Below are 113,610 nucleotides of genomic sequence, written 5' to 3'. Positions count from 1 at the left end.
CGGAACGCACCACCTCGCGAAGCCGACCGCGCTGAGCCGCACAAGGGGCGGCTCAGGAACAAGCACAGCCCGACCGCGCTGAGCCGCACAGGGGGCGGCTCAGGAATCAGCACGGCGGATCAGCCGAGAGCGCGCTCGATCTTCGCCGTGATCTCGGCCTGGTCGAGGTAGTTGTCGATCACGACGACCTCGGCGAAGGTCCGTCCGATGCGGTCGACGAGCTCGCCGGAGGTCAGGATGACCTGCGCGTCGGCAGCGAGGGCGTCGACCGAGGCGATGTCGGAGGCGACGACCTCGGCCTCGAGGTCGAGCGCTTCGAGGGCGCGCTCGGCGCCCAGCTTGAGGATGGCGGAGGTGCCGATTCCGGCGCCGCAGAGGGTGACGATCTTCATGAGCTTCTTCCGTGGTGCGGGGTGTCGTCCGTGAGGACGGCGTTGACGCCGCCGACCGTGCGCGCGGCGGCGAGTGCGCCGATCGCGTCGGGGCGGCTGAGGACGTCGGCGAGGCCGGCGACGAACCCGACGTGGCCGTGCGCCTGAGTGGCGGCGATGCCGATGACGACGGAGACCGGGTCGTTGGTGCTGTGCCCGAAGGCGACGGGCTCGGCGAGCGTGACGACGGAGAGTCCGTCGCTGTGCACGTCGTTGCCGGGGCGGGCGTGCGCGAGCGCGAGTCCCGGGGCGATGACGATGTAGGGGCCGAGGACGTCGATCTGCTCGACCATGCGGCGCGAGTAGGCCGGATCGACGGCGCCGCTGCGCTCGAGCGCGCGACCGGCCTCGAGGACCGCCTCCCGCCAGCTGGCGGCGGGGTGCCGGAGTGCGATCGCGTCGTCGGCGAGGGCGTCGAGGGGCACGGTCAGGCCGCTTCGAAGCCGGCGGTGATCGTCTCGATCAGCTCGCGGCGCTCGTCCAGCGGGAGGAAGCTCGCCTCCGCGGCGTTGATCTGGAACACCTCGAAGTCGTCGAGGTCGTAGCCGAAGGCGTCCGACAGCAGGGCGAGCTCACGGCTGAGGGTCGTCCCGCTCATCAGGCGGTTGTCGGTGTTGACGGTCACCCGGAAGCCCAGCTGGTAGAGCAGGTCGAACGGGTGGTCGACGAGCTCGGTGCCCCAGGCCGCGACGGCGCCGGTCTGGAGGTTCGAGGACGGGCTGAGCTCGAGGGCGATCCTGCGGTCCTTCACCCACTCGGACAGCTCGCCGAGGGTCACGTAGCTCGCGTCGTCGTCCTGGCGCTCGATCGCGATGTCCTCGGCGAGCCGCACTCCGTGGCCGAGGCGGAGGGCCCGGCCGTCGAGGAGGGCGGAGCGGATGCTGTCGAGACCATCGGCCTCGCCCGCATGGACCGTCGTCGGGAAGTGCGCGGCCGCGAGGAGCTCGAAGGCCGGGCGGTGGCGGGAGGCGGGGAAGCCCGCCTCGGCGCCGGCGATGTCGAAGCCAAGGGCTCCGCGCTCGCGGTGCCGGAGGGCGAGCTCGGCGATCTCGAGCGAGCGGTCGGTGTGGCGCATCGCCGTGATCAGCTGGCCCACCCGCAGGCGCGAGCCCCGGGCAGCGGCCTCCTGGACGCCCTGCTGCAGTCCCTCCTGCACGGCCTCGACCGCCGCGTCGAGTGTGAGCCCCGAACGCAGGTGCTGCTCGGGCGCCCAGCGGACCTCGCCGTGCACGACCCCGTCGGCGGCGAGATCGAGCACGAACTCGCGCGCGACGCGCTCGAGGGCGGGCGCGGTCTGCATCACCGAGACCGTCGTCTCGAACGTCGCGATGTAGTCGGTCAGCGATCCGGAGTCGGCGGTGGTCGTGATCCAGCGGCGCAGCGCTTCGGGCTCGTCGGCCGGCACGGCGACGCCGGCGGACGCGGCGAGCTCGAGGATCGTCTCGGGGCGGAGCCCCCGTCGAGGTGATCGTGCAGCGAGACCTTCGGCAGCTCGTCGATGAGGATGCCCTCGCCCGGGAGGAGGTACTCCTCGATGGTGTCGGTCACGGTGCTCCTCGGTGTCGGGCGACGGTTCGCGGACCACCCTACTGCCGAGTGCCGACGCCGTGACGGGAGCACTCCGCACCCCGTGGAGACGGCACGGATCCGCGGCTGGGGAGGAGCCGCGTAGGGTGCGGGTATGAGCGGACGACGGATCATCCTGGACTGCGACCCCGGCCACGACGACGCGCTGGCGATCCTCCTCGCCCACGGCAGCCCCGCGATCGAGCTGGTCGCGATCACCACGGTGGCGGGCAACCAGACGCTGGAGAAGGTGACCGCCAACGCTCGCGCGGTCGCCGCGATCGCCGGACTGACGGGCGTCCCGATCGCCGCCGGGATGCACCGCCCCCTCGTGCGCGACGCCGAGCCCGCGCCGGACATCCACGGCGAGAGCGGCATGGACGGTCCGGCTCTCCCGGAGCGGCGCCCGGCCCTCGATCCCCGCCACGCCGTCGACCTGATCATCGAGGAGGTCCTCGCAGCACCCCCTGGCTCGATCACACTGGTGCCGACCGGACCGCTCACCAACATCGCGATGGCGGTCCGGCGCGAGCCGCGACTCGCGGAGCTCGTCCGCGAGGTCGTCCTCATGGGCGGAGGGGTGCAGGGCGGCAACTGGACGGCGACCGCGGAGTTCAACATCCTCGCCGACCCGGAGGCGGCCCACATCGTCTTCGGCGCCGGCTGGGACGTCACCATGGTCGGCCTCGACGTCACGCACCGGGCACTCGCGACGGAGGACGTCGTCGCCCGGTTCCGCGGCGTCGACTCCGAGGTCGGCCGCTTCTGCGTCGGGCTCCTCGACTTCTTCGCGGCGAGCTACCGCGACGCGCAGGGCTTCGACGCGCCCCCGGTGCACGATCCGGTCGCGGTGGCGTACGTCATCGACCCGTCGGTCCTGGAGGTGCGCCGTGCCCCGCTCACGGTGGAGCTGCGCGGCGAGCACACCGTCGGCATGACGGTCGCCGATCTGCGCACCACCGCTCCGGTCGGCTGCCGGACCTCCGTGGCGACGGCGATCGACTCCGACCGCTTCTGGGATCTGGTGATCGGGACGGTCGCCCGCCTCTGACGCCTCAGGCGATGCGCTCCGCCACGAGCGGTCCGCCGTCGAGGACGGCCTCGCCCTCGTCGCCGATGCGGTAGGCGCCCTCGAGCGCGGCGAGAGCACGCTCGAACCGCGCGGGCTCATCGGCCGAGAGGGTGAGCAGCGGGTCGCCCCTGCGCACCCCGTCGCCCGGCTTGGCGTGCAGGTCGATGCCCGCGGCGTGCTGCACGGCGTCCTGCTGGCGCGCCCGACCCGCTCCCAGGCGCCAGGCAGCGATGCCGAACGGCAGCGCCCGCTGCTCCACCAGCACTCCGTCGCGCTCCGCAAGGACGACGTGCGTCTCGCGGGCGACGGGGAGGGCCGCCGTCGGATCGCCGCCCTGGGCGCGGATCACCGCGTTCCAGGTGTCCATCGCCGCGCCGCCGTCGAGCGCCCGCTCGACATCGGCGTCCGGGAGGCCCGCCAGCGCGAGCATCTCGCGGGCGAGGGCGAGCGTGAGCTCCCGTACATCGGCGGGGCCGCCGCCGGCGAGGACCTCGACCGACTCCCGGACCTCGTTGGCGTTGCCGATGGCGAGCCCGAGCGGCACGTTCATGTTCGTGAGCAGGGCCGTGGTGCGCACCCCCGCGTCGTTCCCGAGGTCGACCATGGCGCGCGCCAGCTCGCGCGAGCGCTCGATGTCGACCATGAAGGCGCCGGAGCCGAACTTGACGTCGAGCACCAGCGCATCGGTCCCCTCCGCGATCTTCTTCGACATGATCGAGGAGGCGATCAGCGGGATCGCCTCCACCGTCCCCGTGATGTCGCGCAGGGCGTAGAGCTTCTTGTCGGCCGGCGCGAGTCCCGAGCCGGCGGCGCAGACCACTCCGCCGACAGTGCGCAGCTGCTCGAACATCTCGTCGTTGCCCAGCTCGGCGCGCCAGCCGGGGATCGACTCCAGCTTGTCGAGGGTCCCGCCGGTGTGGCCGAGTCCCCGACCGGACAGCTGCGGCACCGCGACGCCGAACGACGCGACGAGCGGCATCAGAGGCAGCGTGATCTTGTCGCCGACTCCCCCGGTCGAGTGCTTGTCGACCGTCCTCTTGCCGAGCCCGTCGAAGTGCATCCGCTCGCCGCTCGCGATCATCGCCAGCGTCAGGTCGCGGATCTCGTCACGCCCCATCCCGTTCAGCAGGACGGCCATCGCGAAGGCGGCCATCTGCTCGTCGGCGACGTAGCCGCGGGTGTACGCGTCGATCAGCCAGTCGATCTGCGCGGTCGACAGGGAGCCCCTGTCGCGCTTGGTGCGGATGATGTCGACGGCGTCGAAGGCCTCGACGGGAGTGGAGCCGGTCATGGCGGTGCTCGATTCGTGTGCGGGGCGGGCGGGGGCGGGGGCGGCGGCGCCGCTACTCCCCCGCGTAGGCCTGGAGGGTGCGGGGGCCGAACGCGTCGGGGATGACCTCGTCGATGCTCCGCAGTCCCGAGACGGTCTCGAGGACCATCCCCTCCGCGGAGTGCTCGAACAGGAGCTGACGGCAGCGGCCGCAGGGCATGAGCGTCGCACCGTTGCCGTCGACGCACGTGAAGGCGACGAGCTTGCCGCCGCCGGTCATGTGCAGGGACGAGACCAGCGCGCACTCGGCGCAGAGGCCGATGCCGTACGAGGCGTTCTCGACGTTGCAGCCGGAGACGATCCGGCCGTCGTCGACGAGGGCCGCCGCTCCGACCGGGAAGTTCGAGTACGGGGCGTAGGCGCGGCCCATGGCGTCGTTCGCGGCGGCGCGCAGCGCCTCCCAGTCGATGTCGGTCACGGGACCCCTCTCAGGACTTCAGGTACGGCTTGCCGGCGGCCGCCGGTCCGCGGGACTGGCCGACGAGACCCGCCACGGCGAAGATCGTGACCAGGTACGGGAGCATCAGCATGAACTCGCTCGGGACGGGCGAGCCGATCACGCCGAGCACGTTCTGCAGGTTCGTCGCGAAGCCGAACAGGAGGGACGCGAGCGTCGCCTTGATCGGGTCCCACCGGCCGAAGATCACCGCGGCCAGGGCGATGAAGCCCGCACCCGCCGTCATCTCCTTGCCGAAGGCCCCGACGGCGTCGAGCGTGTAGTACGCGCCGCCGATGCCGGCGATCGCTCCCGCGAGGGACACGTTCCAGAAGCGGGTGCGCGCCACGTCGATGCCGACCGTGTCGGCCGCCTGCGGGTGCTCGCCGACCGCGCGCAGGCGCAGTCCCCACTTCGTCTTGAAGAGCCCCCACCAGACGGCGGCGATGGCGACGTACATCAGGTAGACGATCACGGACTGCTTGAAGAGCACCGCGCCGATCACCGGGATCTGGCTGAGCACCGGGATCGGCAGGGTCTCGAATTGCACCGGCGAGTTGAAGGTCTCGGCGTCGGAGGTGAGGACCTGCGAGTAGAGGAAGCTCGTCAGACCCGTCACGAGGACGTTCAGGACCACTCCCACGATGACCTGGTCGACGACGTACTTGATCGCGAAGGCCGCGAGCACGAACGAGACGAGCACGCTCGCCAGCATCGCCGCGACCAGGCCCAGGATCGGCTGACGCGTGATCGACGCGACGACCGCGGCCGTGAACGCGCCCGCGAGGAGCTGCCCCTCGATCGCGACGTTGACGACGCCGACGCGCTCCGAGATGACGCCGCCGAGGGATCCGAAGATCAGCGGAGTGGCGAGGCCGACGGTGCCGAGCAGCAGTCCCGAGACGGGCAGGGTCGCTCCGGCCGAGGCCCAGACGAGGAAGCCGAGCAGGAAGACGAGCGCGAACACCGTCGAGAACCACAGCGGGATGCGCCGCGCCGCACGGGCCGTCATCGCGGCGAGCACGGTGAGCGCGACAGTGGCGACGGCCACGACGACGCCGGTCGGCCGGGTCGGGAAGGGGAGGTCGGGCAGGGCGAAGAAGTCGCCGCCCGCTGCGAGGCGGAACGAGCTCGTGCCGTCGCGCCCCGCGACGACGAAGAGGACGATCGCGAGGAGGGAGAAGACCCCGAACGCGATCGGCGCCTTCCAGCTGCGCACGGGCACGCGCGAGGCGTCGACGTGGGCTGTGGTGGCGAGGCCGGTCATGCGGAGACCTCCGAGGCTCGGCGCGTGCGGCGTCTCGGGGCGGCCCCGGGAGTGGGCAGGCGGAAGATCGCGCGCACCAGCGGCGGCGCGGCGATGAAGAGGACGATCAGCGACTGGACGACGAGGACCACGTCGATCGGGACCCCCTGCGCCGCCTGCATCGAGTAGCCGCCGGCCTTGAAGGCGCCGAACAGGATGCCGGCGAAGAAGACGCCCCACGGCCGCGAGCGCCCGAGGAGCGCCACCGTGATCGCGTCGAACCCGATGCCGGCGTCGATCCCGGAGGTGAACCCGGTGGTGACCGTGCCCATCACCTGGGCACTGCCCGCGAGGCCGAGCAGGCCGCCGGAGAGGAGCATCGCGTACACGTAGCTGTTCTTGACGTCGATGCCCGCCACCCGAGCCGCGTGCGGGTTCTCGCCCACCGCCCGGAACTTGAAGCCGATGCTCGAGCGGTTGAGCAGCCACCACACGAAGACGGTCGCGAGGATCGCGAACACGAACCCGAGGGTCAGGGAGTAGCTCGGCCCGAGCAGCGACGGGAACACCGCCGTCTCCTTCATCGCAGGGGTCTTGGGGTTGTTCGAGCCCGGAGCCTGGAGGGCGCCCGGGGTGCGCAGCAGGTACGAGATCAGGTAGAACGCGACGTAGTTGAGCATGATCGTGAGGATCACCTCGTGGGCGCCGGTGCGGGCCTTCAGCAGGCCCACGAGTCCGCCCCAGAGAGCGCCTCCGAGGATGCCCGCTGCGAGCGCGACGACGAGGTGCACGCCCCACGGCAGGTCGAACGAGAAGCCGACCCAGCCCGCGCACGCCGCGGCGATCAGCATCTGCCCGCGGCCGCCGATGTTGAAGAGGCCGACGCGGAAGGCGAGGGCGACCCCGAGGCCGCCCGCGATGAGCGGAGTCGCGAAGGCGAGCGTGTCGGTCAGCGGCTTGATGCCGTTGGCGAAGCCCTCGCGCCGGAAGTTGTAGACGGAACCCTGGAAGAGGGAGGAGTACGCCCCGGCGACCGACTGCCAGATCGCCTGCAGGGTGTCGACCGGACGGGCGAAGAAGTAGCCGGACGCCTCCTGGACGTCGGGGTCCGTCGCCGCGATCAGCACGCCGCCCGCGATCAGCGAGAGCAGCACGGCGAGCACCGACATGAGAGCGGTGCCCGAGAGGATCTCGCGGAGCACGCGGGACGCGCCGCTCTCGACAGCGCCGGGGCGCGCCTCCTGACCCGGCTTCTGGCCGGGCTCGAGGCCGGTGGACTTCTCGGTCTCCGCGTCGGGGTCGACCGCGGGCAGTTGCGCGTCGCTCACGCCGCCGCTCCCTTCTCGGCGGGCGACTGCCCGGCCATCATGAGTCCCAGCACGTCGCGGGGGGTGTCGGCGGGCACGATCCCGATGATGCCGCCCTTGTACATGACCGCGATGCGGTCGGCCAGCGCGGCCACTTCATCGAGCTCGGTGGAGACGACGATCACGGGCACCCCGGTGTCTCGGGTCTCGACGATGCGCTTGTGGACGAACTCGATCGAGCCGACGTCGATTCCGCGAGTGGGCTGCGCGGCGATGAACAGCCGCAGTTCGCGGCTGAGCTCGCGGGCGAGGACGACCTTCTGCTGGTTGCCGCCCGAGAGCCGGCCGACGTGGGTTCCGATCCCCTGTGCCCGGACGTCGAACTCGCGCACCCGCTCCTCCGCGAACCGGTCGAGCTCCTTGAGCCGGAGGTTCAGGCCCTTCACGAAGGGGCCCCCGTCGCTGCGGTCGAGCATCAGGTTCTCGGCGATCGTGAACTCGGCCACCAGGCCGTCCTCGGTCCGGTCCTCGGGCACGAAGCCGACACCGGAGTCGAGGACGCGGCGCACGGAGAGTCCGTCGAGCCGCTTGCCGTCGAGGGTCACGGCGCCCTCGACCCGCTCCTGCAGCCCCATGATCGCCTCGGTGAGCTCGGTCTGGCCGTTGCCCTGCACGCCGGCGATCGCCAGGATCTCGCCGCGGCGGACCTCGAACGAGACGTCGTCGACGACGGCCTGCCCGTTCGCGTCGCGGACCGTGAGGCCGCTGACGACCAGCGCCTCGTCGCCGGCGCGGGCCGGCTCCTTCTGCACGGTCAGCTCGACGGCGCGGCCCACCATCAGCGAGGCCAGCTCGGCGTTGCTCGCGGTGGGCGAGGCCTCGCCGACGACCTTGCCGAGGCGGATGACCGTGATGCGGTCGCCGACCTCGCGCACCTCGCGCAGCTTGTGGGTGATGAAGACGATGGCGGTACCGGCGGCGCGCAGCTGGCGCATGATCGCGATCAGCTCGTCGGTCTCCTGCGGGGTGAGCACCGCGGTCGGCTCGTCGAACACGAGGACCCGGGCATCGCGCGAGAGCGCCTTGATGATCTCGACGCGCTGCTGGACGCCGACGGGCAGATCCTCGACGATCGCATCGGGATCGACGTCGAAGCCGAAGCGGTCCGAGATCTCGCGGACCCGCGTGCGGGCCGCGGCCAGATCGAGGCGGCCGCCGGACTTCGTCTGCTCGTGCCCGAGCATCACGTTCTCGGCGACGGAGAAGACCGGCACCAGCATGAAGTGCTGGTGCACCATGCCGATGCCCGCCTTCATGGCGTCGCCCGGCCCCGAGAAGTGCTGGACGACGTCGTCGAGCAGGATCTCGCCCTCCTCGGCCTGATAGAGGCCGTAGAGCACGTTCATCAGCGTCGACTTGCCGGCGCCGTTCTCGCCCAGGAGGCAGTGGATCTCACCGGGTTCGACGGTGAGATCGATGTGGTCGTTGGCCACGAGGGCGCCGAAGCGCTTCGTGATGCCCCGCAGTTCGAGCTTCATGGAACCAATCTAACTTTCAGCGAGGCTCCCGACGTCGGCGGGGCTCGAGGACGATCAGCGACAGGGAGGACGCGTGCCGCGCCGGCGGTGCCCGCGGGGGATCACCCAGCGGCAGAGAAAAGAGGCCGGCCGGCTCCGGGAGGACTCCCGGGGCCGGCCGGCCTCTTCCCGTCGACTAGGAGGCGGCGGGCGCCGACGGCGACTCGACGGTGATCGACCCGTCGATGATGCCCTCGGTGATCGCGTCCAGCTCGCCCTGCAGGTCCGGCGAGACCTTCGACTCGAAGTCGTGGAACGGGGCGATGCCCACTCCGTCGTTCTCCAGCGTGCCGACGTACGGCGTGGCGTCGAACTCGCCGGCGCCGGCCGAGGCGGTCACGTCGGACGTGCCCTCCTTGATGCCCTTGAGGATCGACGTCAGGTAGAGGTCGCCGCCGTCCGGGTACGTCTCGTACAGGTCGGCGTCGACACCGACCATCGCGATCTCCTTGCCGGAGTCGCGGATGGCCTCGATCGCGGACTGGAAGATCGGACCGCCGACGGGGAGGATGACGTCCGCGTTCTGGTCGATCAGCGACTGAGCGGCCGACTTGGCCTCGACGCCCGGCGCGAAGCCGCCGGTGAAGGAGCCGTTCTGCGACGCGACATCCCAGCCGACGACCTTGACGTCGGCGCCCTTTTGCTCGTTGTAGTACGCGACGCCGTCGGCGTAGCCGTCCATGAAGATCGTGACGGTCGGGTACGGCTGTCCGCCGTACGTGCCGACGACACCGGTCTTCGAGTACGACGCGGCAGCGTAGCCCGCGAGGAACGCGGACTGCGACGTGTCGAACGTGATCGGCTTGACGTTCTCGAGATCGATCGAGGCGTCGTCGATGATCGCGAAGTCGATGTCGGTGTTCGCCTCGGCCGCGGCCTTGGTCGCATCCGCGAGAGCGAAGCCGACGGTGATGATCAGGTTGCAGCCCTGGTCGACGAGGCTCGTCAGGTTCGGGGCGTAGTCCGTCTCGGACTCCGAGGTCACGTCGATGGGATCGACGCCCAGCTCGTCCGCGGCCTCGACGAGACCCGTGTAGCCGAGCTCGTTGAAGGACTTGTCGTCGAAGCCTCCGGCATCGGAGACCATGCAGGGCAGGAAGTCGCTGCCCGCGGCGGCGCCCGAGTCGCCCTCCTCGGGAGCGGAGGCGCAGCCGGCGAGAAGCGCGGTGACGCCCAGTGCGGCCAGACCGCCGAACGCGGCCTTACGCGTGGTGATAGTCAAGAGATTCGTCCTCCAGGATTCGGCCCGAGCGTCGTGCGCAGCAGGGCGTCGATCCGCTCACGTTACCCAATGTGACGATTCACTCACGGCTCCCGGGGACAGCGTTCGGAAGTCGTTACACAGTGTTGATTTTGTGGAGGAGGCGCTGAGCGCCTCCTCCACCGCGGACGGCTCTCAGAGGTGGCGCGTTTCCGAGAGCAAGGTGCTTCGGGCTGGCGGACATCGCTGGCACGCGATCTACGCTCACGGCCCTCCACCGTGCGCTCGAGGTTCCGAGCTGCTCGGCCCCCTGCGCGCTGCGCGCGGACGGGTGCGGACAGAGGGAGGGTCGCGCTGCCGAGGCCCGGGGGTGGGAACGACGAAGCGCGGCGCTCCGGAGGGAGGCCGCGCTTCGGGGGGCTAGAGGACGTCGGTGCGGCCCGAGAGGCGGAGGGCGTCGACGACGCCCTTGACCTTCTGGGCGTTCTCGGTGGTGGTGACGAGGAGGGCGTCGGGGGTGTCCACGACGACGATGTCCTTCACTCCGATCAGGGCGATCGTGCGGTTGCCGCCGCTGACGACGATGCCGGTCGCGGAGTCCGCCAGGACGCGGGCGTCCTCGCCGAGGATCGCGAGGTCCGAGCGCAGACCGCTCGCGTGCAGCTTGGCGATGGAGGCGAAGTCCCCGACGTCGTCCCACGAGAAGTGCCCGGGGATCACGGCGAGCTTGCCCGCCGCGGCGGCCGGCTCGGCGACGGAGTAGTCGATGGCGATCTTCTCCAGACCCGGCCAGATGCGGTCGACGACGGCGCCGCGCTCCGGGGTGTCCCACGCCTCGGCGAGCTCGAGCAGCCCGGCGAGCAGCTTCGGCTTGGAGCGGCCCAGCTCCTCGAGGAGCCGATCGGCGCGCGCGATGAACATGCCCGCGTTCCAGAGGTACTGCCCGCTGCCGACGTAGCGGCGGGCCGTCTCGGCATCGGGCTTCTCGACGAAGGAGTCGACGGCGAGCGTGTGCGCGGCGCCGTCGATCCCGAGGTGAGCACCCGTCTTGATGTAGCCGAAGCCCACCGCCGGCTCGGTCGGCGTGATGCCGATCGTCGCGATGTAACCGGCGTCGGCGGCGATGACCGCCTCCGCGACGGCGTCGTGGAAGAGGTGCTGCCCGCTGATGACGTGATCGGCGGCGAACGAGCCGATGATCACTCCGGGCTCGCGGCGCTCGAGGATCGCGGCGGCCAGGCCGATCGCCGCGGAGGAGTCGCGCGGCTCGCTCTCGAGGACGACGTTGAGGTCCTCGAGGCGCTCCAGCTGGCGCTCGACGGCGGCGCGGTGCGCGCGCCCGGTGACCACCATGATCCGGTCGGCGCCCGAGATCGGCGCGAGCCGGTCCCAGGTGTCGCGCAGCAGGGTCTGGCCGGAGCCGGTCAGGTCGTGCAGGAACTTCGGGGCGTCCGCCCGGGAGAGCGGCCACAGCCTCGAGCCGATCCCGCCTGCGGGGATCACGCTGTAGAAGCGGTCGAGCGGGGCGCGGCCATCGGTCTCAGGTGATGTCATGTCCGCAGGATACAAGGGCGCCCGGCCGCGACCGTCCGTTCACCGGGCGGCGCTCCCCCGTTCACGCGGGAGCCGTAGCGTCCGGGTTGTGAGAGTCGCGGTCGTCACCGAGAGCTTCCTGCCGTCGTTGAACGGCGTGACCACGAGCGTCCTGCGGGTGCTCGACGAGTTCGCGGCCCGCGGGATCGAGGCCCTGGTCGTCTGCCCCGCCGCGGGCGCGCCCGCCCGCTACGCCGGTCACCGGGTGGTGGAGCATCCCGCCATCGCCTACCGCGAGTTCCCCGTCGGGATCCCGACGCTCGCCCTGACCCGCGAGCTGGCCGACTTCGCGCCGGACGTCGTCCACGTCGCCTCGCCGTTCCTCCTGGGGGCGCGGGCCATCGCCTCCGCCGGCCGACTCGGAGTGCCGAGCGTGGCCGTCTACCAGACCGACGTCGCCCGCTTCGCGGCGCGCTACGGGATCCGCGGAGCGCGGGCGCTCGCTTGGAAGGTGATCCGCCAGATCCACGCCGGGGCCGATCTCACGCTCGCACCGTCGAGCAGCGCCCTCGACGACCTGGCCGCGGCGGGCATCGAGCGGACGGCGCTCTGGGGACGGGGAGTGCAGAGCGATCGCTTCCACCCGCGGATGCGCTCCTCCTCCTATGCGCACGACGTGCGCGCCGGGCTCGGCGCCGGGGACTCCCTCGTCGGCTACATCGGCCGGCTCTCTCCCGAGAAGAGGGTGGAGCGACTGGCCGCCCTCACCTCGCTCCCGAGGACCGATCTGGTCGTCGGCGGGTACGGTCCCTCCTCCGCCCGGGTCGCCTCGGCTCTGGGATCGCGCGCGCGCATGCTCGGCCGCCTCGACGGGGAGCGGCTGCCGGCGGTCTACGCCGCCCTCGACGTGTTCGTGCACACCGGCACCGAGGAGACCTTCGGCCAGACGGTGCAGGAGGCGCAGGCGTCCGGCACCGCGGTGGTCGCCCCGCACGCGGGCGGGCCGACGGACCTGATCGAGCACGGGGTGGACGGTCTGCTCTACGCGCCCGAGAGCGACTCCGATCTGCGCCGTCAGGTCGAGCGCCTCACCCGCGACCCCGCGCTGCGCGCCAGGCTCGGCGAAGCGGGTCGCCGTCGCGTGCTGCACCGCACCTGGAGCGCGCTCACCGACGAGCTGCTCGCGCACTACGCCGCCGTCGGAGTGCCGGCGGTTGTGGAGCACCGCAGCTAAGGCTCGCCTTAGCCGCGCTTGATCCGATCGCCGTTTAGAATCGGAGGGCGATATTCTCGTCGCTCCCCCGCCCCGTCCACGTCCACGAGACGCGGAGCAGGTCAGGCCGTCGGAGTGCACAACCAGGGAGGGTTGTCCGTGTCAGTTCAAGCTGCTCAGACCCTCGCACCCCGGAAGCAGGGGAAGATCCGGCGTCCGGCCGGAACCCTCTACCGCGGTCGCGAAGGCATGTGGTCGTGGGTGCTCCACCGGATCACCGGTGTCGCCATCTTCTTCTTCCTCCTCGTCCACGTCCTCGACTCGGCTCTCATCGCGGTGAGCCCCGAGGCGTACGACGCGGTCATCGGGACCTACAAGAACCCGGTCATGGGCCTCGGCGAGACGGGTCTGGTGGGCGCGATCGCCTTCCACGCCCTCAACGGCCTGCGCATCATCCTGGTCGACTTCTGGAGCTGGGCGACCCGCAACCAGCGCCTGCTGTTCTGGGTCGTCATCGGCCTGTGGGTCGTGCTGATGCTCGGCTTCGCCCCGCGCCACCTCATGTTCGTCTTCAGCGAGGAGGAGGGGAATGAGCACCGTCGCCGCCCCCCGCACGCCGCACACCCCGACCCGCTCCTCCGGGACGAACTGGGAGAAGTGGGGCTGGATCTACATGCGCGCCTCCGGCGTCGTGCTGATCGTCCTGATCTTCGGCCACCTGATCTACAACCTCCTCCTGGGCGACGGCATCAAGGCCATCGACTTCGGCTTCGTCGGCGGCAAGCTGGCGAACCCGTTCTGGCAGTGGTGGGACGTCCTGATGCTGTGGCTCGCCCTCATCCACGGCGGCAACGGCATGCGCACGCTGGTCAACGACTACGCGACCTCCCCGCTGCTCGCCCGCGCGTTCAAGGGCGGCATCCTCGTGGCCGTCGTCTCCCTGATCGTCCTCGGAACCTGGGTCGTCTTCGCGTTCGATCCGTGCCCGCCGAACACGGCGGCCGAGCTGCTGCCGTCCTTCTGCGGCGCGTGACGCACCGCTGACACCCAGGGAGGAGGCGCTGCGGATCACCGCGGCGCCTCCTCCCGGGTCAGGCACCCCCTCCCGTCCTCCTCACCCGCACAACGGAGCACCCACCCAGTGAGCACAGCAGGCCACGTACACACCGGCGGCGACCAGAGCGCCTTCACGCAGACCGTCGGACCCGACGGCGTCCACTACCACCAGTTCGACGTGGTCATCGTCGGCGCCGGTGGCGCGGGGATGCGGGCGGCCATCGAGGCCGGACCCAAGGCGAAGACCGCCGTGATCTCGAAGCTCTACCCGACGCGCTCCCACACCGGGGCGGCGCAGGGCGGCATGGCCGCCGCGCTCGCGAACGTCGAGGAGGACAGCTGGGAGTGGCACACCTTCGACACGGTCAAGGGCGGCGACTACCTCGTCGACCAGGACGCGGCCGAGATCCTCGCGAAGGAGGCCATCGACGCGGTCATCGACCTCGAGAACATGGGCCTGCCCTTCAACCGCACCGAGGACGGCAAGATCGACCAGCGCCGCTTCGGCGGTCACACCCGCGACCACGGCAAGGCGCCCGTGCGCCGGGCCTGCTATGCGGCCGACCGCACCGGCCACATGATCCTGCAGACGCTGTTCCAGAACTGCGTCCGCCTGGGCATCAACTTCTACAACGAGTTCTACGTCCTCGACCTCGTGATGACGAAGGTCGACGGCGTCGACAAGCCGTCCGGAGTCGTGGCCTACGAGCTCGCGACCGGCGAGCTGCACGTGTTCCAGGCGAAGGCGATCATCTTCGCGACTGGCGGCTTCGGCAAGATCTACAAGACCACCTCGAACGCGCACACGCTCACCGGCGACGGAGTCGGCATCATCTGGCGCAAGGGCCTGCCCCTCGAGGACATGGAGTTCTTCCAGTTCCACCCGACCGGCCTCGCCGGTCTCGGCATCCTCCTCACCGAGGGAGCGCGAGGAGAGGGCGCGATCCTGCGCAACGCCTCGGGTGAGCGCTTCATGGAGCGCTACGCCCCGACCATCAAGGACCTCGCACCCCGCGACATCGTCGCCCGCTGCATGGTCCAGGAGGTCGCGGAGGGCCGGGGCGCCGGACCGCACAAGGACTACGTGCTACTGGACTGCACGCACCTGGGCGCGGAGGTCCTCGAGACCAAGCTCCCGGACATCACCGAGTTCGCCCGCACCTACCTTGGTGTCGACCCGGTCGTCGAGCCGGTTCCGGTCATGCCGACCGCGCACTACGCGATGGGCGGCATCCCCACGAACGTGAAGGCCGAGGTCCTCTCGGACAACACCACGGTCGTCCCCGGCCTCTACGCCGCCGGCGAGTGCGCCTGCGTGTCGGTCCACGGGTCGAACCGCCTCGGCACCAACTCCCTCCTCGACATCAACGTCTTCGGCAAGCGCAGCGGCAACAACGCCGCCGACTACGCCAAGACCGTCGACTTCACTCCCCTGCCCGCCGACCCGGCCGGAGCGATCCGCGACATGCTCGCCTCGCTCCGCGACGCCACCGGCACCGAGCGGATCGCCTCGATCCGCAAGGAGCTGCAGGACGAGATGGACAAGAACGCCCAGGTGTTCCGCACCGACGAGTCGCTCGAGCAGGTCACCGGCACCATCCAGCGCCTGCGCGACCGGTTCCGCAACATCTCGGTCCAGGACAAGGGCAAGCGCTTCAACACCGATCTCCTGGAGGCCGTCGAGCTCGGCTTCCTCCTGGACCTCGCCGAGGTCGTCGTCTTCTCGGCGCGCAACCGCAAGGAGAGCCGGGGCGGTCACATGCGCGACGACTTCCCCAAGCGCGACGACGACAACTACATGCAGCACACGATGGCGTACCTCTCCGGTGACGCCCACTCCTCCGATGCCGGTGACCACATCCGGCTCGACTGGAAGCCCGTCGTGATCACCCGGTACCAGCCGATGGAGAGGAAGTACTAGCCATGTCGACCGCTACCCTCGAGCAGCCCCCCGCGGCCCCCGCCGCCCCGGAGGCGTTCACCGTCACGTTCATCATCCGCCGCTTCGACCCCGAGGTGGACGCCGAGCCGCGCTGGCAGGACTTCGACGTCGAGATGTACTCGACCGACCGCGTCCTTGATGCGCTGCACCGCATCAAGTGGGACCAGGACGGGTCGCTGACCTTCCGCCGCTCCTGCGCGCACGGCATCTGCGGCTCGGACGCGATGCGCATCAACGGGCGCAACCGCCTGGCCTGCAAGACGCTGATCAAGGATCTCGACATTTCGCAGCCGATCTACATCGAGGCGATCAAGGGCCTGCCCCTCGAGAAGGACCTCGTCGTCGACATGGAGCCGTTCTTCGCGTCGTTCCGCGAGGTGCAGCCGTTCCTGATCGCCAACACCCCGGCGCCCAAGGGCAAGGAGCGCGTGCAGTCGGTCGCCGACCGCGCCCGCTTCGACGACACCACCAAGTGCATCCTCTGCGCCGCGTGCACCTCGTCCTGCCCCGTGTTCTGGACCGACGGCCAGTACTTCGGCCCGGCTGCGATCGTGAACGCGCACCGCTTCATCTTCGACTCGCGCGACGACGCGGGTGGAGCGCGCCTCGACATCCTCAACGACAAGGAGGGCGTGTGGCGCTGCCGCACGACCTTCAACTGCACCGAGGCGTGCCCGCGCGGCATCCAGATCACCCAGGCGATCGCCGAGGTCAAGCAGGCGGTCATCCGCGGCCGCGCCTGATCGCACCCCTCGAACGGCCCCTCGGATCCCTGATCCGGCGGGCCGTTCGTCGTTCCCGGGCTCCCTCCCCGCTCGGGTGACAGCCGACACGGACGGCGGCCCTACCCTGGAGGCATGACGGAGGCGGCAGACACCCCGCGCGGCATCCCGGCGCTGATCGAGCGGGTCCTGCGCACGCGGCCCCTGCGGGTCCTCCTGCACTACTCCGAGACCGGCGGGCCGCTCTTCGCCTCGGGGCTGGCGTTCCAGGCGCTGTTCGCCGTCTTCGGCGCGCTGTTCGTGTTCTTCGCCGTCTTCGGATTCTGGGTCCGTGGGGACACCGTCCTGCGCGACTCCCTCATCGGCATCGTGCAGCGCTCGATCCCCGGGCTGATCGGCGGCAAAGGCTCCCTCGTCTCCGTCGACACGCTGCTGGACCAGTCGATCCTCGGCTGGACCGGAGTCACCGCCGCCGCGGTCCTGCTCTGGACGGCGCTGAACTTCCTCGGCAGCCTGCGCCAGGCGGTCCGCATCCTCTTCGCCCTCCCCGGTCCGACGACGCTGTTCGTCCTCCTGAAGCTCAAGGACGCCGGCCTCGCGCTCGTCTTCGGAGCGGTGCTGCTCGTCTCCGCTGCCCTCTCGGTGTTCTCGACCACGTTCGTCGACGTCGCCCTCGACTTCCTCGGCGTCGGCAGCGACTCGGAGCTCGGGCGCATCACCGGTGGTGCGGTCGGACTCCTGATCATGCTCGCGCTCGACACCGCGACGCTCGCGGGGTCGTTCCGGATCCTGTCGGGCATCCCCATCCCCTGGAAGAACCTCTGGGTCGGCGCACTGATGGGCGGCATCGCTCTCGGCGCGCTGAAGGTCCTCGGGACCCAGCTGCTCGGAGGCGCGTCGCGGAACCCGCTGCTCGCCTCCTTCGCGGTGCTCATCGGTCTGCTGATCTGGTTCAACCTCGTCTGCCAGGTGATCCTGATCGTCGCCTCGTGGATCTCGATCGGCATGAGCGACGCCGGCATCTCGGCGCGGAAGCTCACGCCCGAGGAGCGCGAGAAGGAGCAGGAGGAGCAGCTGCGCGCCGCGCGCCGCACGCTCGCCGAGGTGGAGCGGCAGCGCCTCACGGCCGCCCTCGCCGACGCCTCCCTGCTCAAGCGGCGTCGGATCGAGAAGAGCCTGGCGCGCCTCGACGAGGAGCTCGCCGACCTCTCGGCCTGATCCGGCCCCTCGACCGGGGACGGGGGCAGGTCCTCCTCGTCGCCGCGTGCCGGCCCACGCAGGATGCCGCGTGTTGTGCCACGCTTGTCGGACATGTCCGTTTCTGTTGACACCACAGACAAACGGGTCTAAAAAGATATAAACGCAGATCCGCCCCGCGGAACGCGAGCACCACTGGATAGAGACGACGGAGTCGACATGTACGCACCGGAGCGCCACCAGGCGATCCTCGACCGTGCCCGCACCGAGGGTCGCGTCGAGGTCCGCGATCTCGCCCTCTCCCTCGCGGTCACCCCCGAGACCATCCGCCGCGACCTCACGAGCCTCGAGCGCCGTGGACTGCTGCGCCGGGCGCACGGCGGCGCGATCCCGGTCGAGCGGCTGGGTATCGAGCCCGAGGTCGCGGCCCGTGAAGGCCACCTCGCGGGTGAGAAGGACCGCATCGCCACGGCCGCCCTCGCCGAGGTGCCCGACGGCGGATCCCTCGCCATCGACGCCGGGACCACCACCGTCCGGCTCGCGGAGCTGCTCCCCCTGGACCGCCGGCTGACGGTCGTCACCCACTCCCTCCCCGTCGCGATGGCGCTCGTCGGCCGGCCCAACATCGACCTGCACCTGCTCGGCGGCCACCTGCGCGGAGTGACGCAGGCGGCCGTCGGACCGTGGGTCGCCCAGGCGATCGCCTCGGTCTCGGTCGACGTCGCCTTCATCGGCACGAACGGCATCAGCCGCGAGCGGGGCCTGACCACGCCGGACCTCGACGAGGCGGTCGTCAAGTCGGCCCTCATCGCCTCGGCCCGCCGCGTCGTCGTCCTGGCCGACCACTCCAAGTTCGGCCGCCAGGACTTCGGCCACGTCGCGCCGCTGTCCGCGGTCGACACCGTCATCACGGACAGCGGGATCGACGACGAGCTCGCCGACGACGTCGAGTCCGCAGGCCCCGAGGTGGTCCGCGCATGATCGTCACCGTCACCGCCAATCCGAGCATCGACGTCACCCTCTCGACCTGCGGCTTCGCCGTCGGCGAGGTCAACCGGGCGCACGGCGTTCGGCGCGACCCGGCCGGCAAGGGCGTCAACGTCGCCCGCGCCCTGGCCCGCAACGGAGTCGAGGCCACCGCCGTCTACCCCGCCGACGCCTCGACCGGACTCGATCTCTCGTCGATGCTCGAGGCGGCGGGGGTCCGCTCGGCCAGCTCCCCCATCGCGCAGCCGATCCGCACCAACATCACCGTCGTCGACGACGCGACCGGGCGCACCACCAAGATCAACGAGCCCGGCCCGGCGATCAGCCCCGAGGAGGCGAAGGCCCTCTCGGAGCTCATCTGCGACCACGTCGTCGCCGCGCCGCGCTGGCTCGTCGCGTGCGGGAGCGTCCCTCCGGGACTCGGCGCGGACTTCTACGCGTCGCTCGGTCGACTCGCCCTGCACTTCGGCGTCCCGCTCGCCGTCGACACCTCCGGAGCGCCCCTCACCGCGATCATCGCGGCCGGGACCGCGACACTGGTGAAGCCCAACCTCGAGGAGCTCGAGGAGCTCCTCGGCCGCTCCCTGCCGACGGTCGGAGACGTCGTCGACGGAGCACGCGAACTCCTCCGCCTCCCGGACGCGCGAGCGCTCGTGAGCCTCGGAGAGCACGGCGCCCTCCTCGTCACGGCCGACGCGTCGTGGTGGGCGGGCGCACCCGCCGTCGTGCCTCTCAGCACCGTCGGGGCAGGGGACAGCACCCTCGCGGGCTACCTCTCGGCCACCGACGCCACGGAGGCGGAGCGCCTCGCGACAGCAGTCGCGTGGGGCACCGCCGCCGTCCGGCTCCCGGGCAGCGAAGCCCCGGGGCCCGACTCCCTCCGGCTCGACGACGTCATCGTCGTCGAGTCCCCCGACCCCCACCTCCCGATTGGAGAACTGAGCGCATGACTGCACTCACCGAGGCCTCGACCGTCATCGTCGACCTGACCGCCGCCACCAAGGACGAGGCCACCGCGCAGCTCGCGAAGACGCTGGCCGACGCCGGCCGCGTCACCGACCTCGACGGGTTCCTCGCCGACGTCCGCGACCGCGAGGCCCAGATGGCCACCGGCATGCCCGGCGGCATCGGGATCCCCCACGCCCGCTCCTCGCACGTCGTCGCCCCCAGCGTCGCCGTCGGCATCGCGAAGCAGGGCGTCGACTTCGGCGCCCCCGACGGACCGGCCGACCTGATCTTCCTGATCGCCGCGCCCGATGGAGCCGACCAGGCCCACCTCAAGATCCTCGCCCAGCTCGCCCGCAAGCTGATCCACGAGTCCTTCACCGGGTCCCTCCGCGCCGCGTCCAGCGGCCAGGAGGTCGCCGACATCATCGCCCGAGAGGTCGTCGTCTCATGAGGATCGTCGCCGTCACCAGCTGCATCGCCGGCATCGCGCACACCTACATGGCCGCGGAGGCCCTGGAGCAGGCCGCGAAGAAGAAGGGGTACGAGATCCAGGTCGAGACCCAGGGAGCCGCGGGCTCCGACCCGATGTCGGACCAGACGATCGCCGACGCCGACGTCGTCATCCTCGCCGCCGACCTCGAAGTCCGCGGCAAGGAGCGCTTCGCCGGGAAGCCGACCCTCGAGGTCGGCACCTCGGAGGCGCTCGCGAAGGCCGCCGAGGTCATCGACCGCGCCGTCGCCACCGCGCAGGCCGCACCGCCCGCCGCTGCTGCGACCTCCTCCGACGCCCCCCGCTTCGTGGCCGTCACGAGCTGCATCGCAGGCATCGCGCACACCTACATGGCCGCCGAGGCGCTCGAGCAGGCCGCGAAGAAGCGCGGGTACCCGATCCACGTCGAGACGCAGGGAGCCGCCGGCTCCGAGGAGATGACCGCGGGCGACATCGCCGACGCGGACGTCGTCATCCTCGCCGCCGACCTCGAGGTCCGCGGCAAGGACCGCTTCGCCGGCAAGCCGATCCTCCAGGTCGGAGTCGCCGAGGCGCTCGCCAAGCCGGACGAGGTGCTCGATCGGGCGCTGGCCCTGCGCAGCGCGAGGCCCGCCGACGCGCCTGCCCGCGCGCAGGCCGCCGCCGCTCCCGCCGCCGCCCCCAAGAAGGTCGGCGTCGGCACGCGCATCCGCCAGAACCTGATGACCGGCGTCTCGTACATGATCCCGTTCGTCGCGGCCGGCGGTCTGCTGATCGCCCTGTCGTTCCTGTTCGGCGGGTACCAGATCGTCAGCTTCACTCCGCAGCAGATCATCGACAACGGCTTCAACCCGGTGAACATCACCGACTGGGCCGGAGTCATGTTCCTGATCGGAGGAGCGACCTTCGCGTTCCTCGTGCCGGTGCTGTCGGGCTTCATCGCCTTCGGCATCGCCGACCGCCCGGGCATCGCCCCCGGATTCCTCGGCGGCGCTGTCGCGGTGACCGTCGGAGCCGGCTTCCTCGGCGGACTCGCCTCGGGCTTCATCGCCGGCTACGCGGCGCTCTACATCTCGCGGATCAAGCTGCCCGCGGCCTTCAAGTCGCTGATGCCCGTCGTGATCATCCCTCTGATCGCGACCTTCATCACCGGCTTCCTGATGTTCGTCGTCCTCGGGGCGCCGCTCCGCGCCCTGAGCGAGGGACTCTCGTCCTGGCTCTCCGGCCTCACCGGCGGCAACCTCATCGTGCTCGGGATCATCCTGGGCCTGATGATGGCGTTCGACATGGGCGGCCCGGTCAACAAGGTGGCCTACGCCTTCGCGACCACCGGACTCGCCTCGGTCCCCGCCGACGGCGACCCGAACTCGGTGCAGTTCAAGGTGATGGCGATCGTGATGGCCGCCGGCATGACGCCGCCGCTGGGTCTCGCCCTGGCCACGACGCTCCGCAAGCGCCTCTTCACCGACGCCGAGCGCCAGAACGGCAAGGCCGCCTACCTGCTCGGCGCGTCGTTCATCTCGGAGGGGGCCATCCCGTTCGCCGCGGTCGACCCGCTGCGCGTGATCCCGTCCGCGATGATCGGCTCGGCCGTCACCGGCGCGCTCGTCGCCCTGTTCGGCTCGACGCTGCGCGCTCCGCACGGCGGAGTCTGGGTCACCGGCCTCGTCGGGCAGCCGATCCTCTACCTGGTCGCGATCCTCGTCGGAATGGTCGTCACCGCGATCGCCGTCATCATCGCCAAGAGCATCAAGCGCGCCCCCGTGGTCGCCGAGGTGCCCGAGCCCGTCACGGCTCGCCCCGTCGCCGCGGTCTGAACCGCCGCGACCCCCGAACGACCGTCCTGAGCGGTCCCACTGACGGCCCCCGCCTGCGCCGCCTTCTTCTTCTCCGAGGGAAGGTGGTGCAGGACGGGGGCTGTTCCTTTTTCCGCGGCGGTCCCCGCCCGCCGCGGCGCGGTCGGTTTTCTTAGGGGGGTGCGTTCTCGAGAGCGGGGCGCGGACGGCTACGACGAATCGCTGGCACGCGATTCGCCGGTTCGCCTCGACGATGGGCGGCGGTCTCCGCCCGCCGCGGCGCGGGTGGCTTCGCGACGGGGCGCGTTCCCAGAAGCGGGTTGCGAGCGGCTACGACGAATCGCTGGCACGCGATTCGCCGGTTCGGCTGTGCTCATCTCCGCGGCGGTCCCCGCCCGCCGCGGCGCGGGTGGCTTCGCGACGGGGATGCGTTTCCGAGAGCGGGTCGCGGACGGCTACGACGAATCGCTGGCACGCGATTCGCCGGTTCGCCTCGAACACGAGCGGCGGCGGTAGCGCCACGCGCAACCTCAGCTCCGACAGGGGTGACTCGGCTGTCAGGGGTTTCACCCACGTCACAGCTGAGGTTGTGATGCCGAGGCCGGCGCGGAAGCGAGGACACCCGGTGCGCCGCGGAGGGCCCAGCCATCGGGGGTCGGGGGCAGAATTTGAGCTGAGACGCGTGCTCAGTCGCCATCGTGGATGAGCGGCGGTCCTCGCTGACGTTCTGCGCAGCGGGAAGAGACGCGGTTGCCGGGAGGGGCGTGTCGGCGGCCGAGAATAGACTGCTGCGGTGACCAAGAAGCTCCTCCGCATCGCCTCCGTCAACGTCAACGGAGTGCGCGCCGCGTTCCGCAAGGGCATGGGCGACTGGCTCGCCGCGCGCGACGTCGACATCCTCGCCCTCCAGGAGGTGCGCGCGTCCACCGACGACCTCACCGGGCTGCTCGGCGACGAGTGGGACGTGCTGCACGACGAGGCGACCGCCAAGGGCCGCGCCGGAGTGGCGCTCGCATCCCGCGATCGCGCGACGATCCACCGGGTAGCGCTCGGAGCGGACGACTTCGACTCCGCCGGGCGCTGGCTCGAGGCCGACTACGAGGTCGGCGACCGCACGGTCACCGTCGTCTCGACCTACGTGCACTCGGGTGGAGTCGGCACCCCGAAGCAGGACGAGAAGGTGAAGTTCCTCGACGCGATGACCGAGCGGCTCCCCCAGCTGGAGGCACACAACCCGCTCGCCGTCGTGATGGGCGACCTGAACGTCGGCCACCGGACCCTCGACATCAAGAACTGGAAGGGCAACGTCAAGAAGGCCGGCTTCCTCCCCGAGGAGCGCGCCTACTTCGACCGCTTCCTCGGCGCCGAGGGCGAAGAGGGCTACAACGCCGGAGCCGGCCTCGGCTGGATCGACCTGGGCCGCCGCTTCGCCGGCGAGGTGCCCGGCCCCTACACCTGGTGGTCGCAGCGCGGCCAGGCCTTCGACACCGACACGGGGTGGCGCATCGACTACCAGCTCGCCACCCCCGAGCTCGCCGCGCTCGCGCGCAGCTACGAGATCGATCGCGCCGACAGCTGGGACACCCGCTGGTCCGACCACGCCCCCGTCGTCGTCGACTACGAGCTCTGACCCCTCCACCACTCCCCTGCGCGATCACCGCGCCACCGTCTGCAACCGAGGCCTCACCATGACTCCCACCGCTCCGGGCGCCAAGCCCGTCATCTTCTCGGGCATGCAGCCCTCCTCCGGATCGCTGCACCTCGGCAACTACATCGGCGCGCTCACGCAGTGGGTCGCTATGCAGGAGGACTTCGACGCGTACTTCTGCGTCGTCGACCTCCACGCGATCACCGTGCCGCAGGACCCGGCCGAGCTGCGCGAGCGCACCCGCGCGACGGCGGCCCAGTACATCGCGGCCGGCATCGATCCCGAGCGCTCGACCCTGTTCATCCAGTCGCACGTGCCCGCGCACGCGGAGCTGGCGTGGATCCTCAACACGGTGACCGGCTTCGGCGAGGCGAGCCGCATGACGCAGTTCAAGGACAAGTCGGCGAAGCAGGGCGCGGAGGCGGCCTCGGTCGGCCTCTTCACCTACCCGATCCTGATGGCCGCCGACATCCTGCTCTACCAGACCGACGCCGTGCCGGTCGGCGAGGACCAGCGCCAGCACCTCGAGCTCACCCGCGACCTCGCTGGGCGCTTCAACACGCGCTTCGGCGAGACGTTCGCGGTCCCGGAGCCGCACATCGCCCGTGAGACCGCGAAGATCTACGACCTGCAGAACCCCGGCGCCAAGATGTCCAAGTCGGCGGAGTCGGACGCTGGTCTGCTGAGTGTCCTCGACGAGCCGAAGGCGACCGCGAAGAAGATCATGCGCGCCGTCACCGACACGGAATCGGAGGTCCGGTTCGACCGTGCCGCCAAGCCCGGGGTCTCGAACCTGCTCACCATCTACTCCGTCCTGGCCGACCGGACCGTCGAGTCGCTGGAGCAGGAGTACGCGGGTCGCGGCTACGGCGACCTGAAGAAGGGCCTCGTCGAGGTCGTCGCCGCGACGTTCGGCCCCATCCGCGCGCGGACGGCCGAGCTGCTGGCGGATCCGGCCGAGCTCGACCGTGTGCTGTCCCGCGCCGCCGACCGCGCCTCCGAGACCGCCGAGAAGACCCTCGCGACCGTGTACGACCGCATCGGCTTCCTCCGCCGCACCCGCTGACCCGTGCTGACGCTCGCGCTCTTCGACCTCGACGACACCCTCTTCCGGCACGCCCGGGCGGTGCAGGAGGGCATCGTCGCGCACGCCGCGGCGCTCGGGAGCGCGTACGCGGGTGAGCCGGCCGATCTCCAGCGGCGCTGGTACGAGCTCGAGGAGGAGCACTACCACCGCTACCTGGCGGGCGAGCTCGACTACGAGGGTCAGCGGCGCGCCCGCGCGATCGCCTTCGCGGCGGACGCGGGCATCGAGCTGACGCCCGAGGAGGCGAGCGAGTGGTTCGCCTCCTACCTCGAGCAGTACGTCGCGGCCTGGACGCTGCACGAGGACGCGCTGCGGGTACTCGACCGGCTCGAGGCGGCGGGCGTGCGGATCGGAGTGATCACGAACGGCGACCTCGACTTCCAGACGCGCAAGATGGACGCGATCGCCCTCTCGGAGCGCGTCGAGCACCTGATCGCGTCGGGCGAGGTCGGAGTGACGAAGCCGGATCCGCGGATCTTCCACGTCGCCTGCGAGCGCTTCGGAGTGGCTCCGTCCGACGCGCTGTACGTCGGTGACCGCCTCGGGACCGACGCGATAGGCGCCGCCCGGGCGGGCCTCCGCGGTGTCTGGCTCGACCGGGTGGGCGGACCGGAGCACGGACGCGAGCTCCCGGAGGACGCCCGGGAACTGGGTGTGCGGCGGATCGGGTCCCTCGACGAGCTGCCGGAGCTGCTCGGGCTCTGAGCGGGACGGCTTGCGGGGCGATCTCGGCGAGGCGGGGTCTCGACATGCCGCTGCGCGGCTACTCGACCAGCGAGGGCGGGCGCCGTCGGGGGAACGAGAAGCGCCTCGGCACGACCCGAAGGCCGCGCCGAGGCGCTTCACCGATCCGGAGATCAGCGTTCCCGTTCGCCGCGCTCCGCGAGGCGAACCGGCGGAACGCGTGCGAGCGTTCCGTCGTAGCCGGACGCGAGACGCTCTCCGCATCGCGACCGTCTGCGAGAGCCGACCGCGCCGCAGCGGGCGAGGACCGCTGCGGAAGGGGTTACGACACGTCTTCGTCGACCCAGTCGAAGGTCTTCGTGACGGCCTTCTTCCAGAGGCGGTACTGGCGGGCGGCCTCGTCCTGGTCCATCGAGGGGGTCCAGCGCGAGTCCTCCTGCCAGTTCTGACGCAGGTCGTCGAGGTTCTCCCAGAAGCCGACCGCAAGGCCCGCGGCGTACGCGGCTCCGAGCGCGGTGGTCTCGGCGACGACCGGTCGGACGACCGGGACGCCGAGGATGTCGGCCTGGAACTGCATCAGCAGGTTGTTGGCGATCATGCCGCCGTCGACCTTGAGCTCCTGCAGGGGCACACCGGAGTCGGCGTTGACGGCGTCCAGGACCTCGCGGGTCTGGAACGCGGTCGCCTCGAGCGCTGCGCGGGCGATGTGGCCCTTGTTCACGTAGCGGGTGAGCCCGACGAGCGCGCCGCGCGCATCCGATCGCCAGTACGGCGCGAAGAGACCCGAGAACGCCGGCACGAAGTACGCGCCGCCGTTGTCCTCGACGGTCGCGGCGAGCGCCTCGACCTCGGGAGCCGAGCCGATGAGGCCCAGGTTGTCGCGCAGCCACTGGATGAGCGAGCCGGAGACCGCGATCGAGCCCTCGAGCGCGTAGTGCACCTCGCCGTCGCCCAGCTTGTAGCCGATGGTGGTGAGGAGGCCGTTCTTGGAGTGGACGATCTCGGTGCCGGTGTTGAAGATCAGGAAGTTGCCGGTGCCGTAGGTGTTCTTCGCCTCGCCCGGGTCGAACGCCGCCTGGCCGAAGGTGGCGGCCTGCTGGTCGCCCAGGATGCCCGCGATCGGGACCTCGCGCAGCAGCGACGAGGACTCGACGTGGCCGTACACCTCGGAGGAGGAGCAGACCTCGGGGAGCATCGACTTCGGGACGCCGAACGCCTCGAGGATGTCGTCTCGCCACTCGAGGGTCTCGAGGTCGAGGAAGAGCGTGCGCGACGCGTTGGTGACGTCGGTCTTGTGGACGCCGCCGTCGATGCCGCCGGTCAGGTTCCACAGGACCCAGGTGTCGGTCGTGCCGAAGATCAGGTCGCCCGCCTCGGCCTTCTCGCGCGCACCCTCGACGTTCTCGAGGATCCACACGATCTTGGTGCCCGAGAAGTAGGTCGCGAGCGGGAGGCCCACGATCGACTTGAAGCGGTCCGCACCCTCGTCGCCGGCGAGGCGGTCGACGATCGACTGCGTGCGGGTGTCCTGCCAGACGATCGCGTTGTAGACCGGCTTGCCGGTCGTCCTGTCCCAGACCACCGCGGTCTCGCGCTGGTTGGTGATGCCGACGGAGGCGATGTCGTGGCGGGTCAGGTCGGCACGCGAGAGCGCCTGGCCGATGACCTCGCGGACGTTGTTCCAGATCTCGATCGGGTCGTGCTCGACCCAGCCCGCGCGCGGGAAGATCTGCTCGTGCTCCTTCTGGCCGGTGGAGACGATCGATCCCTTCTTGTCGAAGATGATCGCGCGGGACGACGTCGTCCCCTGGTCGATAGCAATGACGTAGTCAGCCATAAGTGATTACTCCTTCGTAACGGGGATGAGTGGAGCGCGGATCAGAGGATGGGGAGCAGGACCAGCGAGGACCAGCCGGCGAGCAGTCCGCCGACGATCGGGCCGGCGATCGGCACCCAGGAGTAGGACCAGTCGCTCGAGCCCTTGCCCTTGATCGGCAGGAGGGCGTGCGCGATGCGGGGGCCGAGGTCACGGGCGGGGTTGATCGCGTAGCCGGTCGGGCCACCGAGGGAGGCGCCGATCGCGATCACGAGGATCGCGACGGGCAGCGCACCGAGCGCGGCGAGTCCGCCGTCGCCCTGGCGTCCGCCGCCGAAGCCGATGACGACGAAGACGAGGACGAAGGTGCCGATGACCTCGGTGACGAAGTTCCAGCCGTAGGAGCGGATGGCCGGGCCGGTCGAGAAGACGCCGAGCTTGTTGGCCGGGTCGGGCTCCTCGTCGAAGTGCTGCTTGTAGGCGAGCCAGCAGAAGACGGCGCCGAGGATCGCACCGAGCAGCTGCGCCGCGATGTAGGTCAGGATCGACACGATGTCGACCGGCACGCCGGAGCCGAACTCCTCAGCGCCGCTCGCGACCAGGCCGAGCGTGACGGCCGGGTTGAGGTGCGCGCCCGAGTTGTACGAGACGATCACACCGGAGAAGACCGCGAAGCCCCATCCGATGTTCACCATCAGGAATCCGCCGTTGAAACCCTTGTTCTTCACCAGCGCCACGTTGGCGACGACGCCGCAGCCCAGGAGGACGAGCAGCGCCGTCCCCACCAGTTCCGCTAGGAACACCACTCCGAGATTGTCCACGATGACCTTTTCCTCCGATTCGAGCGGACGCACGCAGGCGTCCGGCGCGGGCATCGATGCCCGACGTGTGTGAAGTTATCCGCGCCCCGACACCCCGACAAGGAGCGACGCGTGCACGTTCGTGCGTATCAGCGACGGAAGTCCCGGGGCGAGGACGATCGCGCCGGGACTTCCGTCTTCTTCCGCCTGTCTCCGCTTACGACGCGGGGACGGCGGTCGGCGTCTGGACGGAGGTGCCTCCGACGTCCACGCCGTTGTACTGCTTGAGGTGCGAGATGGTCGCGTCGACCTCGTCGGCGCGCGTCGCCTCGTCCCAGCCCAGGACCGACCCGGTGTGCTCGGCCAGCTCCTCGAGGAGCTCGCGGCTGAGTCCGCCGGTGAAGGCGTGGTTCGTGCGGCGCATGACCAGGTCGATCAGGTGCACCACGCTCTCGTGGCGGGCCAGGTAGCGGATCTCACCGGTGGTGAAGTCCTTGTCGAAGTCGAGGGCCTCGTCGTGTCCGTCGGCGAGGGCCTCGATGACCTCCTGCGCGCGGGTGCCGTAGCGCTCGAGCAGCTGGCCCGTGCGGGCGGAGGACAGGCCGGAGCGGTGCTGGCTGATCCACTGCGCGCGGGACGCGTCGGTGCGGGGGTAGCCCTTGCCGCCTCCGATGGCCGTCTTCACGGTCGAGACGCGGCGCGTCACTCCGATCTTCGCGAAGACCTCGTTCGAGAGGTGCTCGGAGAGGGCGCGGAAGGTCGTCCACTTGCCGCCGACCAGGCTCAGGACGGGGTCTTCCCGTCGGGCAGCGTCGAGGGCTCGATGCGGTAGTCGCGGGAGACGAAGCCGGGGGTCTCGTCGTCGTGACGGGGCAGGGGGCGGATGCCGGAGAACTTGAAGACGATCTGGTCGCGGTTCACCGGGATGGAGGGGAACACGTGGCTGACGAGCTCGAAGAAGTAGTCGATCTCCTCCTCCGTGCACACGGCCGGCTCGTTGGGGTCGGCCTCGATGTCGGTCGTGCCGACCATGACCCGGCCCTTGAGCGGGTAGATGAGGACGATGCGACCGTCGCTGTGCTCGAAGAACATCTCGCGTCCCTCGCAGGCCTCGACCAGCTCGGGGTTGTCGAGCACGATGTGCGAGCCCTTGGTGCCGCCCATGAACTTCGTCGTGGTGCCCAGCGCCGTGTTCGTGAAGTCGGTCCAGGGTCCGGAGACGTTGACGACGACGTCGGCCTGGAAGGCGAACTCCTCGCCGGTCTCGCGGTCGCGCAGGAGCACGCCGCCCTCGGAGGTTCCGACGGCCTCGACGTAGTTCGCCGCGCGCGCCTTCGTTCCGCCGACGAGTCCGTCGCGCAGGACGTCGAGCGCCAGGCGCTCGGGCTCGTGCACCGACGCGTCGAAGTAGGTGGCGGTGTACTTGATCTTCGGGTCGAGCTTGGGCAGTTCGTTCAGCGAGCGCTTGCGGCCGTGGAACTGGTGGCGCGGCACGACTCCGCCGTCGCGGGAGAAGAAGTCGTACAGGGTGAGGCCGACCTTGATCAGCAGAGCGCCCCGCTCCTGCGGCTTGCCCGACTTGTGCGTCAGGAACCGCATCGGCGCCGCGAGGATGCCCGAGAACGTCGAGTAGATCGGGATCGTGGTCTGCAGCGGCTTCACGTAATGGGGAGCGATCTTCAGCAGGCCGTTGCGCTCGTGCACCCCCTCGTTGACGAGGCGGAACTCGCCGTTCTCGAGGTAGCGGATGCCGCCGTGGATCATGTGGCTCGAGGCGCTGGACGCTCCCGAGACGTAATCGCCGCGCTCGACCAGCGCGACGTCGACGCCGTTCAGCGCGAGCTCGCGGAAGGTTCCGATGCCGTTGATGCCACCGCCGATGACGAGGACGGTCGCTCGGGGGGTGTCCCGCAGGGCGGCGACGCTCTCGCGGATCGCGGGGGTTCCGGGAGTTCCGACAGACTGTGCCACTTCGTACTCGCCTTCGTGTCGTGTGTGATTCGTCGAGGCCTTCGCGGCAGTATCGGCACCTGGGGGGCGACGATTGATTTCGCGGAGGAATACAGCCATCCTTGACCCGGGAACACATCCGGTCAATACGGGTGGAAATACGTGCAAGGAGCATCTGTGACCCCTGTCCGACCGGTCGTCGAACTCGACGAGACGACGCACGCGACCCATCCCGACAAGACCCGCGACGCGCTCCGCGCGGCTCAGCTCTACTACATGCAGGACCTGACGATGGACGCCATCGCGCACGAGCTGCACACGTCGCGCTCCTCCGTGTCGCGGCTCCTGTCGCACGCCCGCGCGACGGGCCTCGTGGACATCCAGATCCGCTCCCCGCTCGATCGCGCGAGCGCGCTCTCGGCGGAGGTGCGCGCGCACTTCGACATCACGGCGCACATCGTCCCGGTTCCGGATCACACCAGCGAGATCGACCGGCTGGAGCGCGTCGCCCTCTCGGCTGCGCGGATCCTCGGCCAGTTCATCGACTCCAACATGATCGTCGGCATCGCGTGGGGCTCGACGATGAGCGCGATCAGCCGGCACCTCATCGCCAAGGAGACGCACAACACCCAGATCGTGCAGCTGAACGGCGCGGGCAACACCGAGACCACGGGCATCAACTACTCCAGCGAGATCCTCCGCCGCTTCGGCGACGCCTATGCGGCGAAGGTGCAGCAGTTCCCGGTGCAGGCGTTCTTCGACGATCCGCTCACCAAGCAGGCGGTGTGGCGCGAGCGCTCGACCAAGCGCGTGCTCGAGCTGCAGCAGCGGATGGACGTGGCCCTGTTCGGCCTCGGCTCGCCGTTCGCGGCGGTGCCGTCGAAGGTCTACATCGGCGGCTACCTGGAGCCGGACGACTTCACCTCGCTGAGCGAGTCCGGGGTCGTCGGCGACGTGGCGACGGTGTTCTACCGGGCCGACGGGACCTGGGACGACATCCCCATGAACGAACGTGCAAGCGGCCCGGACCTCTCCACGGTGCGGCGGGCGGCGCGGCGGATCTGCGTGGTCTCGGGGGCGTCGAAGCTGCCGGGGCTCCGCGGGGCGCTGAACGCCGGGCTCATCACGGACGTCATCCTCGACGAGGGCACCGCTCGGGCGCTGATCTCGGACTGACGCCCTCGCGGGATGCCGGTCCGGTCACGCCACGCGGGGCGTACCGGAGTGGCGTCTCGCGGAAGGGACGTCAGGACTCGCGGGCGTGCGCGTCGAGGAACTCGTAGACCTCGGCGTCGTCGATGCCGGGGAAGGTCCCGGAGGGCAGGGGCGCGAGCACGTGCGCGTGCAGACGGGCGCTGGGCCAGGCGTTGCCGTCCCAGCGCGCCGCGAGCTCGGCGGGGGCGCGGCGGCAGCACGACTCGTCCGGGCAGCGGGACAGCTCGCGGCGGTCGGTGTCGCGTCCACGGAAGAAGCGCGCCTCGGCGAAGGGGACCCCGACCGTGATCGAGAACTCCTCCGTGGCGGTCGTGCCGGTCTGCGACGCCGACCAGAAGGTGCCGGCAGGAGTGTCGACGTACTGGTAGTACTCCGTCGTGCGGTTCGTGCGGCTGAAGGCCGAGCGCGCCGACCAGTAGCGGCAGACCACCTGGCCCTCGACGGCTCCCGTCACGTCCGTCGGCAGCGGGAGGTCGTCGTTCTCGTAGGCCTTCTGGATCGATCCGTCGCCCAGCACCCGCAGGAAGTGCATCCGGATGTCGAGGTGCGAGGTGAGGAGGTTCGTGAAGCGCAGCGCGGCGGCCTCGTGAGTGACGCCGAAGCCGTCCCGGAAGTCCTCGACCGAGATGTCGCGGCCGCGCTTCGCCTCCTGCAGGAACGCGACCGCCGGCTCCCGCGGCATGAGGCACGCGGCGGCGAAGTAGTTGATCTCGAGGCGCTGACGGAGGAAGTCGGCGTACGTCACGGGGCGCTCGTGCCCGAGCAGGCGGTGCGCCATGGCCTGCAGGGCGAGCGCCCGCAGGCCGTGGCCCCGGGGATCGACGCGGGAGGGAGGTAGATCCGCCCGTTGGCCAGGTCGATCACCGAGCGGGCGGAGTGGGGGAGGTCGCCCACGTGGATGATCTCGAAGCCGAGGTGCCTCGCCATCCGCGAGACCGAGCTGTGCGTGAGGGCACCGCCGCGGTGCCCGACCGTCCGGAGCATCTCCCCCGCCACGCTCTCGATCTCGGGCAGGTACGCGTTGCTCTCGCGCAGCTGGAGTCGCTGCGCGGTGTTCGCGCGCCGCGCCTCCTCGGGGGTGGCGCTGGCCTCGTTCCTGCGCCGCGCGAGTTCGCGGTACACACCGAGGAACGCCTCCAGGACCGGTGTCGCGAGGCCCTTGTTGGCCTTGAACTCCGGCAGGCCGAGAGAGCGGTAGAGCGAGCCCTTCTGCACCCGGGCCAGCTCGATCTCGAGTGCGGCGCGCTCGCTCGGCGGCTCGTCCGAGAGCAGCGCCGCGAGCTCGACTCCGAGCGCTGAGGCCAGCGCCTGCATCAGCGAGAGGCGCGGTTCGCGGCGCCCCGTCTCGATGAGCGACAGCTGGCTCCCGGAGACGCCGACCCGCTCGGCGAGCTGTCCGAGGGTGAGCCCGCGGCGGGTCCGGAAGTGCCGGATCCGCTGCCCGAGCAAGGCGGCGTCGGTGCCGGGCGGGGTGGCGCTGGATGCGGTCACGACGAGCTCCTGCGATCGGTTGTGACAAATGCGGGAAAAGAGCCTTTCTTGACAGTCCGGAGACCGTCAAGAGACCCCGATCCTCCTCCATTCTGGCTGCAGGCGCCACACGGACGCCCCTCGACGCACTGATCGAGGCCGACTCCCCACCCGTCGACGACGACATCCCAGAAAGCGGAGCGACCATGAGCATCTTCACCAACACCGTGCGGCTCGAGCCGGGCACCCTGACCGCCCCCACCCCGACTCCCGCGGTCGCCGTCCCGCCCGCGCCGCTCGCGCTGCGACGCTGGGTCCGAGAGACGGCGGCGATCCTCCAGCCCGACGCGATCGAGTGGAGCGACGGCTCCCCGCCGAGTGGTACCGCCTCACCGCGCGCATGGTCGAGGAGGGCAAGCTCCTCCCCCTCAACCCGGAGTGGCGCCCCGGCTCGTTCCTCGCCCGCACCGATCCCGACGACGTCGCCCGAGTGGAGGACCGCACCTTCATCTGCACCACGGACGAGGCCGACGCCGGCCCCACCAACAACTGGCGCGAGGCGTCGGCGATGAAGGCGGAGATCGCCCCGTACTTCGAGGGCGCGATGCGCGGGCGCACGATGTATGTCGTGCCGTTCTCGATGGGCCCCATCGGCGGCCCGCTCTCGCAGCTCGGCGTGCAGCTCACCGACTCCGCCTACGCCGTGCTCAACATGCGGATCATGGCGCGCGTGGGCGCCGCTCCGCTGGCCGCCTTCACCGAGGAGACCGCGTTCGTGCGGGGCGTGCACTCGGTCGGCTTCCCGCTGCGCGACGCCGACGGCGTCACCCGCGACGACGTCTCCTGGCCGTGCAACGAGACGAAGTACATCACCCAGTTCCCCGAGACCCGCGAGATCTGGTCGTTCGGCTCCGGCTACGGCGGCAACGCCCTGCTCGCCAAGAAGTGCTTCGCCCTGCGGATCGCCTCGGCGATGGGCCGCGAGGAGGGCTGGCTCGCCGAGCACATGCTCCTCATCCGCGTCGTCTCGCCGGAGGGGCGGCGGTACCACGTGGCCGCGGCGTTCCCGAGTGCGTGCGGCAAGACGAACCTCGCGATGATGCAGCCGGCCCTGCCGGGCTGGCGCGTCGAGACCCTCGGGGACGACATCACCTGGATGAAGAAGGGCGAGGACGGGCGGCTCTGGGCGATGAACCCGGAGACGGGCTTCTTCGGCGTGGCGCCCGGCACGGGGCGGACCTCGAACCCCAACGCCGTGCACACGCTGTGGGGCAACACGATCTTCACCAACGTGGCGCTGCGCGAGGACGGCGACGTGTGGTGGGAGGGCCTGACGGACGACGTCCCCGAGCGCCTCACCGACTGGCGCGGGAAGCCGTGGACGCCGGCGTCGGGCACGCCCGCCGCGCATCCGAACGCCCGCTTCACGGCGCCCGCGCTGCAGTGCCCCTCGCTCTCGGACGACTGGGACGCCTTCGAGGGCGTGCCGCTGGACGCCATCGTCTTCGGCGGGCGTCGGGCGACCAACGTGCCGCTCGTGACGCAGGCGACCTCGTGGCAGCACGGAGTGTTCCTGGGCGCGACGATCGCCTCCGAGAAGACCGCCGCAGCGGAGGGCACGGTCGGCGAGCTCCGCCGCGACCCGTTCGCGATGCTCCCCTTCTGCGGCTACAACATGGCCGACTACTTCGCGCACTGGCTCGCGATCGGGGAGGACCTCGGCGAGAAGGCTCCCGCGGTCTTCCAGGTGAACTGGTTCCGCAAGGGCGCCGACGGCTCCTTCCTCTGGCCCGGCTTCGGCGAGAACGCCCGGGTGATCCAGTGGCTGGTGCGCCGACTCGAGGGCACGGCCGACGCGCGCCGCAGCCCGCTCGGGGATCTCCCCGTGGCGATCGACACCCACGGGTTGAACCTCTCGGACGCCGTGAAGGCCGAGCTGTTCTCCGTGCCCGTGGACGCGTGGCTGGACGAGTGCGCGCTGACCGAGGAGTTCTTCGCCCGCTTCGGCGAGCGCCTCCCGGCCGAGCTCACCGCCGAGCTCGCGGCGCTCCGCTTCCGGCTCCTCGCCCAGGAGCTCGCGGTGCCGCACGCGGCCTGACCCGACTCGCAGGCCCCGCGCCTGCGCTCCCTGTGGCCCGCGGGAGGATCATCCCCCTTTCCTCGCACCTCCCGCGGGTCCACTCCCCTCGCCTCCCGCACCCGGAACACTGGACGACATGACCGACCGCATCACCCTCCGCTTCCTCGCGGCTCCCCAGGACGCCACCGCCGACGGCCGCAGCGCCCAGGCGGGGCGCGTGCTCGAGTGGATCGACAAGGCGGGCTACGCCTGCGCCGTCGGCTGGAGCGGCGGCTACTGCGTCACGGCCTACGTCGGCAACGTGCACTTCACCCGGCCCATCGTCGTCGGCAACCTGATCGAGGCGAGCGCCCAGGTGATCCACACCGGGCGCAGCAGCATGCACGTGCTCGTCCGGGTCGGCTTGGCGGATCCGCGCACGGGGGTCTACGAGGCCGCCACCCACTGCCTCCTGATCTTCGTGGCGGTCGACGCGGAGAAGCGGCCGCGCGCGGTGCCGGAGTGGCTGCCTCGCTCGCTCGAGGACTCGGCGCTCGCCGAGGGCGCCGCCGCCCGCATCGCCGGGCGCCGGGCGCTGCACGAGGTGATGCGCGAGCAGCGGTACACCGACGAGGGCACCGGGCCGCGCATCGTCTTCCGCTTCCTCGCGGCTCCGGGCGACGTCAACTGGGGCGGCAACGCGCACGGCGGCATCGTGATGCGCTGGATCGACGAGGCGGCCGACACGGTCGCCCAGCGCTGGAGCGGACGCGACGCGGTCGCGGTCTACTCCGGAGGGATCCACTTCTACCGCCCCGTCCGCATCGGTCACCTGGTCGAGGTGGAGGCGCGCCTGATCCACACCGGCGGCCGGAGCATGCACCTCGCGATCCACGTGCGCTCGGGGGACCCGCGCACCGGCGAACTCGAGCTGACGACCCAGTGCATGAGCGTCTTCGTGGTGCCCGGCGCCGACGGCACCGCAGAGCCGGTGCCCGCGCTCGAGCCGCGGAGCGACGAGGACCGCCGGCTCGACGCGCACGCGCTCGAGCTGATCCGCCTGCGAGCGGCCCTGCCGCCGCTGCCGCTGGATCTCGCGGTGCTCGCTCCGGTGGAGTGAGGACCGCCGCCGCTAGGGTCGGAGGATGCTCCCGATCCTCGTCGTCAACGGACCGAACCTGAACCTGCTCGGCACGCGCGAGCCCGAGGTGTACGGCTCGGACACGCTGGCCGACGTCGAGTCGCTGGCGACCGACCGCGCGCGGAGCCTCGGCCTCGAGGTCGAGTTCTTCCAGAGCAGCTCGGAGGGCGCGATCATCGACCGCCTGCACGCGGCGCGCGGCACCTGCTCCGGAGTCATTCTGAACGCGGGCGCCTACACCCACACGTCGATCGCGATCCGCGACGCCGTGCTGGCGACGGAGCTCCCGATGGTCGAGGTGCACATCAGCAACGTGCACCGGCGCGAGGAGTTCCGCCACCGCTCGTACCTCTCGGACGTCGCGGTCGCGGTGATCGTCGGGGCGGGCATCGCGGGCTACGGCTACGCGATCGACGTGCTGCACCGCACGAGCGCATCGTAGCCTCGGGGGCATGACGCACCAGGACCCCGCCCGCTCCTTCGGAACCGCCGTCGACGCCTACGAGCGGGGGCGACCGGGGTACCCGGACGACGCGGTGGACTGGGTCCTGTCGCACGCGCCGGATCGCGCGCCGGCCGCTCACGTGCCGCAACGCGCGCGGGCCGCGGGAGCGGACGCCTCCGATCGATTGCGGGTCCTGGATCTGGGCGCCGGGACCGGGAAGCTCACCGCCTCCCTCGTCGCCCGCGGGCTCGACGTCACCGCGGTGGAGCCGGACGAGGCGATGCGGGGGCGGCTCGTCGAGCTGCTGCCCTCGGTGCGGGCCCTGCCGGGCACTGCGGAGGAGATCCGGCTTCCGGACTCGTCCGTCGAGCTCGTGACGATGGCGCAGGCCTGGCACTGGGTCGATCCGGAGCGGGCGAGCGCCGAGGTGGCGCGGGTGCTCGTCCCGGGCGGGGTCGTCGCCCTCGTGTGGAACATCCGCGACGAGAGCGTGCCGTGGGTGCGGCGCCTCGGGGAGGTCGCGGGCTCCTCCCCCCGCTGAGCGCTTCGAGACGCTGCGGCCGCCGCTGGGCGCCGCGCTCGAGCGCCGGGCCTTCGCGGCCTTCGACTGGATGCACGAGATGACGCGGGAGGCGCTGCAGGACGTCTTCGCGTCGCGGAGCTATGTCATCGCCCTGCCGGAGCCGGAGCGGGCCGCGGTGCTCGCAGCGGTCTCGGGAGTCGTGGACGGCCTGCCGGGCGAGCGCATCGGGATGCCCTACGCGACCCGGGTGACGATCGCGGGGCGCGCGGGCTGACAGACCCCCTTGGCTCGGGGATCTCGATACGCCCCTGCGGGGCTACTCGATCAGCAGGAGGACGCGAGACCCGCCCGGACTACGCGACCTCGTTCGGGTCGCCGCCGACGCGGCCCGCGCGCTCCAGCGCGGTGATCGCGTCGCGCTCGTCGTCGCCCAGCTCGAAGCCGAAGACGTCGAGGTTCTCGGCGATGCGCGCCTTGGTGGACGACTTCGGGAACACGATGTGCCCGCGGTCGAGGTGCCAGCGCAGCACGACCTGCGCCGGCGTCACTCCGTGCGCCTCGGCGGCCCCGGTGATCACCGGCAGCTCGAGGAGGGGGTACTTGCCCTGACCGAGCGGCCCCCACGCCTCGGTCGCGATGCCGTGCTGAGCACCGAACGCGGTCACGGTCGGCTGCTGGTGGTAGGGGTGCAGCTCGATCTGGTTGACGGCCGGAACCACGTCGGTCGCGTCGAGCAGGCGCTCGAGGTGCGGCACGAGGAAGTTCGAGACGCCGATGGAGCGGGTGCGGCCGGCCGCCTGCAGCTCCTGCATCGCCTCCCAGCTCTCGACGTAGCGGTCCTGGGCGGGGCTGGGCCAGTGGATGAGGTAGAGGTCGACGGAGTCGAGCCCGAGCTTCTCGAGGCTCGCGTCGAGAGCGCCGGGTGCGGTGCCGCGGCCCTGGTCGCCGTTCCAGAGCTTGGTCGTCACGTAGAGGTCGTCGCGGGCCAGGCCGGAGGAGGCGATCGCCCGGCCGACGCCCTCCTCGTTGCCGTAGATCGCCGCGGTGTCGATGTGCCGGTAGCCGATCTCGAGCGCTTCGGAGACGATGCGCTCGGTCTCGTCGGGGTCGACCTTGAACACGCCGAAGCCGAGCTGCGGGATCGAGGTGCCGTCGTTGAGCGTGAGGGTGGGGATGCTGGTCATCCGTCCACTGTGGCGGCGACGACCGACATCCGGCACCCGCTTGCGCTCCGCCCCGATCCCGCCACCGGCCGGGCAGGCGCCGTCGGGCGACTACCCTCGAAAGGCGCCCGCGCGGGTGCGCCGACCGCACGAGGAGCAGTACGTGAGCATCATCGCCGCCGCAGACGGATCCGCCCTGGGCAATCCCGGCCCCGCGGGCTGGGCCTGGTACGTCGACGACGAGCGCTGGGCCGCCGGCGGCTGGTCCCACGGCACCAACAACATCGGCGAGCTGACCGCGGTGCTCGAGCTCCTGCGCGCCACCGCCCACGAGGAGGAGCCGCTGCACATCCTCTGCGACAGCCAGTACGCCATCAAGGCCTGCACCGAGTGGCTGCCGGGCTGGAAGCGGAAGGGCTGGCGCAAGGCCGACGGCAAGCCGGTGATGAACGTCGAGATCATCAAGGCGCTCGACGAGGCCCTGCAGGGGCGCGCGGTGACCTTCGAGTGGGTGAAGGGGCACGCGAACCACCGGATGAACGAGGCGGCCGACGTCCGCGCCCGCGCCGCCGCGACCGCCTACCAGCGCCGGCAGCCGGTCGACGCCGGACCGGGCTGGCCCGACGCCGCGGCGTCGACTCCCCGGATCCCGCCGTCGAGGACGCCCCCGCGACGCTCTTCTGACGCGTCGGGATCGGCAGCAGCGCGTCACGGCAGGACGAGCATCCCCGTCGAGACGAGATCGCGCACTCCCGGCAGCACCGAGGCGCTCACCGCCTCCTCCTCCACGTGCAGGAGCGACGCCACGGCCGCGATGATGGCGGCGAGCGAGAGCTCACCGTCGCACGCGCCGACGACCGCGGCGAGCGCCGTGTCGACGTCCTCCGTGCGCGAGAAGCCGCCGCCCTGGCGCAGCCGCAGCACGGTCGGGTCGTCGTTGCCCGGCCAGTAGTGCCGCTCCTCCGTCACGTCGCGCGCCACGACGAGCGACAGGCCCGCGAGGGTGCGGTCGTCGAGGTCGGCGAGCCGCTCGGCGGCGTCCAGGCAGTGCGCCAGGTGACCGCCGAGCCCCGCCGTCGAGAGTGCTCCGTCGATCCGCTCGAGGCGCTCGAAGGGGGCCTGGGGCGCGCGGGCAGTCGGAGGGTCACGTAGCCGAACCCGACAGCCGTCACTCCGCGGCGCTCGAAGTCCTCGAGCCATGCGTCGACCAGGGTGTCGAACTCCGCTCCGCGGGTCGTGCCGCCGTCGCGGATCCAGGTCTCGGCGTAGACGGCCGGATCCTGCTGCTCGCGCTCGACGATCCACACGTCCAGCGGCGACCGGGCGCCGTCGATCCAGGCGTCCAGCCCCGCGCGCCCTGGCTCCAGCGCCTGCTCGAGCGCACCGCGGGTGTCGGCCAGCCAGCCGCGGACCCGGTCGAAGGCGTCGGCCGACTCGCGGTACTCCCAGTTGCCGAGCAGCTGCGCGACGCCGCCGGGGGTCAGGTGCTCCGCTGCGCCGACCACCACTCGGCGCACGATCTCGTCGCCCTCGAGTCCGCCGTCGCGGTACTCGTAGGAGGGCACCCCGGGCGAGCGCGGGGTGATGACGAACGGCGGATTGGTGACGATGTGGTCGAACCGCTCCCCCGCCACCGGCTCGTAGAGGCTGCCGTGCCGGAACTCGATCGAGTCGATCCCGTTGAGCTCGGCGTTCAGGGCGGCGATCGCGAGGGCCCGGTGCGAGATGTCGGTCGCCACGACGCGGTCGGCGTGCCGGGAGGCGTGCAGGGCCTGGATCCCGCAGCCGGTGCCGAGGTCGAGGACGCTGCCGACCGGGCGCTGGATCATCAGCCCGGTCAGGGTCAGGCTCGCTCCGCCGACGCCGAGGACGTGGTCCTCGGACAGTGCGCGGCCCAGGGCCAGCTCGCCGAGGTCGGAGGCGATCCACCAGGAGGCGGCACCGCGCGAGTCGACGAGGTCGTAGGGCCGCAGATCCAGCGCGGCGACGACGACCGCTCCGGCCTCGGCGCGCACGAGCTCCAGCTCGACCGCGCCGTCGAGCCCGAGGGCGGGGAGCGCCTCCTCCGCCTCCGCAGCCGTGACGGGATCGGCCAGGAGGAACAGCCGCGCGAGCACGGCGCGGGCCCGCTCCTCAACGGATCCCGCCGCGGAGCGGGCGAGCGCACGCCGTGCCGGCACGCGGTCGCCGCGGTGCAGGGCCACGGCGGCCGCCTCCCCCCACAGCTCGCGGACGGCGTCCACGCCGTACCGGGCGCGGAGGAGGTCGTCGCGGAGTCGCGCGATCAGCGCGCGGTCGATCTGGTCGGGAGCCTGCACCGCTCCATCCTCGTGCACGGCTCGAATCCTCGGCGCACCCGTGGCTACGATCGGAGCATGCCTCTCACCGGAGAATACGAACCGAGCACGTCCGCCTGGGCCCGCGAGCAGGCGGAGCTCTACGAGTCGACCGGGGGTGCCGAGGGCAACCTCCTGCGCGGCAAGCCCATCATCGTCCTCACCACCGTCGGCTCGCGCAGCGGCAAGCTGCGCAAGACCGCGCTCATGCGGGTCGAGCACGACGGCGAGTACGTGGTCGTCGCCTCCAAGGGCGGCGCCCCCGAGCACCCCGTCTGGTACGGCAACATGCTCAAGGAGCCGCACGTCGAGCTCCAGGACGGCCCGGTCAAGAAGGACTACACGGCGCGCGTCCTCGAGGGCGACGAGCGCGCGGTGTGGTGGGAGCGCTCCGTCGAGGCCTGGCCCGACTACGCCGAGTACCAGACGAAGACTGAGCGCGAGATCCCTCTCGTGCTGCTCACGCCCTGGAGCTGACCTGAGGATCGTCCGAGCGCGCCTCGGCGCCCCGACCCCGTCACTCCGGATCGACGCGCGACGCGATCAGGTCGAGCACCTTCGGGTGCGACAGCAGCGCGAAGTGCCCGATGACCGAGACCGCGATGTTCTCGCGCGCGCCCACGAGTCGGCTGCCGCCGGGGATGTACTGGTCGCGCATGCCGTAGATCGACGTGATGCGCGAGTCGGCGTCGCGCTCGGCGAGCAGGGTCCGGATGACCGGGCGGTGCGGATGGAACTCGCGCAGTGCGCGAGCGGGCGCGATCCTCGCGAGCGGCGAGCCGGTGAAGGGCGTCGACACCGCGATCATCCGGTCGATGCGCCGCTCGTGGAGGTCGTCGACGACCATCATGTGCTTGCCGATCAGCCCGCCCTTGCTGTGCGCGACGACGATCACGTCGCGCAGGTCGTGCTCGCGCAGGTACTCCTGCCCGAGAGCCGCCGACGCGACGATGGGCCGGGTGTTGTGCCCGAGCGCCGGCAGCACGTGGATCGGATGGCCGGCTCCGTTCAGGCGGTCGGCGACCGGTCGGAGGAACTGCCACGTCTCGTAGACGCCCGGGATGAGCAGCACCGGTGCACGGTCGCCGTCGGCGTAGTGCGAGACGTCCCAGCCGTCGCGCAGATGAGCGAAGCGCGATCCGTAGGCGTAGCGGTAGTCGCGGAGGTAGGCCCGCCGGAGTGACACGGAGCGGCGCGCCTTCCCGGATCTACGCGCCGGCATAGGCCTCTTCGAGCGCCCGGATGTCGAGCCGGTCCATCGTGAGCATCGCCCGCATGGCGCGGGTCGCGCCCTCGGGATCCGGCCCGCCGAGCAGATCGGCGAGCACCGACGGCACCACCTGCCACCACAGCCCCCAGCGGTCGCGCACCCAGCCGCAGCGTCCCTCGGCGCCGCCCTCGGACGCGAGCGCGTCCCAGAGCCGGTCGAGCTCCTCCTGCGTCTGCACGGTGAGCACGATCGACACGGCCTCGGTGAACGGGAACCGCGGACCGGCGTTGATCGCCTGGAACAGCTGCCCGTCGAGCTCGAACGAGACCGAGAGCAGGGTTCCCGGAGCCGGCGAGCCCTCGGGCAGCACCCGGCTGTCGAGGATGCGCGAATTCGGCACGAGCGCCGTGTAGAACTCCGCCGCCTCGCCCGCGGCGTCGTCGAACCACAGGAACGTGCTGACCGCGCCCATGCGCGCCTCCTCGTGCTCGTGCCGGGGACCTCGGGTCAGAGCGGGTTCACTCCGAACGCGGTCGCCAGCTTGTCGATCTTCTTCGCGCGCCCCAGTCGGGGCAGGTCGCTGCCGTCGCGGATCACGCGACCGCGCGCCTCGAACTCGTCGAGGAAGTCGCGCGCCCACGCCACGTCGGACGGAGTGGGGCTGATGACCTCGTTGATGACGGCGAGCTGCTCCCGATCGAGGCAGAGCTTGCCGGTGAGGCCGAGCGAGACGGTGAGCGCGGACTGCTCCCGGAGGACCGGGTGGCTGTTCGACACGGTCGGGCCGTCGATCGGGCCGGGCAGGTCGCCGATGCGGCTGGCCACGACGAGGCGCGAGCGCGGGTACGCCATGGCCAGGTCGTCGGAACTCGTGCCGGTGTCGCGGCGGTAGTCGCCGCTGCCGAACGCGAGCCGGAAGCAGCCGCGGGCGCGGGCGATCGAGACCGCCTCCTCGATCCCGAGGGCGGACTCGACGAGCGCGAGCACGGGGGTCGAGCCGCCGAGGCGGTCGAAAGTCTCGGTGACGTGCTCCGCCGCCTCCGTCTTGGCCAGCATGACGCCCGCGAGCCCCGGGAGGCCCTTCAGCGCGTCGACGTCGTCCGACCAGAACGGGGTGGAGTGGTCGTTGATGCGGACCCAGGCCTTCTTGTCGCCCTTCAGCCACTCGACGACGTCCGCGCGGGCGTCCGGCTTGGCCTTCGGGTCGACCGCGTCCTCGATGTCGAGGACGATCTGGTCGGCCCGCGACGCGTGCGCGGCGTCGAAGGTCTCGGTCCGGGTCGCGTTGACGAGGAGCCACGAGCGGGCGATCTCGGCCGGGACGTCGCGACCCTTGCGGATCAGGGGGGCGGCGGGGGTGGTGGGCAACGGCACGTGGTGTCCTCTCGGTGGCGCGGTCCTCGCTCCGCGGACACCGCCGCCGGGCGACGGTGCCGCGTCCAGGGTAGCGGCATCGCCGGCGGGCCTCGCGCTCAGGAGCGCTCCGCGAGCCCCTTCGCGAAGGCCGCCTGGCCCACGTGCTGGGCGTCGTCGTCGACGACCGAGACCAGGCGGACGCCGAGGGTCACCGGCGGGTCCCACTGGCGGTCGACGACCTCGGCGAGGTCCTCGTCCGACAGCGTGTCGAGGTAGGCGAGCGTCGCCTCGTGCACGGCGTCGTGGTACTCGGCGAGCAGGTGCGCCGGCACGGCGGCGAGCGCCGCCACCTCGGACGGCTCCTGGCCGTAGCCGCTCGCGCCGGGCTCGAACGGCAGCGCCGAGCGACCGTGGAAGTCGTCGGCGGTCCACACCTGCTCGTGACCGGCGAGTGGAGCGAGGTGGTCGTCCTGCACCCGGGTCAGGTGCCAGATCAGCCAGGCGGGCGAGTTCGCCTGTGCATCGGCGCGGAAGCCGAGCTGCTCGGGGGTCGAGTCGTCGAGCACCGCGTGCACGTTCTCGTGCACCCGGGCGAAGGCGTCGCGGAGGAGATCGATGGCTGCGCTCATCCGTCCAGTCTGCGCGCGCTCCGGCGCCCGCGTCACCCCCGCGGCGAGCCTCGGAGCAACCGCGGAGGCTGATGCCCGATAGTTGCTCCGTGACCCCCGGATCCCCGTACCTGGCGACGAAGCCGTGGCTGTCCTCCTATGCGGAGGGCGTCCCCACCGAGATCGACCCGCCCACCCAGACCCTCGTCGACCTCCTCGAGGACTCGGTGGCCCGCTACCGGCGCGGCACCGCTCTCGAGTTCTTCGGCGCGGGCACGACCTACGTCGAGCTCGGCGAGAGGGTGTCCCGCGTCGCGGAGGGGCTGCGCCGGCTCGGCGTCCGCCCGGGCGACCGCGTCGCGCTGGTGCTGCCGAACTGCCCCGAGCACGTGATCGCGTTCTACGCAGCGCTGCGGTTGGGTGCGATCGTCGTCGAGCACAACCCGCTCTACACGCCGAGGGAGCTGCGCCGGCAGTTCGAGGACCACGGCGCCCGGGTCGCGGTGGTCTGGGACAAGGTCGCCGACGTCGTGGCGACGATGCCCCCCGACCTCGGCATCGAGCGCGTGGTCTCGGTCGATCTGACGGAGTCGTTCCCGCTCGCCAAGCGCCTCGCGCTGCGCCTGCCGCTGCCGAAGGTCCGCGCCGCCCGCGCGAAGCTGACGGGTCGGCCGCGCACCCGCTCGGTCATCCCCTTCTCGCGCCTCGTCGGCAACCGCCGCCTCTCGCGCGCGCACCCCCGACCCGCGCTCGGCGACACCGCGCTGCTGCAGTACACGAGCGGTACGACCGGCACCCCGAAGGGGGCGATCCTCTCGCACGCGAACCTGCGCGCGAACGCGATGCAGGGTCAGGCCTGGGTGCCCGGGCTCCGCGAGGGCGATGAGACCTTCTACGCGGTCCTCCCCCTCTTCCACGCCTACGGGCTCACACTGTGCCTGACCTTCGCGATCAGCATCGGAGCGAAGGTCGTGCTGTTCCCGACGTTCGACGTGGGTCTCGTGAAGGCCGCGGCCAAGTCGTCGCCGCCCACGTTCCTCCCCGCCGTGCCGCCCGTGTACGACGCGCTCGCGCGCGCCTCCGAGCGCGGCGAGCTCGATCTGCGCGGCATCCGCTTCGCCATCTCGGGAGCGATGGGACTGCCCGTCGCGACCGTCGACCGCTGGGAGCGCGCGAGCCGCGGTCTCCTCGTCGAGGGCTACGGCATGACCGAGAGCTCGCCTGTCGCGGTGGGGAACCCGGTCGGACCGACACGCCGCCCCGGCACCGTCGGCGTGCCGTTCCCGAGCACCGAGATCCGCCTCGTCGACCCCGACGACCCCTCCGTCGACCGCGGGCCGGGCGAATCGGGCGAGCTGCTCCTGCGCGGACCGCAGGTGTTCCAGGGCTACTGGAAGCGCCCCGACGAGACCGGCGCGACGCTGCTGGCCGACGGGTGGCTCCGCACGGGCGACATCGCCACCGTCTCGGCCGACGGCTTCGTCACGATCGTCGACCGGGCGAAGGAGCTGATCATCACGGGCGGCTTCAACGTCTCGCCGTCGGAGGTCGAGGGCGTGCTCGAGTCCCACCCCGACGTGTCGCGGGCCGCCGTGGTGGGGCTGCCCCGCCCGGACGGCGGCGAGAGCGTCGCCGCAGCGGTCGTCCTGCGCGCCGGTGCGGCCGTCGACCCCGAGGCGCTGCGCGACTTCTGCCGTCTGCACCTCACCCCCTACAAGGTGCCCAAGCGCGTGGTGCCCGTCGACGAGCTGCCCACCTCGCTCATCGGCAAGGTGCTGCGCCGCGAGGTGCGCGACAGGCTTCTGGGCTGAAGGGAGGAGGACGACGTGGCCAGGATCGTGCAGTACCGCCGGATCGGCGGACCCGAGGTGCTCGAGGTGGTCGACGCCCCCGAACCCGAGGCGCCTGCGGGCGGTCTCGTGGTCGCGGTCCGCGCCGCGGGCGTCAATCCGATCGAGTGGAAGGTCCGGTCGGGTGTGCGGCCGAGCCCGCCGCTGACGGAGCCGCGACGGCTCGGCTCGGACGGCGCGGGCGTCGTGACCGCGATCGGCTCGGGAGTCGAGGGCTGGAGCGTCGGCGACGAGGTGATCGTGCAGGGCGCGACAGGCACCTACGCCTCGGCGGTCGTCGTGCGCCCGGAGAGCCTCGACGCCAAGCCCGCCGATGTGTCCTTCGAGCACGCGGCGGCACTCGGCATCCCGATCGGCACGGCCTACCAGGCCGTCGCCTCGCTCGGGGTCGAGGAGGGGTCGACCTTCCTCGTGCACGCGGGCGCCGGAGCCGTCGGGCAGGCCGCGATCCAGTTCGCCCGTGATCGCGGCGCCCGGGTGATCGCCACGGCGAGCCCCGCGAACCACCAGCTCCTCCGCGAGCTCGGGGCGGAGCCCGTCGCGTACGGACCGGGGCTGCTGGCACGACTGCGCGAGGCCGCTCCGGACGGTGTCGACCGCGTGCTCGACGCCGCGGGCACCGACGAGGCGATCGAGGCCTCCCTCGCCCTCGTCACCGACCCGCAGCACGTCGGCACCGTCGTCGTGGGCGCTCGCGCCGCCTCGCTCGGCATCCGGGCCTGGTCGGGCGGCAACCCCGTGCCGATGACCCCGGAGGAGCTGCACCTGCGCCGCGAGGCGGTACCGCTCGCCGCGCGGCTGCTCGCGGAGGGCCGCTTCCGCGTCGAGCTCGGGCCCCGCTTCGCGCTCGAGGACGTCGTCGAAGCCCATCGCGCGAGCGAGGACGGCCACGTCCGGGGCAAGATCCTCCTGGTGCCCTGACCGGCGCCTCCGCCCGCTCTCACCGTCGAGAAGGAGTCCCGCCATGACCGCAGAGGACCTCGTCCCCGTGATCCTCGGGGGTGCGCGCACCCTTTCGCCCGCTTCGGCGGCAGCTTCGCCACCCTGTCCGCGACCGAGCTCGGTGCACACGCGGTCCGCGCGGCCCTCGTGCGCTCCGGAGTGGGGGCGGCCGACGTCGACGCGGTGATCCTCGGCCAGGTGATCCAGGCCGGTGCCGGGCAGGGTCCCGCGCGCCAGACCGCGATCCTCGCGGGGCTGGGCTGGGACGTGCCGGCGGTGACGATCAACAAGCTCTGCCTCTCGGGGCTCACGGCGGTGATCGACGCGGCACGGCTCATCCGGACCGGCGAGGCGTCGGTCGTCGTGGCCGGCGGTCAGGAGTCGATGACTCGGACCCCGCACCTGCTCCTCGGCGCACGCGACGGCGTCGGAGTCGGCGCGAGGCCGCTCGAGGACGCCCTGCTGCACGACGGCCTGCTCGATCCCTTCGACCAGCGCATCATGGGCAGGGTGACCGACGACGGCAACGCGGAGCGCGGGATCCGGCGCGAGCGCCAGGACGCCTACGCGGCGCTCTCGCACCGGCGCGCGGCCGCCGCTCGGGAGTCGGGGATCCTCGCCGAGGAGATCGTGCCCGTGGCCGTTCCCCAGCGCCGCGGAGCCGACGTGCTCGTGTCCGAGGACGACGGCATCCGGCCGGACACGACCGTCGAGGTCCTCGCGGGCCTGACGCCCGCCTTCACTCCGGAGGGGACCATCACGGCCGGCAGCTCCTCTCCCCTCACCGACGGTGCCGCGGCACTCGTCGTGGCGAGCCGCGGATGGGCTCGCGCCCGCGGGCTCTCCTGGATCGCCGAGATCGCCGAGCACGGGCAGGTCGCCGGGCCCGACAACTCGCTGCACTCGCAGCCGTCGGCCGCGGTCCTCCGTGCGCTCGCCCGCCGGGGGTCGGCCATCGCCGATCTCGATCTGATCGAGATCAACGAGGCCTTCGCCTCGGTGGTCCTGCAGTCGGCCGACGACCTGGGTCTGGCCCCCGAGTCGGTCAACCTCGACGGCGGAGCGATCGCGCTCGGCCATCCGGTCGGCGCGTCGGGTGCGCGTCTGGCCCTGCACCTCGCGCTCGCCCTGCGGCGGCGCGGGGGCGGCCTCGGAGTCGCCGCCCTCTGCGGCGGCGGCGGGCAGGGCGAGGCACTGCTCCTGCAGGTCTGACGCCCTCCACGAGATGCCACTCCGGCACGCCCGGCGCGGCGTGTCGCGTACCGGAGTGGCCTCTCGCGACCGGTCGCGACCGCGCCCGCCTCGGCGTCCCGTCAGACCCTCCGGCTACGCTCGCGGCATGAGCATCCTCAGCCCCGACGGCCTCGAGTTCGTGACCGAGCGGCACCTGGCCACCCTCTCCACTCCGGGCCGCGGCGGACGTCTGCACGTCGTCGCCGTGGGCTTCACCTACGAGGACGGCGTCGTGCGCGTCATCACCTCGCGCGAGAGCCAGAAGGTGCTCAACGTGCGCCGCGGCGGCACCGCGACCGTCGGCCAGGTCGACGGCGTCCGCTGGTTGAGCCTGGGCGGTCCCGCCTCGATCGAGGAGGAACCCGAGGCCGTCGCGCACGCCGTCGATCTCTACTCGCGCCGCTACCGCGTGCCCCGCGACAACCCGCTCCGGGTGGCGATCCGCATCGACGTCGACTTCGCCCTCGGCTCGGCGGGTCTGCGCGCGGAGTAGCCGGCGTGCGCGCGACCGACGCCCTGCGCGCCGACGGCTCCGTCTCGTCGCTGCGCACCCACCGCTACGTGCGGGTGTCGCTGTGCGCTGCGGTGCTGCTGCTCGCCGCAGGAGTCGGCCGGCACCTGGTCGCGGTCGGCCCGCTCCGCTCGATCAGCGCCGCCTATTACACGCCCGGGCGCTCGGTCCTGGTTGGTGCGCTGTTCGCGGTGTCCGTCGCGCTGGTCGTGCTCGCCGGGAGGAGTCTGCGCCGCTACCTCCTGCTGCTCGGCGGGATGACGGCGCCGCTCATCGCGCTCGTCCCCGTGCCGCTGCGCTCGGACGAGCTCGCGATGCTGACGGGCACCGGCTGCCCCGCCGGCGTCGCGCGCTGCCTTCCGGCGAGCGCGACTGAGGAGCTCGCGGTCGGGATGCTCGCCTACCTCCTCGTCGCTGCGGCGGTCCTCGTCGCCTCCGTCGCACTGCTGGCCCTCGATCGCCGGCTGGACAGGATCGCTCTGGTGCGGATCGCCGTCGCGGCGGTGCTGCTCGTCGCCCTCGCCGCCGCGTCCGCGACTCCGGCCTTCGCGGTGACCGGCCACTACGCGGCCGCCGCCGTCTTCTTCTTCCTGATGGCCGCGGTCGCGGGCGTGCACGCGCACGCGGTGCGATCGGAGGGGGTGCGCGGCCCCGGCTCGCCGCGCGGCTACTCGATCGCGTACGCCGTGCTGGCGGTGCTGCTCGCCGCGACCGACCTCGCGCTGGTCGCGCTGGTGCTGACCGGCCGCGGGGAGGCGCTGCTCGGGGAGCAGTGGCTGCTGCTGGTCGAGGCGCTGGCGCTCGCCCTCTTCACCGTCTTCTGGGTGCTGCAGACCGTCGAGAACTGGGCGGATCCGGACCCGTCGCTGCGCTGACGCCCGGCCGGCGCCGGCTGCGCCCCTTCCGGCGGCGACAGGGGGGCCGCCCGGGGACGGGCCTCGCCCGGCCGGCAGGGGCCACTCGGCGTTCACTCGCGATCGAGCGCCTTTCCGAATCGCCCCGAAGAGGGCCCGGAGCCTCCCCCGAGACCCTCTTCGCGCCGACCCGGAGCGGAGCGCAGGAGACCGTTCCCCGGTTGACCCCGGCAAGCGGACCCGACCCCATGAGCCCCGAGGACACGCTCCCTGAGCAGGCCCGGCCCCCACGAACCCAGAAGGCTCACCCGCGAGCGGGACCTTCATGAACACAGAAGGCCCGCCTCTCGAGCGGGCCTGACCCTGAAAAACACAGAAGGCCCGCTCTCCGAGCGGGCCTTCTGATCGTGCGGTGGATCCGAGGGGATTCGAACCCCTGACCTCTTCATTGCGAACGAAGCGCGCTACCAACTGCGCCACGGACCCGTGCCTTCCGAGCCGTCTCCCGGCCCGAACAACTCGTCCACACTAGCACGCCGGGGGGCGGGCTCCGAATCGACGAGTGGAGGCGTCAGGCCCCGCGGCGGCGCTGCAGCGCCTGGTCGAGGTCGATCGCGTCGACGCCCTCGACGACGCCCATCGAGGCGAAGCGCGAGGACGGACGGGGAGCCTCGGGGACCGGCACGGGAGCCGTGGCGCGGGGGGTGCGGATCGGCGCGACCTCGGGGGCCGACGCGGCCGCGCGCTGCGCGAGCTCCGCCTCCGCCGCCGCAGCGCGCAGGCGCTCGACGGCGTCGATGGAGGCCATGGCGCTGGCGGCCACGGTTCCGCGCGAGAGGTAGAGCGGCTTCGGGAGCGGCTTCGGCGTCCAGCTCACGGCCTCCGCGGCGGGGGCCTCCGCCTCCGCGGGCGCGTCCTCGGCCAGCTCGGCCTCGAAGACCTCGGCCGGGCGGCGCGACGCCGCGACGGTCGTCGCGGACATCGACGCGGGAGCGGCCGCGCGGCGCCGACCCGGAGCGAGCACCAGCAGCGTGCCGAGTCCGGCCGCGACCAGCAACCCGCCGACGGTCGGCACCACGCCGTTGCCGCCGAACGGCAGCATCACGAGCCCGACCAGGGCCGCGACGAGGCCGACCAGCACCGCGAAGGCGGCGGTCTGCCGCCAGCGCAGGACGCCGGGCTCCGTGCGAGTGCTCTGCTTCGTGGTCGCGGCCGCCCGTCGCAGCGCTTCGCGCGCCGCCTTCTCCGCCTGTGCCAGCTCCATCGCCTGTGCCTTCTCTTCGGCTCGTCGTCGTGTCTCGGTCGCCCGGAGGGTGCGCTGCTGGAGCGCGACCTCGCGGGCCGTCGCCTCCGCACGCACGTGCTCGGGTACTTCCGCGGTCTCGGCGAGGATCCGCAGCGTCTGCTGCAGCCTCACCGCGTTGCGCTCGGTCGCGTTGTACGACCGGCGGCGCATCCACGTGGGGATGAGGTAGGCGACCCACAGAACGGCGGCGAGCGCCCAGACGACGCCCCCACCCAGCCAGTCGCTACTCATGCGACCCACGCTAGGAGTCGGAGGTGCTCCCGTCCGTCATTACGGGTAGGTGTGTCCGCGCGGATCGCCGATGAGTCGGCTCCCCGTCCGGGGGATGCCCGCCCCGTCCGGCGGCCCCGAGAGCCCGGAACGGTGCGATGCGCGCTGGTCGGCCTCGCTGGGTGTGCCGACGTCGTGCGGCACCTGGCCGTCGAGATAGCGGCGCAGGACACCGCGCGGCACCTCCTCCGCCACCAGGGCGAAGCAGAAGTGGTCGCGCCAGTCGCCGTTGATGTGGATGAACCGGCGGCGCAGTCCCTCGTAGCGGTAGCCGAGCTTCTCGACCACCCGCAGGCTCGGCCGGTTCTCGGGACGGATGCAGATCTCCATACGGTGCAGCCCCAGATCGAGGAAGGCGTGATCGGTGGCGAGTGCGACGGCGATCGGAGTGATGCTGCGGCCGGCGAACCGCTCGGCCACCCAGTAGCCGATCGACGCCGACGAGAGCGAGCCGTAGCCGATGTTCGAGATGTTCAGCTGCCCGGCGAGTTCGCCGTCCCACTCGATGAGGAACGGCACCCCTCCCCCGGCCCGCGCGTTCTGCTGCAGGGAGCGGATGCTCGCGCGGACGTCGAAGGCGGCACCGCCGCGGGGGTCCGACGCCTCCCACTGCCGCAGCCACGCCCGATTGGCGATCAGCTCGCGCTCGAGCGGGCGGGCGTCGCGCACCCGGATGGGGCGGATGGTGACTCGACCCTCGGAGAGCGTCGGGATCGGCAGCGGCATGTCCCGACTGTACTGCGCGCACGAGGTCGCCGAAGGGGGTGGACCGGGCGGCCGGCATCGGAGACGGATGCGCCGTGGCGCTCGGTCCCCTCACGCACGAGATCCCCCGCGGCGGCGGGGGATCTCGACGATCGGGAGGACCCCGGGGAGGCTCCGGGTCAGAGGGTCTCGACGAAGTCCTTGAGCCAGGGCTTGAGGTCCTTACCGAGGTCGTCGCGGTCGGAGGCGAGCTGCACGATCGCCTTGATGTAGTCGAGCTTGTCGCCGGTGTCGTAGCGGCGGCCGCGGAAGACGACGCCGTAGACGCCGCCGAACTCGGCCGGGTCCTGAGCCATGCGCTCGAGCGCGTCGGTCAGCTGGATCTCGCCGCCCTTGCCGGGCTGCGTCTCCTCGAGCACGCCGAACACGTCGGGCTTGAGGACGTAGCGGCCGATGATGGCGAGGTTCGACGGAGCGTCCTCCTTCGACGGCTTCTCGACGAGGCCCGTGATCCGGACGACGTCGTCCTCGTCGGTGGTCTCGACCGCGGCGCAGCCGTAGAGGTGGATCTGGTCGGGGTCGACCTCGAGCAGGGCGACCACGGTGGTGTCGCGCTTCTCGGCGACGTCGATCATGCGCGTGAGGAGCGGGTCGCGCGCATCGATGAGGTCGTCGCCGAGCAGGACCGCGAAGGGCTCGTCGCCCACGTGGCGCTGCGCGCGGGACACCGCGTGACCCAGGCCCTTGGGCTCTCCCTGGCGGACGAAGTGCACGTCGGCGAGGTCGCTGGCGTACTTGACGTGCGCGAGCTTCGCGTCGTCGGCCTTCTTGCTCAGGTTGAGCTCGAGCTCGGGCACGGAGTCGAAGTGGTTGGCGAGGGCGTTCTTGTTGCGCCCGATGATGACGAGGACGTCCTGCAGACCCGCGTCCGCCGCCTCCTCGACCACGTACTGGATGGCCGGCTTGTCGACGACCGGGAGCATCTCCTTCGGGATCGCCTTGGTCGCCGGCAGGAAGCGGGTGCCGAGCCCTGCGGCGGGGATGACGGCTTTGCGGATTCGAGTGCCCATGGGGCGTCACTATATCGGCGGCGGTGGTCGGGGATGTTTCCGAGGAGGGTGCCGGAGCGGCCCCTCTTGTGGGACGGGTGGCAGTGAGCGCGCCTCAGCCGAGCGAGGGCCGCGCCGATCCCGCACGCGGGCCCCGATCTAGACTGAGCGCATGCCAGCCGACATCACTCACGAGAAGCGGGCGCTGCGCGCCGAGCTGCGCGAGCGCCGACGCACGCAGACGACCACGGCCCGCGAGCAGGCCACGGCCCGCATCACCGAGCACCTCGTCGACCTGGTCACCCGCTACGGGGCCAGGTCGATCGCGTGCTACCTGTCGGCACCCGACGAGCCGAGCACCCGCCCGTTCCTCGGCTGGGCCGAGAGCCACGGCATCCGCGTGCTCTTCCCCATCTCGCGGCAGGACGGCCTGCTCGACTGGGCGGTCGGCGACGGCCACACCGAGACGCAGGGCCTGTTCGGCATGCCCGAGCCCGTCGGAGCTCTGCTGGGGCCCATCGCGATCAACGACGTCGACCTCATCATCGTTCCCGCTGCCACCGTCGACCGGACCGGCATGCGGATGGGCTGGGGCCGCGGCTACTTCGACAAGACCCTCGGCTCGATGGAGAAGTGCCCGCCCGTCTACGCGGTCGTCTTCGACAGCGAGCTCGTCGACCACGTGCCGAGCGAGGTGCACGACCAGCCGGTCGACGGCGTCGTGACCCCCTCCGGCGTCCTCGACGTGCAGCGCTGAGCCCTCCTCTCCCCTCTCCCACTCCCCCTCTTCTCAGGAGCACCCGTGCCCACCTACTCCTACCGCTGCACGCAGTGCGGCAACGCCTTCGACATCCAGCAGAAGTTCACCGACGACACCCTCACGGAGTGCCCGAGCTGCCAGGGCGCGCTGCGCAAGGTCTTCAGCGCGGTCGGAGTCACGTTCAACGGCTCCGGGTTCTACCGGACCGACTCGCGCGCGTCCGGCTCCAAGAGCTCGTCGTCGGGGTCGGGCTCGGGCGACTCGTCGTCGGGGAGCTCGTCGGCGGCGCCCGCCTCGACCGGCGGTTCCGGCGGCTCTTCCTCGAGCGGCGGATCGTCGTCGGGCGGATCGTCCTCCGGCGGATCCTCGTCGTCCTCGTCAGGATCCTCTTCCTCTTCCTCCTCTTCCTCCTCCTCCGGGTCCTCGTCCTCCGGGAGCTGACCCGGTCCACCGCCCGCCGGCAGAAACGGAACAGACCATGATCAACGGCTTCAAGGAGTTCATCCTCCGCGGCAACGTCATCGACCTGGCTGTCGCCGTGGTCATCGGCGCGGCCTTCACGACGATCGTCAACGCGATCGTCACCGGGATCTTCAACCCGCTCATCGGGGGGATCTTCGATGCGTCGTCGCTGGAGAACCTCGGCTGGACCCTGCGCGCGGCGCAGAACGGCGAGCCCGCGACGGTCCTTGCCTGGGGAGCCGTCCTCTCGGCCCTCATCCAGTTCGTGATCGTCGCGTTCGTGCTCTACTTCGCGTTCGTGCTGCCGATCAACCACCTCAAGAACGCGGCGTTCAAGAAGAAGATGGACGACGCTCCCGCCGCCGAGGACAAGGCGCCGACCGAGCTCGAGCTGCTCGCCGACATCCGCGACCTGCTGGCCAACGGCGGCACCGCCACGACGGCCAACTCGGGCAAGCACGTCGACTGATCCGTCCTGTTCTTCCTCGCCGAGGCGAGGAAGAACCGCGGTCGGCTCTCCGAGGTGGGCGCGTTCCCGAGAGCGTTGTGCGAACGGCGCGTGCGAAACGCTGGCACGCGTTTCGCACGACGCCTGCACCCTCGGGAGGTCGCCCCTCTGATCGTCCATCCGTCATCCGAGCTCGTCGAGCGCGGATGACGGGTCCTGTGGACAGGGATCTCGATACGTCCGCTGCGCGGGCTACTCGATCAGCAGGAAGGCTCGCCGCAGGAGAGAGTCGCGCACACCCTGCTGGGCGAGGAGGCGTCGCAGGCGTCGGCTCGAGACCCGCCGGGTGCGGAGTCGGGGATCTCGATCCGCCCCCTGCGCGACCTGCAGAGGGGGCCGCCGACGCACGACCGCCGCGCTCCACCAGCAGGACGTTGCGCCGATCCGTCAGTAGTGGGGTGGGACGTCCTGGCGGAGACGGGAGTCGTTCGGCCCGGTGTCCGGGCGGGGCGACGGAGTCTCCGGGTCCGCGACGGGCGGGTCGTGGGGCGACGGGTCGGTGCCGGGCTTCGCCGGCAGGGACGCCCGACGGCCGCCGCGCGAGCGCCGGAGCGGCCGATCCGCTCCGGCGGGCGCGGCGGTCGGCAGGTCGTCGCTCACTCGTCGGGCGACTGGATCTCGATCGGCTGGGTCTCGCTGGAGACGGGGGCCTGCGCCGCCCTCGCCACGACCACCGGGGCCGCCGCCTCGGACGGAGCGCTGGGCGCCTCGTCAGCCGGAGCGCCGATGAGTCCGGCGACCCGCGCGGCCACGGCCTCGGGGTCGGCGAACAGCTCGAAGTTGTGCACGCGGAGGTAGTGCCAGCCGAGACGCCGCAGCAGCTCCGGGCGCAGTCGCAGCGACACCCGGAGGCTCTGCGTGCTGACGTCGCGATCCGTCTCGACGACGACGGCACGGGTGCCGTGCGCCGCGACGAGGGCGAGCTTGCCCTTGTGCCCGATGTTGACCCGGAGCCCGCGGCGCTCGAGACGCGCGGCCAGGTCGACCAGCATCGGCTCGGAGTAGTCGTCGCGGTCGCTGGGCTGGACGCGGTCCTCGGCCTCCTGCAGCACCTGCGCGAGTGCGACCATGCCGTGGCGCATGCGCGACTCGTCGATGTCGCCCGGTCGGAAGCACGACACGATGTCCATCGACCGGCGGGCGCGGGTCATCCCGACCGCGAGCAGCCGCTCGCCGCCGGCCTCGGCCAGCGCACCGAAGTTCGACAGCAGGCGCCCGTGGGGCGTGCGGCCGTAGCCGATCGAGAAGATCACCCGGTCGCGGCTCTGCGCGACGGACTGCTCGAGTGTGACGACCGCGAACGGCTCCGGGCGGTCGCCCAGGATGAAGTCGTTGAGGTCGGCGCGCTTGGCGAACGCGGTGAGCACGGCCTGCTGCACGCGCACGGCGTGACGGGGGCTCGCGGTGATGACCATGAGCGACTCGCGCGGGCGGATGACCGCGTGCTCGAGCACGAGCTCGACGACCTTCGCGACCTCGGCGTCGACGGACTCGACCGCTCCGGAGTCGTTCTCGGGCATGCCGTGGCCGCTCGCGATGTAGTGGAAGCGGAGCGAGTCGTGGCCGAGGAACGAGCCCGCCCACGGGAGCGAGTCGATCCGGCCGCCGTAGAAGCGGCGGTTGACGAGCTCGGCGAGGTCCTCGCCGCCCGCGCGGTAGCTGCGCGTGAGCGTGACGGTGTTGAGCAGCTCGCCCAGGCGCGCCAGGGCGGACTGCGCGTGCAGGGCCTCGACGTCGGTCCGCGTGGCGGAGCTGCCGAACTCGACGCTCTCGTCGACCCGCAGGCCGAACGGGGTGGGCGTCTGCGTGACCGGGTCGCCGAACGCGACGACCTGCTTGGCGCGGCGGATCGCTCCGACGTTCTCGGCGAGCGTCGTGGCGCCGGCGTCGACCAGGAAGACGGCGTCGAACGTGGTCTCGGTGCCGATCCGGTGCACCTCGTAGGGCGAGGCGAGCCACGCCGGAGCGAGGACGCGCGACAGGTGCGGGGCGGCCTTCTGCAGCTCCTGCGGCGTGGTCGCCGCCTCGGTGCGCAGCAGGGCCCGCAGCGCGTCGCGCTCCTGCGGCCAGTCCACGAGCCCGATCTTCCAGGTCTCGGAGAGCTTCCAGGCCAGGAGCTCCGCACTCGAGGCGGCGTGCGCCTCGTCGACCAGCTTGAAGTCGGCCTCGAGCCGGTCGAGCACGCTCGTGTTGCCGCCGAGCAGCGCGCGCTCGTCGGTCAGCATGATCTCGAGCGCCGAGCGCCACCAGGCGAGGTCGAGCTCGATGGCGACCACCTCGGCCGGCACGTGGCGGCGCGAGAGGTCGGTGAGCAGCGGGTCCAGGCCCCACTCGCGCAGCGTCGAGAGCAGCGTCGTGCGCTCCTGCAGGTTCGCGAGCACCTCGCTGTCCTCGGCGAGCCCGGAGACCATCGAGGTCAGCTCGGCCAGCGGGAGCGAGGCGAGCTGCGTGGTCGAGCCCAGGCGGCCCAGCGGCTCGTCGAGGCGGCCGAGGTCGTCGGCGACCTGCTGGTACGCGACCTGCACGTCGGCGACGCCGACCGGCACCTCCGGCACCGTGCCGGCCACCGCGTAGCGCTGCCACAGCGTCCGCTGCTGCTGCACGCGGCGCAGCGACGCGTTGAGGTCGGTGACGTGCGCGCCGGGGCGCATGTACTCGCGGGCGAGCTTCTTCAGGCGGCGGCGGTTGGTCGAGGACATCTCGGCGGCGTCGCGGCGCGGCGACGTCGCGACGATGAGGTCCTGGATCGAGCGGTCGAAGACGGCGGGCTGGAACTTGTCGAGCGTCTCGCGGACGTCCTGGAGCAGGCGCAGGTAGATGCCGAGCTCGGCGACCGACTCGAACGGGCGCATCCGGGTCTGGCCGATGACGTCCTGCGCGCGGTCGAGCAGGCGCGGGAGGTCGCGCAGGTGCAGGCGCTTGGCCAGCTCGTGCGCCGCCTCGGCCTCGCTGGTCGACTGGAAGTGCGCGCCGTACCAGGGCGAGTCGCCCGGGCCGTAGCGGAACTCGCCCAGGCGGGCCGACTCGATCAGCATCTGCGTCGCCTGCGGCCGGCTGTGCGCCAGAGCGGTGACGGCGCGGCGGTCGAGCCTCGCGGTCGTCGACGGGGGCGTGCGCAGCTGCGAGAGGCGCGCGAGCTCCTCGAGGGCCTGCAGGGCCGAGACCCCGAAGCTGTCGTCGCGGCGTGAGAGGGCCCCGCGGTAGTCGAGGAGCACCTTGCGCAGGCGCAGCAGGGCGTCGTCGATCTCGCTGACGGAGGGCCGCGCGGCCTTCTCGTTGCGGCCGATCGACTGGATCAGGTCGCGGCGCAGGGTCCGCGGGCCGACGGCGATGCCGCCGAGTCCCGCCGAGACGAGGCGCTGGTGGATGCTGTCGAGGCTCGAGCGGCGCGCGCCGACCACGAGGACGCGCTTGTGCTGGGCGGCGAGCGCCCCGATCGCGTTCACGATGGTCTGCGTCCCGCCGGTGCCCGGCAGGGTCTTCACGACGAGGGAGTTGCCCGCCGCGATGTTCGCGATGACCTGCTCCTGCTCGGCGTCGGCGTCGAGCAGGAGGTTGTCGGTCGCCGGCGGACGCTCGTCCTGCGGGATGATCGACGCCACCTTCTGCGACTGCTGGAGCGAGCGCTTCGCGGCCGGGTTGCCCGCCACCGCGTCGAGCACGGGGTGCTCGAGCATGCGCGCGTCGCGGAGCATGTCGCCCGCCACGTCGGCGAAGCTCGACACCACGAGCCGCGGGTGCACGGCGAACCACGGCAGGTGGGAGGTCAGGCCGCGGAGCTGGTCGATGACCGGCTGCGGCTTGAAGACACCGCTCTGCACCGCGAGCTCGACGAACTGCTCGGGGTCGATGGTGATCCCGAACTGCTGCTTCAGGGCGCGCGCGAGCTGCGGGTTGAAGTACGGCTGGCCCTTGAGCTTGAGCTCGAAGTCGCGGCCGTAGCGGCGGATGGCGAGCGGGCGCAGCAGGACGGGAGCGGTGAACTCCGTCTCGCCGGCGCGCCACTGCGCCAGCCCGATCGCGAGGTGGACACCCTCGATGCCGCGGACCGAGCGCAGCTCGATCCCCTTGTCGGTGATCGCCGCGGCCGCGTTCTTGGCGGTGCGCAGGGCGAGCTCGTCGCGGATGAGCGAGGAGAGCAGGGTGGTCTTGCCCGAGATGAAGGGGGGAAGGCCGCCGGGATGGGTGGTCGACAGCTCGATCCGCGTACGGGGCGAGTCGACGAAGTGCAGGAGCGGCGAAGGGCCGCCCACCTTCGCGAGCTCGTCACGCCACGACTGCCACACCGGATCCGCGACGTTGCCGCTGCGGTAGCCCGCCTCCCCGCTGGTCACCTGTCCGGGCGAAGCGGTGGCGGAGGGGAGCCGGAGAGCGGACGCCTCCCGGGGGTCACCGGATTCGGGTGAGGTCGCCACCGGTCCGGCTCCTGGGAAATCGTCGACACGTTGCACACGGACACCCTAAACCGGGTACATGCGAAAGCCCGTAGCGACGCGGACGACGCTCTGACGGGGCGACCGTGACGTCGCGGGGTCCGGATCAGGAGGTCCAGGAGCCCAGCGGCGGGGCGGTCTCGACTCGGCGCTCGTCGTCGGTGACGCGGATGCGGCTGCCGATGCGGTCGTGCCCGCCGGCGCAGGCGACCGCGGTCATCACGAGTGCCGCGTGATCGCGGGTGAGGTATCCCAGTGCGGCGCGGAGATCGATCGGCAGCCCGGTGGCCAGCGAGAGCGCGACGCGCGCGACGGCCTCCTCGGACAGGTCGAGCCGGTGCACGTGGCGCTGGAGCGCGCCGAAGTCGATGGACGGGTGCTCGCCGGCTCGCGTGCGCAGCACCCAGGGGCGCGCGGAGCCGGCGCAGCCCGCTCGCGCGAGCAGCTCCTCCGCGAGGCGCACGGACGGACCGGCGGGCAGGCGGCTCACGCCGACGCCTCCGGGGTGCGACGGCGGATCGCGCGCGCCACGACGGGGACGATCGAGACGAGCAGGCAGAGGGCGCCCGCGACCGCCGGAGCGAGCCAGCCGAGCACGCTGACCTCTCCGACGTCGGGGCCGAGGTACTGCCACTCCGCGATGGCGTGGACGAAGAGGGAGAAGAAGCCGAGGGCGACTCCCGTGAGGCCGGCGACGAGGTCGGCGGGGCGCACGATGCCGCGACGAGGCAGGGCCGCGTCGGGATCGTCCGGAGCGGCGTCGCTCGTGATCGTGCTGACGAGTCCGGTGAGGGTGGGGTCGGGCATGGGATCGATCAGACCAGGGATGCGGGCACCGCGTCATCGTCCCGAAGCATGATGTCGCGATCCGTGGGACTGGTCCTCAGCGCTCGGACGGACGCGATCCGAGCGAGGACTGGAAGCGGAGGAGGTAGCCGTCGGGATCGGTGACCAGGACCTGCCTGACCCCCGATTCGCGCACGCCCGTGCGGTACCAGCGCGTCTCGGGCTCCCCGAAGAGCACGACGCCTGCTCGGCGCAGCGCCTCGGCGACCGCGTCGGCGTCGTCGACGCGGATCTGCAGGTTCGCGCCGCGGCCGAGCGGCCGCTCGAGCGGCGCGGTGATCCAGTCGCGGCCGAGGCCGACGGTGTCGAGCATCACGTGCGCGCCGCCGCGCACGAGGTACGCGAAGCCCTCCTCCGGACGGGAGTAGCGGAGGACGAAGCCGCAGGGACCGCACCAGAACGCGAGGCTGCGCTCGAGATCCTCGACGAGCAGCTCGGGCACCAGGTCGGGGTCTTCCGCACTCACGCTCTCATCGTGGCATGGGCGCGCGGAGCAGTTCACGACCGCTGGGTAGGGTGCCGGGATGGACGCTCACGACCGCGACTCCCGGGATCCCGCGCCCGAGGAGCAGGACCTGTGGCCGCTGCGGCAGGCGCCGCCCGCGTTCCCCCTCTCGGCGATGCTGCTCGTCCCGGTCGGCATGGCGGTCCTCGGCGGCATCGGGGTGCTCGCGCTCGTGCAGCTCGACTTCCTGCCGATCCGGATCCTGATCGTCGCGGGACTTCCCTACGCGGTCGTGGCGCTCCTGGTCGCGACGGTCCTCCGGCTCCGCGTGCTCCGCCGCCCGATCGACGAGCAGGCCGACGACCTGTACGCCTCGGGGAGGAGTCCCGCACAGCGCATCAGCTTCGCGGTGGCCGTGTGGCTGCTCGTCCTCTGGGTCGTGATCGCCGCGTGCTGGATCACGGCCGCCGGCTCGCCGATCGTACTGCTCGGCGGCCCGCTGGCCGCCGGAGCGCTGATCTCGATCGCGGCGAACGCGCGGCTGCTCTACTCTCCCCGGGTCGCCCTCGCCGAGGTCGAGGCGGTGCGCGCACATGCTCCCGGCCGTGGGCCGATCCTCGCGAACTGGGTGCTGGCTCCGCTGTCGTGGTTCGCCTTCGCGATCCCCGCGGCGGTGCTCTCGGGAGACCGCCTGCTCGGATTCTGACCACCAGGCCGGGCACGCGCGACGCTCGCGGGCGTCGTCGACGTGCCGCTGCTCGAGAGTCGGAGGACGCGGCTGCGGTAGTCGAGGCCGGGAGCGGTCAGCTCGCCTGCTCGGGCGCCTTCGTGCGTCCCGGGAGCAGCAGCAGACCCGAGACGCCGACCACGATCAGCAGGATCGCGACGACCGTCACGAAGGAGGCCAGCGCGAGCACGGGCATGATGATCGTCAGGATGCCGGCGATGACGGAGGCGATACCCGCTGCGATCGGCAGCCAGGCCGGCCCCGAGACGGTTCGACCGCTCGTGATGCTCGAGACGCCGTCGAGGATCCAGCCCAGGCCGATCACCAGTCCGAGGACGGTGAGCGACTCGAACGGGTTCGAGAGGCAGAGGATGCCGGCGACCAGGATGAGCGCGCCGAGCAGACCCGCCAGCCAGCGCACCCGCGCCTCGAGACGGGACGCGGTGAAGGCGAGCAGCAGGCGGAACACACCCGCCGCGATCAGGTGGATGCCGAAGACGATCGCGACGGTCAGGAGCGTCGGGCCCGGGATCAGCACGGCGATCACCCCGAGGGCGATCGCTATCAGCGAGACGCCGATGATCCAGCTCCGCTCGACGGCGGTGCGGGACAGGGCGGGAGCGGCGTTCTCGGACATGGCGTTCCTTCGCGTCGGGGGCTGACCCTCGAACGCTAGGGCACCCGGGGCGCGGCGCACACGGCCTTGCGCCCGCGCCCCGGGACTGTCAGAGGCGGATCCGGCGCAGCAGCTGCGCGTTCGCCGCGACGACCACGGTGCTAGAACTCATCAGCAGAGCACCGACCTCCATCGGCAGGACGAACCCGAGCGGAGCGAGCACGCCCGCCGCGAGCGGGACGGCGACCACGTTGTAGCCGGCGCCCCACGCGAGGTTCTGGCGCATCTTCGCGGCCGAGGCCTTCGAGAGGGCGAGGACGCGCGCCACCGCCCGCGGGTCGTCGGAGGCGAGCACCAGCCCGGCCGAGGCGATCGCCACATCGGTGCCGGCGCCGATCGCGATGCCGACGTCGGCTCCGGCGAGCGCCGGGGCGTCGTTCACTCCGTCGCCGACCATCGCGACGCGACGGCCCTCGGCCCTGAGCCGCGCGACGACGTCGCTCTTGCCTCCGGGGAGGACTCCGGCGATCACCTCGTCGATCCCGAGCTCCCGGGCGACGCGGCGGGCGACCGGCTCGGCGTCGCCGGTGACCAGCGCCACCCGGACGCCCTCGCGCTGCAGTGCGGCGATCGCCTCCGCCGACTCCGGGCGCACGGCGTCCTCGAGCACGAGGGCGCCGAGGATCGCGTCGTCGCGGAGCACGTGCAGGACGGTCGCGCCGCGCTCGGACGCCTCGGCGCTCTCGGGGAGCGGCTCGAGGCCGAGCTCGGCGAGCAGCGCCGGGCCGCCCACGGCCACGCGGTCGCCGCGGACGATCGCCGCGACTCCGATGCCGCCCCGGGTCTCGAAGGCCTCGGCGCGCAGCTCCGACTCCCCCGCAGCCCGGACGATCGCGACGGCGAGCGGGTGCTCGCTCTCGCGCTCGACGGCGGCGGCCAGGGCGAGCGTCTCGGATCCGCCGAGGACCTCGACCACCTCGGGACGGCCGAGCGTCAGCGTGCCGGTCTTGTCGAAGAGCACGGTGTCGACGGAGCGCATCGCCTCGGAGAGCGGCGCGATCGGTGACGAGGATGCCGGCGCGGGCCGCCTTCTCGGTCGCGATCGACACCACGAGCGGGATCGCGAGGCCGAGGGCGTGCGGGCAGGCGATGACGAGCACGCTGATGACGCGGACGAGGGCCGTGTCGGGCCGGCCGAGCGCCAGCCAGACGATCGCGGTGACGACCGCGGCGCCGAGCGCGAACCAGAACAGCAGCCCCGCGAACCGGTCGGCGAGGATCTGCGCGCGCGACGAGGACGACTGCGCCTCGGCGACCAGCCGGCGGATGCCCGCCAGCGCCGTGTCGTCGCCGACGGCGTCCACGCGGACCCGGAGCCGGGCGTCCGTGGCGACGCTGCCGGCGACGAGCCGGTCGCCCACCGTGCGCACGACGGTCCGCGACTCCCCCGTCAGGACCGACTCGTCGACCTCGGCGGCGCCCTCGACGATCTCGCCGTCCGCCGGGACGCGCGATCCGGGGCGCACCAGCACCACATCGCCCACCGTCAGCTCGTCCGGACGGACGCGCTCGACGCCTCGCGCCGTCTCGCGCTCGGCCGCATCGGGCAGCAGCGCTGCGAGCGAGTCGAGGGCGCTGGACGCCTGGGCGAGCGAGCGCATCTCGATCCAGTGCCCGAGGAGCATGATCACGACGAGCAGCGCGAGCTCCCACCAGAAGTCGAGCTCGTGCGGCAGCAGGCCGGTGCTCGCGCCGAGCGAGGACAGGAAGGCGACCGAGATCGCGAGGGCGATCAGCAACATCATGCCGGGGGCGCGCGAGCGGATCTCGTCGACCGCCCCCGACAGGAACGGGCGTCCGCCGACCACGAAGAGCACGGTGCCGAGGAGCGGCGGGACCCAGGCGACCCAGGCGACGTCCGGGAGTCCGTAGCCGACGAGGTCGGCGAACATCGGGCTCAGGAGGACCGTCGGCACCGCGAGGACCAGCATCGACCAGAACAGCCGACGGAACATCGCGACGTGCGCGGAGTGGTGGCCGGCGTGACCGCCTCCGTGGCCGTGGTGACCGGAGTGGTCGTGCGCGGCGTGATCGTGCGCGGCGTGGCCGTGCGCCGCATGGTCGTCGTGCCCGTGCGCGGCGTGATCGTCGCCGCGCGTCCCGCGGCCGTGCCCTGTCCGTCCGGACGTGGTGTCGTGCGTCATGCGCATCTCCTTCCAATACCCCCGGGGGTATCAACAGAAGATGTCGCCGACTATTCCCGCCCGCCCCGCGGACAGCCGCCGGGACGGACGGTGCCGCCCCCGATCAGTGCCGTCGACCCGTGCCCCGCGCGGCGCGGTGCCGGCGGATGCTCCGCACGATCAGGAGCAGCACGATCACTCCGACGGCTCCGTAGATGATCGCGTCGAGCACGCCCGCGTACCGGTCGACGAGCTCGTACTGCGTGCCGAGCGCGGCGCCGAGGCCGATCAGCAGGCCGTTCCAGACGCCGGAGCCCAGGATCGTGAGTCCCGAGAACAGCAGGAGGTTCATCCGCTCGGCGCCGGCCGGGAGCGAGATGAGGCTCCGGACGCCGGGGATCAGGCGGCCGAACAGCACAGCCCACGTGCCGTGACGGCGGAACCAGCCGACCGCCTTCTCGAAGTCCTCGCGATCGACGAGCGGCAGCTTCGACAGCAGGCGGATGGAGCGCTCGGTGCCGATGCGGTAGCCGAGCCAGTAGAGGACGAGACCGCCGAGGTACGCGCCCAGAGTCGCGGTGATCACGACGAGCACCAGGTTCATCCGGCCCTGCTGGGCGAGGAAGCCCGCCAGCGGCAGAACGAGCTCGCTGGGGATCGGCGGGAACACCGTCTCGATCAGCGTCAGCAGGCCCACCCCCGCTTCGCCGAGCGCGGCGATCACCCGCGCAGCGACGCCGACCAGTCCGGAGAGCTGGTCGATGCTGTCGGAGGAGGAGGCGGAGGCCACGGAGGCAGGGGCGAGGGCGAGGGTCGCGATCGTCATGACTGAGAAGCTACTCAGTGCCGGAGCCGTTCACCTGGGAATCCGACGGCGCGGCCGGACGCCCGCTCAGGGAGCGCCGGTCAGCACGACGGCGTCGGAGTCCTGCAGGCGCACCTCGACCGACGCGATGTCCGCGAGCGGGACGCCCGTCGCGAGCGTCGGGTGCATCGAGCTCCCAGGGGTGCTCGTCCAGGACCCGATCGGCTCGGCGCTCCCGGAGCGGTCGATCACGTACATGACGTAGCCGACGGAGCGGGCGGTCGGCGAGGACCCCTCGGCGCTCTCTCCCCAGCTGCAGTCCATGTCGATCCGGGTGCCCCAGTCCTCGGCGACGAACTGGACGGTCGCCTCGACCGGGACGCCGGGCTCGCTCGCGAGCGACACGGTGTAGCCGGTGGTCTCGACCGGGGGCAGCGCGTCGCCGACGATCACGGGCAGGGCGATCGCCGCGGCGGCCGACACCCCGGCGGCCGCCAGCACGAGGCCGGCGATCCGCAGCCGGGTGCGGCGGCGGACGGAGTCGGTGGCCGCCGCCAGGCGCGACAGGAGCGCGGGCGGCGCCGGGGCCGGGGCCTGCTCCGGGGACTCGAGCAGGCGCAGCGCCTCCTCGGCGCCGAGGTGCGAGAGGAGCCCCGGCAGCGGCACGAACTCGCCGAGCGCCTCCCGGCAGCCCGGGCAGCCGCGCAGGTGCAGCTCGTAGGCGCGGCGGTCGGCGCTCGACAGCGACCCGAGGAGGTAGGCGGCGTCCCAGTCGCGGAAGGCGTCGCCCTCGGCCCGGTCGTCGTGCGGTGCGGTGCTCACAGCTCCGTCACTCCCCTCTCCTGCAGAGCGAGCTTCAGAGCTCGCATGCCGTAGTGCATCCGCGACTTCACGGTGCCGGGCGCGATGCCCAGCAGGTCGGCGATCTCGGCCACGGACCGACCGCCGTAGTAGGCGTGCACGATCACGGCTCGGTGGTCGTGGCTGATGCCGCTCAGCGCGTCCGAGAGCAGCCAGGCGTCGAGCACCTGGTCGGTGCGGTCGGCGGAGGGGCGCTCCGGCACCTCGTCGGTGCCGATCTCGCGGGCGTACCGGGCGCTGCGGCGGTCGTCGATGACGAGGTTGCGGGCCACGGTGTAAAGCCAGGAGCGGGCGGCGCCCTCGCCCTGGGCGAGGATCTCGGGGTGCTTCCACGCGCGCAGCAGCGCCTCCTGCACCACGTCCTCCGCCATCTGGCGGTCTCCCGTGAGCCGGAGGACGAACCTCCACAGCGCCGCCGAGTGCTCGTCGTGCAGCGCACGCAGCAGCTCGGCCTGTTCCTCGGACATGCACCACCTCTGCTCACTCCAACGTAAGCACCCCCGGTCCGGTTCACCACCGGCGCGGGTTCGCATCGCCGCCCGCACTCTGGTACTCCGGGTACGGTGACCTTCCCCGACGCCGCCGACGCGGCCCGCGTGCGCGTGTTCCTGCGCGAGAACCGCGAGCAGATCCTCGCCGACGTCCGCCACCTCGTGATGATCGAGAGCCCGAGCGACTCGCTCGAGGCGCTCGGCGAACTGCACGCCTACCTCGTGCACTGGGTCGGCGAGCGCCTCGGGCACGCCGCCGAGATCGAGCACCGGCGCGAGCAGGACGCCCCGGGCGCCTCGAGCTGGACCTTCGCGGGCAGCGCGCCCGGGCGGGGCCCCCGCGGCTCGCGCCCCTTCGTGGCCCTGCTCGGCCACTACGACACCGTCTGGCCGCTGGGCACGACGCGCTCCTGGCCGTTCTCGCTCGACGGCGACCGGCTGAGCGGGCCGGGCACCTACGACATGAAGGTCGGGCTGGTGCAGATGGTGTGGGTCGTCGCGGCGCTGCGCCACGCGCGGCTCGCGCACCCGGCCGTCCGCCTCGTGATGAACGGCGACGAGGAGGTCGGCAGCCTCACCTCCCGCTCGTTCCTCGAGCACCAGGGCCGGGGGGCGGAGGCGGCGCTCGTCTTCGAGGGCGCGATCGGCGACGCGGTCAAGACGGCCCGCAAGGGCATCGGCAACTTCGTCGTCGACGTCGTCGGCGTCGAGGCGCACGCGGGGGTGGAGCCCGAGAAGGGGGCGAGCGCGATCCACGAGCTCGGCGTGCTGATCCCCCGGATCCTCGGCATCGCCCGGCCCGAGGCGGGGACCACCGTGAACATCGGCCTGGTCGGCGGCGGCAGCCGGGTCAACGTGACCACCGCTCGCGTGCGGCTGGAGCTCGAGGCGCGCATCCGGAACTCCGCGGAGGCGGCCCGGGTCGAGGCCGAGATGAACGCGCTGCAGGCCTCGGACGAGCGGATCCGGATCGAGGTCCGCGGGTCGTGGCAGCGCCCGGTCTTCGAGCGGACCCCGGCGGTCGGCGCCCTCTACCGGCGTGCGGAGCGCGTCGCCCGCACCATGGACCTGCCGCTCACCGAGACCGCCGTGGGCGGCGCGAGCGACGGCAACCTGATCGCGGCCCTCGGCATCCCGGTGCTCGACGGCCTCGGCGCTCCCGGAGCGGGAGCGCACGCACGCGGGGAGTCGGTGAGCGTCGAGGGGATCCTCGACCGCACCACCCTCGCCGCACTGCTCGTGGCGAGCTTCGCCGCGGAAGGGGACTGACCGTGCTGCACGAATCACGACCGGTGGGGATCGTCATCGACGCACCCGCCGAGGAGGTCTACTCGTTCATCGTCGACCCGTCGAACCTGCCGCTCTGGGCCGCCGGGCTCGCCGAGTCGCGCGTGGAGGAGGTGGACGGGCACTGGTTCGCCGACTCCCCGATGGGACGGGTCGAGGTGGTCTTCGCTCCGAGGAACCCCTTCCTCGTCGCCGACCACCGGGTGATCACGGCCGAGGGGCGTGTCTTCGACAACCCCCTCCGGGTGCTCGCGAACGGCGACGGCGCCGAGGTGGCCTTCACCGTCCGCCGGCAGGAGGGGATGACGCTGGATCAGTGGGACGACGACTGCGGACGCGTCGCCGCCGACCTCGAGACCCTGCGCGGGCTGCTGGAGCGCCCGGAGGACTGAGCGGCCGCTAGATTCGTTGCAGCCCGGCGAGCGCCGGTCGCCCGCGCGAGAACGAGGGACGCCATGACCTCTCCCGACCAGACCCCCGTCCGCCCCGTCGGCGGCATCGAGCTCAACGGGCTCGACACGATCCAGGAGTCGGAGCGGCACGGCCGCCCGCGCGACCTGTTCTGGCCGTGGTTCGCGGCGAACGTCTCGGTGCTGGGACTGAGCTACGGCTCGTTCCTGCTCGGCTTCGGCCTCTCCTTCGCGCAGGCGACGGCGGTGGCGGTCATCGGCATCGTCGTGTCGTTCCTCTTCTGCGGCTTCGTCGCCGTGGCGGGCAAGCGCGGATCGGCGCCGACGATGGTGCTGAGCCGAGCGGCCTTCGGCGTGAACGGCAACCGCCTCGTCTCGGTCATCTCCTGGCTGCTCACCGTGGGCTGGGAGACGGTTCTCGCCTCCCTCGCCGTGCTCGCCACCGCGACCGTCTTCGAGGAGTTCGGCTGGGACGGCGGTGTGCTGACGAAGGTCGTGGCGCTCATCGTCGTGGCGGCGCTGATCGTGATCGCCGGCGTCGTCGGCTTCCGGCTGATCATGCGCCTGCAGCTCGCGATCACGATCGCCACCGGAGTGCTCACGGTGGTCTACGTCGCGCTCGTGCTCGACGACATCGACCTGGGAGCCGTCGCGAGCCTCCCCTCCGGATCGGCGGGGGCCGTGATCGGCGGTCTGGTCTTCATGATGACCGGCTTCGGGCTGGGCTGGGTGAACGCCGCGGCCGACTACTCCCGGTACCTCCCCCGGACGGCGGGCACCGGAGGCGTGATCGCCTGGACGACGATCGGCGGAGCGGTGGCGCCGGTCGTCCTGGTGGTCGTCGGGCTCCTGCTCGCCGGATCGTCGCAGGAGCTGTCGGACGCCATCGCGGCCGACCCGATCGGCGCGCTCGCGTCGATCCTGCCGACCTGGTTCCTCCTGCCGTTCATCGTCGTGGCTCTGCTCGGGCTCATCGGCGGCGCGGTGATGGACATCTACTCCTCGGGGCTGGCTCTGCTGAGCACGGGCCTCAAGGTCTCGCGGCCGGTCGCCGCGGGCATCGACGGCGTGCTGATGGTGCTCGGGGCGATCTACGTCGTGTTCCTCGCGGGCGACTTCCTCGGCCCGTTCCAGGCGTTCCTGATCACGCTCGGCGTGCCGATCGCGGCATGGCTCGGCGTGTTCCTGGCCGACCTGCTCCTGCGCCGCCGCGACTACGACCAGGAGGCCCTCTACGACGCGCGCGGACGCTACGGCAGCGTGTCGATCGCGCCGGTGGTGCTCGTCGTCGTCGGGTCGGTGATCGGCTGGGGCCTCGTGGTGAACACCACGCCCGGCTTCGGCTGGGAGGGCTACCTGCTCGCACCGATCGGCGGTCGCGAGGGCGAGTGGGCCTACGCGAACCTGGGCGTCCTCGCCGCGCTCCTGATCGGGTTCGTCGGCGCCCTCGTCACGTCCTCGGCGAGCGTGCGCCGCCAGGAGTCGCGCGCGTGAGCCTGCTCGTCGCGATCGATCTGCAGCACGTCTTCGCCGACGCCGATTCGCCCTGGGGCTCGGCGGAGTTCGAGCGGGCGGCCGCCGGCACCGCGCGGCTGATCCCGGCGTTCGGCCGGCAAGTGGTGACCACGCGCTTCGTGGCACCCGCCGAGCCTCAGGGCGCCTGGGTGCCGTACTACCGCGAGTGGCCCTTCGCCCTCGTGCCGGACGAGGACCCGCTCTACGCCCTGATGCCCGGCTTCGAGGGGCACCGCGTGCTCACCGCGACGACGTTCGGCAAGTGGGGGCCCGAGCTCGAAGCGCTGCTCGACGAGTCGCGCGAGATCGTGCTGACCGGGGTGTCGACCGACTGCTGCGTACTGTCGACCGCGCTGGCGGCGGCCGATGCGGGAGTGCGGGTGCGGGTCGTGCAGGACGCCTGCGCGGGCGCCTCCGAGGCCGATCACCGGCGGGCGCTGGACGCGATGGCGCTCTACGCGCCGCTGATCGAGCTGACGAGCGTGGACGAGGTGCTCGCGCAGGACCGCTGACGGGTCCGGGCCGTGCGGCCGTGGGCGACGACCGGCATGATGGTCTGATGCCCAGCACGGACGGCCGCGAGACGGCAGCACCCCGGATCCTCGTCGTCGGCGAAGCGCTGATCGACATCGTCGAGCGCGACGGAGCGAGCAGCGAGCACGTCGGCGGCTCCCCCGCCAACGTCGCGCTCACCCTCGCCCGCCTCGGACGCGAGGCGACCCTCGTCACCGACATCGCCGCTGACGAGCGCGGTCGTCGCATCGCCGAGCACCTCGGCGCCTCGGGAGTGGAGGTCGTGCACGGCGACGCCGCGCGCACCTCGACGGCGAAGGCGCGCATCCAGCCCGACGGCTCGGCCGAGTACGACTTCGACCTGTCGTGGAACCCGCCGGCGGCGGACCCGACCGCGTTCGGCCACGTGCACACCGGCTCCATCGCCGTCTACCTCGAGCCCGGCGGCTCCGCGGTGCTCGAGCTGCTCGAGGCGCTTCCGGCCGGCACGACCGCGAGCGTCGACGCGAACATCCGACCGGCGCTCGTGGGAGGGCACGCCCAGGCGCTCGCGCGTTTCGAGCGCGTCGCGGCGGCGTGCGAGATCGTCAAGCTCAGCGACGAGGACGCGGAGTGGCTCTACCCCACCGTCCAGCTCGACGAGGTGCTCACCCGGATCCTCGGGCTCGGCGCGCAGCTCGCCGTGATCACCCGCGGCGGCGAGGGCCTGCTGCTCGCGTCGGCCGTGGCGCGGGCGACGGTGCCCGCCGCGCGGATCGTCGTGGCCGACACCATCGGAGCGGGCGACTCGGCGATGGGCGCGATCCTCGACGAGGCGCTCCGCCAGGCGCTCGGCGCGCCGAACGGGATGCTGCTCGACGAGCCGTCGCTGCGGGCGATCGGACGCTGGGCCGCCCGGGTCGCGGGCATCACGACCTCGCGCGCGGGTGCGAACCCGCCGACGCGCGCCGAGGCATCGCTCCCGGAGTAGGCGCTCCCGGCAGCAGGCGCTCCCGGTGAGGGCTGCCGGTGATCGTCACGGGCTCGTCACACGCGGGGACTTCCGCTCGGCCTCCCGGTCGTCCGAGACTCGAGCATGGGAACAGCACCGAGCTCCACCGCCACGGTCGTCCTGCTCGTCGGTCCGGGGACCGACGGCCTGCTGCGCGACCTCGACGCACTGCCCAACGTGGACGCCCGACCGGGCACCGGTCCGGGCACGCATCCGTCAGCCTCCACCTACCTGCTGCACGACGCGGATCCGCTCGAGCACGTGGCGAACGCCTGGATCGAGTTCTTCGAGGACCGGGCGACGCACGGCGCGCTCGACGTCGAGATCGAGACCGCGCTCGGCGTCTTCCGCCGCGGCGAGGCGTCCCTGCCCGACTACTACGTCGTGCTGGAGCCGGAGTCGGCGCCGGTGAACTGGAAGCACTGGTGGCTGGGGGTGCTCCCGCACGCGGCGCCCGCGCGGGTGCTGCCGAGCGCCTCCGACGCCGGGGCCGTGCGCAGGCTCCTGTCCCGCCTGCCGCAGGGGCGGCCGTTCCCCGATCCCGCGTCGTGGCTCCCCGACGTGCGCTTCAGCGTCCCGGACCGCATCGGGCTGGTGTGAGCAGGCCGTTGCCCGCGCCCGCCTCCGGGTCGATACTGATCGCGATCGCAGTCCCCCGTGAGGAAGAAGGCCCGCCGTGCCCACGAGTCTCAGCCCCTACATCGGCTTCGCCGGCAACGCCCGCGAGGCGATGGAGTTCTACCGTTCAGTGTTCGGGGGCGAGCTCCAGGCGAGCACGTACGCCGACTTCCAGGCGAGCGAGGACCCCGCCGATCAGGACCGCCTCATGCACTCGCAGCTGACGCTGCCGAACGGGCTGCTGCTGATGGGGTCCGACAGCCCGAGCGCGATGCCGGCGTCCGAGGGCGCCCGGATCCAGATCGCGCTCTTCGGCGACGACGACGCCGAGCTCAGCGGCTGGTTCGCGGCGCTCGCCGAGGGCGGGGAGACCCCGATGCCGCTCACCGAGTCGCCCTGGGGCGACCGCTTCGGCATGCTCGTCGACCGGTACGGCGTCGAGTGGATGGTCAACATCTCGCCCGCATCCGACTGATCGTCCCGATCGGCCTCCACGCAGGCGCAGAATGGAGGGACCGCGCGGCGTCGGTCGCGAGCGGTCACCCTCCCTACTGACGAAGGCTGCAGATGACGATCACGCTCGGGTACAAGGCGTCGGCGGAGCAGTTCGGTGCACGGGAGCTCGTCGAGCTCGCCGTCGCAGCCGAGCGGCACGGATTCGAGAGCGCGGTGGTCTCGGACCACTTCCAGCCCTGGCGCCACACCGGCGGCCACGCCCCGTTCTCGCTCGCGTGGCTCGCCGCAGCCGGCGAGCGCACCTCGACCATCCGGCTCGGCACCTCCGTCATGACGCCGCACTACCGCTACAACCCCGCCGTGATCGCGCAGGCGTTCGGCACCCTCGGCGTCCTCTACCCGGACCGCATCATGCTCGGCGTCGGCACGGGCGAGGCGCTCAACGAGATCGCGACCGGCTACCAGGGCGCGGGCGAGCAGACCTGGCCCGACTTCAAGGAGCGCTTCGCGCGCCTCCGCGAGGCCGTGCGCCTGATGCGCGCGCTCTGGGCGGGCGACCGCGTCTCGTTCGACGGCGAGTACTACTCCACCCACGAGGCGTCGATCTACGACAAGCCCGAGAGCGGCGTGCCCGTCTACATCGCCGCGGGCGGTCCGGTCGTGGCGAAGTACGCCGGTCGCGCCGGCGACGGCTTCATCTGCACCTCGGGCAAAGGCATGGAGCTCTACACCGAGAAGCTGCTCCCCGCGGTCGAGGAGGGTGCCGCGGCCGGCGGGCGCGACTCTTCGACGCTGGACCGGATGATCGAGATCAAGCTCTCGTACGACCCCGACCCGGCGCTCGCACTCGAGAACACGCGCTTCTGGGCGCCGCTGTCGCTCACTCCCGAGCAGAAGCACTCGCTGACCGATCCGGTCGACATGGAGCGGGCCGCCGACGAGCTGCCGATCGAGCAGGTCGCCAAGCGCTGGATCGTGGGCTCCGACCCCGACGAGACGGTGGCGCAGATCACGCCCTACGTCGACGCGGGCTTCACCCACCTGGTCTTCCACGCGCCCGGCGACGACCAGCAGCGGTTCTTCGACGCGTTCGAGCGCGACCTCGCGCCGCGACTGCGCGCGCTCTGAGCACCGCCCCGCCCGCCGGCCCCGCGCCGACCGATCCCTCCGGAAGAGCCGCCACCCGCATGACCTCCCCCACGGCCACCGTCCTCGACCGCCTCGCGCACGGGGAGCCGATCACCCGGGCGAGCGCCGAGCTCCTGCTCGGAGCGCGCGGCGACGACCTCGAGCTGCTGCTCGCCGCGGCGGGCGCCTTGCGCGACGAGGGCCTCGCCCGCTGCGGTCGGCCGGACGTGATCACCTACTCGCGCAAGGTCTTCGTGCCGCTGACCAAGCTCTGCCGGGACCGCTGCCACTACTGCGTCTTCGTCGAGACGCCCGGGGGCTCCTCGCCAAGCGCGAGTCGACGTTCATGGAGCCGGAGGAGATCCTCGAGGTCGCCCGCGCAGGGGCCGCGCTGGGCTGCAAGGAGGCCCTGTTCACCCTCGGCGACCGCCCGGAGGACCGCTGGCCCGTCGCCCGCGCCTGGCTCGCCGAGCACGGCTACTCCTCGACCCTCGAGTACGTGCGGGCGATGGCGGTGCTCGTGATGAGCGAGACCGGCATGGTCACGCACCTCAATCCCGGAGTGATGTCGTGGGCGGAGCTGCAGCGGCTGCGGCCGGTCGCGCCGTCGATGGGCATGATGCTCGAGACGACGGCCACGCGGCTGTGGTCCGAGAAGGGCGGCGTGCACTACGGCTCGCCCGACAAGGATCCGGCGCTGCGCCTGCGCGTGCTCGACGACGCGGGCCGCAGCCGCGTGCCGTTCACGACCGGCGTGCTCCTGGGCATCGGCGAGAACGACGCGGAGCGGGCGGACGCGCTGTTCGCCATCCGCGAGTCGCACGAGCGCTGGGGCCACGTGCAGGAGTGCATCGTGCAGAACTTCCGCGCGAAGCCGCGGACGGCGATGCAGAACGAGGTCGACCTCGAGCTGCAGGAGTACGTGGCGAACGTGGCCGTCGCGCGACTGGTCATGGGGGCCGACGTCACGATCCAGGCTCCGCCGAACCTCACCGACGAGCAGGAGCTCGGGCTGCTGATCCGCGCGGGGATCGACGACTGGGGCGGCGTGAGCCCGCTGACCGCCGACCACGTGAATCCGGAGCGGCCCTGGCCGAACATCGACGATCTCGCGCGGCTGACGGCGGCGGCCGGGTACCGGCTCCGCGAGCGCCTCACCGCGCACCCGCAGTACCTGCGCGACGCGGCGACGTGGATCGATCCGCGGGTCGCGCCCTACGTCCGGGCGCTCGCCGATCCGGAGTCGTGGCTCGCCGACGAGGCGGCCCCGGTGCTCCCCCGGGCGTACCGCGAGGAGCTCGAGGCGCCCGCCCGCCCGGTGCCGTCCTCTGCTCTCGCGCCCGTGCTCGAGCGGGCCGCGGCGGATCCGGCCGGTCTCGGCGACTCCGATTACGAGGCGCTGCTCGCGGCGGACGGCGACGACCTCGAGGCGCTCGCCGCCCTCGCCGACGACGTCCGCCGCTCCGCGGTCGGCGACACCGTCTCGGTCGTCGCGAACATGAACGTCGACACCTCGCTCTGGCGTTCGGGGCTCGACGAGGACGCGCTGCGCGAGCTCGCCGACGAGGCCGTCGCGTTCGGCGCGACCGAGCTGTGCCTGCAGGGAGCGCTCGCGCCGGGACTCCCCGGCGACGACCTCCTGCTCATCGCGCGGACCCTGCACGAGCGGCAGCCCTCGCTGCACCTGCACGCGTTCCGGCCGGCCGAGATCCGCGACGCCGCCGCGCGGTCGGGGCGCACCGTGCCGCAGATGCTCGACGCGCTGCAGGAGGCGGGCGTGTCGAGCGTGCCGGGGACGGCCGCTCGGATCCTCGACGATCGCGTCCGCGCGATCCTGAGCCGGGGCACCGACCCGAGCACCGCCGAGTGGACCGAGTCCGTCACCACCGCGCACCGCCACGGCCTGCGCTCCACCGCCACCATGGTCTACGGGCACGTCGAGACCCCGGAGCAGCAGATCGCGCACCTGCGCGCGCTCGCCGCGATCCAGGACGAGACGGGCGGGTTCACCGAGTTCATCGCCATGCCGTTCGTGCCGGCGGAGGCGCCCGCCGAGGTCGTGGCCCTCACCCGCGGCGGACCGACCCTGCGCGAGACGCGGGCGGTGCACGCCGTCGCCCGCCTCCTCCTGCACGGCCGGATCCACCACGTGCAGACGGCGTGGACGAAGCTCGGGCTGCACGCCTCCCAGGTGCTCCTGCGCGGCGGCGCGGACGATCTGGGCGGGCTGCTGCTCGACAGCGCTCTGCGACCGGAGTCGGGCGCCGAGGCGCACCGCTCGCTCGACATCGCGACGGTCGACCGGCTGATGCGCGAGATCGGGCGCGACTGGCGGCAGCGGACGACCGACTACGGCGTCGTCGATCCGTCCCGCGCCGTGCCGCGGACCGCCCCTGCGGCGACGGGCCCCGTGCGGGTGCGGCTCCCGCTGGCGCGACGCGCGTCATGACCCGCCGCGAGGCGTTCCTCGATCGGCAGGCCTCGCTCGTGACGGAGTCGCGGGTGCTGCTGGACGATCGCCCGGTGCGCCTGTGGACGGCCGGCGACGGGCCGGTCGTCGTGCTGCTGACGGGTCCGGGACGCGGAGCGAGAGCGGACGGGGTGCTCCTGCTGCCGATGCTCGCGCGCCGGCGGAGGGTCGCGGCTCTGGAGCTCCTGGACCTCGAGGACCCGTGGCGGGACGGGCCGCGCGCCGTCTCGGCCGTGCTCGATCTGCTCGGTGCCGAGGAGGCCGTCGTGGTCGGCCACTCCCTCGGCGCCGCGGTCGCGATCGCGGCGGGCGCGGATCCGCGGGTTCGGGCCCTCGCGCTGATCGCCGGCTGGGCGCGGCCGACGGAGCGGCTCATCGCCACCGCGCGGCTGTGGGAGTCGCTCGACGCGGCCGCGCGCTCGGACTTCTCGAGCCTGGTCGCCGTGCGCTCGCTCGCCGAGCTGGGCCCGGAGCGGACCCCGCCGTTCGGACCGGAGGCGGGAGTGCTGCTGGCGGCGGCCGCTCGGGCCGATGCCGCAGACGCGGCCGCGCGGCTCGCGATCCCGGCCCTCGTCGTCGGCTGCACCGCCGACTCCGTCGTCGGGATCGAGGGCGCGCAGGCGCTGCTCGGGACGATCGACGACGCCCGCTGGGCCGAGATCGAGGCGGGCCACGCGGTGCTCGCCGAGCGCCCGGCGGAGCTGCTGGCCCTGCTCGAGCACTTCCTCGCCGATCCCTCGCGGGACGCGGCGGGCAGCGTGCTGCCCCGGATGAGCGTCTGATGGCCGTCGAGGTCGACGTCCTCGTCGTCGGAGCGGGCTTCGCCGGCATCGGAGCCGCGGCGCTGCTCGCCCGCCGCGGCGGCGCCTCCTTCGCGGTGCTCGAGCGCGCCGACCGGGTCGGGGGCACCTGGCGCGACAACCACTACCCGAACGTCTCGTGCGACATCCCCTCGCACCTCTACTCCTACTCGTTCGCGCCGGAGCCGGACTGGTCGGCGTTCTACGCCCCGGGTGCCGAGATCCAGGCCTACCTGGAGGGCGTGGTCGTGCGCGAGCGCCTCGAGCCGCACCTGCACCTGGGCACGGACGTGCTCGGGATGGAGTTCGACGAGGAGTCGGAGCGGTGGGACGTGCGGACGTCGCGCGGCGACTGGTCGGCCGCGGTCCTCGTGATCTGCGCCGGGCGGCTGTCGGAGCCTCGTCTGCCGAGTGTCCCGGGCCTCTCCTCTTTCACGGGGTCCGCGTTCCACTCCGCGCGCTGGCGGCACGACGTCGACCTCGACGGAGCGCGCGTGGGCGTCGTCGGGTCGGGAGCGTCCGCGGTGCAGATCGTGCCGCACCTCGCGGAGCGGGCGGCCGAGGTGGTGCTCTTCCAGCGGTCGGCGCCGTACGTCGTGCCGCGGCGGAACCGCGAGTACGCTCCCGCCGAGCGGCGCTCGCTGGCCCGGGTGCCCGGCGCGGTGCAGCGGCTCCGGGAGGAGCTGTTCTGGCGCGCGGAGCTCGGCTTCGCCGGCCGGGTCGGGGTGCCGGCCGCGATCGACAGGCTCCGCGACGAGGCTCTCGGGCACCTCGCGGCGCAGGTCGCGGATCCGTCGCTCCGCGCCGTGCTGACACCCGACTACGAGATCGGCTGCAAGCGGGTGCTGCTCTCGGACGACTACTACCCGGCGCTGACGCAGGAGCACGTGCGCGTCGTGCCGGGTCCCCTGCGCCGCGTGGAGGGCTCGGCGGCGATCGGCGACGACGCTCGCCCGCACGAGGTCGACGTCCTCGTCTTCGCGACCGGGTTCCACTCGACGCGGCCGCCCTTCGCGCGCCGGGTCCGGGGCCGCGGCGGCCGGCTGCTCGCCGAGCACTGGGCCGACGGGATGCGGGCCCACGCGTCGACGGCGGTGCACGGCTTCCCGAGCCTGTTCGTGATCAACGGCCCCAACGCGAGTCTCGGCCACAACTCCGCCGTGCACATGATCGAGTCGCAGCTCGCCTACGTGCTCGCCGCCCTGGACCACCGCGACCGCTCGGGCGCCGGGGCGCTCGAGGTGACCGCGGAGGCCGAGGCCGCCTCCGTCTCCCGGATCGACGAGCTCAGCGCCGACACCGTCTGGACGAACGGCGGCTGCGAGAGCTGGTACGTCGACGCCGGTTCGAAGCGGCTGACGCTGCTGTGGCCGGACTTCGCGTTCGCGTTCCGCGAGGAGCTCGGGCGCTTCGACCCGGCGGCGTACGCGGGCTGACCGGGCCGTTCGGCGGGCGGAACCCCTGCTGAGAGCGGTCGTCGCGCACGATCGTCGCCGAGGTCGCCTCCCGGTGGAGGTTCCGAAGGACCCACCCTCGTGCGTCGACCCTTCCGCGCTCGACGCAGGAGCCGGAGGGAGGATCATGGACGCACCCGAGCCCTCCGCACGACAGGACCACGCCATGCCGGTCGAACCCGCCTCCTCCGTCGCCCCGCCGCCTCCGCCCGCGCTGGATCACGACCGCGCTCGCGACCTGCTCCGGGAGCGGTACGGGATCGAGGGGATGCTGCACGAGCTGGGGAGCAATCAGGACCGCAACGTGCTCGTCGAGGCCGACGGGCGACGACTGCTGCTCAAGGTGGCCAACCCGGCGACTCCGAGCGGAGTGGTCGCGGCGCAGACCCGGGCGGTCGCGAGACTCGCCGACGAACTGCCGGGGCTCCGCCTCCCGCGCGCGATCGCGGATCGGGAGGGCCGGGTGCTGCAGGAGCTCCGGCTCGGCGACGCGGACTGCACCGCGCGCGTGCTCGACTTCGTGCCGGGTCGCACGCTGTCCGGCTCCGGGTACCTCTCCCCCGCGGTCGTCCGCGCGATGGGCGGGCTCGCGGCCCGCCTCGACACTGCGCTCGCCGCGCATCCGCTCGACGGCCTCGAGGAGCCCGGGCAGTGGGATCTTCGGCGCGGCGGAGAGGTGGTGGCAGCGTTGATCGAGCGGGTGCCCCGCCGGGCCGCTCGACGCCTCCGCACGGCGGCCGAGGAGGCGCTCGCGGTCGTCGCTCCACTCGCCGCGGCGCTGCCCGTGCAGCTCGTGCACGGCGATCTCACGGACGACAACGTGGTGGTCGATGCGGGCGCGGTGCCGGACGGCGTCATCGACTTCGGCGACCTGGGCGCGGGATGGGCCGTCGGCGAGCTGGCGGTCACGCTCTCGTCGCTCCTGCACCACGCCGACGCCGACGCCGCCTCGGTGCTGCGGGCGGCGGTCGCCTACGACGCCGTGCGTCCGCTGTCGGATGCCGAGGCGGAGGCGCTCTGGCCGCTCGTCGTGCTGCGGGCGGCCGTGCTGGTGGTGAGCGCCCACGACGTCCTCGCGGGCGACCCGGGCAACGAGTACGCGCGCGAGAACCTCGAGCACGAGCAGCTGATCCTGGAGCGGGCGACCACGGCTCCCCTGCCGGTGCTGCAGGCGCTGGTGCGCCGCGCGCTGGGCCGCAGCTCCGCTCCGTCGCCCGTCACGACGACGGTGCCCGCGCTCGACGTCGAGGCCGCTGTGATCGACCTCTCGCCCGAGAGCCCCGCGCTCGACGAGGGTCGCTGGCTCGACCCGGGGATCGAGGAGGCGCTCGTCGCCGAGGCGCTGGAGCACGCGCCGGCCGCGGTGCTCCGCCACGGCGAGCGCCGCCTCACCCGCGCGCGGCCGCACTCGGCGCACGAGCCCGAGGCCGTCGCCCTGCACGTCGCGCTGCACCTCGCCGAGCCCGCCGAGCTGGTCGCGCCCGTCGACGCGGAGGTGGTCGAGGGTGCCCCCGGGACGCTGGTCCTGCGCGGGGAGTCGGTGCTGCTCCGTCTCGAGGGAGTCGAGGACGCGCCGGCGGTCGGCGCCGGCCTCACGGCGGGCGAGCGCATCGGACGCGTCGCCTCGGCCGTCCGCGCGCAGGCCCTCCCCCGCGCGTTCGAGGAGGTCGAACCGCCGCTCTTCGCCGGAGGGTCGTGGGCCGACGCCTGGCTCGACGTCGTGCTCGACGCCACTCCCCTGCTCCTGGGCCACTCCCTGCCCGCGCCTCTTCCCGACGCCACCGTCCTCCCCCGTCGGCTGGCGCACCTGGCCGACGTGCAGGAGCACTACTTCGAGGAGCCGCCCACGATGCTGCGCGGCTGGCGGGAGCACCTCGTGGACGACTCCGGACGCGTGCACCTCGACGTGCTCAACAACGTCACGTCGATCGGCCACGGGCACCCGCTGCTGGCCGAGCGCGTCGCCCGGCAGTGGCGTCTGCTCAACACGAACTCGCGCTTCTCGTACCCGGCGATCGGCGACTTCGCCGAGCGGCTGGCGGGACTGCTCCCGGAGGAGCTCGACACCGTGCTGCTCGTGAACAGCGGATCGGAGGCGGCCGATCTCGCCCTGCGCATCGGGCGCGCGTGGTCCGGACGCGACGACGTCCTCGCCGTGCGCGAGGCGTACCACGGCTGGACGGCGCTCTCGGACGCCGTCTCGACCTCCGTCGCCGACAACCCCGACGCCCTCGAGACGCGCCCGCCCTGGGTGCACGCGCTCGACGCCCCCAACAGCTACCGGGGCCTCCACCGCGGTGACGATGCGTCCCGCTACGCCGAAGAGGCCGTGGCGCGGATCGAGGCGCTCGCGGCCGCGGGCACCCCGCCCGGCGCGTTCATCGCCGAGGCCTACTACGGCAACGCGGGCGGCATCCCGCTGCCCGACGGGTATCTGGTGGCGGTCTACGCGGCGGTCCGCGCGCACGGCGGCCTCTGCATCGCCGACGAGGTGCAGGTCGGCTACGGCCGCCTCGGCGACTGGTTCTGGGGTTTCGAGCAGCAGGGCGTCGTGCCCGACGTCGTGGCCGTGGCCAAGGCGATGGGCGACGGGCACCCGCTCGGAGCCGTGATCACGACCCGCGAGATCGCCGAGCGCTACCGCTCGCAGGGCTACTTCTTCTCCTCCGCCGGCGGCAGCTTCGTCAGCTCCGTCATCGGTCTGACCGTGCTCGACGTGATCGAGGGCGAGGGACTGCAGCAGAACGCGCGCACCGTCGGCGCCCACCTCCGCAGCCGCCTCGAGGAGCTGGGCGAGCGGCATCCCCTGATCGGCGCCGTGCACGGCCACGGCCTCTACCTGGGCCTCGAGCTCGTGCGCGATCGGGAGACGCTCGAGCCGGCGACGGAGGAGACCCGCGCGATCTGCGAGCGCCTCCGCGAGCGCGGCGTGATCGTGCAGCCCACCTCCGACCGCCAGTGCGTGCTGAAGATCAAGCCGCCGCTGTGCTTCACGATCCAGAGCGCCGACTTCTTCGCGGACCAGCTCGACGAGGTGCTGACGAGCGGATGGTGACCGGGGCCGAGGTCGAGCGCGCGCGGGTGCAGCGGCGCACCCTGATCGTCATCGTGCTCAGCCAGGTGCTCGGCGGAGCGGGGCTGGCCGCCGGAGCGACGGTCGGCGCGCTGCTCGCGCAGGAGCTGCTCGGCTCGGAGGGGTTCGTCGGCATCCCGACGGCGCTCTTCACCCTCGGGTCGGCTCTCGCCGCGTTCCTCATGGGGCGTCTCACCCAGCGCTCCGGTCGGCGGCTCGGTCTCGGTCTGGGCTTCGCCGCGGGCGGCGTCGGGGCGATCGGAGTCGTCGTCGCGGCCGCGACGGACGGGATCGCGCTGCTCTGGGTGTCGCTCCTGGTCTACGGGGCCGGGAGCGCCGCGAACCTGCAGGCCCGCTACGCCGGCACCGACCTCGCCCTGCCCGAGCGTCGCGGCACCGCGATCAGCATCGCCCTCGTCTCGACCACGGCCGGCGCCGTCGCCGGGCCGAATCTGGTCGAGCCCCTCGGCGGGCTCGCCCTCTCGCTCGGACTCCCCGCCCTCGCGGGTCCCTTCCTGCTCGCCGCGGCCGCCTACCTCGCGGCCGGAGCGGCACTGCTGGTGCTGCTCCGACCCGACCCCTTCCTCCTCGCGCGCCGGCTGGACGCGGCCTCCGCCGCTCCCTCCGCCCCCGCCTCAACCGGACGCCTGCGCCTCTCGCCGACGGCGCTCGCGGGCGCGGTCGTGATGGTGCTGACGCAGATCGTGATGGTCGCGATCATGACCACCACTCCCGTGCACATGAGCGCGCACCGGCACGACCTCGGCGACGTCGGCCTCGTGATCGGCCTGCACATCGGAGCGATGTACCTCCCGTCGCTCGTCACGGGAGCGCTCGTCGACCGCGTCGGTCGGGCACCCGTGGCGGCGGCGTCCGGAGCGCTGCTGCTGCTCGCAGGTCTCGTCGCGGCCCTCGCCCCCGGCGAGTCCCTCGTCGGCACGATCGCCGCCCTCGTCCTCCTGGGCCTCGGCTGGAATCTCGGGCTGATCTCGGGCACGGCCCTCGTCGTCGCCGGAACCGTGATGCAGGACCGCGCCCGCACGCAGGGCACGCTCGACGTGCTGATAGCCCTGGCAGGAGTCGGCGCCGGGGTGCTCTCGGGCGTCGTCGTCGCCGGGCCGGGCTACGCCGCGCTCTCGCTCGGCGGCGGGGTGCTGGCGCTGCTGCTGCTGCCGGTGCTGGTGCGGCTGCGCCGATCGGAGGCGTGAGACGAGCAGGCACCGGCCGTCGCGCGACTCCCGCCCGCGACTTCCGTCAGACCAGCGCCTTCCGCATCCGGTGGTTCACGAGGGCCACTCCCCCGCGCACCGGATGCTGCCGCCCCACGACGGTGAAGCCGTGCCGCTCGAAGACGGGCCGGGCCGTCAGGCTCGCGTCGGTCCCGAGCTCGACCGCGCCCTGAGCGCGGGCGAGCGCCTCGACATGCGCCAGGAGCGCTGACGCGACGCCCCGTCGACCGTGGTCCGGCGCGACGAACAGCATGTCGATCCAGCCCTCCGCGTCGACGTCCGAGAAGCCGACGACCTCGGCGCCGTCGAGGGCGACCACGGTCGGCCGAGCCAGGCGCGCGGTACCCCACCGGTCGTCGCGGTCGTCGCGGCGCGCCCACGCCTCGATCTGCTCCGACGAGTAGTCGGCGGAGGCGGTCCGGGTGACGGCGTCCAGGAACACCTGCAGCGTCGCGGCGGCGTCGGCCGAGCGGTAGGGGCGGATCGGCACCGGCATCCCCCCAGTATCGCGACGTCCGTCCCACGCTCACCGCGCCGGGGTCAAGCCCATCGATTCCCGGGTGGCGCCTTCCTACCCTCGGAGCCATGAAGCACATCAGCTACGCCGACAAATCCCTCCTCGCGGGCGACGACGTCGTCGATCTGCTGCTGCACTACGCGGCCCGTCTCGCCGCTGCCGGGTCCGCGGACGACGTGGACGTGCACGTCTTCAGCTCCGACGGCGACGAGACGATCGCCACCTTCGTGCTCGGCCCCGGCATGGGGATCATGGCCGAGGTCGCGCACTCGAGCATGGAGGCCCCGGACAACTCCGAGGCGATCGCCTACCTGCGCGAGAAGCTCGAGCTGCTCGACTCGCCGCCGCACGGCGGGCCGATGGATCCGGACGACACGGCGCTCGACTCCTTCTACTCGGAGCAGTTCGCGCCCGACCCGCGCGACACTCACCGGGACTGACCGGTCAGGGCAGGATCGCCTCGACCTGCCTCCGCACGTCGATCAGGATCTCGTCGATGCTCGCGCCCGCATTCGCGGTCAGGGACATCGAGAGCAGCAGGATCGCGCTGAGCACGTGGGCCAGGATCGCCGCGCGCTCCGCGTCGACCCGCCCCTCGCGCTGCAGGAGCGCGGCGACGGCCTCCTCGGTGCCCGCCACGATGCCGAGGGCCTCCGCGTGGCGGGGCTCCTCAGGGTCGCCGTAGACCATCTCGCGGAGGTAGGTGCGGCCGTTCTCGACCTGCGCCCGGTTGCACTCGACGATCGGCCTCGCGAGCGCCATCAGCGCGTCGACGGGATCCTCGATCTCCTCGGCCGCGGCGCGGCCCCGCTCCAGCGCCCCGACATAGTTCGCGTTCTGCACCAGGAGCAGCAGCTCGCCCTTGGTCTTCGCGTAGAGGAACAGGGTGCCGGTGCCGATGTCGGCGCGATCGGCGATCTGCTGGGTCGTGACCTCGTCGACGCCGTGCTCGGCGAACAGCTCGCTCGCGGCAGCGGTGATGCGCTCGAGCTTCTCGAGCTTGTTGCGCTCGCGGCGGCCGACGGGGGCGGGATGCACAAGGGCTCCTGGGGAGAACGGACGACGGGAAGAGATCATCCTCCCACGCCGCGCCGCCCGAGGGGCTCCGCAGCCGGATCCCGGCGGGCGGGGTCGCCGATCCCGTGCCGCGGCGGGGATAATCGAGTGCGATGCGTGAAGACGACGATGTCGACCTGGTGATCGACGCCTGGGCCGAGGCCCTGCCCGACCTCGACTTCGCGCCCCTCGACGTCGTCTCGCGGCTGCGGCGCCTCAGCCCGCGCGTGCAGGAGTTCCGCCGGCAGGCCTTCGCCGTCAGCGATCTGGCCCCGTGGGAGTTCGAGCTGCTCTCGATGCTCCGCCAGAACGGCGCGTCCGGGCTCACCCCCTCGGCACTCGCCGCCCGCCTCGGCATCTCGAGCGGCAACCTCGCCAACCGGCTCGACCGACTCGCCGCCCGCGGGCTCGTGCTGCGCGAGCAGAACGCCGCCGACTCCCGGAGCAAGATCGTCTCGCTGACCCCGCGGGGCACGAAGCGGGTCGACGAGGCGATGCGCCACCTCGTGCACGCCGAGGGCGAGGTGCTCGCCGACCTCGACGCGAAGCAGATGGCGGTCCTCATCCAGTGCCTGCGCACGATCAGCGAGACGCTCGACCGGCTGGAGTGACGCCGCCCCGGTTCCCGTCGGCCCCCGGCGAGTTGTGATACTCGACGGATGCGGATTCTGGTTGTCGACGACGAGGTGCGGTTCGCCGACGGCGTCCGCCGCGGGCTCGAGGCCGAGGGTTTCTCCGTCGATGTGGCGCACACCGGCGTCGACGGTCTCTGGCGCGCACGCGAGACCGGGTACGACGCGATCGTCCTCGATCTCATGATGCCGGGGATGAGCGGATCCGCCCTCTGCCGGACCCTCCGCGACGAGGGCGACTGGACTCCTGTCCTCCTGCTGACGGCGAAGGACGGCGACGGGGATCAGATCGCCGGTCTCGACGCGGGCGCGGACGACTACGTCGTGAAGCCGTTGGACCACTCCGTCCTCGTCGCCCGGTTGCGGGCGCTCGTGCGGCGCGGCCGTCCGGAGCGACCGGTGGCGCACCGGTTCGGGGACCTCGTGATCGATCCCGCGTCTCGGGAGGTGCGCCGCGCCGACGTCGCGATCCGCCTGACCGCCCGGGAGTTCGCCGTCCTCGACTTCCTGGCGCGCCGCAGCGACCGGGTCGTCTCGAAGCAGGCGATCCTCGTAGGCGTGTGGGACGACGCGTTCGACGGCGACATCAGCATCGTGGAGGTCTACGTCGCGCGGCTGCGGGCCAAGATCGACCGGCCGTTCGGCACGGAGTCGATCACGACGCTCCGAGGAGCCGGTTACCGGCTGCGGGAGGCGCAGGCGTCCGATGGCTGAGCGTCCTGCCGCCTGGAGCATCCGCGTCCGGCTCACCGTGCTCGTCTCCGCGGCGATCCTCGTGGTCCTCGTCGCCGGTGCGGTGGCGTTCACGGCGCTCCTGGAGCGCTCGCTCGTCGACGCCGAGGCCTTCACCGCCGGTCAGCAGGCCCGGCAGATCGCGGGTGACACCGAGAACGCCGGCCGGCTGCCGGCCTTCACCGCCGACGAGGTGGTCATCCAGTTGCAGCGGCAGGGCGCGGTCGTCGCCGTCGCCGACCCCGAGTCCGTGTCCCCGGTGCCGCTCCCGGTCCGCGAGGAGCCGACCGTCGTCACGATCACCGGCACTCGGTTCGTGGTCTCATCGGCTGATCTGCAGCTCGGCGGGGATCCGCGCGAGACCGTCGTCGTCGCACGGACCCTCGCGGGCGCGGAGGACGCCGTCGACTCCGCCGCCGGGCTGCTGGCCGTCGCGGTGCCCGCCGTCACGCTCGTCGTAGGGGCGGCGGTGCGCTTCGTCGTGGGCCGCTCGCTCCGGCCGGTCGAGCGGATCCGATCCGACGTCGAGGCGATCGAGGCGGCCGACCTCGAGCGTCGAGTGCAGGAGCCGCGAGGGCGGGACGAGATCGCCCGCCTCGCGCACACCATGAACGGCCTCCTCGCGCGGCTCGAGCGCTCGCAGGCGGCTCAGCGCGCGTTCGTCTCGAACGCATCGCACGAGCTCCGCTCCCCCGTCGCCGCGATCCGCCAGCACGCGCAGGTCGCGCTGCGGCACCCCGAGTCGATGCGCCTGGCCGAGCTGGCGCGCGTCGTCGACGACGAAGCCGAACGGATGCAGTCCCTCGTGTCGGGGCTGCTCCTGCTGGCCCGTATCGACGAGCGCGCCCCGAGAACGCTCGACGACGTCGACCTCGACGACATCGTCCTGCTCGAGGCGCAGCGCCTCCGCGCGCTGGGGGCCACGGTCGGCAGCGCGGGGATCGGCCCTGCCCAGGTGCGGGGAGACGAGATCCTCCTCCGCAGCGCCGTGCGGAACGCCGCCGACAACGCCCTCCGCCACGCTCGCTCCGTCGTGGTCTTCAGCGTGCTGCGCGAGGGGGACGAGGCGGTCGTCCTGGTCGACGACGACGGACCCGGAGTGCCGGAGGCCGACCGGGAGCGGGTGTTCCGCCGCTTCGAGCGCCGCGACGACGCCCGAGCGCGCGACACCGGAGGATCGGGGCTGGGTCTCGCGATCATCGCCGAGGCGGCGCGGGTGTCCGGGGGGACGGCACGGCTCCTCGAGTCGCCGCAGGGTGGCGCGCGCCTCGAGATCCGGATCCCCGCGCAGGGCGTGTAAGGCTGGCGAAAGGGTCCGCCGGTCACCCTGGTCGGGTGGAGATCCCCGCCTACCTCAGAGTCCTCTGGCACTACCGCCTCGCGGTCGTCGCCGCCGCCCTGCTCGCCGCCCTCGTCGCGACGGCCGTGCACTTCACCATCCGCGACGGCGCCCTCGAGATCCGCGCCGAGCGCGAGTACAGCGCCGCGACGACCGTGCTGCTCGGAGGCGGCCCGCGCAGCCCGTTCCTGTCGGAGTCCCCGCGCTGGAGCGCGTGCCCGGCATGAGCGCGGCGCAGGAGGAGGACCTCAGCAGCACCGCGGTGGTCTACGCGTATCTCGTCAGCGGTGAGACGGTCCGGTCCGAGGTCGTCGCGCGGCAGGGTCCCCTCGGTGAGCGGGAGGGCGTCGGCGGAGTCCGCCGCACCACCCAGCCGTCCGGCTCCGAGCGCAACCCCGGACGTGCGTCACTGCCGATCCTCTCGATCATCGGCACCTCGCCCGATCCGGCCCGCGCCGTCGAGCTCTCCCGAGCGGCGACGTCCGTGTTCCTCGAGCAGGCCCTCGCCCGGCAGAACGCCGACGGGATACCCCAGGAGCGGCGCGTGACCTTCACCGTGACCGACGAGGGCGCTCCCGAGCCGGGCCCGCTCGGCACCGTCGCCCTCCCCATCGCGGCCACAGGAGTCGCGGTCTTCCTGCTCGGGCTCCTGGCGATCCTCGCGGTGCACGGGCTCCGGCTGCGCCGAGCGGCCGCGTCTCCCGCTCCCCTCGGGAGCAGCGGGGACGAGGACGACGCAGCGATCGAGCCCCGGCGCGAGCGGACCTCGGCGCGGTGACGACGTCGCTACTCCCGCCCGAACGAGAGGTCAAGCCCGTGGGATGCGGGTCCCGTCCGACGTAGCGTGACGTGAGCGCGATGAGGTGAGAACCGACGCGCTACGACACGCGAAAGCGGAGAGCACCATGACACAGACACCCATCATCCAACCCGCGCGATGGAGCCGGAACGGAATCCGGATCGTCGTCGTCCCCGGGGCGGAGCTGCCCCAGTTCCGACTCGAGACCGACCGCCGACTCCTCGGCGACCCCTTCATCCCGACCGGCCCCTTCTCGACCGTCGAGGAGGCGGAGCGCGCCGCCGAGATCGTCGCGTCGGCCCTGAACGCCAAGATCCCGGCCTGAGCGGAGACCCGGGGCAGAGTTCCGCCGGGAGCGTCGAGACGTCGCTCCCCGTCGCGGGCATCGGAGAGGACCCCGTGCGCACCCTGCTCCTGACCGGCGAGGGCCGCTACAGCGATCCCTGGCATCCGTTCGCCGGGACGAGCGCCGCCGTGGCCGGCCTGCTGTCGGATCGCGGGCACCGCGTCGAGGTGCGGGGCGATGTCGACGACGCGCTGTCGCGACTCGACGACCTCCCCGACCTCGTCGTCGTGAACGTCGGCCTCCCGCGGGACGGAGCCGCGTCGCCGGCCCCGACGGCGCGAGCCGGTCTCGCGCGGCTCCTCCGCTCACCCGTGCCCCTGCTCGGGCTCCACGTCTCGTCCACGAGCTTCGTGGACGCCGACGAGTGGCCGCGGCTCCTCGGAGGCCGCTGGGTGCACGACGTGTCGATGCACCCCGACTTCGGTCCGGCGCGCATCCGCATCACCGGCGCGGGGCACCCGGTCACCGCGGGGGCCGCCGACTTCGAGCTCGAGGACGAGCGCTACTCCTGGCTCGAGGTCTCGCCGTCGGCCGAGGTCCTGGCGGTCCACGAGCACGAGGGGATCGACCACCCCCTGATCTGGGCGCTCGAGCGTCCGAGCGGGGGCCGCACCGTCTACGACGCGCTCGGCCACACGGCCGCCTCGTACGACTCCCCCGCGCACCGGGCCCTGCTCACGGGCGCGCTCGACTGGCTGGGCGTCTAGACCAGCTCGGCGTCTAGACCAGCTCGGCGAGCGGCCCGGTCGGCAGCGCGATCCAGCCCTCCGCACGGGCGGCCTCGCGGTGCTCCTCCGGGATCGGCAGCGTCGCGCCGAGCGCGTGGGCACGGGCGTTCAGCGCCGCGATCACCGCGTCGAGCGCGTCGTTCGAGCGCGCCATCAGCGCGAACGCCTCCGCGGGTCCCTCGAGCCACGGAGCGGCGCGGCGCAGGGCGTCGACCGCACGCGGCACCGCCTCGGGCCGGGTCTTGTAGCCCGCGGTGTCGATCTGCCAGTGCCGGAGCGCCGCTGACGGATACACCTCCACCAGACGACCGGCCCCGGACCGGTCCACGACCTCGCCCTCCTCCTCGAACGCCTCGAGCAGCTCGGCGCAGCGCATCGCGGTCATGCCGAGCCGATCGGTCGAGACGCTGAGCGGCCAGCGGCCGGTCGCCTCGCGGGCCGCGCGGTCCGTCTCCCGGTACGCCAGGCGCCGGCGCCAGTCGCGCCCTGCGAGGCTGCGCGGAGCGACCTCCCGACGCGTGTGGGCGTGCACGAAGGCGGCGAACTCCAGCGGCCAGCCGAACGCGCAGTCGATGCCGACCGTCGTCGCGCCGCGCGACAGGGTCACGATGGCGGCGTCGGAGGAGTCGAGGGCGACCTCGCGGATCCTCACCCGCCCCGCGCTCCACTCCACGGCGGCCCGGGCCGTTCGGGCCGGCTCCGCAGCGAGGTCGACACCGATCGTGAGCACCTGGTCAGGCTAGCGCCGCGGACTCGCCGGTACTCTCGGCAGAGCAGTGACGCCGTCACCCGAAGGAGCGCTATGAGAACCGCAGTCGCCCTCGTCCGGATCGTCGTCGCCCTGACCGTGCTCGCGGCCGTCGTGGCCACGGCCCTGGACACCGCCTCGCGCACCCCGCTCATCCCGTGGAACTTCTTCGGCTTCTTCACCATCCAGGGCAACATCCTGCTCGCGGCGATCCTGCTCGTCACCGGGGGCCTCTCGCTCGCCCGGCGTCCGCAGAGCGGCGGGCTCGTGCTCGCGCGCGGTGCCGCGACCGGGTACATCGCGATCGTCGGAGTCGTCTACAACCTGCTGCTCGCGGGTCTCGCGGGCGGAGTCACGCTGCCGTGGGCGAACACGGTAATGCACGTGCTGTTCCCCCTCTACGGCGTGCTCGACTGGCTGCTCGTGGGCGATCGCCCTCCCCTCCCGTGGCGGCGCCTCTGGGTCGTCGTGCTGTACCCCGTCGTCTGGCTGGTCGTCGTCCTGGTGCGCGGTGCGACCGACGGCTGGGTGCCCTACCCGTTCCTGGACCCGGCGAACGGGTACGGCTCGGTGGCCGTCTACGTCGCGGCGATCGCCGTCGCGTTCGTGCTGGCGGGCGCGCTCGCTTGGGCGATCAGCCGACTGCGGATCCTCCGCCCGGCCCCCTGACGAACGGCAACCGCATTCCGGCCGTTCTGGGGCCAGAGCCGCAGGAGCGCCCGACGCCCCCGGGACCTAGCGTCGACCTCGGCGGCCCCCGTCGCCGATGACCGAGAGCGATCCCCCATGCCGAGTCACGTCCTCCCCCGCCCGCGCCGATCCGCCGGGAGGAGCCGCCTCGCCGCTCTGGCCGCCGGCGCCGTCCTCGCCCTGACCACCGCCCTGGTGCCCGCCGGTGCCGCGTCCGCCGCCACGCCCACGCTGTCCGTGCTCGCCCTCGGCGACTCCGTCACCCAGGGCTACGGCACCTGCGGCTCGTTCGCCGACTGCCCGCGCAACAACTGGTCGACCGGCACGAACACCACCGTCAACTCCTTCACCCAGCGCCTGCGCGCGGCGAACCCCGGCACCACGGTCACCGCCGTGAACTACTCGGTCTCGGGCGACCTCATCGCCGCCGTCCCCTCGCGCGTCGACACCGCCGTCGCCGCGGGAGTCAAACCCGACGTGGTGACCCTGCTGATCGGCGGCAACGACCTGTGCTCGGCGAAGAACCCGGTCGCCGCCGACGGCTACACGATGACGCCCGCCTCGACCTTCAGCGCATCGGCGACGACCGCGATCACCAAGATCCGCAGCACCTGGCCCGCGGCCAAGATCGTGCTGGCCTCCATGCCCAACGTCGCGGGCGAGTGGGCCGTCGTCCGGAGCGGCTTCGGAGCCGTCATCTGGTCCTCGGGCAACATCTGCCGCACCACCCGGGGCGTCTCCGCCACCGGCGCGAAGCTGAGCACCACGGCCGCCAGCGCCTCCGCCGCCGCGGCCAAGACGCGGACCGCCCAGTACAACACCGCTCTGCAGAACGCCTGCGCCGCCGCCGGCACGCTCTGCGACTACGACGGCGGAGCGCTGACCGCCACTCCGGTCACCAGCAGCCTCATCGGCAAGGTCGACTACTTCCACCCCAGCATCGCCGGCCAGGCCAAGATCGCCTCTGTGCAGTGGAGCGCGTCGAACTTCGCGACCACGGGCTGAGCCGGAGTCGCCGGCGCGGGTCCGTCCGCGCCGACGGCGGCATCAGGCGTCCTGCGGTCGCTCGCCCTCGAGCCGGCGACGCCGCTCTTCTGCGAGGCGGGCGTAGTGCGCCTCCTCGCGTTCGAGGTCGGCGAGCTGCTCCTCCGTGGACTTCTGCGCGGGCCGCACGACGATCGTCTGCGGCGCCGCCGGGCGCCGGCGCTGCCGGGGCGTGCGCCCGCCGGGGATGAAGGAGCCGCCCTCGCCCCGCTTCCACTCGTGCCCGAGCAGGAACCAGATCGTCACTCCGATGAGCGGGATGAACACGATCAGCAGGATCCAGACGATCTTGGGCAGGTTGCGGACGACGTTGTCCGGCTGGCGCACGACGTCCACGAGCGCCAGGACCATCAGCACGACGGTCAGCAGCGAGAAGAGAGTCCCCATGCACCGAGGGTACGTGCCCCCGGTCGCAGGGACCATCCGCGGAGGGCCCCCTCAGTCGACCGTGGCACGATCGGAGGATGAGCGAGCCGACCCCCGACCGCCCGCGCACCCGTACGCGCGTCACGCCCCGACGACTCGCAGCCCTCACCTCGGGCGTCGTGGCGCTCGCAGGGATCGCGCTCCTGGCGCTCGTTCCGCTGCAGTACGCCGCGCTCGCCCGTCGAGGGTTCGACGCCGCGTGCCTGGCGAGCGTCGCGCGAGTGCCCGCCGAGGAGGGCGAGCTGCTGCGCGGCGGGTGGTCGTGGTGGCCGCTCGGCGCGTCCTGCGACTGGACGCTCCTCGACGGCACGGTGGTGCGGATCCTGCCGGACTGGTCGACGACCGCGGTCGCGATCACCGGGGGCGCGCTGCTGCTCGTCGGGATCGTCGGCGCGGCGCTCGCACTGCTCGTGCGGCGCCGCGCCCGTCCGGGGCCCGGGGGACGATCCGACGCCTAGCGGGTCCGACGGCCGGGCGGACCAGCGGACCAGCAGCCCAGCGGACTGGCGGTCCAGCGGCCTGGCGGTCCAGCGGTCCAGCGGTCTAGCGGTCGAAGAACGACCCGAGGTCGCCGAGGTCCGGCATCTGGAAGTCCGACACCTGCTCGCCGAGCCCCGACACGTGCTCGCCCGCACCCGAGACGAAGTCGCCCGCCGAGCCGGTGATGTCGCCGAACTCCCCGAGGTCGCCGAAGCCGCTCAGGCCCTCGAGATCGACTCCCTGCAGGAGGGAGCCGCCGACGCTGCTGAGCACCGCGCCGCCGGCGACTGCTGCGAGCAGACCGCCCGCGGCACCGAGGCCGACCCCCGCGACGGCGCCGACTCCGGCGCCTGCGAGGGCTCCCCGGGTGCCGGGCTTCGAGAACATCTTCTTGAGGAAGCCGGGGTTCTGCGCCTCGCCGCGCGTGGCCGCACGGGCGAGGTCGTCGGGCGCCGAGGAGCGCGGCTGCTCGTTCGCGGGCAGCTCGTCGCGCAGGCGCGCCTCGACCTGCGAGCGCTGCGCCGGCGTCAGCTTCGCGAACGCGTCGCGGTGCACCTGCTCGAGCTGCTCGGGGTCGGCGGTGCGGAGGAGGTAGTCGTAGCGCGCGATCGCCGCGCGATCCTCCGCGGACACGACCGGCTGCCCGGGGCGGGCGTCCTGCGGTCGAGAGGAATCGCGGGGCGCGGGGGCGCCGTACTGGGGAGCGGGGCGCGAGTCGCCCGTCACCTTGTCGGCGGCGGTGCGGACCAGATCGCGCCAGTCCGTCCCTCCGCTCGAGGAGGCGGGGCGCGCGGCGGAGCTCGTCGAGCTCTTCGAGTCGAGCGCCTTCGACGCCATGCTGAGGATGCGCTTGAGAGTGCTCACAGAAGACCTTCCGTCGGGTATCAGCGTCGATCATCCCGGTCCCGCCTGAGCGAAGGCCGTCCGAACACCCTCCGAGCGCCCTGAATCACCGCACCGGCTCCGCGGGCGCGGGCGGGACTCAGGCGCGGAGGCCGCGCCGCAGGGCGCTCGCCGTCCCGCGGTCGTCCGGTCGGATCCCCCGGCCGTCCGGTCGGGCGGCGGCGTCACCGCACCGCCAGACTCGAGCACATGCCCTCGACAGCGTCCCTCCCCGTCGTCCGCCCCGAGACGACAGCGAGGCGGTTCCCCTACGTGCCCCTCGTCGTCCTGATGCTCCTGAGCTTCCTGCTGGTGACCGCCGAGTTCCTGCCCAACGGCGTCCTCACCGAGATGGCGGCCGGACTCGACGTCACGCCCGGCCAGGCCGGCCAGACCGTCACGGTGACCGCGTTCGTCGGCCTCCTCGTGGCTCCGACGATCGGCCTGATGGTCCCCCGGCTCGACCGCCGCAGCCTGCTCGTCTGGACGGCCGTCGCCGCCGGCGTCTCCGGGATCCTCGCCGGTCTCGCGCCCACCCTCCCGCTCGTGCTGCTCTCGCGACTCCTGCTGGGAGCCGCCATCAGCGCCTTCTGGTCCATGTCGATCACCGTCGCGGCCCGGGTCGCCGGCCAGGACCGCGTGGGGCGCGCGACCATGTTCACCAGCGCCGGGCTCTCCCTCGCGACCGTGGCAGGCGTCCCTCTCGGCGTGATCCTCAGCGAGCTCGTCGACTGGCGCGCGGCGTTCGTCCTGATCGGCGTCCTCACCGCGCTCCTCGCCGTCCCGCTGCGCCTCGTCCTCCCGAGCGTCCCCGCCGCTCCGGCCGCCGGGCTCGGGATCCTGCTCGACACGGTGCGCCGCCGCGGCGTGCGCCAGGGCTTCGCCGGGCACGTCCTGATCGTCCTCGGCCACTTCCTCGCCTACACGTACATCCGGCTCGCCCTGGAGCGCACGGACGGCGTCGACGCCGCGACAGTGGTCGGTCTGCTGGCGCTCTTCGGCGCCGGCGGCCTGATCGGCAACATCGTCATCGGATCGGTGATCGACCGCTCCTTCGCCTTCTTCGGCGTCGTCGCGCCGGTGGCCATCGCGATCGCCGTGGGAGCCGTCCTCCTGCTCCCCGGTCTGATCGCCGCCGTCGCCGTCGCCGTGTTCGTCTGGGGCTTCTTCTTCGCCTCGTGGCTCATCATCGTCAACGCCTGGGTCGGCCACCGCATGACCGACCGCCTCGAGGCGGGCGGCAGCCTCGTGGTCGTCGGCTTCCAGGCCGCGATCGTGGTGGCCGCCGGCGTCGGCGGCGTGCTCGTCGACCAGGTCGGCGTCGAGGCCGACTATGCGATCGGCGCGGTCCTGCTCCTCCTCGGCGCGGCACTCTTCGGCTCGTCGAACCGGCGGTCCGCCGTCTGAGCGCTCACGCCGCGCGTCGTGCCGTCCGCCACTGCGACGGCACGACGCCGACGTGCCGCCGGAACGCGCGGCGGAAGCCGTCGTCGGAGGAGTAGCCGAGCGCCCGCGACGCCTCCGACACGCTGCGCCCCGCCTCGAGCAGGTCCTTCGCCCGCCGCATCCGCACCTCGGTGACGTAGCCCGCGGGGGTGCGTCCGAAGGCCGCGCGGAACCGCTCCGTGAGCACCGTCCGCGACATCGCCCCGATGCTCGCGAGGCGGTCCACCGTCCACTCGAGGCCCGGCTCGCTGTCCACCGCCGCGACCACCCGGTCGAGGTAGGCGTCGCCGGTCGTCGGCAGCGCAGCGGCGGTGTCGCCGACGGCCCACGCCCGCACCACCGACAGCAGCACGGTGCGCACCATCAGCAGGCAGATGACGGGGTCACCCGACCGCACCGTCCCGTCGACGGCCGTGCCGAGCTGCGCCGCCAGCGCCGCCGCGGCCGGCTCGAGCCGCGCGAACCCGCCGGCGATCACCAGCTCCGGCAGCGGCAGGAGGCATGCCGAGGCCTCGAGCTGCACCTCGACGACGGTCAGCCGCGCCCCCGACCGGGAGGCGATCTCCACGGGCTGCCCGCCGAACGTCAGTAGAGCGTCACCCGCCCGCAGCGCCCGCGGCGGGCGGACGGCCGTCGCCTCGCCGGCGGGGAGGTCGAGCTCGCAGGCGGTCGCGCACGGAGCGAGCGCGGTGATCGCGCCCTCGACGACGTACAGGAGCACGACGGCGCCCGGTGCGAGTCCGAGGCGCTCCCCGGGCGGCACCGTCACGCGCCGGGTCGCCCCGAGCGTCACCTCGAGCGAAGCCAGCACGTCCTCGAGCACCACGGGTTCGATCGTCACCCTCGGGGCAACGCCCGCTCCTCGTGCACCATTCCGGTGGCGCGAACGCCGTCGGCTCCGGACGGGGTGACCTGCCTCCCGTATGACCCGGTGTGACGCCGTCCCTCGATCAGTCCGGCTCGTCTGCCTACGGTGTCCGCATGACCCTCACCGACACCGCCATCACCCTGGACTCCTCCCCCGCGCTCCGCTCCGAGCGCCTCGACGCCGCGTCCACCGCGTGGGGCGAGCGGATCGACGCCGACCGCTCGTCCGCCCACCTCACCTACCGGGTCGGAGGGGGCGGCGAGGGCGCCGTGGCCAGCCGCATCACCGCCGGCCGGCACTCGTTCCTCGTCGACGAGCCCGCGGCTCTGGCGGGCGACGACGTCGCCGCGAGCCCTGTGGAGGTCGCCCTCGGCGCGCTGATCTCCTGCCAGGTCGTGGTCTTCCGCCTCTACTCCCACGCTCTGGGGATCCCCTTCGACTCCATCGACGTGCAGGCCGAGGGCGACCTCGACGCGGCCCGGCTCTTCGGCAAGGACGAGGCGGTGCGTGCCGGGTTCACCGCTGTCCGCCTCTCCGTCACCCTCACCGGCCCCGAGAAGGAGGAGCGATACGAGGAGCTGCGCAGCGCGGTCGACGCGCACTGCCCGGTCCTCGATCTGTTCGCTCACGAGACGCCGATCAGCACCTCGGTCCAGAAGGGCGCGTGATCGCGCGCACCCCCTCGCTGCCGCCAAGGGTGCACGCCTCGTCACCGGGCGCCGAAGCGGGACCGGTACCCGGACGGCGTGCTGCCGAACGCCCGCGCGAAGTTCTGCCGCAGCGTGACGGGGTTCCCGAATCCGCAGTCCGCCGCGATGCGGTCGACGGTCAGATCGGTCGTCTCGAGCAGCCGACGCGCATGATCGAGTCTGCGCGAGCGCACCCAGGAGGCCGGAGTGGTCCCCGTCGCCGCACGGAACGCCCTCACGAACGAGCGACGGCTCATCAGCGCCACCGCCGCAAGGCGCTCGACGCTCAGCTCCTCCTCGAGGTGCGCCAGGGCCCAGGCGGAGGCGCGCGCGATGCGGTCGTCCTCCGGCTCCTGGGGCAGCGGCCGCTCGATGTACTGCGCCTGCCCGCCCTCGCGGTGCGGCGCGACGACGAGGCTGCGCGCGACCCGGTTCGCCGCCTCCGCTCCGAGTGCGCTGCGGACCACGTGCAGGCAGGCGTCCAGACCGGACGCGGTGCCCGCGGAGGTCAGGACGTCGCCCAGGTCCAGGTAGAGGGCGGTGGCGTCCACCGCGATCGACGGGTGGCGCGCCGCCATCCCCGCCGCCGCCTGCCAGTGGGTCACCGCCGCACGGCCGTCGAGCAGGCCGACGTCGGCCAGGACGAGCGCGCCGAGGCAGAGACCCGCGACCCACGCGCCGCGAGCGTGCGCGTCCAGGAGCACGCGGGTGAGGTCCGCGCCGGGCGCGCGTCCGTCGTCGATCCAGGAGGGGATCACCACGAGATCGGCGGTTCCGGCCGCCTCCGGACCCTCGACACCGTCGATCCGGTAGCCCTCGGCCGTGCGGATCGAGCCGGGCCGGTCGGCGAAGAGCACCGTCTCCCACTCCGCGATCCCGAGTCGCCGGACCTCGTCGAAGACCGTCTGCGGCACCGAGAGGTGGAACATCGTGACGCCGTCGACGGCGTGGATCGCGATCCGCACGGGCACCTCCTCCGCTTGGCCCGGATCCATCGTAGGGGGTGCCGGTGTGCCACTGGTCGCGCCGAGCATCCGCCGTCAGGATCGGAGCACCGCCCCGCACACCCAGGAGACGACACCATGACCGCACCCCGCCGCGCCCTGATCCTCGTCGACGTCCAGCAGGAGTACTTCGCCGGACCTCTCGAGATCCGCTTCCCGCCACACGCCTCCTCGCTCCCCCGGATCGCCGCCGCGATCGACGCCGCAACCACCGCCGGCATCCCCATCGCCGCCTTCCAGCACAGCGCGGGTGAGGGCGCTCCGGTCTTCGCCCCCGGCACAGAGGGCTTCGCGCTGCACCCCGAGATCGAGCGCCGCCGCACGACCGAGTGGACGTCGATCACCAAGCGCTTCGGCACGGTCTTCGCCGGCACCGATCTGCTCTCCTGGCTGCGCGGGCACGATGTCGACACCATCACCCTGGTCGGCTACATGACCAACAACTGCATCCTCGCCTCGGCCGCCGAAGCCGAGACGCACGGACTCGCGGCCGAGGTCCTGTCGGACGCGACCGGCGCCATCGCGATCTCGAACGCGGCCGGCTCCGTCGACGCAGAGACCGTGCACACCACGCTGCTCGCCCTGCTGAACTCGAACTTCGCGGCCGTCGGCACCACCGGCGCCTGGACCGACGCCGTTTCGACGGGCACTGCCCTCCCGAAGAGTGACCTCGGCTCCTCAGCCGTCGCCGGCACCGAGCTCGCCATTCACTGATCCGAAGCGGCTAGCCGTGATGCTCTGGGTGGGATGGGCGAGAGCCCTGAGCGGACGACATCCTCGACAGTGTGCTCGGGCGTCGTCCACTCGACATCCTGGCAACACGGAAACAGGTTCTCAGCCTCGACCACGAGGGGACTGGTCCCACCCGGCCGGGCGGGCGCCGCCGTCCTGCCGGGTCCTCGTCTGCAACGCAGACGACACGGCGATCCGTCTGCCTTGTTACCGTGAACAATTAACGATACGGTCCGATCACCACACCGCGCGGAACCCTCTCGTCGATCTCGATCACCAGCAGGCAGACCGCAGCGGCGCGGATTCGAAGACGAACCCGAAGGGACTCTTGTCGATGAGGACGAGACGACGACACTCGAGCACACGCTCCCTGACCATCGCCGCCCTGGCCGCCGCCGCGCTCGTCGCGAGCAGCACCGTGCCCGTGGCGGCCGCCGAGACCGGGGCCGCGGCCGCGGTTCCGACCCCCGAGCAGAGCCTGCTCGGCTCGTTCACGTTCGACGCGGCGCCCAGCGGCGGTGCGTTCACGGACCGCTCGGCCCGCGCGAGCGTGCAGGGCACCGCAGCCCTCGTCGCAGGGCAGGAGGGGCAGGGACAGGCCGTGCGCCTCTCCCCGTCGTTCTGGCTCGACGTGAAGGCCGCCGACGGCACTCCCCTGCTGAAGGGGCGCGACAGCATCACGCTCTCGTACGACAGCAGGCCCGACTCGACCACCAACACCGGCTGGTCGGTCTTCGCCGCCCGCTCCGCCGTGCGCCAGGAGTTCGCGCAGGAGCACTACCTCGGGATCCTCGATCGCACGACGGGGATCACCGTCGAGCGCTACGACAACGCCGGCAGCCGCGACACCTCGGGCAACCTGACCGCGCCGAGCGCGACCACGGCGTGGAAGCACGTCGACCTCGTGATCTCGGGCTCCACGGCCCGCGTCTACGTCGACAGGAAGCCGGTGGCGGTGAATGCGTCCGGCAAGACCCTGACGCAGATCCTCGGGGCGGCCGGGGGCGTGCTGCAGGTCGGCAAGGCGAACTGGGGCGGCGGCGAGTACTTCACCGGACTCCTGGACAACCTGCGCGTCTACGATCGAGCGCTCACGAGCGCCGAGCTGGGCGCCGAGAGCACGACGGTCGCGACCGATGTCGGAGCGGCGCTCGCCGTGCCGTCGACGCTCCTCTCGGACCTGCCCTCGCAGGTGCTCGGACGCACGATCACCTGGAGCGCGACCGGCGCGGGCGCCGCCCGCATCGCCGCGAACGGAGCGGTCGACACGACCGGGCTCACCTCGGCACCGGTCGCCGTCCGCGTGCAGGCCGCGGTCGACGGCGTCGCCCAGACCTTCGCCTGGGACGCGCGCCTCGTCGCTCCCGGCGGCCGCATCGCGACCTACGTCAAGACGGTCACCACGACGAACGGCGTCAAGGACGATCCGATCGCCTACAACGACGATCGCCGCGCTGACGCGCTCTACGCCGCGGCGCTGCCCACCGGCGCGAGCACGTGGGAGCCGCTGAACCGATCGCAGGCGATCCTCTCCGTGGCGAACGACGGCAACCAGGCCGATCGTCCGAACGCGCAGGTCGGCTCGCCCAGCCTGTTCCGCACGGCAGACGGGTCCCTCGGCGCGGTCGCCGGCCAGAACAACGCCACGGACTCCGTCTACCTCTGGACCTCGCCCGACGGGCGCTCGCTCACCCAGCAGCGCGCGATCCGCCTCGCACCGGGCTCCGTCGTCACCGATCCGCGCATCGTCCATGACGCCGCGGCGCAGAAGTACAAGGTCTTCTGGACCGACCTGCTCACCGGCGAGGGCCGCGTCACGCTGCTGAACGACCTCGCCGCGGGCACGACCCCGGGCGCCACGACCCGAGCCGACGCCCGGACTCTCGGCGTGCAGGGCGCGGGTCTCCCGTCGTTCACCACTCAGAACCAGGCGAGCGAGTTCAGCCTCACGACCACCGAGTTCGACCTCTTCTACAAGAACTACGTCGATCTGCAGAACACCGGCGTGAAGCCGGTCGGAGCGAGCGTGCCGCAGGGCGCGACCGCCGCTGCCGTCGACACCGCACTCCCGGACCAGGTCGTGCTCGACTACAACGACGGCTCCACCAAGAACCTCCCGGTCGACTGGGCGGAGGAGTCGCTCGACACGACCCGGCCCGGCACCTACGAGGTCACCGGCACCGTGCAGCAGCACCGTGAGGAGATGGTCAGCGACGCCCGCGCCGATCCGCACGTGTTCTTCAACGAGGACGACGGCTACTACTACCTCACCGGCTCGCACTACGCCCAGTCCTCGCTCGAGCCCGTGAACGAGAGCCAGAGCTACCGCAAGATCGGCCTGAAGCGCGCGACGACGATCGAGGGTCTCAAGGACGCTCCGGAGCAGATCGTCCTCGACCCCGACGCCGGCACTCCCGGACGCGAGGGCGAGTTCCCCAACACGCACTACGGCTGGGGCGGCTTCATCTGGGCGCAGGAGTTCCACAAGATCAACGGCACCTGGTGGATCGTCGCCGGCATGAACAAGGGCTACGCGCCCGTCGGCGGCTGGTGCGACAACACCGTCCTGATCCCCTACACCGGCACCGACGCGTCGATCGCGGCCGGCGGATTCCTCGAGCGCGGCAACTGGGGCGAGCCGGTGATCCTCGAGGGCGCCGCCTTCGACGTCAGCTACTTCGAGCGCATGGAGGCCGGGGCGAAGCAGGGCTACTGGGTCATGCCGATCGACAAGCAGATCCGGATCTCGAAGGTGAAGCAGGGACCCAAGGGCACCGTCCCCCTGGTCGACGGAACGCTCAGCCGCGTCTACGGCGAGAGCCAGCCGTGGGAGATCGGCAAGCAGTCGCCCACTCCGTCCGACACCACCGAGGGCCGCGACCAGGGCATCGTCGAGGCGCCGTTCATGGTGCAGCAGGGTGACAAGATCCACATCACCTACTCCGGCGGGACCGTCGACAAGTTCTACACCCTCGGCATGCTGAGTGCAGACGCCACCGCGGACCTGCAGAACCCCGCCAGCTGGACGCAGACGCCGTTCCCCGTGCTCACCACCAACGACACCTCCGCCGGGCGGATCGGAGCGGACGAGGACGACTACTACACGAAGGACCACGCGGGCGGCGGGCACAACTCCTTCCTCCACGACACCTCCGGGAACCTCCTCCTCGCCTACCACGCGCGGCCCTACCCGGAGCCGCACCAGGCCAGCGACCCGAACGGCGCAGGCGGCCTCTTCGACGCCGACCGCAACACCTGGTTCAAGGCCGTGAACGTGCGCGCCAACGGCGCACTCGATCTGTCGCTGACGAAGGCGCAGGAGGTCGCGCCGGGCAACCGGACCGTCCGCGCCACCGTCATCGTCGAGGCCTCGACCGCCCCGGTCACCGCCACGGCCGTCTCGCGGTGCGTCGCCGGCAAGGTCGTCGTCACCCTCACCGCCAAGAACACGGGCGCCAGCGCCGCCGAGATCCGCTGGAGCACCCCCTGGGGCGCGAAGGTGCAGCAGGTGGGCGCGATGAAGACCTCGTCCCTCGCGATCTCGACTCGCGCCACGTCGGTGGCCGCGGGGACCCTCACGGGGACCGCGACCGCGAGCGGCGTGCAGACGCCGGTGACCGCGACGTACACGGCCGCGCGCTGCAGCTGACGGCACCACTCCGGGCGGGAGGGCGCTCAGCGTCCTCCCGCCCGGCTTCCGGCCGCGCTCGTGCGTCCACCTCGATCCACCACGGCGCCGAGCGGCGCCGCAGATACGAAGGAGTATCGATGACCTCCGTCCGTCTTTGGAGGACCGCCCTCACCGGGGTCCTCGCCTCGATCGTCGTCGCAGCGGGGGTGACCCTCCCCGCTCTACCCGCAGCCGCGGCGGAAGACCTCCTCGTGCAGTACGACTTCTCCCAGCTGACCGGCACGACCGTCCCCGACTCCTCGGGCGGCGGCCGCGACGCCGTCCTCCGGGGCACCGGAGCGAGCGTCGTCGGTGACGAGCTGCGCCTCCCCGGCGGCGCGAGCGGCAGCTCGGCCGCGTACGTGGAGATGCCCCGCGGCCTCGTCGACGGCCGCGACACCCTCACCATCCAGTCCTGGCTGCGCAACGACACCGGCGCGGGCAACTACGCGGCGGCCTTCTTCGGCACGACCGAGAACCTGCCGTCGCAGTACTGGCTGCTCAACCCGCGCGACCCCTCCGGCCGCTTCAAGTCCGTCATCACGGCGAGCAGCAACCCCTCCGCCCCGTGGACCACCGAGGCCGGGATCTCGGGCTCGAGCACTCCGGCCGGCCCGACCACCGACGCGCAGTGGGGCCTCTACACGACCGTGCTCGAGCCCGGGAAGCTCACCGGCTACTACAACGGTCGGCTCATCTCGCAGGTCACGACGAACCGCTCCGTGTCCGCCCTCGGTACGAATCTCGTGGGGTACATCGGCCGTTCCTCCTACCCCGATCCCTTCTACCGCGGTGGGGTGCGCGACTTCGAGATCCGCACCTCCGCGCTGACCGCCCAGCAGGTCTCGGACGCCTACTGGACCGGGGTGGACCCCGCCGTCCGCACGGCGGCACTCGCCTCGGACGCCGCGGCGATCGACCTCGGACCCGGCAGAGTGACCGCGGACCTCCGCCTCCCGACCACGGGTGCGCAGGGCTCCCGGATCACGTGGACGAGCTCCGACCCGGCCCGCATCAGCAGCACCGGAGTCGTCACCCGGCCCAGTAGCGGATCGGACGTGCCCGTCACGCTGACCGCGTCGCTCGCGCTCGGCGGAGCGACCACGAGCCGCTCCTTCGAGCTCACGGTCGCCACGCAGAACCCTCAGGCCGATCTCGACGCGCTCGCGCAGGGAGTCGTCCTGCGTCCGACCGTCGCCGACGGCGAGGTCCTGCCCGCCGCCCCGACCGGCTCGACGATCACCTGGACGACGAGCACCGCCGGTCTCGGCGTGGTCGACGGCGCACTCCGCGTCACCGGCTCGGCCGCGGTCTCGGGAGTCGTCACCGCCCAGCTGCGCTCCGGCACCGCGACGAGCGCCAAGGCGTTCGACGTCCGGGTCCTCCCGACGGCGCAGGCGCGCTACCTGCTCTCGTACGAGCGCACGCCCCTCGCCACTCAGGTCTACGGCCCGAAGCTCGCGTACAGCATGCACCTCGGCCTCGGCGCGACCCGCACTGGCACCACCGCCCTGAACGAGAACTACGGCGTGCTCTTCGCCGACGCGCAGCCGACCGGCACACTCGACCTCGTCGAGACCCGGACGCTCCGCGACCCGTACGTGTTCTCGCTCGCCGACGGCGGCTACGGCGTGCTCGCCACCCGCACGCTCGCGAACGGCGACGTCGACCCCGCGCACCGCGGCACTCCCCTGCTGTTCACCTCCACCGACCTCGTGGCGTACGAGCCGGCCGGATTCCTCGACCTCGGAGTGTCCGCGGCCGTCGATCCCCGCGCCGTCTGGGACTCGGCCGCCGGCGTCTACCGCGTCACCTGGAAGGACGCCCAGGGAGCCGAGTACTCGCGCTCGTTCGGCGATCTCGCCGACCCCGCCACCCGCGGCGACCTCCGCGCCGGCGGGCTGACCCTGTCGGACCCCGCCGCCACGACGACGATCGAGGGCGCGGTGCCCTCGAACGTCCTGGTGCTCCCCGCCCCGGCCGCGACCGGCCTCGAGAACCGCCTGGGCCGCCTCCGCAACACCACCGTCCAGGTCGCCGGTACCACGGTCGCCCAGGGCGCCGCGGTGCCGACGCCCGGGACGGCGACGCTCTCGTACACCGACGGATCGACGAAGCAGCTGCCCGTGGACTGGTCGGCCGCCGACCTCGCCGCGGTCGACACCTCGAAGCCCGGCACCTACCAGGTCTCGGGGACCGTGCGGCAGCGCGACTACGCCGCCCCGTTCCTCCGGGCCGAGGCCGACCCGAACATCCTGAAGTGGAAGGACCGCTACCTCTTCATCTCGACCGACGACCGCGGCGACGACCAGCCCGGCATGTTCCTCCGCAGCGCCCCGACAATCGAGGGCCTGCGGACCGCGCCCGACAGCGTCATCGTGCAGAAGGGCACCGCCGGCATCGCCGGCTGCTACTGGGCACCGGAGCTGCACGAGCTCGGCGGCGAGCTCTACGCCTTCTTCTCGCCGTGCATCGGCGCCGTGGACTGGCAGCGGGTGACCGCCTACGCGCAGAAGCTCCGCACCGGCGGCGACCCGACCGTTCTCGCCGACTGGGAGGCGCCCCGACCGGTCCTGAAGCAGGACGGCTCCGCTCTGCAGCGCGACGCGCAGCACCCGGGCATCAGCCTCGACATGACCGCGTTCCAGGACGGCGGACGCACCTACGTCGCGTGGTCGCAGCGCTACATCACCGGCGGAGTCGTCGGCGACGCCGAGCTCTGGATCGCGACGATCGATCCGGCGAACCCGTGGCGGCTCACGAGCGAGCCGCGCAAGCTCATCACCGCGTCGCTGGGCTGGGAGACGAACACCAGCAACGTCGCGGAGGGCGCCACGGCGATCTTCCGGGACGGGAAGGTGTTCCTGACCTACTCCGCCTCCAACGTCGACCGCACCTACGCGATCGGGCTCATGGTCGCACCCTCGGGCGCCGATCTGACCGATCGGTCGGTGTGGACGAAGTCGGACGCGCCGGTGGTGAAGAGCGACCCCGTCGCGAACCTCTGGGGCCCGGGGCACAACAGCTTCACGGTCGACGAGGACGGCAACGAGGTGCTCGTGTTCCACGCGCGCGCCGACGGCAGCACGAACCGCGACGCCTACCTCCGCCGCATCCACTGGGCGGCCGACGGCCTCCCCGTGCTCGACATGACCCGTGCGGAGGAGGTCGCGACGGCCAACCGGACCGTCCGCACGACCGTCGTGGTCGAGGATTCCGCGGCGAAGGTCACCTCCAGCGCCACCGCGCGATGCATCTCGGGGAAGGTCGTCCTGACGATCGCGTCCAGGAACACCGGCACCGACAGTGCGTCGATCCGCTGGAGCACCCCCTGGGGCGAGAAGACGCAGCTGGTCGGCGCAGGGAAGACCGGCACGATCGCCATCTCGACCCGTGCTGCGTCGGTCACCGCCGGCTCACTGTCGGGAACGGCGACGGTCGGTGCGGCCACCGCACCGATCAGCGCGGCGTACCCGGCGCTGCGCTGCGGCTGACCGCTCCCCCCACGCGCGAAGACCAGCGCGCCTCACCGCAGCACTCGCGCGGTGACGCACCTCAGAGAGGCCGCCGATCGCTCCTCGAGAGCGGTCGGCGGTCTCCAGGGGTCACGAGCCTCCCGTCGTCCGTCCGGGCCACGGGATTCCAGGGAAAGGGAACACGCATGACCAGGACAACGACGTCCCCGCGCAGAGCACGGGTGCTCGGCGCCCTCGCCGCCGCGATCTTCGTCGGCCTCACGACACTCGGAGTGAGCACGCCCTCTGCCGCCGCCACCCCCGTCGCGACCGGCACCGATCAGGAGATCCGCAACGAGCACAGCGGACTCTGTCTCGACGACTACCGGTTCGACACCACGCCCGGCGCCGAAGTGCGCCAGTGGAACTGCCTCGAGGGCGCCAACCAGCTGTGGGAGATCCGCGACCTCGGCACCGGCTTCGCCGAGATCAAGAACCGCCACTCCGGCCTCTGCCTCGACGACTACGACTGGAGCACCACCCCCGGCGCCGACGTGCGCCAGTGGACCTGCAACGGTCTGCCCGTGCAGCAGTGGAGCATCACGGATGTCGGCGACGGCTACAGCAGCATCGCCAACCGCCACAGCAGCCTCTGCATCGAGAACAAGGACTCCGCCCAGGTCGACGGCGCCGTGATCCAGCAGCAGACCTGCACCACCAGCACCGCTCAGCGCTGGCGCATCACGAACGCCGCCGTCGACGAGGTGACCTACACCGTCTACCGCGAAGCGAATCCCACCGCCGACCAGCTCGACGCCTACGCCCGCATCGACGCGGCCGTCGGAGCAGCCGTCGACCGCTACAACGCCCGCACCGGCATCTCCAAGCACCTCCGCGTGTTCTACAACCCCGGCGTCCCGACGGCCGAGGCCAACCTCGACGGAGTGATGAGCTTCGGGGCCGACCGCCGCTACATGGTCGAGGGGACCGCCCTCCACGAGATGGGGCACACCCTGGGCATCGGCACCAGCGGCGGCTACTACGCGAAGTGCGTCGACGGAGCCTGGACCGGCCCCACCGCCGTCGCCCTCCTCCAGTCATGGGACGGCGCAGGAGCCCGGCTCAACTGCAGCAACCCGCACATCTGGCCCTACGGCCTGAACTACTCGAACGAGTTCTCCGAACTCGCCTTCGAGCGCAACGTCGACATCACCGAGGCGATGATCATCGACGGGATGTGACCTGACCGCGGAGCCCCGCCGTCGTCCCTGGTCGGGGCGGCGGCGGGGCTCCGTCGTTCCCTGCGCGAGGCGATCTCGCGGGACGGAGCGCTCGCACCCGGCCCCCACCACCCCTCGCACTCGACGCCCCTGACCGCATCGGAGGGCCGAGGACACGACGAGAGGCGGGCCGGACGTCAGGCCCGCCGCGAGGCGTTCGATCTCAGCTGCAGGTCGTCAGGGCGTACGCCGCCTGCATCCTCGTCCGACGCGTCGTGCCGCCGGACTGGGCTGAGAGGTCCACCGTCACCGGGCCCGCGGCGACGGTCGCCTTGCGGGTCGAGAACGCCTGCGTGACGGTCCGTCCGGCAGCGACCGAGACGGTCTTGGTGCCGAAGTCGGAGGTGAGGACCGCCTCCACGGCCACCGCCCCGGCATTCCCCCTCGTCAGGCCGATCGGCGTCGTTGTCGGTGGGAGTCCTAGCGGCAGCTGAGTGCCCCGTAGGGGGCCGAGACGCTGGTGGACGCCCCTCCGGTCGTGGCGGTCACTGCTGCTGAACCGGCGGAGACGGACGTCGAGCGGGTGCTGAACGTGGTCGTCGCTCGAGCACCCGGCGCGAGGGCCGCGATCGACTTGGTGCCCGCGGAGGTGACGACGCGCACTGCGGCCGGCTCCGTCCCGCGGTTGGTCGTCGTCACCGTCAGCACGACCTTGCCCGCGACGCAGCGCGGGACGGCCGAGGCGGTCACGTCCACTCCGCCGACCGCCGTGAGGGTCGCGACCGCCCGGGTCGCCGCTCCGTTCGCGAGAGCGCCGCGCACCACGAGGGTCTCGCCGGCGCGATCGAGGACGGACGCGTCGAACGCCTCCCAGGCCACCGCGACCTGCTCGGTGCGCCCGCCGCTGAAGGTCGCCTGCACTGTCGCCGGGAGGGCGACGCTCGTCGATCCGACCTGCACGTCCTGGGCGACCGGGGCGACCGACGTGACCAGCAGCTCGGGCTGGTACGCGCCCAGCAGCGCGTCGCGCTCCTCGCGGGTGATGCCGATCACCGAGCCGTGGCGCGGAGAGGCGGGCAGCGAGACCCGGTCGTCGACGGCGGGGTCGAGGTAGGTCCAGCCGGGCTGCGAGACGTCCTCGGTGTGGAAGGCCTGGTACCCGGTGCCGGTGAACCAGTCGGCGAAGAGGTAGTAGCCGGAGCCGTTCACGTCGCCCTTGTTCGCGGGGAACACGGTCGGTCCCTCGACGATCTGGTCGTAGCCGGCGTTCCGCGCCACGCAGTTCTCGACGACCGACCAGTCGCCGCCCACCGGGTAGTCGACGTAGGTCGAGCGCAGGCTCGTCGAGCGCTCGGTGACGATGTCCTGGCAGCCCGCGTTCCCCGACACCTCCTTGGTGAAGCGGAAGTAGTCGTCGCCCTGCTTGAGCACGGTGGCGTCGATGCGGTCGCCGGAGTCGACCCACACCTGCGGCTCCGAGAAGGTGCGGAAGTCGCGGGTCGTGGCGTAGACGATGCGCGAGTCGGTGGTGCCCGGAGCGCCCGTCACGTGCGGCTGCCCCTCGGGGTACACGCGCGAAGACCAGTAGACGACGTACTGCCCGATCGACTCGTCCCACTGCGCCTCCGGAGCCCAGGTCATGCCGGCCCACTCGGGCGAGACCTCGATGTGGCGCTGCTCCGACCAGTTCACGAGGTCGGTCGACTCCCAGATCTCGAGGTGCTTCGACCCGTTCGTGAACGACTCGGGCCAGGTGGTCTTCGTGATGTCGAGGTCGGTGGCGAGCAGGAAGAAGCGGTCGCCCTCGACCGAGCGCACGATCGAGGGGTCGCGCAGGCCCCGGGTGCCCTGGGAGGAGGTGAGCACGGGAGCGCCGTCGTTCAGCTCGGTCCAGTCGAGCGAGTCGTTGCCGTTCGTGGTCGCGAAGCGGATCTGCTGCTGATCGGTGGAGTTGCCGCTGAAGTAGGCGAAGAGGTAGGCCTCGTTCTCGGCTGCGGCGGGAGCGGCGAGGACGGTGAGCGGCAGGGCCACCGTGCTGGTCGCGGAGCCGCGGCTGATCACGGCGGTGAGCGTCACGGAGGCGTCGGTTGCGCCGCGCACGACCGCGCCCTTCTCGACGATGTCGGCGACCCCCTCCGTGGTGCTGCCGCTGGGGGCGTCGGAGTCGCTGACGACGGCGTCGTCCGACGAGGTCCAGGCGATCGCGACGCGGTCGGCGCCGGGCTCGGCGTCGCGGCCCTGCAGATCGGCGAGCGTACCGGGCAGTGTCACGGCGCCCGAGACCCGCGCGCGCTCCTCGGCCGAGAAGGCGGGAGCGGCGAGCAGCGCGGCACGGGCGGCGGCCACCCAGACGGCGTCGGAGCGGGCCGGGCCCGAGGTGACGGGAGCGGCGGCCGTGGCGGCGGGACCCGTGCCCGCCGCGTTCTCGGCGCGCACGGCGACCGTGTAGGTGCCCTCGGCGACCCCGCGCAGCACGGCGGTGCGGGCGGTCGCGGGGAGCGACTCCGTGACGGCGGTGCCCCCGCCGACCGGGGTGAGGGTGACGCGGTAGCCCGAGACGGGCGCGCGGCCGGAGCCGGCGGGCGCGCCGGTCCACGAGACGCTCACACTGTCGTCGGTCGACGTGCCACTGACGCCGGACGGCTGGACGGTCGGCGCGACGAGGTCGGCCGAGTGCAGCGCGGCGACCTGCTCGGCAGTGAGCGCCTCGTCGAACACCCGCAGGTCGCGGAAGGACCCGGCGTAGGTGGGGTCGGTGCGGTAGTTGCTCTTCCCGATCAGCACGCTCAGCGGGCCGGCGAACCCGGCGATGCGCGTGGTCTTCGGCACCGCCGGGCCAATCGGCACGCCGTCGAGATAGCCGCGGATCGAGTCGGCCGTGATGACCGTGGTGTACTGCGCCCACTGGGAGCGAGGCGCGGCGGGCACCGAGTTCGCCGCCGAGGACGGCCCGACCTCGGTCGACCAGGGCTGGGAGGCGCTGGCCCCGTTCGTGAACACGCTCTTCGCGGAGCCACCCGGGTTGGAGGGGTTCAGGAGCCAGTAGTTCGTCGGCACGTCGGGGTTCGCCGCGGTGCCGAAGAAGAGGGCGGAGTAGTTGCCGTTCGGCACCTCGCGCTTCACCCAGGTCGAGACGGTGAGGTCCTCGCCCTGGTCGGTGACCACCGCGGCGGGGAGGCTCGCGTGGGGGCCGGTGCCGGAGCCGCCGGGCAGGGTGAGGCCGTCGGCCCAGGTCACGGCGCCGACCGCACGGCCGTCGTAGTCGCCGGCGGTGTCGACAAGGTCGGTGCTCAGCGGGTAGTGGGCCGCGGGGGCGGGCGGGGTCGCGGCCGAGGCCGCTCCTCCGCCCGCGACGAGACCGGAGGCGAGGAGCAGTCCGCAGACGGCTCCGGAGAGCAGGGCAGTGCGACGGGAACGGCGCATGTCACATCCTTGTGAACGACGGAATTTCACCATGTTACCGTGAACAACGACGTGAGTACAACGCGGATCACCGATCCCGGAACGCGCCCCCACCCTCACCGGGCGACCGTCAGCTGCGGCAGGCAACCGGCAGAGCTTCTGCTGACCTCCTCGAGGAGGAGCTCGGAGGTCGTGGCTTCCCGAAGCCCGCCTCGTCGCCATCTGCGACACTGAGCAGATGTCCGCCTCCCGTCAGCTGCGCACCCTCCGGGGTCTCGCCGCGGCGGTGGTGGCGACCTTCGCCGCTCTGTTCTCGCACGTCGTCGGCGGCGGGGACGCTCCCGGTCCTCTCGGAGTCTTCGCGCCGCTGGTGCTGTCCGTGCTGATCTGCACGGCTCTCGCGGGCCGTCGGCTCTCGCTCCTGCGCGTGTCGCTCTCGGTAGGGGCGAGCCAGCTCCTCTTCCACTCGCTCTTCGAGCTCGGAGCGTCCGGTCCGTCGGGTACCGGCGGGCACGCGCAGCACTCGGCCGCAGTCGACGTCAGCGGGATCGCCGCGGCGTCGGCGGGTCACGCGCCCATGCAGCTCTCGCACGCCGTCGCCGCGGTGGTGACGATCGCCGTCCTGCACCGCGGCGAGACCCTGCTCCTCGCCGTGGCGCAGACGACGGCGCACGCGGCCGCCCGGTTCGCACCGCTCGTCCTCCTCCCCGTGCCCGCCCCGGCGCCCGCGACGGCCCGGGCGTTCGAGCAGCGCGACATCCTCCCGGTCGCTGCGGGGACCTCCCCGGACACCTCCCTCGACGCGGTCCGCCGGCTCCTCCCGCCTCCTGACCTCTGACGCGCACTGGGAAGCGGACTCCCCGCACCGGTGCACGGCCGCTGCGCCTGCACGTCCGACACGATCGGGCCGTCCAAGCGCGAGCGTCCCGCGTCCCCTCGGAGAGAACTCCCGCGCGTCCTCCCCCGGGCGCTCAGGAGCCGATGAGCGGTGCCCTCGCGGACCGCTCTCGAAGGGAGCCGCCCCTGTGGCGCACACATCGAGCACCGACGACTTTCCCGCACCCCATCCCGTCACCGTCACGATCCCACCGGTCGAGACGGTCCTCCTGCTGGCGGTCCCCGCGGCGGTCACGATCACTCTGCTGGCACTGACGATGACGCGAGCCGCCGAGCCGCCGCTGCTCATCGACCCCGGCGGACTCGTCAGGCAGGGCCTGCCCGCCTCCCGAGCCGTGCACGACATCGCCGCGACGCTCACCATCGGGCTGCTCACCGCGGCGGTCTTCCTCCTGCCCGGTCAGCGCATCGCCCCCGGAGTGGTCTCGTACTCGCAGGACCGGGCCCTGCGCTGGGCGCGCTGGGCGGCCGCCACCTGGGTCGCGTCGGCGATCGCGGTGCTGGTCTTCACTGCGGCGAACGCGATCGGGCAGCCGCTGGACAGTCCGGGGTTCCGGACGCAGTTCCTCTTCTACGCCACCGAGCTCGAACTCGGGCAGACGCTCGTCACTTCGATCGGCTGTGCGACGGCAGTGCTGCTGATCACGATGCTGGCCCGGCGTCTCGCCTGGGTGGCCGCCGCGAACGCCCTGGCGGTTCTCGCGCTGCTCCCGCTCGCACTGTCGGGGCACGCCTCCGGCTCCGACGAGCACGCGAACGCGGTCAACAGCGTCGCCGTGCACCTGGTCGGAGTGACCGCCTGGGCCGGTGGGCTCGTCGCGATTGTTCTGCTGCGCCGAGCGGTCGGCGCCGAGATCGGAGTGGTCGCGTCGCGCTACTCCGTCCTCGCGGGCTGGGCGTTCGGCGCCGTCGCGTTCTCGGGACTCGTCAACGCGTCGCTCCGCGTGGAAGGCCCGGCGGATCTCGCGACCCCGTACGGGCAGCTGCTGCTGGTGAAGGCCGCGGCGCTGCTCGCGCTCGGCGGCGCGGGCGCGTGGCACCGCCTCCGGGTGCTGCCCCGCTTGCGCGAGGACCCCTCCGACCGACGGGCCTTCACGAGCATCGCCGTGGGCGAGCTGGTCGTCATGGCGCTCACCATCGGCGTCTCGGTCGCCCTGTCGAACAGCGCCCCACCCGTGCCCCAGGACCCCGTCGTCGGCGATGCCCGCCGCGGGCTGCTCGGATTCCCGTACCCGCCCGAAGCGACTCCGTGGCGGATGCTCACCCAGTGGCACATCGACGCCGTCTGGCTCGCGATCGCAGCAGTCGGCGCGGTGCTCTACCTCGTCGGCGTCAACCGGCTCCGCCGACGCGGCGACGCCTGGCCTCTCGGCCGCACGCTCGCCTGGGTCGTCGGCTGCGCGGTGCTCGCGTGGACGACGAGCGGCGGTCCCGGCGTCTACGGGCAGGTGCACTTCAGCACCCACATGATCCAGCACATGCTGCTGATGATGGTCGTCCCGCCGCTGCTCGTCCTCGGCGGACCGGTGCTCCTGGCGCTGCGCGTCCTGCCCGTGCGGGGCGACGGTGGCAGAGGGCTGCGGGAGTGGGTCCTCGCGCTGGTGCACTCCCGCTACCTGCGCGTCCTCTCCTCCGCCCCGGTCGCCGCTGTGCTGTTCGCGGGGAGCCTCGTGGCCTTCTACTACACGGGCTGGTTCGAGTGGGCGATGTTCTTCCACCAGGGCCATGTGCTCATGACCGTGCACTTCCTGGCCACCGGCTACCTCTTCTTCTGGGTCCTGATCGGAGTCGACCCCGGGCCCGCGCGGCCGGGCCACGTCCTCCGGCTCCTGGTGATGCTCGCGACGCTCGCCTTCCACGCCTTCTTCGGCCTGGCGATCATGTCCCAGACCACGGTCCTGGGCGAGGACTGGTGGACGGCGATGGACTACACAGACACCACCGCCCTCCTCGCCGACCAGGGCGTCGGCGGAGGCATCGCCTGGAGCGCCGGCGAGCTGCCGATGGTCCTCATCGCCCTCGTGGTCCTCACCCAGTGGATGCGCTCCGACGAGCGCGCAGCGCGCCGCTACGACCGCCGCGCCGACCGGGACGGCGAGGCCGAGCTCTCGCAGTACAACGACCGACTCGGCGTCTTGGAGGCACGGAACACGGGCTCGCAGCGGCCGAGCGTGCCGGCACCTCCCGCCGGACCGCCCAGCGCACCGTCCCCGACGGACCCGGAGTCCGCGCCATGAGACTGCGCGCTCCGTCCTCCCCCTCATCAGCACGCCCCACCAGCAGAGAGGCTCTCTCATGAGCACCCGTACGAAGATCGTCCTCGCCGCCTCGTCGGCCCTTCTCGCCGTCGTCGCACTCGTCGTCGCACTCGCAGTCCTGCGCCCGTTCTCGCCGTCGAGCGAGGCACCGACGATCGCCCTCGCCCCGAACAGCCACGTCCTGGATGACGCCGGGAACGGAGCGGTCACCCTCGTCGAGTTCCTCGACTTCGAGTGCCCGTCCTGCGCGGCCCTGCACCCCGGCATCGAGGAGCTCCGGGAGGACTACGCGGGTCGCGTCACGTTCGCCGTGCGCTACTTCCCGCTCCCGTCGCACGCGAGCGGCGAGGCCTCCGCGGTCGCCGTCGAGGCGGCCGCACGCCAGCACCGGTTCGAGGACTTCTACCAGCTGATGTTCGACACCCACCCCGAGTGGGCCGGCAGCAGCGAACCGCAGGCCGCGCTCTTCCGCGAGCTCGCCCGAGAGATCGGCCTCGACTTGGATCAGTACGACGCCGACGTGGCCGACCCGTCGACCCTCGAGCGGGTCCGCTACGACTTCGACGCCGGTCGAGAACTCGGCGTACGGGGCACGCCGTCGATCCTCGTCGACGGCGAGCTGCTCGACGTCCATCGTGTGGAGGACATCCGCGACGCACTCGATGCGGCATTGCGCCGCTGATACCGGGCGCATCAGAGGGAGGCCTGCTCGCTGAGAGCGGCCTCCCTCAGGGGCGGACCCGACGTCGCGCAGCCGCCCGAGTATCGACCGAGGGTGCAGGCCGAGCACCGAGGACGTTCTTCGACGATTCCCCAGCAGCGGGGCGACGACGCCGGCGTCGAAGTGGAGTCACGGGATGCCACCCCAGGTCCTGGCGCAGTGATGCCACCTGACACGGGTGAACGGGCCCTGCCTCACCGGACGTCGCGACGCCGCCCCGCAACGCCACGACGTCCGTCACCGCATGATCAACTGCTCAGGCGTCGATGTCCTGCAGCCACTGCTCCACCGTGCGCGGCGAGAGTCCCAGCAGGACCTGCGCACTGCGCGCCTCCTCGATCAGTTCGTCCGTCTGCGTGGCGCGCCAGCGGTACGAGTCGATCACGGGAGTCATCCCCTGCTCACCGAACAAGGGGATCGTCATCGCGCCGAACTCATCGGGGGTCTGCGCGTGGAAGGTCACGTCCTTCCCGAAGTAGCGGGTGAAGCCGGCGGCGAGATCCTCGCCGAGGAGTCCGGGCAGGGCGCCGACGGCGACGACGCCGGCCACGTCGGTCCGCTCGAACAGGCGCACGGCAGCGTCGGCGACGTCGAGGTGCGAGCTCCAGGACACGCGGAAGTCCTCCCGGATCGGGTACGGGAGGACGGCCTGCTCACGGACGGAGGCGATCACCGGCGGGAGGAGGAGGTTCTCCAGGTAGAGGCGAGGCGCGAGGACCGCGGTCGGGATGCCCGTCGCGGCGAGCCCACGCGCGAGGACCCCGTGCGGGCTGTCGTCCGTCTCGCCGAGCGGGTAGCCGCTGGTCGAGAAGACCACTCGCGCGGGGCGGGCCCGGTCGACGGCCGCGGCGATCGACCGAGCGTGCTCGAGCTGCTGCGTCGGAGATCCCAGAGCCAGATGGATGAAGACGCCCTCGGCACCGCTGTAGGCCGCGACGAGGCTGTCGACGTCGGAGGCGTCGACAGCGACGGCGGGTCCAGCAGTGAAGGCACCGGGGGTGCGGACGGCTGCGGTGACGGTCTTGCCGGAGCGGAGGAGTGCGGCGGCGACGGGAGCGCCCTGCGCACCGGTCGCTCCGTGAACGATGTAGGTCATGAGAGCATTACTGCAGACGTTGCACCGGTTACGTCAACTGCAGTAATGATGAGAGGGCCGATTCGATGTCGTTCTCCGCTGATCAGTGGCCCGAGTGCGGGATAGCGCGCTTCCTCACCCTCCTGGACGGCCCCTGGGCGACGCTCGTCGTCCGCGAGCTCCTGAACGGCCCGATGCGGTTCGGCGACCTGATGAAGGCGCTGCCGGGAGTGAGCGCGCACACCCTGACCAACCGGTTGCGGCGCTTCGAGACGTACGGGCTGGTCACGCGCACCGCCTACGCGGAGATCCCTCCGCGGGTCGAGTACGAGCTGACTCCGGTCGGTCACGGTCTGCGGCCCGTGCTCGACGCGATGAACGACTGGGCCGGAACCGTGCCCCGCATCGACAGC

The 113,610-nt window shown here is 72.3% G+C and carries 100 protein-coding genes, 1 tRNA gene and 8 pseudogenes; 65 read left to right on the top strand and 44 right to left on the bottom strand.

What is annotated here, in order from left to right:
- Positions 1 to 119: 119 nt before the first annotated feature.
- From AC0CID_RS00545 to AC0CID_RS00535, 3 genes and pseudogenes are all read right to left on the bottom strand, one after another.
- Positions 120 to 392, bottom strand: coding sequence for a PTS sugar transporter subunit IIB (locus AC0CID_RS00545; protein WP_465225409.1), 273 nt, complete (start codon positions 390 to 392; stop codon positions 120 to 122).
- On the bottom strand, positions 389 to 856 hold the full coding sequence (locus AC0CID_RS00540; protein WP_465225408.1) for a PTS sugar transporter subunit IIA: 468 nt from the start codon (positions 854 to 856) through the stop codon (positions 389 to 391). The genes AC0CID_RS00545 and AC0CID_RS00540 overlap by 4 nt, the downstream gene beginning before the upstream one ends.
- Positions 857 to 858: 2 nt before the next feature.
- Positions 859 to 1,979 (bottom strand): annotated as a pseudogene (locus tag AC0CID_RS00535) (adenosine deaminase).
- Positions 1,980 to 2,112: 133 nt separating this feature from the next.
- Here AC0CID_RS00535 and uriH point away from each other — a divergent pair.
- The gene (uriH, locus tag AC0CID_RS00530; RefSeq protein WP_465225407.1) at positions 2,113 to 3,048 is read left to right on the top strand and encodes a uridine-preferring nucleoside hydrolase UriH; all 936 of its coding nucleotides are present in this window, start codon (positions 2,113 to 2,115) and stop codon (positions 3,046 to 3,048) included.
- Between the two features lie 4 nt (positions 3,049 to 3,052).
- Here the strand turns inward: uriH and AC0CID_RS00525 are convergent, their stop codons facing one another.
- The 7 genes from AC0CID_RS00525 to AC0CID_RS00495 form a co-directional block, all read right to left on the bottom strand.
- Complete coding sequence (locus tag AC0CID_RS00525; RefSeq protein WP_465225406.1) at positions 3,053 to 4,360, bottom strand: thymidine phosphorylase; 1,308 nt, start codon at positions 4,358 to 4,360, stop codon at positions 3,053 to 3,055.
- A 52-nt stretch (positions 4,361 to 4,412) separates the two neighbouring features.
- On the bottom strand, positions 4,413 to 4,817 hold the full coding sequence (locus tag AC0CID_RS00520; protein ID WP_207402869.1) for a cytidine deaminase: 405 nt from the start codon (positions 4,815 to 4,817) through the stop codon (positions 4,413 to 4,415).
- A gap of 10 nt (positions 4,818 to 4,827) precedes the next feature.
- On the bottom strand, positions 4,828 to 6,102 hold the full coding sequence (locus tag AC0CID_RS00515; protein WP_465225405.1) for an ABC transporter permease: 1,275 nt from the start codon (positions 6,100 to 6,102) through the stop codon (positions 4,828 to 4,830).
- Positions 6,099 to 7,409, bottom strand: coding sequence for an ABC transporter permease (locus AC0CID_RS00510; RefSeq protein ID WP_465225404.1), 1,311 nt, complete (start codon positions 7,407 to 7,409; stop codon positions 6,099 to 6,101). Before AC0CID_RS00510 ends, AC0CID_RS00515 begins: the two co-directional genes overlap by 4 nt.
- A complete protein-coding gene (locus AC0CID_RS00505; RefSeq protein WP_465225403.1) occupies positions 7,406 to 8,926 on the bottom strand; it encodes an ABC transporter ATP-binding protein in 1,521 nt (506 codons plus the stop codon). Before AC0CID_RS00505 ends, AC0CID_RS00510 begins: the two co-directional genes overlap by 4 nt.
- 175 nt (positions 8,927 to 9,101) lie before the next feature.
- On the bottom strand, positions 9,102 to 10,187 hold the full coding sequence (locus AC0CID_RS00500) for a BMP family lipoprotein (RefSeq protein ID WP_465225402.1): 1,086 nt from the start codon (positions 10,185 to 10,187) through the stop codon (positions 9,102 to 9,104).
- A gap of 399 nt (positions 10,188 to 10,586) precedes the next feature.
- A complete protein-coding gene (locus tag AC0CID_RS00495) occupies positions 10,587 to 11,720 on the bottom strand; it encodes a mannose-1-phosphate guanylyltransferase (protein WP_207402864.1) in 1,134 nt (377 codons plus the stop codon).
- An 88-nt stretch (positions 11,721 to 11,808) separates the two neighbouring features.
- Here AC0CID_RS00495 and AC0CID_RS00490 point away from each other — a divergent pair, with 88 nt between their 5' ends.
- The 13 genes and pseudogenes from AC0CID_RS00490 (at position 11,809) to AC0CID_RS00430 (ending at position 25,469) form a co-directional block, all read left to right on the top strand.
- Complete coding sequence (locus AC0CID_RS00490) at positions 11,809 to 12,933, top strand: glycosyltransferase family 4 protein (RefSeq protein ID WP_465225401.1); 1,125 nt, start codon at positions 11,809 to 11,811, stop codon at positions 12,931 to 12,933.
- A 228-nt stretch (positions 12,934 to 13,161) separates the two neighbouring features.
- A pseudogene (sdhC, locus tag AC0CID_RS00485) lies at positions 13,162 to 13,491 on the top strand (succinate dehydrogenase, cytochrome b556 subunit); the annotation flags it as partial.
- Positions 13,492 to 13,501: 10 nt separating this feature from the next.
- Positions 13,502 to 13,945 (top strand): succinate dehydrogenase hydrophobic membrane anchor subunit, encoded by a 444-nt coding sequence (locus AC0CID_RS00480; protein ID WP_251946468.1) that lies wholly within the window; start codon positions 13,502 to 13,504, stop codon positions 13,943 to 13,945.
- Between the two features lie 201 nt (positions 13,946 to 14,146).
- A complete protein-coding gene (gene sdhA, locus AC0CID_RS00475) occupies positions 14,147 to 15,889 on the top strand; it encodes a succinate dehydrogenase flavoprotein subunit (RefSeq protein ID WP_230673091.1) in 1,743 nt (580 codons plus the stop codon).
- Between the two features lie 2 nt (positions 15,890 to 15,891).
- Positions 15,892 to 16,653 carry a succinate dehydrogenase iron-sulfur subunit gene (locus tag AC0CID_RS00470; RefSeq protein WP_055787993.1) on the top strand — a complete coding sequence of 254 codons (762 nt, stop codon included), beginning with the start codon at positions 15,892 to 15,894 and terminating at the stop codon, positions 16,651 to 16,653.
- Between the two features lie 114 nt (positions 16,654 to 16,767).
- Positions 16,768 to 17,850 (top strand): YihY/virulence factor BrkB family protein, encoded by a 1,083-nt coding sequence (locus AC0CID_RS00465; protein ID WP_465225400.1) that lies wholly within the window; start codon positions 16,768 to 16,770, stop codon positions 17,848 to 17,850.
- A gap of 198 nt (positions 17,851 to 18,048) precedes the next feature.
- The gene (locus AC0CID_RS00460; RefSeq protein ID WP_207402860.1) at positions 18,049 to 18,810 is read left to right on the top strand and encodes a DeoR/GlpR family DNA-binding transcription regulator; all 762 of its coding nucleotides are present in this window, start codon (positions 18,049 to 18,051) and stop codon (positions 18,808 to 18,810) included.
- Positions 18,807 to 19,766 (top strand): 1-phosphofructokinase family hexose kinase, encoded by a 960-nt coding sequence (locus tag AC0CID_RS00455; RefSeq protein WP_465225399.1) that lies wholly within the window; start codon positions 18,807 to 18,809, stop codon positions 19,764 to 19,766. Before AC0CID_RS00460 ends, AC0CID_RS00455 begins: the two co-directional genes overlap by 4 nt.
- Positions 19,763 to 20,215 carry a PTS sugar transporter subunit IIA gene (locus AC0CID_RS00450; RefSeq protein ID WP_055787979.1) on the top strand — a complete coding sequence of 151 codons (453 nt, stop codon included), beginning with the start codon at positions 19,763 to 19,765 and terminating at the stop codon, positions 20,213 to 20,215. Before AC0CID_RS00455 ends, AC0CID_RS00450 begins: the two co-directional genes overlap by 4 nt.
- Positions 20,212 to 22,050, top strand: coding sequence for a PTS fructose-like transporter subunit IIB (locus AC0CID_RS00445; RefSeq protein WP_465225398.1), 1,839 nt, complete (start codon positions 20,212 to 20,214; stop codon positions 22,048 to 22,050). The genes AC0CID_RS00450 and AC0CID_RS00445 overlap by 4 nt, the downstream gene beginning before the upstream one ends.
- Before the next feature lie 772 nt (positions 22,051 to 22,822).
- Entirely contained in the window at positions 22,823 to 23,659 is an 837-nt protein-coding gene (locus tag AC0CID_RS00440) for an exodeoxyribonuclease III (RefSeq protein WP_465225397.1), read from the top strand.
- A gap of 58 nt (positions 23,660 to 23,717) precedes the next feature.
- Positions 23,718 to 24,743: a tryptophan--tRNA ligase gene (gene trpS, locus AC0CID_RS00435; protein ID WP_465225396.1), complete on the top strand. Its 1,026-nt coding sequence runs from the start codon at positions 23,718 to 23,720 to the stop codon at positions 24,741 to 24,743.
- Between the two features lie 3 nt (positions 24,744 to 24,746).
- Positions 24,747 to 25,469: an HAD family hydrolase gene (locus AC0CID_RS00430; protein ID WP_465225395.1), complete on the top strand. Its 723-nt coding sequence runs from the start codon at positions 24,747 to 24,749 to the stop codon at positions 25,467 to 25,469.
- Positions 25,470 to 25,770: 301 nt separating this feature from the next.
- Here AC0CID_RS00430 and glpK read toward each other — a convergent pair whose 3' ends face one another.
- The 3 genes and pseudogenes from glpK to AC0CID_RS00415 all read right to left on the bottom strand — a co-directional run bounded on the left by glpK (position 25,771) and on the right by AC0CID_RS00415 (position 30,035).
- Positions 25,771 to 27,285 carry a glycerol kinase GlpK gene (gene glpK, locus AC0CID_RS00425; protein WP_251946454.1) on the bottom strand — a complete coding sequence of 505 codons (1,515 nt, stop codon included), beginning with the start codon at positions 27,283 to 27,285 and terminating at the stop codon, positions 25,771 to 25,773.
- 41 nt (positions 27,286 to 27,326) lie between these two features.
- Positions 27,327 to 28,139 carry an MIP/aquaporin family protein gene (locus AC0CID_RS00420; protein WP_465225394.1) on the bottom strand — a complete coding sequence of 271 codons (813 nt, stop codon included), beginning with the start codon at positions 28,137 to 28,139 and terminating at the stop codon, positions 27,327 to 27,329.
- 142 nt (positions 28,140 to 28,281) lie between these two features.
- A pseudogene (locus AC0CID_RS00415) lies at positions 28,282 to 30,035 on the bottom strand (glycerol-3-phosphate dehydrogenase/oxidase).
- Positions 30,036 to 30,290: 255 nt separating this feature from the next.
- Between AC0CID_RS00415 and AC0CID_RS00410 the strand changes: the two are divergent.
- On the top strand, positions 30,291 to 31,190 hold the full coding sequence (locus AC0CID_RS00410) for a sugar-binding transcriptional regulator (protein ID WP_207402919.1): 900 nt from the start codon (positions 30,291 to 30,293) through the stop codon (positions 31,188 to 31,190).
- Positions 31,191 to 31,260: 70 nt separating this feature from the next.
- Here AC0CID_RS00410 and AC0CID_RS00405 read toward each other — a convergent pair.
- Positions 31,261 to 32,720, bottom strand: a pseudogene (locus AC0CID_RS00405) (helix-turn-helix domain-containing protein).
- A gap of 185 nt (positions 32,721 to 32,905) precedes the next feature.
- Here AC0CID_RS00405 and AC0CID_RS00400 point away from each other — a divergent pair.
- From AC0CID_RS00400 to AC0CID_RS00380, 5 genes and pseudogenes are all read left to right on the top strand, one after another.
- Positions 32,906 to 34,797, top strand: a pseudogene (locus AC0CID_RS00400) (phosphoenolpyruvate carboxykinase (GTP)).
- Positions 34,798 to 34,915: 118 nt separating this feature from the next.
- Positions 34,916 to 35,878 carry an acyl-CoA thioesterase gene (locus tag AC0CID_RS00395; protein ID WP_465225393.1) on the top strand — a complete coding sequence of 321 codons (963 nt, stop codon included), beginning with the start codon at positions 34,916 to 34,918 and terminating at the stop codon, positions 35,876 to 35,878.
- 25 nt (positions 35,879 to 35,903) lie between these two features.
- Positions 35,904 to 36,341 carry a type II 3-dehydroquinate dehydratase gene (gene aroQ, locus AC0CID_RS00390; RefSeq protein WP_465225392.1) on the top strand — a complete coding sequence of 146 codons (438 nt, stop codon included), beginning with the start codon at positions 35,904 to 35,906 and terminating at the stop codon, positions 36,339 to 36,341.
- A gap of 10 nt (positions 36,342 to 36,351) precedes the next feature.
- A complete protein-coding gene (locus AC0CID_RS00385) occupies positions 36,352 to 36,885 on the top strand; it encodes a class I SAM-dependent methyltransferase (RefSeq protein WP_465225391.1) in 534 nt (177 codons plus the stop codon).
- 70 nt (positions 36,886 to 36,955) lie between these two features.
- Positions 36,956 to 37,141, top strand: a complete 186-nt coding sequence (locus AC0CID_RS00380) for a hypothetical protein (protein WP_465225390.1) — start codon at positions 36,956 to 36,958, stop codon at positions 37,139 to 37,141.
- Between the two features lie 79 nt (positions 37,142 to 37,220).
- Here AC0CID_RS00380 and AC0CID_RS00375 read toward each other — a convergent pair whose 3' ends face one another.
- On the bottom strand, positions 37,221 to 38,051 hold the full coding sequence (locus tag AC0CID_RS00375) for an aldo/keto reductase (RefSeq protein ID WP_207402846.1): 831 nt from the start codon (positions 38,049 to 38,051) through the stop codon (positions 37,221 to 37,223).
- A 142-nt stretch (positions 38,052 to 38,193) separates the two neighbouring features.
- Between AC0CID_RS00375 and AC0CID_RS00370 the strand changes: the two are divergent.
- Positions 38,194 to 38,656: pseudogene (locus AC0CID_RS00370) on the top strand (ribonuclease H family protein); the annotation flags it as partial.
- A gap of 82 nt (positions 38,657 to 38,738) precedes the next feature.
- Here the strand turns inward: AC0CID_RS00370 and AC0CID_RS00365 are convergent.
- Complete coding sequence (locus AC0CID_RS00365; RefSeq protein ID WP_465225389.1) at positions 38,739 to 38,999, bottom strand: DUF7782 domain-containing protein; 261 nt, start codon at positions 38,997 to 38,999, stop codon at positions 38,739 to 38,741.
- A complete protein-coding gene (locus AC0CID_RS00360; protein ID WP_465225388.1) occupies positions 38,996 to 40,366 on the bottom strand; it encodes a DUF7059 domain-containing protein in 1,371 nt (456 codons plus the stop codon). The genes AC0CID_RS00365 and AC0CID_RS00360 overlap by 4 nt, the downstream gene beginning before the upstream one ends.
- A 39-nt stretch (positions 40,367 to 40,405) precedes the next feature.
- Here AC0CID_RS00360 and AC0CID_RS00355 point away from each other — a divergent pair, with 39 nt between their 5' ends.
- Positions 40,406 to 40,843, top strand: coding sequence for a nitroreductase family deazaflavin-dependent oxidoreductase (locus tag AC0CID_RS00355; RefSeq protein ID WP_465225387.1), 438 nt, complete (start codon positions 40,406 to 40,408; stop codon positions 40,841 to 40,843).
- Between the two features lie 40 nt (positions 40,844 to 40,883).
- Here AC0CID_RS00355 and AC0CID_RS00350 read toward each other — a convergent pair whose 3' ends face one another.
- From AC0CID_RS00350 to AC0CID_RS00335, 4 genes are all read right to left on the bottom strand, one after another.
- On the bottom strand, positions 40,884 to 41,552 hold the full coding sequence (locus AC0CID_RS00350) for an esterase/lipase family protein (RefSeq protein ID WP_465225386.1): 669 nt from the start codon (positions 41,550 to 41,552) through the stop codon (positions 40,884 to 40,886).
- A gap of 22 nt (positions 41,553 to 41,574) precedes the next feature.
- Positions 41,575 to 42,048: a VOC family protein gene (locus AC0CID_RS00345; protein ID WP_465225385.1), complete on the bottom strand. Its 474-nt coding sequence runs from the start codon at positions 42,046 to 42,048 to the stop codon at positions 41,575 to 41,577.
- A gap of 35 nt (positions 42,049 to 42,083) precedes the next feature.
- A complete protein-coding gene (locus AC0CID_RS00340; protein ID WP_207402917.1) occupies positions 42,084 to 42,944 on the bottom strand; it encodes an HpcH/HpaI aldolase/citrate lyase family protein in 861 nt (286 codons plus the stop codon).
- Positions 42,945 to 43,048: 104 nt separating this feature from the next.
- Positions 43,049 to 43,561, bottom strand: a complete 513-nt coding sequence (locus tag AC0CID_RS00335; RefSeq protein WP_465225384.1) for a mycothiol transferase — start codon at positions 43,559 to 43,561, stop codon at positions 43,049 to 43,051.
- A 71-nt stretch (positions 43,562 to 43,632) separates the two neighbouring features.
- Between AC0CID_RS00335 and AC0CID_RS00330 the strand changes: the two genes are divergently transcribed.
- From AC0CID_RS00330 to AC0CID_RS00310, 5 genes and pseudogenes are all read left to right on the top strand, one after another.
- A complete protein-coding gene (locus AC0CID_RS00330; RefSeq protein ID WP_465225383.1) occupies positions 43,633 to 45,351 on the top strand; it encodes a long-chain-fatty-acid--CoA ligase in 1,719 nt (572 codons plus the stop codon).
- Positions 45,352 to 45,366: 15 nt separating this feature from the next.
- Positions 45,367 to 46,311, top strand: coding sequence for an NADP-dependent oxidoreductase (locus tag AC0CID_RS00325; RefSeq protein WP_465225382.1), 945 nt, complete (start codon positions 45,367 to 45,369; stop codon positions 46,309 to 46,311).
- Positions 46,312 to 46,354: 43 nt separating this feature from the next.
- Positions 46,355 to 47,544 (top strand): annotated as a pseudogene (locus AC0CID_RS00320) (acetyl-CoA C-acyltransferase).
- Between the two features lie 127 nt (positions 47,545 to 47,671).
- Positions 47,672 to 48,058, top strand: coding sequence for a pyridoxamine 5'-phosphate oxidase family protein (locus tag AC0CID_RS00315; RefSeq protein WP_465225381.1), 387 nt, complete (start codon positions 47,672 to 47,674; stop codon positions 48,056 to 48,058).
- A gap of 5 nt (positions 48,059 to 48,063) precedes the next feature.
- Complete coding sequence (locus AC0CID_RS00310) at positions 48,064 to 48,951, top strand: hypothetical protein (RefSeq protein ID WP_465225380.1); 888 nt, start codon at positions 48,064 to 48,066, stop codon at positions 48,949 to 48,951.
- Positions 48,952 to 49,343: 392 nt separating this feature from the next.
- Here the strand turns inward: AC0CID_RS00310 and AC0CID_RS00305 are convergent.
- From AC0CID_RS00305 to galU, 4 genes are all read right to left on the bottom strand, one after another.
- Positions 49,344 to 49,416 (bottom strand) — tRNA-Ala (locus AC0CID_RS00305).
- Positions 49,417 to 49,501: 85 nt separating this feature from the next.
- A complete protein-coding gene (locus tag AC0CID_RS00300; protein ID WP_465225379.1) occupies positions 49,502 to 50,467 on the bottom strand; it encodes a hypothetical protein in 966 nt (321 codons plus the stop codon).
- A gap of 39 nt (positions 50,468 to 50,506) precedes the next feature.
- Positions 50,507 to 51,232: a GNAT family N-acetyltransferase gene (locus AC0CID_RS00295; protein ID WP_207402836.1), complete on the bottom strand. Its 726-nt coding sequence runs from the start codon at positions 51,230 to 51,232 to the stop codon at positions 50,507 to 50,509.
- Positions 51,233 to 51,390: 158 nt separating this feature from the next.
- Positions 51,391 to 52,281 (bottom strand): UTP--glucose-1-phosphate uridylyltransferase GalU, encoded by an 891-nt coding sequence (galU, locus tag AC0CID_RS00290; protein ID WP_465225378.1) that lies wholly within the window; start codon positions 52,279 to 52,281, stop codon positions 51,391 to 51,393.
- 151 nt (positions 52,282 to 52,432) lie between these two features.
- Between galU and AC0CID_RS00285 the strand changes: the two genes are divergently transcribed.
- From AC0CID_RS00285 to mscL, 3 genes are read left to right on the top strand one after another with little or no spacing between them, the layout of a single operon-like run.
- Complete coding sequence (locus AC0CID_RS00285; RefSeq protein ID WP_207402834.1) at positions 52,433 to 53,017, top strand: 5-formyltetrahydrofolate cyclo-ligase; 585 nt, start codon at positions 52,433 to 52,435, stop codon at positions 53,015 to 53,017.
- A gap of 45 nt (positions 53,018 to 53,062) precedes the next feature.
- The gene (locus tag AC0CID_RS00280) at positions 53,063 to 53,461 is read left to right on the top strand and encodes an FmdB family zinc ribbon protein (RefSeq protein WP_465225377.1); all 399 of its coding nucleotides are present in this window, start codon (positions 53,063 to 53,065) and stop codon (positions 53,459 to 53,461) included.
- A 37-nt stretch (positions 53,462 to 53,498) separates the two neighbouring features.
- On the top strand, positions 53,499 to 53,951 hold the full coding sequence (gene mscL / locus AC0CID_RS00275; protein WP_465225376.1) for a large conductance mechanosensitive channel protein MscL: 453 nt from the start codon (positions 53,499 to 53,501) through the stop codon (positions 53,949 to 53,951).
- 635 nt (positions 53,952 to 54,586) lie between these two features.
- Here mscL and AC0CID_RS00270 read toward each other — a convergent pair.
- The 4 genes from AC0CID_RS00270 to AC0CID_RS00255 form a co-directional block, all read right to left on the bottom strand.
- Entirely contained in the window at positions 54,587 to 58,405 is a 3,819-nt protein-coding gene (locus AC0CID_RS00270) for a DEAD/DEAH box helicase (protein ID WP_465225375.1), read from the bottom strand.
- Positions 58,406 to 58,529: 124 nt separating this feature from the next.
- Entirely contained in the window at positions 58,530 to 58,913 is a 384-nt protein-coding gene (locus tag AC0CID_RS00265) for a hypothetical protein (protein ID WP_465225374.1), read from the bottom strand.
- Positions 58,910 to 59,230: a hypothetical protein gene (locus AC0CID_RS00260; protein WP_465225373.1), complete on the bottom strand. Its 321-nt coding sequence runs from the start codon at positions 59,228 to 59,230 to the stop codon at positions 58,910 to 58,912. Before AC0CID_RS00260 ends, AC0CID_RS00265 begins: the two co-directional genes overlap by 4 nt.
- Before the next feature lie 76 nt (positions 59,231 to 59,306).
- A complete protein-coding gene (locus tag AC0CID_RS00255) occupies positions 59,307 to 59,735 on the bottom strand; it encodes a bleomycin resistance protein (protein ID WP_465225372.1) in 429 nt (142 codons plus the stop codon).
- Between the two features lie 58 nt (positions 59,736 to 59,793).
- Between AC0CID_RS00255 and AC0CID_RS00250 the strand changes: the two genes are divergently transcribed.
- Positions 59,794 to 60,420, top strand: coding sequence for a hypothetical protein (locus AC0CID_RS00250; RefSeq protein WP_465225371.1), 627 nt, complete (start codon positions 59,794 to 59,796; stop codon positions 60,418 to 60,420).
- Positions 60,421 to 60,517: 97 nt separating this feature from the next.
- Here AC0CID_RS00250 and AC0CID_RS00245 read toward each other — a convergent pair whose 3' ends face one another.
- The 5 genes and pseudogenes from AC0CID_RS00245 to AC0CID_RS00225 form a co-directional block, all read right to left on the bottom strand.
- Complete coding sequence (locus AC0CID_RS00245; protein ID WP_465225370.1) at positions 60,518 to 61,078, bottom strand: HdeD family acid-resistance protein; 561 nt, start codon at positions 61,076 to 61,078, stop codon at positions 60,518 to 60,520.
- 88 nt (positions 61,079 to 61,166) lie between these two features.
- Positions 61,167 to 63,261 (bottom strand): annotated as a pseudogene (locus tag AC0CID_RS00240) (copper-translocating P-type ATPase).
- A 103-nt stretch (positions 63,262 to 63,364) separates the two neighbouring features.
- On the bottom strand, positions 63,365 to 64,066 hold the full coding sequence (locus tag AC0CID_RS00235) for a DedA family protein (protein ID WP_465225369.1): 702 nt from the start codon (positions 64,064 to 64,066) through the stop codon (positions 63,365 to 63,367).
- Between the two features lie 66 nt (positions 64,067 to 64,132).
- Positions 64,133 to 64,867 carry an anti-sigma factor family protein gene (locus AC0CID_RS00230; RefSeq protein ID WP_465225368.1) on the bottom strand — a complete coding sequence of 245 codons (735 nt, stop codon included), beginning with the start codon at positions 64,865 to 64,867 and terminating at the stop codon, positions 64,133 to 64,135.
- Complete coding sequence (locus AC0CID_RS00225) at positions 64,864 to 65,373, bottom strand: sigma-70 family RNA polymerase sigma factor (protein ID WP_207402823.1); 510 nt, start codon at positions 65,371 to 65,373, stop codon at positions 64,864 to 64,866. Before AC0CID_RS00225 ends, AC0CID_RS00230 begins: the two co-directional genes overlap by 4 nt.
- A gap of 96 nt (positions 65,374 to 65,469) precedes the next feature.
- On the opposite strand from AC0CID_RS00225, the gene AC0CID_RS00220 reads away from it, so the two are divergent.
- The 13 genes from AC0CID_RS00220 to AC0CID_RS00160 all read left to right on the top strand — a co-directional run bounded on the left by AC0CID_RS00220 (position 65,470) and on the right by AC0CID_RS00160 (position 81,320).
- The gene (locus AC0CID_RS00220) at positions 65,470 to 66,666 is read left to right on the top strand and encodes a M20/M25/M40 family metallo-hydrolase (protein WP_465225367.1); all 1,197 of its coding nucleotides are present in this window, start codon (positions 65,470 to 65,472) and stop codon (positions 66,664 to 66,666) included.
- A 2-nt stretch (positions 66,667 to 66,668) separates the two neighbouring features.
- A complete protein-coding gene (locus AC0CID_RS00215) occupies positions 66,669 to 67,076 on the top strand; it encodes an SRPBCC family protein (protein ID WP_465225366.1) in 408 nt (135 codons plus the stop codon).
- A 63-nt stretch (positions 67,077 to 67,139) separates the two neighbouring features.
- Positions 67,140 to 68,588: a purine-cytosine permease family protein gene (locus AC0CID_RS00210; protein ID WP_207402820.1), complete on the top strand. Its 1,449-nt coding sequence runs from the start codon at positions 67,140 to 67,142 to the stop codon at positions 68,586 to 68,588.
- Positions 68,585 to 69,121 carry a cysteine hydrolase family protein gene (locus tag AC0CID_RS00205; RefSeq protein WP_465225365.1) on the top strand — a complete coding sequence of 179 codons (537 nt, stop codon included), beginning with the start codon at positions 68,585 to 68,587 and terminating at the stop codon, positions 69,119 to 69,121. Before AC0CID_RS00210 ends, AC0CID_RS00205 begins: the two co-directional genes overlap by 4 nt.
- Before the next feature lie 47 nt (positions 69,122 to 69,168).
- Positions 69,169 to 70,092 carry a carbohydrate kinase family protein gene (locus AC0CID_RS00200; protein WP_465225364.1) on the top strand — a complete coding sequence of 308 codons (924 nt, stop codon included), beginning with the start codon at positions 69,169 to 69,171 and terminating at the stop codon, positions 70,090 to 70,092.
- A gap of 105 nt (positions 70,093 to 70,197) precedes the next feature.
- Positions 70,198 to 70,713 (top strand): hypothetical protein, encoded by a 516-nt coding sequence (locus tag AC0CID_RS00195; RefSeq protein WP_465225363.1) that lies wholly within the window; start codon positions 70,198 to 70,200, stop codon positions 70,711 to 70,713.
- A gap of 76 nt (positions 70,714 to 70,789) precedes the next feature.
- Positions 70,790 to 71,206 (top strand): VOC family protein, encoded by a 417-nt coding sequence (locus AC0CID_RS00190; RefSeq protein ID WP_207402816.1) that lies wholly within the window; start codon positions 70,790 to 70,792, stop codon positions 71,204 to 71,206.
- 92 nt (positions 71,207 to 71,298) lie between these two features.
- Positions 71,299 to 72,315 carry a glucose-6-phosphate dehydrogenase (coenzyme-F420) gene (fgd, locus tag AC0CID_RS00185; RefSeq protein ID WP_207402815.1) on the top strand — a complete coding sequence of 339 codons (1,017 nt, stop codon included), beginning with the start codon at positions 71,299 to 71,301 and terminating at the stop codon, positions 72,313 to 72,315.
- A 346-nt stretch (positions 72,316 to 72,661) separates the two neighbouring features.
- Positions 72,662 to 74,764: a 7,8-didemethyl-8-hydroxy-5-deazariboflavin synthase CofG gene (gene cofG, locus AC0CID_RS00180; protein WP_465225362.1), complete on the top strand. Its 2,103-nt coding sequence runs from the start codon at positions 72,662 to 72,664 to the stop codon at positions 74,762 to 74,764.
- The gene (locus tag AC0CID_RS00175) at positions 74,761 to 75,567 is read left to right on the top strand and encodes an alpha/beta fold hydrolase (protein WP_465225361.1); all 807 of its coding nucleotides are present in this window, start codon (positions 74,761 to 74,763) and stop codon (positions 75,565 to 75,567) included. The genes cofG and AC0CID_RS00175 overlap by 4 nt, the downstream gene beginning before the upstream one ends.
- Positions 75,567 to 77,021 carry a flavin-containing monooxygenase gene (locus AC0CID_RS00170; protein WP_465225360.1) on the top strand — a complete coding sequence of 485 codons (1,455 nt, stop codon included), beginning with the start codon at positions 75,567 to 75,569 and terminating at the stop codon, positions 77,019 to 77,021. Before AC0CID_RS00175 ends, AC0CID_RS00170 begins: the two co-directional genes overlap by 1 nt.
- 184 nt (positions 77,022 to 77,205) lie before the next feature.
- Positions 77,206 to 80,094 carry an aminotransferase gene (locus AC0CID_RS00165; protein WP_465225359.1) on the top strand — a complete coding sequence of 963 codons (2,889 nt, stop codon included), beginning with the start codon at positions 77,206 to 77,208 and terminating at the stop codon, positions 80,092 to 80,094.
- Positions 80,088 to 81,320, top strand: a complete 1,233-nt coding sequence (locus AC0CID_RS00160; RefSeq protein ID WP_465225358.1) for an MFS transporter — start codon at positions 80,088 to 80,090, stop codon at positions 81,318 to 81,320. The genes AC0CID_RS00165 and AC0CID_RS00160 overlap by 7 nt, the downstream gene beginning before the upstream one ends.
- Before the next feature lie 46 nt (positions 81,321 to 81,366).
- Here the strand turns inward: AC0CID_RS00160 and AC0CID_RS00155 are convergent, their stop codons facing one another.
- Positions 81,367 to 81,837 (bottom strand): GNAT family N-acetyltransferase, encoded by a 471-nt coding sequence (locus tag AC0CID_RS00155; protein WP_465225357.1) that lies wholly within the window; start codon positions 81,835 to 81,837, stop codon positions 81,367 to 81,369.
- A gap of 89 nt (positions 81,838 to 81,926) precedes the next feature.
- Between AC0CID_RS00155 and AC0CID_RS00150 the strand changes: the two genes are divergently transcribed.
- The gene (locus AC0CID_RS00150; RefSeq protein WP_465225356.1) at positions 81,927 to 82,298 is read left to right on the top strand and encodes a hypothetical protein; all 372 of its coding nucleotides are present in this window, start codon (positions 81,927 to 81,929) and stop codon (positions 82,296 to 82,298) included.
- A 4-nt stretch (positions 82,299 to 82,302) separates the two neighbouring features.
- On the opposite strand, the gene AC0CID_RS00145 is transcribed toward AC0CID_RS00150, so the two are convergent.
- Positions 82,303 to 82,896 carry a TetR/AcrR family transcriptional regulator gene (locus AC0CID_RS00145; RefSeq protein WP_465225355.1) on the bottom strand — a complete coding sequence of 198 codons (594 nt, stop codon included), beginning with the start codon at positions 82,894 to 82,896 and terminating at the stop codon, positions 82,303 to 82,305.
- A 131-nt stretch (positions 82,897 to 83,027) separates the two neighbouring features.
- Here AC0CID_RS00145 and AC0CID_RS00140 point away from each other — a divergent pair, with 131 nt between their 5' ends.
- The 7 genes from AC0CID_RS00140 (at position 83,028) to AC0CID_RS00110 (ending at position 87,469) form a co-directional block, all read left to right on the top strand.
- Positions 83,028 to 83,525 carry a MarR family winged helix-turn-helix transcriptional regulator gene (locus AC0CID_RS00140; protein WP_207405980.1) on the top strand — a complete coding sequence of 166 codons (498 nt, stop codon included), beginning with the start codon at positions 83,028 to 83,030 and terminating at the stop codon, positions 83,523 to 83,525.
- Positions 83,526 to 83,573: 48 nt separating this feature from the next.
- Positions 83,574 to 84,260, top strand: coding sequence for a response regulator transcription factor (locus tag AC0CID_RS00135; RefSeq protein ID WP_465225354.1), 687 nt, complete (start codon positions 83,574 to 83,576; stop codon positions 84,258 to 84,260).
- The gene (locus tag AC0CID_RS00130) at positions 84,253 to 85,578 is read left to right on the top strand and encodes a sensor histidine kinase (protein WP_465225353.1); all 1,326 of its coding nucleotides are present in this window, start codon (positions 84,253 to 84,255) and stop codon (positions 85,576 to 85,578) included. Before AC0CID_RS00135 ends, AC0CID_RS00130 begins: the two co-directional genes overlap by 8 nt.
- Before the next feature lie 35 nt (positions 85,579 to 85,613).
- Complete coding sequence (locus AC0CID_RS00125) at positions 85,614 to 85,844, top strand: hypothetical protein (protein ID WP_465225352.1); 231 nt, start codon at positions 85,614 to 85,616, stop codon at positions 85,842 to 85,844.
- Entirely contained in the window at positions 85,841 to 86,395 is a 555-nt protein-coding gene (locus AC0CID_RS00120; protein WP_465225351.1) for a hypothetical protein, read from the top strand. Before AC0CID_RS00125 ends, AC0CID_RS00120 begins: the two co-directional genes overlap by 4 nt.
- Positions 86,396 to 86,522: 127 nt before the next feature.
- Positions 86,523 to 86,741, top strand: coding sequence for a hypothetical protein (locus AC0CID_RS00115; protein WP_465225350.1), 219 nt, complete (start codon positions 86,523 to 86,525; stop codon positions 86,739 to 86,741).
- Positions 86,742 to 86,815: 74 nt separating this feature from the next.
- Positions 86,816 to 87,469, top strand: coding sequence for a ThuA domain-containing protein (locus AC0CID_RS00110; protein WP_207405971.1), 654 nt, complete (start codon positions 86,816 to 86,818; stop codon positions 87,467 to 87,469).
- A gap of 13 nt (positions 87,470 to 87,482) precedes the next feature.
- Here AC0CID_RS00110 and AC0CID_RS00105 read toward each other — a convergent pair whose 3' ends face one another.
- On the bottom strand, positions 87,483 to 88,220 hold the full coding sequence (locus AC0CID_RS00105) for a DUF429 domain-containing protein (RefSeq protein ID WP_465225349.1): 738 nt from the start codon (positions 88,218 to 88,220) through the stop codon (positions 87,483 to 87,485).
- A 72-nt stretch (positions 88,221 to 88,292) separates the two neighbouring features.
- Here AC0CID_RS00105 and AC0CID_RS00100 point away from each other — a divergent pair, with 72 nt between their 5' ends.
- Both AC0CID_RS00100 and AC0CID_RS00095 read left to right on the top strand, forming a co-directional pair.
- Complete coding sequence (locus AC0CID_RS00100) at positions 88,293 to 88,907, top strand: Pr6Pr family membrane protein (RefSeq protein ID WP_465225348.1); 615 nt, start codon at positions 88,293 to 88,295, stop codon at positions 88,905 to 88,907.
- 117 nt (positions 88,908 to 89,024) lie between these two features.
- Positions 89,025 to 89,933: an SGNH/GDSL hydrolase family protein gene (locus AC0CID_RS00095; protein WP_465225347.1), complete on the top strand. Its 909-nt coding sequence runs from the start codon at positions 89,025 to 89,027 to the stop codon at positions 89,931 to 89,933.
- A 42-nt stretch (positions 89,934 to 89,975) separates the two neighbouring features.
- Here the strand turns inward: AC0CID_RS00095 and AC0CID_RS00090 are convergent, their stop codons facing one another.
- Positions 89,976 to 90,359, bottom strand: a complete 384-nt coding sequence (locus tag AC0CID_RS00090) for a PLD nuclease N-terminal domain-containing protein (protein ID WP_465225346.1) — start codon at positions 90,357 to 90,359, stop codon at positions 89,976 to 89,978.
- 77 nt (positions 90,360 to 90,436) lie between these two features.
- Between AC0CID_RS00090 and AC0CID_RS00085 the strand changes: the two genes are divergently transcribed.
- Entirely contained in the window at positions 90,437 to 90,856 is a 420-nt protein-coding gene (locus AC0CID_RS00085) for a hypothetical protein (RefSeq protein ID WP_465225345.1), read from the top strand.
- 85 nt (positions 90,857 to 90,941) lie between these two features.
- Here the strand turns inward: AC0CID_RS00085 and AC0CID_RS00080 are convergent, their stop codons facing one another.
- Complete coding sequence (locus AC0CID_RS00080) at positions 90,942 to 91,742, bottom strand: hypothetical protein (protein WP_465225344.1); 801 nt, start codon at positions 91,740 to 91,742, stop codon at positions 90,942 to 90,944.
- Positions 91,743 to 91,970: 228 nt separating this feature from the next.
- On the opposite strand from AC0CID_RS00080, the gene AC0CID_RS00075 reads away from it, so the two are divergent.
- Positions 91,971 to 93,167 carry an MFS transporter gene (locus AC0CID_RS00075; RefSeq protein WP_465225343.1) on the top strand — a complete coding sequence of 399 codons (1,197 nt, stop codon included), beginning with the start codon at positions 91,971 to 91,973 and terminating at the stop codon, positions 93,165 to 93,167.
- A 4-nt stretch (positions 93,168 to 93,171) separates the two neighbouring features.
- On the opposite strand, the gene AC0CID_RS00070 is transcribed toward AC0CID_RS00075, so the two are convergent.
- Positions 93,172 to 94,047 carry a helix-turn-helix transcriptional regulator gene (locus AC0CID_RS00070; protein ID WP_465225342.1) on the bottom strand — a complete coding sequence of 292 codons (876 nt, stop codon included), beginning with the start codon at positions 94,045 to 94,047 and terminating at the stop codon, positions 93,172 to 93,174.
- A 140-nt stretch (positions 94,048 to 94,187) separates the two neighbouring features.
- Between AC0CID_RS00070 and AC0CID_RS00065 the strand changes: the two genes are divergently transcribed.
- Entirely contained in the window at positions 94,188 to 94,742 is a 555-nt protein-coding gene (locus AC0CID_RS00065; RefSeq protein ID WP_465225341.1) for an OsmC family protein, read from the top strand.
- Positions 94,743 to 94,783: 41 nt separating this feature from the next.
- Here the strand turns inward: AC0CID_RS00065 and AC0CID_RS00060 are convergent, their stop codons facing one another.
- Positions 94,784 to 95,728, bottom strand: a complete 945-nt coding sequence (locus AC0CID_RS00060) for a GlxA family transcriptional regulator (RefSeq protein ID WP_465225340.1) — start codon at positions 95,726 to 95,728, stop codon at positions 94,784 to 94,786.
- A 117-nt stretch (positions 95,729 to 95,845) separates the two neighbouring features.
- Between AC0CID_RS00060 and AC0CID_RS00055 the strand changes: the two genes are divergently transcribed.
- The 4 genes from AC0CID_RS00055 to AC0CID_RS00040 all read left to right on the top strand — a co-directional run bounded on the left by AC0CID_RS00055 (position 95,846) and on the right by AC0CID_RS00040 (position 104,865).
- On the top strand, positions 95,846 to 96,481 hold the full coding sequence (locus tag AC0CID_RS00055) for an isochorismatase family protein (RefSeq protein WP_465225339.1): 636 nt from the start codon (positions 95,846 to 95,848) through the stop codon (positions 96,479 to 96,481).
- 352 nt (positions 96,482 to 96,833) lie between these two features.
- Positions 96,834 to 100,148: a LamG-like jellyroll fold domain-containing protein gene (locus AC0CID_RS00050; protein WP_465225338.1), complete on the top strand. Its 3,315-nt coding sequence runs from the start codon at positions 96,834 to 96,836 to the stop codon at positions 100,146 to 100,148.
- Positions 100,149 to 100,267: 119 nt separating this feature from the next.
- Positions 100,268 to 103,663, top strand: coding sequence for a family 43 glycosylhydrolase (locus AC0CID_RS00045; protein WP_465225337.1), 3,396 nt, complete (start codon positions 100,268 to 100,270; stop codon positions 103,661 to 103,663).
- A gap of 167 nt (positions 103,664 to 103,830) precedes the next feature.
- Positions 103,831 to 104,865 (top strand): RICIN domain-containing protein, encoded by a 1,035-nt coding sequence (locus AC0CID_RS00040; protein ID WP_465225336.1) that lies wholly within the window; start codon positions 103,831 to 103,833, stop codon positions 104,863 to 104,865.
- A gap of 202 nt (positions 104,866 to 105,067) precedes the next feature.
- Here the strand turns inward: AC0CID_RS00040 and AC0CID_RS00035 are convergent, their stop codons facing one another.
- Both AC0CID_RS00035 and AC0CID_RS00030 read right to left on the bottom strand, forming a co-directional pair.
- Positions 105,068 to 105,271 carry a hypothetical protein gene (locus AC0CID_RS00035; RefSeq protein WP_465225335.1) on the bottom strand — a complete coding sequence of 68 codons (204 nt, stop codon included), beginning with the start codon at positions 105,269 to 105,271 and terminating at the stop codon, positions 105,068 to 105,070.
- A 53-nt stretch (positions 105,272 to 105,324) separates the two neighbouring features.
- On the bottom strand, positions 105,325 to 108,267 hold the full coding sequence (locus AC0CID_RS00030) for a LamG-like jellyroll fold domain-containing protein (protein ID WP_465225334.1): 2,943 nt from the start codon (positions 108,265 to 108,267) through the stop codon (positions 105,325 to 105,327).
- A 217-nt stretch (positions 108,268 to 108,484) separates the two neighbouring features.
- On the opposite strand from AC0CID_RS00030, the gene AC0CID_RS00025 reads away from it, so the two are divergent.
- The 3 genes from AC0CID_RS00025 (at position 108,485) to AC0CID_RS00015 (ending at position 112,083) form a co-directional block, all read left to right on the top strand.
- Complete coding sequence (locus tag AC0CID_RS00025) at positions 108,485 to 109,084, top strand: hypothetical protein (protein ID WP_465225333.1); 600 nt, start codon at positions 108,485 to 108,487, stop codon at positions 109,082 to 109,084.
- A gap of 187 nt (positions 109,085 to 109,271) precedes the next feature.
- Positions 109,272 to 111,380, top strand: a complete 2,109-nt coding sequence (locus tag AC0CID_RS00020) for a bifunctional copper resistance protein CopD/cytochrome c oxidase assembly protein (protein WP_465225332.1) — start codon at positions 109,272 to 109,274, stop codon at positions 111,378 to 111,380.
- 58 nt (positions 111,381 to 111,438) lie between these two features.
- Positions 111,439 to 112,083, top strand: a complete 645-nt coding sequence (locus tag AC0CID_RS00015) for a DsbA family protein (protein WP_465225331.1) — start codon at positions 111,439 to 111,441, stop codon at positions 112,081 to 112,083.
- A 295-nt stretch (positions 112,084 to 112,378) separates the two neighbouring features.
- On the opposite strand, the gene AC0CID_RS00010 is transcribed toward AC0CID_RS00015, so the two are convergent.
- A complete protein-coding gene (locus tag AC0CID_RS00010; RefSeq protein WP_465225330.1) occupies positions 112,379 to 113,218 on the bottom strand; it encodes an SDR family oxidoreductase in 840 nt (279 codons plus the stop codon).
- Positions 113,219 to 113,283: 65 nt separating this feature from the next.
- Here AC0CID_RS00010 and AC0CID_RS00005 point away from each other — a divergent pair.
- Positions 113,284 to 113,610 (top strand): winged helix-turn-helix transcriptional regulator (locus AC0CID_RS00005; RefSeq protein ID WP_465225329.1); only part of this gene is annotated, 327 nt, incomplete at its 3' end.

Source organism: Rathayibacter sp. AC451 (assembly GCF_979253095.1).
The sequence above is the reverse complement of the archived record's forward strand: the minus strand, read 5'-3'. Positions and strand labels throughout refer to the sequence as shown.

Coding starts and splice junctions, on each gene's coding strand:
- AC0CID_RS00300 (WP_465225379.1), bottom strand. CDS start 50,467: ATGAGTAGCGACTGGCTGGGTGGGGGCGTCGTCTGGGCGCTCGCCGCC.
- AC0CID_RS00065 (WP_465225341.1), top strand. CDS start 94,188: ATGACCCTCACCGACACCGCCATCACCCTGGACTCCTCCCCCGCGCTC.
- AC0CID_RS00085 (WP_465225345.1), top strand. CDS start 90,437: ATGAGCGAGCCGACCCCCGACCGCCCGCGCACCCGTACGCGCGTCACG.
- AC0CID_RS00045 (WP_465225337.1), top strand. CDS start 100,268: ATGACCTCCGTCCGTCTTTGGAGGACCGCCCTCACCGGGGTCCTCGCC.
- AC0CID_RS00040 (WP_465225336.1), top strand. CDS start 103,831: ATGACCAGGACAACGACGTCCCCGCGCAGAGCACGGGTGCTCGGCGCC.
- AC0CID_RS00445 (WP_465225398.1), top strand. CDS start 20,212: ATGAGGATCGTCGCCGTCACCAGCTGCATCGCCGGCATCGCGCACACC.
- AC0CID_RS00355 (WP_465225387.1), top strand. CDS start 40,406: ATGCCTCTCACCGGAGAATACGAACCGAGCACGTCCGCCTGGGCCCGC.
- AC0CID_RS00075 (WP_465225343.1), top strand. CDS start 91,971: ATGCCCTCGACAGCGTCCCTCCCCGTCGTCCGCCCCGAGACGACAGCG.
- AC0CID_RS00395 (WP_465225393.1), top strand. CDS start 34,916: ATGACCGACCGCATCACCCTCCGCTTCCTCGCGGCTCCCCAGGACGCC.
- AC0CID_RS00330 (WP_465225383.1), top strand. CDS start 43,633: ATGCCCGATAGTTGCTCCGTGACCCCCGGATCCCCGTACCTGGCGACG.
- AC0CID_RS00135 (WP_465225354.1), top strand. CDS start 83,574: ATGCGGATTCTGGTTGTCGACGACGAGGTGCGGTTCGCCGACGGCGTC.
- AC0CID_RS00525 (WP_465225406.1), bottom strand. CDS start 4,360: ATGACCGGCTCCACTCCCGTCGAGGCCTTCGACGCCGTCGACATCATC.
- AC0CID_RS00250 (WP_465225371.1), top strand. CDS start 59,794: ATGGACGCTCACGACCGCGACTCCCGGGATCCCGCGCCCGAGGAGCAG.
- AC0CID_RS00515 (WP_465225405.1), bottom strand. CDS start 6,102: ATGACCGGCCTCGCCACCACAGCCCACGTCGACGCCTCGCGCGTGCCC.
- AC0CID_RS00260 (WP_465225373.1), bottom strand. CDS start 59,230: ATGCCCGACCCCACCCTCACCGGACTCGTCAGCACGATCACGAGCGAC.
- AC0CID_RS00505 (WP_465225403.1), bottom strand. CDS start 8,926: ATGAAGCTCGAACTGCGGGGCATCACGAAGCGCTTCGGCGCCCTCGTG.
- AC0CID_RS00455 (WP_465225399.1), top strand. CDS start 18,807: ATGATCGTCACCGTCACCGCCAATCCGAGCATCGACGTCACCCTCTCG.
- AC0CID_RS00150 (WP_465225356.1), top strand. CDS start 81,927: ATGAAGCACATCAGCTACGCCGACAAATCCCTCCTCGCGGGCGACGAC.
- AC0CID_RS00055 (WP_465225339.1), top strand. CDS start 95,846: ATGACCGCACCCCGCCGCGCCCTGATCCTCGTCGACGTCCAGCAGGAG.
- AC0CID_RS00120 (WP_465225351.1), top strand. CDS start 85,841: ATGAGCGCGGCGCAGGAGGAGGACCTCAGCAGCACCGCGGTGGTCTAC.
- AC0CID_RS00345 (WP_465225385.1), bottom strand. CDS start 42,048: ATGGGCGCGGTCAGCACGTTCCTGTGGTTCGACGACGCCGCGGGCGAG.
- AC0CID_RS00410 (WP_207402919.1), top strand. CDS start 30,291: ATGCAGGACCTGACGATGGACGCCATCGCGCACGAGCTGCACACGTCG.
- AC0CID_RS00295 (WP_207402836.1), bottom strand. CDS start 51,232: ATGCCGCTGCCGATCCCGACGCTCTCCGAGGGTCGAGTCACCATCCGC.
- AC0CID_RS00015 (WP_465225331.1), top strand. CDS start 111,439: ATGAGCACCCGTACGAAGATCGTCCTCGCCGCCTCGTCGGCCCTTCTC.
- AC0CID_RS00465 (WP_465225400.1), top strand. CDS start 16,768: ATGACGGAGGCGGCAGACACCCCGCGCGGCATCCCGGCGCTGATCGAG.
- AC0CID_RS00100 (WP_465225348.1), top strand. CDS start 88,293: ATGAGAACCGCAGTCGCCCTCGTCCGGATCGTCGTCGCCCTGACCGTG.
- trpS (WP_465225396.1), top strand. CDS start 23,718: ATGACTCCCACCGCTCCGGGCGCCAAGCCCGTCATCTTCTCGGGCATG.
- AC0CID_RS00420 (WP_465225394.1), bottom strand. CDS start 28,139: ATGCCCGCGCCGGACGCCTGCGTGCGTCCGCTCGAATCGGAGGAAAAG.
- AC0CID_RS00165 (WP_465225359.1), top strand. CDS start 77,206: ATGCCGGTCGAACCCGCCTCCTCCGTCGCCCCGCCGCCTCCGCCCGCG.
- AC0CID_RS00025 (WP_465225333.1), top strand. CDS start 108,485: ATGTCCGCCTCCCGTCAGCTGCGCACCCTCCGGGGTCTCGCCGCGGCG.
- AC0CID_RS00130 (WP_465225353.1), top strand. CDS start 84,253: ATGGCTGAGCGTCCTGCCGCCTGGAGCATCCGCGTCCGGCTCACCGTG.
- AC0CID_RS00160 (WP_465225358.1), top strand. CDS start 80,088: ATGGTGACCGGGGCCGAGGTCGAGCGCGCGCGGGTGCAGCGGCGCACC.
- AC0CID_RS00460 (WP_207402860.1), top strand. CDS start 18,049: ATGTACGCACCGGAGCGCCACCAGGCGATCCTCGACCGTGCCCGCACC.
- aroQ (WP_465225392.1), top strand. CDS start 35,904: ATGCTCCCGATCCTCGTCGTCAACGGACCGAACCTGAACCTGCTCGGC.
- AC0CID_RS00095 (WP_465225347.1), top strand. CDS start 89,025: ATGCCGAGTCACGTCCTCCCCCGCCCGCGCCGATCCGCCGGGAGGAGC.
- uriH (WP_465225407.1), top strand. CDS start 2,113: ATGAGCGGACGACGGATCATCCTGGACTGCGACCCCGGCCACGACGAC.
- AC0CID_RS00495 (WP_207402864.1), bottom strand. CDS start 11,720: ATGACATCACCTGAGACCGATGGCCGCGCCCCGCTCGACCGCTTCTAC.
- fgd (WP_207402815.1), top strand. CDS start 71,299: ATGACGATCACGCTCGGGTACAAGGCGTCGGCGGAGCAGTTCGGTGCA.
- AC0CID_RS00235 (WP_465225369.1), bottom strand. CDS start 64,066: ATGACGATCGCGACCCTCGCCCTCGCCCCTGCCTCCGTGGCCTCCGCC.
- AC0CID_RS00115 (WP_465225350.1), top strand. CDS start 86,523: ATGACACAGACACCCATCATCCAACCCGCGCGATGGAGCCGGAACGGA.
- glpK (WP_251946454.1), bottom strand. CDS start 27,285: ATGGCTGACTACGTCATTGCTATCGACCAGGGGACGACGTCGTCCCGC.
- AC0CID_RS00225 (WP_207402823.1), bottom strand. CDS start 65,373: ATGTCCGAGGAACAGGCCGAGCTGCTGCGTGCGCTGCACGACGAGCAC.
- AC0CID_RS00200 (WP_465225364.1), top strand. CDS start 69,169: ATGCCCAGCACGGACGGCCGCGAGACGGCAGCACCCCGGATCCTCGTC.
- AC0CID_RS00170 (WP_465225360.1), top strand. CDS start 75,567: ATGGCCGTCGAGGTCGACGTCCTCGTCGTCGGAGCGGGCTTCGCCGGC.
- AC0CID_RS00470 (WP_055787993.1), top strand. CDS start 15,892: ATGTCGACCGCTACCCTCGAGCAGCCCCCCGCGGCCCCCGCCGCCCCG.
- AC0CID_RS00010 (WP_465225330.1), bottom strand. CDS start 113,218: ATGACCTACATCGTTCACGGAGCGACCGGTGCGCAGGGCGCTCCCGTC.
- AC0CID_RS00315 (WP_465225381.1), top strand. CDS start 47,672: ATGAGCATCCTCAGCCCCGACGGCCTCGAGTTCGTGACCGAGCGGCAC.
- AC0CID_RS00480 (WP_251946468.1), top strand. CDS start 13,502: ATGAGCACCGTCGCCGCCCCCCGCACGCCGCACACCCCGACCCGCTCC.
- AC0CID_RS00155 (WP_465225357.1), bottom strand. CDS start 81,837: ATGCCGGTGCCGATCCGCCCCTACCGCTCGGCCGACGCCGCCGCGACG.
- AC0CID_RS00175 (WP_465225361.1), top strand. CDS start 74,761: ATGACCCGCCGCGAGGCGTTCCTCGATCGGCAGGCCTCGCTCGTGACG.
- AC0CID_RS00450 (WP_055787979.1), top strand. CDS start 19,763: ATGACTGCACTCACCGAGGCCTCGACCGTCATCGTCGACCTGACCGCC.
- AC0CID_RS00380 (WP_465225390.1), top strand. CDS start 36,956: ATGCACGAGATGACGCGGGAGGCGCTGCAGGACGTCTTCGCGTCGCGG.
- AC0CID_RS00375 (WP_207402846.1), bottom strand. CDS start 38,051: ATGACCAGCATCCCCACCCTCACGCTCAACGACGGCACCTCGATCCCG.
- mscL (WP_465225376.1), top strand. CDS start 53,499: ATGATCAACGGCTTCAAGGAGTTCATCCTCCGCGGCAACGTCATCGAC.
- cofG (WP_465225362.1), top strand. CDS start 72,662: ATGGAGCCGGAGGAGATCCTCGAGGTCGCCCGCGCAGGGGCCGCGCTG.
- AC0CID_RS00140 (WP_207405980.1), top strand. CDS start 83,028: ATGCGTGAAGACGACGATGTCGACCTGGTGATCGACGCCTGGGCCGAG.
- AC0CID_RS00285 (WP_207402834.1), top strand. CDS start 52,433: ATGCCAGCCGACATCACTCACGAGAAGCGGGCGCTGCGCGCCGAGCTG.
- AC0CID_RS00210 (WP_207402820.1), top strand. CDS start 67,140: ATGACCTCTCCCGACCAGACCCCCGTCCGCCCCGTCGGCGGCATCGAG.
- AC0CID_RS00090 (WP_465225346.1), bottom strand. CDS start 90,359: ATGGGGACTCTCTTCTCGCTGCTGACCGTCGTGCTGATGGTCCTGGCG.
- galU (WP_465225378.1), bottom strand. CDS start 52,281: ATGGGCACTCGAATCCGCAAAGCCGTCATCCCCGCCGCAGGGCTCGGC.
- AC0CID_RS00050 (WP_465225338.1), top strand. CDS start 96,834: ATGAGGACGAGACGACGACACTCGAGCACACGCTCCCTGACCATCGCC.
- AC0CID_RS00195 (WP_465225363.1), top strand. CDS start 70,198: ATGGGAACAGCACCGAGCTCCACCGCCACGGTCGTCCTGCTCGTCGGT.
- AC0CID_RS00545 (WP_465225409.1), bottom strand. CDS start 392: ATGAAGATCGTCACCCTCTGCGGCGCCGGAATCGGCACCTCCGCCATC.
- AC0CID_RS00245 (WP_465225370.1), bottom strand. CDS start 61,078: ATGTCCGAGAACGCCGCTCCCGCCCTGTCCCGCACCGCCGTCGAGCGG.
- AC0CID_RS00030 (WP_465225334.1), bottom strand. CDS start 108,267: ATGCGCCGTTCCCGTCGCACTGCCCTGCTCTCCGGAGCCGTCTGCGGA.
- AC0CID_RS00335 (WP_465225384.1), bottom strand. CDS start 43,561: ATGAGCGCAGCCATCGATCTCCTCCGCGACGCCTTCGCCCGGGTGCAC.
- AC0CID_RS00385 (WP_465225391.1), top strand. CDS start 36,352: ATGACGCACCAGGACCCCGCCCGCTCCTTCGGAACCGCCGTCGACGCC.